This is a genomic window from Caenimonas koreensis DSM 17982, from assembly GCF_009646335.1.
Classification (GTDB): Bacteria; Pseudomonadota; Gammaproteobacteria; order Burkholderiales; family Burkholderiaceae_C; genus Ramlibacter; species Ramlibacter koreensis.
The window spans coordinates 57672-173014 of record NZ_WJBU01000002.1 but is presented as its reverse complement, the minus strand read 5'-3'; the positions used below and the strand labels follow the sequence as shown (position 1 = coordinate 173014).

The 115343-nt window shown below is 63.6% G+C and carries 88 protein-coding genes (2 of these 88 cut by a window edge); 50 read left to right on the top strand and 38 right to left on the bottom strand.

Annotated elements, in window-relative coordinates; translation table 11 throughout:
- Positions 1-3945: the 3' portion of an Ig-like domain-containing protein gene (locus tag GHT07_RS02645; RefSeq protein ID WP_153583511.1), read on the top strand. The gene continues 678 nt to the left of window position 1, outside the view; 3945 of the gene's 4623 nt are visible here — the last part of the coding sequence; the start codon falls outside the window, past its left edge; it ends in the stop codon at positions 3943-3945.
- A 21-nt stretch (positions 3946-3966) separates the two neighbouring features.
- Here GHT07_RS02645 and GHT07_RS02640 read toward each other — a convergent pair whose 3' ends face one another.
- The 3 genes from GHT07_RS02640 to GHT07_RS02630 form a co-directional block, all read right to left on the bottom strand.
- A complete protein-coding gene (locus GHT07_RS02640; RefSeq protein ID WP_153583510.1) occupies positions 3967-4116 on the bottom strand; it encodes a hypothetical protein in 150 nt (49 codons plus the stop codon).
- A gap of 123 nt (positions 4117-4239) precedes the next feature.
- Positions 4240-5190: a PAS domain-containing protein gene (locus GHT07_RS02635; protein ID WP_194792798.1), complete on the bottom strand. Its 951-nt coding sequence runs from the start codon at positions 5188-5190 to the stop codon at positions 4240-4242.
- 157 nt (positions 5191-5347) lie between these two features.
- Positions 5348-6631, bottom strand: coding sequence for a hypothetical protein (locus tag GHT07_RS02630; RefSeq protein ID WP_153583508.1), 1284 nt, complete (start codon positions 6629-6631; stop codon positions 5348-5350).
- Positions 6632-6859: 228 nt separating this feature from the next.
- On the opposite strand from GHT07_RS02630, the gene GHT07_RS02625 reads away from it, so the two are divergent.
- Both GHT07_RS02625 and GHT07_RS02620 read left to right on the top strand, forming a co-directional pair.
- Entirely contained in the window at positions 6860-7132 is a 273-nt protein-coding gene (locus GHT07_RS02625; RefSeq protein ID WP_153583507.1) for a hypothetical protein, read from the top strand.
- Between the two features lie 72 nt (positions 7133-7204).
- Positions 7205-7687, top strand: coding sequence for a hypothetical protein (locus GHT07_RS02620; RefSeq protein WP_153583506.1), 483 nt, complete (start codon positions 7205-7207; stop codon positions 7685-7687).
- 324 nt (positions 7688-8011) lie between these two features.
- Here GHT07_RS02620 and xdhB read toward each other — a convergent pair whose 3' ends face one another.
- Together xdhB and xdhA are read right to left on the bottom strand one after the other, a co-directional pair.
- Positions 8012-10285 (bottom strand): xanthine dehydrogenase molybdopterin binding subunit, encoded by a 2274-nt coding sequence (gene xdhB / locus GHT07_RS02615; protein ID WP_323740756.1) that lies wholly within the window; start codon positions 10283-10285, stop codon positions 8012-8014.
- The gene (xdhA, locus tag GHT07_RS02610) at positions 10282-11775 is read right to left on the bottom strand and encodes a xanthine dehydrogenase small subunit (RefSeq protein WP_153583505.1); all 1494 of its coding nucleotides are present in this window, start codon (positions 11773-11775) and stop codon (positions 10282-10284) included. The genes xdhB and xdhA overlap by 4 nt, the downstream gene beginning before the upstream one ends.
- 107 nt (positions 11776-11882) lie before the next feature.
- On the opposite strand from xdhA, the gene GHT07_RS02605 reads away from it, so the two are divergent.
- From GHT07_RS02605 to GHT07_RS02570, 8 genes are all read left to right on the top strand, one after another.
- Entirely contained in the window at positions 11883-13403 is a 1521-nt protein-coding gene (locus GHT07_RS02605; RefSeq protein WP_153583504.1) for an ABC transporter ATP-binding protein, read from the top strand.
- On the top strand, positions 13400-14479 hold the full coding sequence (locus tag GHT07_RS02600) for an ABC transporter permease (protein ID WP_323740755.1): 1080 nt from the start codon (positions 13400-13402) through the stop codon (positions 14477-14479). The genes GHT07_RS02605 and GHT07_RS02600 overlap by 4 nt, the downstream gene beginning before the upstream one ends.
- On the top strand, positions 14479-15399 hold the full coding sequence (locus tag GHT07_RS02595; RefSeq protein WP_153583503.1) for an ABC transporter permease: 921 nt from the start codon (positions 14479-14481) through the stop codon (positions 15397-15399). Before GHT07_RS02600 ends, GHT07_RS02595 begins: the two co-directional genes overlap by 1 nt.
- A 50-nt stretch (positions 15400-15449) precedes the next feature.
- The gene (locus GHT07_RS02590) at positions 15450-16610 is read left to right on the top strand and encodes a BMP family ABC transporter substrate-binding protein (protein WP_153583502.1); all 1161 of its coding nucleotides are present in this window, start codon (positions 15450-15452) and stop codon (positions 16608-16610) included.
- 187 nt (positions 16611-16797) lie between these two features.
- Positions 16798-17556, top strand: a complete 759-nt coding sequence (locus GHT07_RS02585; RefSeq protein WP_153583501.1) for a right-handed parallel beta-helix repeat-containing protein — start codon at positions 16798-16800, stop codon at positions 17554-17556.
- A gap of 20 nt (positions 17557-17576) precedes the next feature.
- A complete protein-coding gene (locus GHT07_RS02580; protein ID WP_267237564.1) occupies positions 17577-18623 on the top strand; it encodes an adenosine deaminase in 1047 nt (348 codons plus the stop codon).
- A 40-nt stretch (positions 18624-18663) separates the two neighbouring features.
- Complete coding sequence (locus GHT07_RS02575; RefSeq protein ID WP_153583500.1) at positions 18664-21135, top strand: penicillin acylase family protein; 2472 nt, start codon at positions 18664-18666, stop codon at positions 21133-21135.
- 60 nt (positions 21136-21195) lie between these two features.
- Positions 21196-21633: a hypothetical protein gene (locus GHT07_RS02570; RefSeq protein WP_153583499.1), complete on the top strand. Its 438-nt coding sequence runs from the start codon at positions 21196-21198 to the stop codon at positions 21631-21633.
- Between the two features lie 90 nt (positions 21634-21723).
- Here GHT07_RS02570 and GHT07_RS02565 read toward each other — a convergent pair whose 3' ends face one another.
- Positions 21724-24783: a S8 family peptidase gene (locus tag GHT07_RS02565; protein ID WP_194792797.1), complete on the bottom strand. Its 3060-nt coding sequence runs from the start codon at positions 24781-24783 to the stop codon at positions 21724-21726.
- 282 nt (positions 24784-25065) lie between these two features.
- On the opposite strand from GHT07_RS02565, the gene GHT07_RS02560 reads away from it, so the two are divergent.
- Genes GHT07_RS02560 through dcd form a run of 3 tightly spaced genes read left to right on the top strand, consistent with a single transcriptional unit; the run spans position 25066 to position 28037 of the window.
- Entirely contained in the window at positions 25066-26166 is a 1101-nt protein-coding gene (locus GHT07_RS02560; RefSeq protein WP_153583497.1) for a BMP family ABC transporter substrate-binding protein, read from the top strand.
- A 5-nt stretch (positions 26167-26171) separates the two neighbouring features.
- Entirely contained in the window at positions 26172-27461 is a 1290-nt protein-coding gene (guaD, locus tag GHT07_RS02555) for a guanine deaminase (protein ID WP_153583496.1), read from the top strand.
- Between the two features lie 9 nt (positions 27462-27470).
- Positions 27471-28037, top strand: a complete 567-nt coding sequence (dcd, locus tag GHT07_RS02550) for a dCTP deaminase (protein ID WP_153583495.1) — start codon at positions 27471-27473, stop codon at positions 28035-28037.
- A 15-nt stretch (positions 28038-28052) separates the two neighbouring features.
- On the opposite strand, the gene GHT07_RS02545 is transcribed toward dcd, so the two are convergent.
- The 3 genes from GHT07_RS02545 to GHT07_RS02535 are packed head-to-tail and all read right to left on the bottom strand — an operon-like array spanning position 28053 to position 31625.
- A complete protein-coding gene (locus GHT07_RS02545; protein ID WP_153583494.1) occupies positions 28053-28946 on the bottom strand; it encodes a delta(1)-pyrroline-2-carboxylate reductase family protein in 894 nt (297 codons plus the stop codon).
- Positions 28947-28965: 19 nt separating this feature from the next.
- The gene (recJ, locus tag GHT07_RS02540) at positions 28966-30678 is read right to left on the bottom strand and encodes a single-stranded-DNA-specific exonuclease RecJ (RefSeq protein ID WP_153583493.1); all 1713 of its coding nucleotides are present in this window, start codon (positions 30676-30678) and stop codon (positions 28966-28968) included.
- Positions 30675-31625 carry a phosphoglycerate mutase gene (locus tag GHT07_RS02535; protein ID WP_153583492.1) on the bottom strand — a complete coding sequence of 317 codons (951 nt, stop codon included), beginning with the start codon at positions 31623-31625 and terminating at the stop codon, positions 30675-30677. Before GHT07_RS02535 ends, recJ begins: the two co-directional genes overlap by 4 nt.
- Before the next feature lie 53 nt (positions 31626-31678).
- Between GHT07_RS02535 and GHT07_RS02530 the strand changes: the two genes are divergently transcribed.
- Positions 31679-32932 (top strand): lipoprotein-releasing ABC transporter permease subunit, encoded by a 1254-nt coding sequence (locus GHT07_RS02530; RefSeq protein ID WP_153583491.1) that lies wholly within the window; start codon positions 31679-31681, stop codon positions 32930-32932.
- Complete coding sequence (gene lolD / locus GHT07_RS02525) at positions 32925-33617, top strand: lipoprotein-releasing ABC transporter ATP-binding protein LolD (protein ID WP_153583490.1); 693 nt, start codon at positions 32925-32927, stop codon at positions 33615-33617. Before GHT07_RS02530 ends, lolD begins: the two co-directional genes overlap by 8 nt.
- 747 nt (positions 33618-34364) lie before the next feature.
- Here lolD and GHT07_RS02520 read toward each other — a convergent pair.
- From GHT07_RS02520 to GHT07_RS02505, 4 genes are all read right to left on the bottom strand, one after another.
- Positions 34365-35405: a VWA domain-containing protein gene (locus GHT07_RS02520; RefSeq protein WP_153583489.1), complete on the bottom strand. Its 1041-nt coding sequence runs from the start codon at positions 35403-35405 to the stop codon at positions 34365-34367.
- 14 nt (positions 35406-35419) lie between these two features.
- Positions 35420-36370 (bottom strand): DUF58 domain-containing protein, encoded by a 951-nt coding sequence (locus GHT07_RS02515; RefSeq protein ID WP_323740754.1) that lies wholly within the window; start codon positions 36368-36370, stop codon positions 35420-35422.
- A 112-nt stretch (positions 36371-36482) separates the two neighbouring features.
- Positions 36483-37490, bottom strand: a complete 1008-nt coding sequence (locus GHT07_RS02510) for an AAA family ATPase (protein WP_153583487.1) — start codon at positions 37488-37490, stop codon at positions 36483-36485.
- A 14-nt stretch (positions 37491-37504) separates the two neighbouring features.
- Complete coding sequence (locus tag GHT07_RS02505; protein WP_153583486.1) at positions 37505-38563, bottom strand: S1C family serine protease; 1059 nt, start codon at positions 38561-38563, stop codon at positions 37505-37507.
- Between the two features lie 92 nt (positions 38564-38655).
- On the opposite strand from GHT07_RS02505, the gene GHT07_RS02500 reads away from it, so the two are divergent.
- From GHT07_RS02500 to GHT07_RS02465, 8 genes are all read left to right on the top strand, one after another.
- Positions 38656-39489, top strand: coding sequence for a TatD family hydrolase (locus GHT07_RS02500; RefSeq protein ID WP_153583485.1), 834 nt, complete (start codon positions 38656-38658; stop codon positions 39487-39489).
- A gap of 12 nt (positions 39490-39501) precedes the next feature.
- Positions 39502-40269: a spermine/spermidine synthase domain-containing protein gene (locus tag GHT07_RS02495; RefSeq protein ID WP_323740753.1), complete on the top strand. Its 768-nt coding sequence runs from the start codon at positions 39502-39504 to the stop codon at positions 40267-40269.
- A gap of 50 nt (positions 40270-40319) precedes the next feature.
- Positions 40320-42119 (top strand): GspE/PulE family protein, encoded by a 1800-nt coding sequence (locus GHT07_RS02490; RefSeq protein WP_153583484.1) that lies wholly within the window; start codon positions 40320-40322, stop codon positions 42117-42119.
- Positions 42120-42266: 147 nt separating this feature from the next.
- Positions 42267-42755 carry a tripartite tricarboxylate transporter TctB family protein gene (locus GHT07_RS02485; protein WP_323740752.1) on the top strand — a complete coding sequence of 163 codons (489 nt, stop codon included), beginning with the start codon at positions 42267-42269 and terminating at the stop codon, positions 42753-42755.
- A gap of 16 nt (positions 42756-42771) precedes the next feature.
- Positions 42772-44283, top strand: a complete 1512-nt coding sequence (locus GHT07_RS02480) for a tripartite tricarboxylate transporter permease (RefSeq protein ID WP_153583483.1) — start codon at positions 42772-42774, stop codon at positions 44281-44283.
- 132 nt (positions 44284-44415) lie between these two features.
- Positions 44416-45699: a DUF3422 family protein gene (locus tag GHT07_RS02475; RefSeq protein ID WP_153583482.1), complete on the top strand. Its 1284-nt coding sequence runs from the start codon at positions 44416-44418 to the stop codon at positions 45697-45699.
- Between the two features lie 7 nt (positions 45700-45706).
- A complete protein-coding gene (locus GHT07_RS02470; protein WP_323740751.1) occupies positions 45707-46738 on the top strand; it encodes a histone deacetylase family protein in 1032 nt (343 codons plus the stop codon).
- Positions 46716-47636 carry a DMT family transporter gene (locus GHT07_RS02465; protein WP_153583480.1) on the top strand — a complete coding sequence of 307 codons (921 nt, stop codon included), beginning with the start codon at positions 46716-46718 and terminating at the stop codon, positions 47634-47636. The genes GHT07_RS02470 and GHT07_RS02465 overlap by 23 nt, the downstream gene beginning before the upstream one ends.
- Before the next feature lie 25 nt (positions 47637-47661).
- Here GHT07_RS02465 and GHT07_RS02460 read toward each other — a convergent pair whose 3' ends face one another.
- From GHT07_RS02460 to GHT07_RS02445, 4 genes are all read right to left on the bottom strand, one after another.
- Positions 47662-48915 carry a hypothetical protein gene (locus GHT07_RS02460; RefSeq protein WP_153583479.1) on the bottom strand — a complete coding sequence of 418 codons (1254 nt, stop codon included), beginning with the start codon at positions 48913-48915 and terminating at the stop codon, positions 47662-47664.
- An 89-nt stretch (positions 48916-49004) separates the two neighbouring features.
- Positions 49005-51359, bottom strand: coding sequence for a serine/threonine-protein kinase (locus GHT07_RS02455; RefSeq protein WP_153583478.1), 2355 nt, complete (start codon positions 51357-51359; stop codon positions 49005-49007).
- 100 nt (positions 51360-51459) lie between these two features.
- Positions 51460-52287, bottom strand: coding sequence for a hypothetical protein (locus tag GHT07_RS02450; protein ID WP_153583477.1), 828 nt, complete (start codon positions 52285-52287; stop codon positions 51460-51462).
- 39 nt (positions 52288-52326) lie between these two features.
- The gene (locus GHT07_RS02445; protein WP_153583476.1) at positions 52327-52977 is read right to left on the bottom strand and encodes a hypothetical protein; all 651 of its coding nucleotides are present in this window, start codon (positions 52975-52977) and stop codon (positions 52327-52329) included.
- A 57-nt stretch (positions 52978-53034) separates the two neighbouring features.
- Here GHT07_RS02445 and GHT07_RS02440 point away from each other — a divergent pair, with 57 nt between their 5' ends.
- From GHT07_RS02440 to GHT07_RS02400, 9 genes are all read left to right on the top strand, one after another.
- Complete coding sequence (locus GHT07_RS02440; protein ID WP_153583475.1) at positions 53035-53832, top strand: SDR family oxidoreductase; 798 nt, start codon at positions 53035-53037, stop codon at positions 53830-53832.
- 895 nt (positions 53833-54727) lie between these two features.
- Entirely contained in the window at positions 54728-56881 is a 2154-nt protein-coding gene (locus GHT07_RS02435) for a thiamine pyrophosphate-dependent enzyme (protein ID WP_153583474.1), read from the top strand.
- 16 nt (positions 56882-56897) lie between these two features.
- Positions 56898-58469, top strand: a complete 1572-nt coding sequence (locus GHT07_RS02430; protein WP_153583686.1) for an indolepyruvate oxidoreductase subunit beta family protein — start codon at positions 56898-56900, stop codon at positions 58467-58469.
- A gap of 71 nt (positions 58470-58540) precedes the next feature.
- A complete protein-coding gene (locus GHT07_RS02425; protein ID WP_153583473.1) occupies positions 58541-59569 on the top strand; it encodes a TRAP transporter substrate-binding protein in 1029 nt (342 codons plus the stop codon).
- A gap of 13 nt (positions 59570-59582) precedes the next feature.
- Positions 59583-60110, top strand: a complete 528-nt coding sequence (locus GHT07_RS02420; protein ID WP_153583472.1) for a TRAP transporter small permease — start codon at positions 59583-59585, stop codon at positions 60108-60110.
- A gap of 87 nt (positions 60111-60197) precedes the next feature.
- Entirely contained in the window at positions 60198-61505 is a 1308-nt protein-coding gene (locus GHT07_RS02415; RefSeq protein ID WP_153583471.1) for a TRAP transporter large permease, read from the top strand.
- 4 nt (positions 61506-61509) lie between these two features.
- Positions 61510-61947 (top strand): acyl-CoA thioesterase, encoded by a 438-nt coding sequence (locus GHT07_RS02410; protein WP_323740750.1) that lies wholly within the window; start codon positions 61510-61512, stop codon positions 61945-61947.
- A 68-nt stretch (positions 61948-62015) separates the two neighbouring features.
- Positions 62016-62642: a cytidylate kinase-like family protein gene (locus GHT07_RS02405; protein WP_153583470.1), complete on the top strand. Its 627-nt coding sequence runs from the start codon at positions 62016-62018 to the stop codon at positions 62640-62642.
- Between the two features lie 105 nt (positions 62643-62747).
- Positions 62748-63281 carry a DUF3016 domain-containing protein gene (locus tag GHT07_RS02400; protein WP_194792795.1) on the top strand — a complete coding sequence of 178 codons (534 nt, stop codon included), beginning with the start codon at positions 62748-62750 and terminating at the stop codon, positions 63279-63281.
- On the opposite strand, the gene GHT07_RS02395 is transcribed toward GHT07_RS02400, so the two are convergent.
- From GHT07_RS02395 to GHT07_RS02375, 5 genes are all read right to left on the bottom strand, one after another.
- Positions 63278-64594, bottom strand: a complete 1317-nt coding sequence (locus GHT07_RS02395) for a glycerate kinase type-2 family protein (protein ID WP_153583468.1) — start codon at positions 64592-64594, stop codon at positions 63278-63280. The genes GHT07_RS02400 and GHT07_RS02395 overlap by 4 nt on opposite strands.
- A gap of 154 nt (positions 64595-64748) precedes the next feature.
- Positions 64749-65711, bottom strand: a complete 963-nt coding sequence (locus tag GHT07_RS02390; RefSeq protein ID WP_228488141.1) for a tripartite tricarboxylate transporter substrate binding protein — start codon at positions 65709-65711, stop codon at positions 64749-64751.
- A 40-nt stretch (positions 65712-65751) separates the two neighbouring features.
- The gene (locus GHT07_RS02385; protein ID WP_153583467.1) at positions 65752-66813 is read right to left on the bottom strand and encodes a hypothetical protein; all 1062 of its coding nucleotides are present in this window, start codon (positions 66811-66813) and stop codon (positions 65752-65754) included.
- A gap of 26 nt (positions 66814-66839) precedes the next feature.
- Positions 66840-67907, bottom strand: coding sequence for a tartrate dehydrogenase (locus tag GHT07_RS02380; RefSeq protein WP_153583466.1), 1068 nt, complete (start codon positions 67905-67907; stop codon positions 66840-66842).
- A gap of 491 nt (positions 67908-68398) precedes the next feature.
- Positions 68399-70426: a LysM peptidoglycan-binding domain-containing protein gene (locus GHT07_RS02375; protein ID WP_194792794.1), complete on the bottom strand. Its 2028-nt coding sequence runs from the start codon at positions 70424-70426 to the stop codon at positions 68399-68401.
- Between the two features lie 63 nt (positions 70427-70489).
- Between GHT07_RS02375 and GHT07_RS21685 the strand changes: the two genes are divergently transcribed.
- On the top strand, positions 70490-70648 hold the full coding sequence (locus tag GHT07_RS21685; protein WP_194792793.1) for a hypothetical protein: 159 nt from the start codon (positions 70490-70492) through the stop codon (positions 70646-70648).
- 40 nt (positions 70649-70688) lie between these two features.
- On the opposite strand, the gene GHT07_RS02370 is transcribed toward GHT07_RS21685, so the two are convergent.
- The 4 genes from GHT07_RS02370 to GHT07_RS02355 all read right to left on the bottom strand — a co-directional run bounded on the left by GHT07_RS02370 (position 70689) and on the right by GHT07_RS02355 (position 84412).
- Complete coding sequence (locus GHT07_RS02370; protein WP_153583464.1) at positions 70689-70976, bottom strand: hypothetical protein; 288 nt, start codon at positions 70974-70976, stop codon at positions 70689-70691.
- A 1-nt stretch (position 70977) separates the two neighbouring features.
- Positions 70978-73110, bottom strand: coding sequence for a LysM peptidoglycan-binding domain-containing protein (locus tag GHT07_RS02365; RefSeq protein ID WP_153583463.1), 2133 nt, complete (start codon positions 73108-73110; stop codon positions 70978-70980).
- 69 nt (positions 73111-73179) lie between these two features.
- Entirely contained in the window at positions 73180-73623 is a 444-nt protein-coding gene (locus GHT07_RS02360) for a hypothetical protein (protein WP_153583462.1), read from the bottom strand.
- Positions 73598-84412, bottom strand: coding sequence for a LysM peptidoglycan-binding domain-containing protein (locus GHT07_RS02355; protein WP_153583461.1), 10815 nt, complete (start codon positions 84410-84412; stop codon positions 73598-73600). The genes GHT07_RS02360 and GHT07_RS02355 overlap by 26 nt, the downstream gene beginning before the upstream one ends.
- A gap of 471 nt (positions 84413-84883) precedes the next feature.
- On the opposite strand from GHT07_RS02355, the gene GHT07_RS02350 reads away from it, so the two are divergent.
- Complete coding sequence (locus tag GHT07_RS02350) at positions 84884-85084, top strand: putative periplasmic lipoprotein (protein WP_153583460.1); 201 nt, start codon at positions 84884-84886, stop codon at positions 85082-85084.
- Positions 85085-85086: 2 nt separating this feature from the next.
- On the opposite strand, the gene GHT07_RS02345 is transcribed toward GHT07_RS02350, so the two are convergent.
- Both GHT07_RS02345 and xdhC read right to left on the bottom strand, forming a co-directional pair.
- Positions 85087-86289 (bottom strand): urate hydroxylase PuuD, encoded by a 1203-nt coding sequence (locus GHT07_RS02345; protein ID WP_153583459.1) that lies wholly within the window; start codon positions 86287-86289, stop codon positions 85087-85089.
- Between the two features lie 37 nt (positions 86290-86326).
- A complete protein-coding gene (gene xdhC, locus GHT07_RS02340) occupies positions 86327-87118 on the bottom strand; it encodes a xanthine dehydrogenase accessory protein XdhC (RefSeq protein ID WP_153583684.1) in 792 nt (263 codons plus the stop codon).
- Between the two features lie 17 nt (positions 87119-87135).
- Between xdhC and GHT07_RS02335 the strand changes: the two genes are divergently transcribed.
- Positions 87136-87681 (top strand): hypothetical protein, encoded by a 546-nt coding sequence (locus tag GHT07_RS02335; protein ID WP_153583458.1) that lies wholly within the window; start codon positions 87136-87138, stop codon positions 87679-87681.
- 4 nt (positions 87682-87685) lie between these two features.
- On the opposite strand, the gene uraH is transcribed toward GHT07_RS02335, so the two are convergent.
- Complete coding sequence (gene uraH, locus GHT07_RS02330; protein WP_153583457.1) at positions 87686-88039, bottom strand: hydroxyisourate hydrolase; 354 nt, start codon at positions 88037-88039, stop codon at positions 87686-87688.
- Between the two features lie 62 nt (positions 88040-88101).
- Between uraH and puuE the strand changes: the two genes are divergently transcribed.
- The 5 genes from puuE (at position 88102) to GHT07_RS02305 (ending at position 94913) form a co-directional block, all read left to right on the top strand.
- Positions 88102-89043, top strand: a complete 942-nt coding sequence (gene puuE, locus GHT07_RS02325) for an allantoinase PuuE (RefSeq protein ID WP_153583456.1) — start codon at positions 88102-88104, stop codon at positions 89041-89043.
- Positions 89040-90809, top strand: coding sequence for a 2-oxo-4-hydroxy-4-carboxy-5-ureidoimidazoline decarboxylase (gene uraD, locus GHT07_RS02320; protein ID WP_153583455.1), 1770 nt, complete (start codon positions 89040-89042; stop codon positions 90807-90809). The genes puuE and uraD overlap by 4 nt, the downstream gene beginning before the upstream one ends.
- A gap of 15 nt (positions 90810-90824) precedes the next feature.
- A complete protein-coding gene (locus tag GHT07_RS02315) occupies positions 90825-92057 on the top strand; it encodes a M20 family metallopeptidase (RefSeq protein WP_153583454.1) in 1233 nt (410 codons plus the stop codon).
- A gap of 65 nt (positions 92058-92122) precedes the next feature.
- Positions 92123-93175 carry a hypothetical protein gene (locus tag GHT07_RS02310; RefSeq protein ID WP_153583453.1) on the top strand — a complete coding sequence of 351 codons (1053 nt, stop codon included), beginning with the start codon at positions 92123-92125 and terminating at the stop codon, positions 93173-93175.
- A gap of 25 nt (positions 93176-93200) precedes the next feature.
- Positions 93201-94913, top strand: a complete 1713-nt coding sequence (locus tag GHT07_RS02305; RefSeq protein WP_153583452.1) for an MFS transporter — start codon at positions 93201-93203, stop codon at positions 94911-94913.
- On the opposite strand, the gene GHT07_RS02300 is transcribed toward GHT07_RS02305, so the two are convergent.
- Together GHT07_RS02300 and GHT07_RS02295 are read right to left on the bottom strand one after the other, a co-directional pair.
- Entirely contained in the window at positions 94876-100128 is a 5253-nt protein-coding gene (locus GHT07_RS02300; protein WP_194792792.1) for a trifunctional serine/threonine-protein kinase/ATP-binding protein/sensor histidine kinase, read from the bottom strand. The genes GHT07_RS02305 and GHT07_RS02300 overlap by 38 nt on opposite strands.
- Before the next feature lie 152 nt (positions 100129-100280).
- The gene (locus tag GHT07_RS02295; protein WP_153583450.1) at positions 100281-100547 is read right to left on the bottom strand and encodes a GlsB/YeaQ/YmgE family stress response membrane protein; all 267 of its coding nucleotides are present in this window, start codon (positions 100545-100547) and stop codon (positions 100281-100283) included.
- Between the two features lie 318 nt (positions 100548-100865).
- Between GHT07_RS02295 and GHT07_RS02290 the strand changes: the two genes are divergently transcribed.
- From GHT07_RS02290 to GHT07_RS02265, 6 genes are all read left to right on the top strand, one after another.
- Positions 100866-101897 (top strand): ABC transporter substrate-binding protein, encoded by a 1032-nt coding sequence (locus GHT07_RS02290; protein ID WP_153583449.1) that lies wholly within the window; start codon positions 100866-100868, stop codon positions 101895-101897.
- On the top strand, positions 101894-102706 hold the full coding sequence (locus GHT07_RS02285; RefSeq protein WP_153583448.1) for an ABC transporter ATP-binding protein: 813 nt from the start codon (positions 101894-101896) through the stop codon (positions 102704-102706). Before GHT07_RS02290 ends, GHT07_RS02285 begins: the two co-directional genes overlap by 4 nt.
- Positions 102706-103473, top strand: coding sequence for an ABC transporter permease (locus GHT07_RS02280; protein ID WP_153583447.1), 768 nt, complete (start codon positions 102706-102708; stop codon positions 103471-103473). The genes GHT07_RS02285 and GHT07_RS02280 overlap by 1 nt, the downstream gene beginning before the upstream one ends.
- Positions 103473-104303 carry an urease accessory protein UreD gene (locus tag GHT07_RS02275; protein WP_153583446.1) on the top strand — a complete coding sequence of 277 codons (831 nt, stop codon included), beginning with the start codon at positions 103473-103475 and terminating at the stop codon, positions 104301-104303. Before GHT07_RS02280 ends, GHT07_RS02275 begins: the two co-directional genes overlap by 1 nt.
- A gap of 158 nt (positions 104304-104461) precedes the next feature.
- The gene (locus GHT07_RS02270; protein ID WP_153583445.1) at positions 104462-104950 is read left to right on the top strand and encodes a hypothetical protein; all 489 of its coding nucleotides are present in this window, start codon (positions 104462-104464) and stop codon (positions 104948-104950) included.
- Positions 104951-105128: 178 nt separating this feature from the next.
- Positions 105129-105302: a hypothetical protein gene (locus GHT07_RS02265; protein ID WP_153583444.1), complete on the top strand. Its 174-nt coding sequence runs from the start codon at positions 105129-105131 to the stop codon at positions 105300-105302.
- A 215-nt stretch (positions 105303-105517) separates the two neighbouring features.
- Here the strand turns inward: GHT07_RS02265 and urtE are convergent, their stop codons facing one another.
- The 5 genes from urtE to urtA all read right to left on the bottom strand — a co-directional run bounded on the left by urtE (position 105518) and on the right by urtA (position 111326).
- Positions 105518-106210: an urea ABC transporter ATP-binding subunit UrtE gene (gene urtE, locus GHT07_RS02260; RefSeq protein ID WP_153583443.1), complete on the bottom strand. Its 693-nt coding sequence runs from the start codon at positions 106208-106210 to the stop codon at positions 105518-105520.
- 31 nt (positions 106211-106241) lie between these two features.
- On the bottom strand, positions 106242-107114 hold the full coding sequence (urtD, locus tag GHT07_RS02255) for an urea ABC transporter ATP-binding protein UrtD (RefSeq protein ID WP_153583442.1): 873 nt from the start codon (positions 107112-107114) through the stop codon (positions 106242-106244).
- Positions 107111-108184 (bottom strand): urea ABC transporter permease subunit UrtC, encoded by a 1074-nt coding sequence (urtC, locus tag GHT07_RS02250; protein WP_323740749.1) that lies wholly within the window; start codon positions 108182-108184, stop codon positions 107111-107113. Before urtC ends, urtD begins: the two co-directional genes overlap by 4 nt.
- A 146-nt stretch (positions 108185-108330) precedes the next feature.
- Entirely contained in the window at positions 108331-109902 is a 1572-nt protein-coding gene (urtB, locus tag GHT07_RS02245; RefSeq protein ID WP_153583440.1) for an urea ABC transporter permease subunit UrtB, read from the bottom strand.
- 158 nt (positions 109903-110060) lie between these two features.
- Positions 110061-111326 carry an urea ABC transporter substrate-binding protein gene (gene urtA, locus GHT07_RS02240; protein WP_153583439.1) on the bottom strand — a complete coding sequence of 422 codons (1266 nt, stop codon included), beginning with the start codon at positions 111324-111326 and terminating at the stop codon, positions 110061-110063.
- A gap of 12 nt (positions 111327-111338) precedes the next feature.
- Here urtA and GHT07_RS02235 point away from each other — a divergent pair, with 12 nt between their 5' ends.
- The 3 genes from GHT07_RS02235 to GHT07_RS02225 are packed head-to-tail and all read left to right on the top strand — an operon-like array spanning position 111339 to position 112535.
- A complete protein-coding gene (locus tag GHT07_RS02235; protein ID WP_153583438.1) occupies positions 111339-111614 on the top strand; it encodes a hypothetical protein in 276 nt (91 codons plus the stop codon).
- Between the two features lie 60 nt (positions 111615-111674).
- Complete coding sequence (locus GHT07_RS02230; RefSeq protein ID WP_153583437.1) at positions 111675-112073, top strand: hypothetical protein; 399 nt, start codon at positions 111675-111677, stop codon at positions 112071-112073.
- Positions 112074-112130: 57 nt separating this feature from the next.
- Positions 112131-112535: a GFA family protein gene (locus GHT07_RS02225; RefSeq protein ID WP_153583436.1), complete on the top strand. Its 405-nt coding sequence runs from the start codon at positions 112131-112133 to the stop codon at positions 112533-112535.
- Between the two features lie 42 nt (positions 112536-112577).
- Here the strand turns inward: GHT07_RS02225 and GHT07_RS02220 are convergent, their stop codons facing one another.
- On the bottom strand, positions 112578-113549 hold the full coding sequence (locus tag GHT07_RS02220; protein WP_153583435.1) for a response regulator transcription factor: 972 nt from the start codon (positions 113547-113549) through the stop codon (positions 112578-112580).
- A protein-coding gene (locus GHT07_RS02215; protein ID WP_407646587.1) for a hybrid sensor histidine kinase/response regulator crosses the window boundary here: on the bottom strand, positions 113546-115343 show its 3' portion. The gene runs 1760 nt beyond the window's last position; 1798 of the gene's 3558 nt are visible here — the last part of the coding sequence; its start codon lies off the right edge, out of view; the stop codon is at positions 113546-113548. Before GHT07_RS02215 ends, GHT07_RS02220 begins: the two co-directional genes overlap by 4 nt.

Sequence of the window (115343 nt, the reverse complement as noted above, 5' to 3'; positions counted from 1 at the left end):
TTCAACAGCAACGTCGTGGGCAACACGGCGCAGCTCTACAACTTCAGCCTGAATGCAAACCCGATCCTCACGCTGTTCGACTCGGGCGGCACCGACACGCTCGACGTGAGTGGCTGGTCTGTTCCTGCGGTGCTGAGCCTGATCTCGGGCACCTACTCGTCTGCCAACAGCATGACGAACAACATCGCCATTGCCTACACGGCAACGATAGAGAACGCCGTGGGCGGTGGTGGCAACGACAACATCACGGGCAACGGTGGCGCGAATGTGCTGCAAGGCGGTGGCGGCAACGATACGCTCGCCGGCGGCGAAGGCGACGACACGCTCACGGGCGGCGCCGGCAGCGATTCGATCAATGGTGGCGGCGGCAACGACACGGCCGTGTTCACCGGCACCTACGCAAGCTATTCGATCAGCGTCAACGGCGCGACAGGCGCATTCCAGATCGTCGATGCGAGTGGCACTGACACGGTCGTTGCCGTCGAGCTGTTCCAGTTCTCCGACCAGCTGCGCGCCGCGGGGCAACTGCTCAACAGCGACACCACGGCGCCCACACTCACCACCGCGAGCCCCGCCGACAACGCAACCAACGTCAGCGTCGGCACAAACCTCGTGCTCACATTCAGCGAGCAGGTGCAGGCGGGCAGCGGCTCGATCCAGATCTTCAATGCAAACGGCACACTCGCGCGTTCGATTGCGGTCGCCGACGCAACGCAGGTCACCTTCTCGGGCGACCACATCACGATCAATCCGCAGCTCGACCTGACGCCGGGCGCCGGCTACTACGTGATCATCCCGTCCACGGCCATCACCGATCTGTCCGGGAATGCGTATGCCGGCATCTCTGCGGCGGGGACGCTGAATTTTTCAACGGCGTCCACCAGCGACACGACAGCGCCGACGCTCACGCTGACAGCACCGGCCGACAACGCCATCGGCGTGGCGGTCAGCAGCAACTTCGCGCTCACCTTCAGCGAAGCCGTGCAGGCGGGCGTGGGCAACATCGAAATCCACAACACCGCGGGCGGTGCGATCGCGCGCACCATCGCCATCACCGATCTCACGCAAGTCACGATCTCGGGCAACCAGGTCATCATCAACCCGGGCGTGGACCTGGCCTACAACACGGGTTACTACATCACCATGGCCGCTGGCGTTGTGCGCGACGCGGCAAGCAATCCGTTCGCGGGCATCTCGGGCGCGGCCACCTACAACTTCACGACCGTTGCATCCAGTGGTGCTGACGACTACCCATCGACCTCCAACACCAGCGGCGTGGTGATCGTCGACGGCGCTGTGTCGGCCGGCACGATCGGCACCGTGGGCGATGAGGACTGGTTCCAGGTGTCACTCACGGCCGGGGTGCCCTACACGTTCGATCTGATCTCCACAGGACTGACCGACCCGTTCCTCTATCTCTACAACGCGCAGAGCGTGCAGGTGGCGAGCGACGACGACAGCGGCGACGGCACCAATTCGCGCATCACGTTCACGCCATCGTCCACCGGCATCTACTACCTCGACGCGAGGGGGCTCGGCTCGGCAGTCGGCACCTACACATTGAGCGCGCGCTCGGGGGACGACTACCCGTTCAACACCTCCACAACAGGCGTCGTGCCGGTGGGCGGCTCGGTCGCGGGCTCGATCAGTTTTGTCGACGACCTCGACTTGCTCAAGGTCTCGCTCGTTGCCGGGCAGTCGTACCTGTTTGCGCTCAACAGCACCGGCCTGCCCGATCCGTATTTGCAGTTGTACGACCCTGCTCTCGACCTGGTGGAGTTCGACGACGACAGCGGCGACGGCCTCAATTCACGCATCGCCTACACCGCAACGACAACCGGCACGTATTACCTGGGCGCGTTCGACGTTGGCACGGGCACCGGCAGCTACAGCCTGTCGGCCACGCTCGTCACCGACGACTTCCCCTGGACCACCGCGACCACGGGCGTCGTCACGGTCGGCGGCGCGGCGACTGCGGGCACGATCAATTACGCGGGCGACCTCGATTTGCTGAAGGTCACGCTCGCGGCAGGTGCCACCTACACGTTCGAGCTCACGCATACGCAAGGCAACGCACTCGATCCGTACCTGCGCCTGTTCGATGGCGACACCACGCTGGTTTCGTATGACGACGACAGCGCGGGCAGCAACAACGCGCGAATCACTTACACGGCCACCGTGGGCGGCACGTATTACCTCGGCGCATCCGACTACGCATCCAGCACAGGTGGCTACACCCTGAGCGCCGCGCTGGTGGACAAGACGGCGCCCGTGCTGCAGTCGACCACGCCGGTGGATAACGCGGCGTCGGTGGCGGTTGCCAGCAACCTGACATTCACCTTCAACGAACCGGTGCACGCCGGCTCGGGCAGCATCGTCATCCACAACAGCAATGGCACGATTGCGCGCTCTGTCGTCGCCAGCGACACAACGCAGGTCACGTTCAGTGGCAACACGCTGACGCTGAACCCCACGGCAGACCTGAGCTATGGCACGGCGTACTACGTCACCATCGACGCAGGTGCGGTGGTGGACACAGCCGGCAACGCGCATGCAGGCATTGCCAGCACGACGGCATTCAACTTCACCACCCTTGCTGCGCCGGTGGACGACTACCCGATGTCGACAGCGACCACCGGTGTGGTGAGCATCGGCCTCGGTAGCGCCTCGGGCACCATCAACTCCGCCAACGACGGCGACATGTTCAAGGTGAACCTCGTTGCGGGAACGACCTACCGGTTCGATCTCACGCGCACGTTCTCGGGCCTGGCCGATCCGTACCTGCAACTGTTCACACCGGGCCAGGTGCTCGCCGCCTACAACGACGACGGCGGCGTGAACGGCAACGCGCGCATCGACTACACCGCGACCATCAGCGGCACTTATTACCTGGCCGCGTGGGACTACGCCACCGGCACGGGCGGCTACCAGTTGTCTGCCCAGGTCATCCAGGACGACCACCCGTGGCTGGTGTCGTCCGCGCCAAAGATCCAGATCGGCCAGGGCGATGGCGGCGTGATCAACTTTGCCGGCGACGGTGACCTGTTTTCGGTGGACCTGAATGCGGGCGTGGTGTATCGCATCGACCTGACGAGCGGCTCTGGCAACAACGGCCTGGCCGACCCGTTCCTCTACCTGCTCGACAGCAACCTGGCGACCATTGCGGTGGACGACGACAGCGGCGACGGCGTGAACGCGAGCATGCTGTTTTCACCCACCGAATCAGCGACGTATTTCCTGGGCGCGTTCGACTACGGCGCGGGCACGGGCTCGTACTCCATCAATGCGGTTGTCACGCAAACGGCGCAGGCCACGAACGGCAACGACACGCTCACGGGCACCGTTGGCGGCGACACGATCCACGCGCTGCTGGGCAACGATGTGCTGCGCGGCGATCCAGGCAATGACGTGCTCGATGGCGGCGGCGGTATCGACATGGCCGTGTATGCAGGCCCGCGCGCGCAGTACACGGTTGGCGCGGGTGCTTCATCGGTGGTGGACCAGTCGGGCTGGGACGGCACGGACACGCTCACCAACATCGAGCGACTGCAGTTCACGGACGAGAACCTGGCCTTCGACATGAATGGCAATGCGGGCGCCGTTGCAAAGATTCTTGGCGCTGTGTTTGGTTCGTCGTTCGTCACCAACCCGGTGTATGCAGGCATCGGCCTGGCTGCGATGGATGCGGGGATGAGCTATGTGCAATTGATGCAGGCCGCCATCGACGTGCTGCCCTCGCACACCAACGCGGACGTGGTCAACACGCTTTACTACAACCTCGTGGGGTTCTACCCGGATGCCGCTTCGTTCGCGACATTCAAGGGCTACCTTGACAGCGGCCTGTTCACGCAGGGCCAGCTCGGCGTGCTGGCAGCAGACACGAGCTACAACGCAGCGAACATCGACCTCGCCGGTCTTGCGCAGCACGGGCTGGCGTACTACTAGCGGCCACTGCCGGCCAGTGGCTCAAGCGAAGATGCGCTGCTGCTTGTCCGCCAGCTCCTGCCTGCGCATCATGATGCGGGGCAGGTCCGGGTGCATGGGGTTGATCTCGCGTAGCGCCCAGCTGTAGAACGCCTGCGCGCACATGACATGGATGAGGTCGAGAACTTTCATGCGTTGACTATCGCCGGGGCGCTCGGCTGGCCATGTCGGCATGGGGCGCGTCAGCGCAGCAAGAATTGGCGCCAGCGCCTGTCGGCGAAATGCCCATGCGGCGTAAGCATGGGCGCGCGCTGATCAGGCCTTCTGCGCTTCGAGCCGTGCCTTGAGATTGAGCACTTCGCGCCGCGCGGTGATCCGCTCGGTGTCGTCGCGAATGCAGAACGTGAGGCCCTGCTCGGTGGGCCATACCTTGAAGTAGACCCACATGCCCAGCGGCGGGTAGAACTTGGTGAATTCGACTGTGTGGCCGTCGCGGATGGCGTCCTGGCACTTCTCCAGAAACTTGCCCGATGCCGTCTCCGGAAACTGCGTCAGCATGCACTTGCCGAGCACGTCGTCGCGCTTGCGCCGCAGGATGCGTTCTGCCTCGGGGTTCATGTACAGGAAGCACCAGTCGTGGTCGAGCAGCACGAAGCCGTCCGAGAGGCTCTCCAGCGTGCGCGTGAAGCGCTCGGCCATGCGCTTGACCTCGTCGCTCGCTTCGCGGGCCTTGGTGATGTCCTGGATGGCGCCGCGCAGATGCGTGATGTTGCCCTCTGCATCGACTTCGGCATCGCCAATGCAGCGAATCCACACGGAGCGACCGCGGGCCGTGCGCATCTGCAGTTCAAGATCAAACGGCGTGCCGTGCTTGCCGCACTGCTCGAACGCGCTGACGGCGAGCTCCTGGTAGTGCGGCTCGTAGAACGCGAGTGCGTTTTCGGTGTTGGGTTCGAAGTCGTCGCCTACTTCATGGATGGCCTTGACTTCATCCGACCAGACCCAGTGATTGCCGGACAGCTCGACCGACCAGGCGCCCAGCCGCCCGGCAGCGGCGGCCATGCGCAGCAAAGCCTGTGTCTCGCGCAACTGGTGCTCGGTGACCCAGGCGGACGACACGCCGCCGGACACGCCCAGATAGCCCCGGTAAGTGACGCCGGAAGTCCAGAATGGACTATCCCCGGCAGGCGTGCGTGCACCGCGTTTGGGAAAAACGCGCCGAAATGCAGCGGCCACGCTGTCGCCAAGGCCAGATTGCTGCTTCATGGGGAATGCATTCGCCTGATCCACACGGTTTCTTTCGAGTGCGCAGATGCAGTGCAATTGGCATGCCATGCCTGGTGGCCCTGGGCGCGAGCATGCGCCTGCTGCCACCGCAAGAATTCGCGGCCGCCGGACGACCTCTCAACGCCCCGACGACCGGTCAGATGCCTTTGCTAGGTGGTGTGGCGGCAAATGAGTCGGGGGCAACCGGAGAGCCTTCAGGCGTCACGACAGTAGACGTCAAGAACGCATCGCGGGTTTTGAATGTTCCACCTGGATTCATGTTGGGTTTGACGTTCTTTTTCGACTTGCGCCTGAACGAATCCAGTTTCGCGGCCTCCAGATCATCGTTCAACCCCAGATTTTCCAAAGCTCGCCTCAGGAAGAAGCTCATCTCAATGCGGTGCTTCCACGCGGCGTTGTCCTTGATGTCAATCAACATGCCGCGAAGCTTCTTCATTTGCTCATTCAGAGCCTCTGGCAACTCATCGCCTTCGTTGAGGAGTTCGTGGTAGTTGACAAGGATCTTGACCGATCGAACCACCGCGTGGTCCAGTGCCATGGCCCTGTTTGTTGGATCCGCAATTGCGTCTTCGACTTGCTTCAAAAAGACAGGGAACTCGTCAGCGAGTTTTGCAGCCTTGGCAAGCTCTCTTGCCTTCGCTGCGCGCAATCGCATGGCCTTTTGCTCAGGCGCTGGGGTCGCCTTCTTTGACTTCGCGCTAGAAGGACTCTCTTTCTTCTTGAGAAAGGCGCGGTTTGCTTCACGCGCCCGTAGGCTGTCGATGTGGCTGGCGCGTTCTGCAAGGCCCAGCGCATGCAGGGCAAAGCCGAGCTGCTGGCTTTGCGGCTCGGTCATGGCCAAAAGCAGCACGCCTGCCTTCGAGTCAAGTTGAAAATACACCAAGTCCCACAGACGGTCGCGGTCTTGCTCTGACAGACCCTCACTCCAGCGCTGGGCAATGGCCGCCATAGCCCGCACAAAATCGGCTGGTGTGCCTGCCTCTCGCAATTCACCATAAGTGCGCCGCGTGCGTTCCATCCGGATGGCCTCGAGGGCTGCGCTCGCTTCGGGCGCCAGCCAGCTCACCGCGGCTTCGAGTTTCAGCAGGTCCGGCTCGCTCGGCTCGTGGAACGGGAACTTGCCAGGCACAAGCGCGGGCACAAGCGCAGTCGCAAGCGTTTCGCGCAACACATAGGTGGCAAGTGCAATGTCCTGGAGTTCATCCAGAGCGCTGCTCGCCCCTAAAACACCCTTGAGCTCCTGGTAGTTCTGCATGTGCCCGGCTGCTTCGCACACGGCGGCAGCCAACGCACGAGCATCCAGAGGCTTCTGGCCCGCGCAGGTCTCGACACCGTTTGCCGCTACGCAAAATGCCCTGGCCATACGCTGCCTGTGTAGCGTCATGAATGCTTGCGCGAGGCTTGCCTGGTCTTGCGCCATGCTCGGGTTGGCTTGCAAGTCGGCCGCAAGGGTTTCGAAGTCTTGTTCGGCCCAACCGCGTGTGGCAACCTCCAGTTGCGCAGGGCTGATCGAGCCGTCCGGCGCGTCTTTCAACGCACTGACTAAAGCGTCCTTGATCGTCTGTGCGGTAACAGGCACTGCCGGCGCAGGCTCGTCCGGCAAGGCGACCTCAGCACTGCGGTCCATGTTGCAGATTGCGGCAACAGCATGGCGCTCCTCGTCGGGCAACTGCGCGATCATTGCCAGCACGGCCTCTTCGCCAAGCTCACCGCGAACAATCGCGCGTCCCAGCACATCCACAACAAGGCCGCGTCTGGCGACGATGCTGGGGTCTGCCTGCCCGCAGGCAACCAGCAACTGGTGTGCGCGATCTATCATGTTCGCGTAGATCCCTCGCACACTCGCTGGATCACGCTCCTTCACGGCCACGATCAAACCGGGCAGCAGGGCGCTGTCGGCCGACGCGTCAAGGCGCTTTGAGTTTTCAGCCCTCAACGCATCCAGGATGGGGCCGTAGAAGTTTTTGTCGGTAGGCGATATCGCAGGCTCGGCGTGGTCAAAGCCTTGTGTGAGCGCGACAAGCTGGTCGCGGCTCATCTGGGTCAGCAGAACTTTCAGGCAGGCGTGGAACTCGGCGTCGAAGGTGCTCGTATGCGACCTCATCAGCGGCTTCATTGTGTGGGGCAAGGTCAGCAGCAGGTGGTGCACCGCAAGCCGGTTGGCAGTGCGGCTGCCAGATGTGTCGGCGATTGCCGCCAGCAGTTCACCCACCTGTGCATTTGCCTCACGCTGCGCCTGCCGGGCCTTGGCCTCGACGCGCACGAAGCGCGGCGTCATCGCGTTGACCAGTCGGCCAGCAACGCGCCCTGCCTTTTGGCTGACCGTTTCAACGGTTGCAGGCGACGCGTAGTGGCCGCGCCGGCGAATCTCGGTTTCGATGGTTTCGCGCACAGGGCTCGCGCCATGACGCTCGGCCGCTGCGCTGGCTGCGCGCAGCTGAAAGTCACTCAGTGTTTCAACAGCGAGCTCGCCTGAGGCAAGCGCCGCCTCCACGGGGCTGAGGGGTTCAGCCCTTTGCACGACTCGGGGGGCTTGGGGGGTTTGAGGGGCTTGGGTTGGGGCAACCCGACGGTTGGGAACGACCCGGATGATGAGGGGGGTCGCACCGTACCGGCCATCGCGCATAGGGGGGGCGTGCGGTCGAATGTTCATGGAGTTCTGCGTTGCCAGACTGTTTGCCGGAAATATCGGGTTGCGTGGAGTCAGTTCCAGCAGCAGGCGAATGGTTCCATACAACGGCAGGTACAAGGGCCAATACCGCACCGCACTAGACGAACGAATGGTGAAAGCAGCCGGGAATTACTTCAGCGCCGCGAGAACGTTCTGCGCTGTGGCCGGTGCGTGCATGACGACGGGTGCTTGCACGCCCTTGCCCGCCGCTACCGCTTCGCGAATGGCTTCCCACACGCTGATGGCCAGCATGAAGGGCGGCTCGCCCACGGCCTTGCTGCCGCCCACGTTGTCTTCGCGGTTGGCCTCGTGCCAGAGATCAACCTTGAAGTGGGCCGGTATGTCGCCCGTGGCGGGAATCTTGTAGGTGCTTGGCGCGTGCGTGGTGAGCAGGCCCTTGTCGTTCCAGACCAGCTGCTCGGTCGTGAGCCAGCCCATGCCCTGCACGAAGCCGCCTTCGATCTGGCCGATGTCGATGGCCGGGTTGATGGGCGTGCCGACGTCGTGAAGGATGTCGACCTTCAACACGCGGCTTTCGCCCGTGAGGATGTCGATGGCGACTTCGCTGCAGGCCGCGCCATACGCGAAATAGTAGAACGGCCGGCCCGTGAGCGTGACCTTGTCGTAGTGGATCTTCGGCGTGCGGTAGAAGCCGTCGCTCCAGAGCTGGATGCGGTTGGCGTAGGCGGCTTTGACCACGTCGTCGAAGCTGCGCGTGGTCTTCGGTGTTTTCACCTGGCCGTCTGCAAAGCTCACCGCGCCTGCGCCGCAGCCATCGAGCCCGCCCACGAACGCTGCGAGGTTGTCGCGCACATTGCGTGCGGCAAACTGCGCGGCGCGCCCATTGAGGTCAGTGCCGCTCGACGCAGCAGTGGCCGATGCATTCGGCACTTTGCTCGTGTCGGCTGCGGTGGAGCGCACGCGCTCGAAGAGCACGCCGAGTTCATCGGCGACGACCTGCGCGATCTTGGTGTTCAGGCCCTGGCCCATCTCGGTGCCGCCATGGTTCACCTGCACACTGCCGTCGGTGTACACATGCACCAGCGCGCCCGCCTGGTTGAAGAGCGTGGCCGTGAAGCTGATGCCGAACTTCACCGGCGTGATCGCGATGCCGCGCTTGATCACCGGGTTGTCCGCGTTCCACTGGTCGATGGCTGCGCGCCGTTCGCGATAGCGCGACGTTGCTTCCAGCTGCGAGACGAGCGGCTCGAGGATGTTGTCCTCCACCTTCATCTGGTAGTGCGTGACGTTGCGCTCATCGATGCCGTAGAGGTTGCGCTTGCGTACATCGAGCGAGTCGAGCGCCAGGTGCCGCGCGATGTCGCCCAGGATCGCCTCGATCGCGATCACGCCCTGCGGCCCGCCGAACCCGCGAAAGGCCGTGTGGCTCTGCACATTCGTCTTGCAGCGATAAGAAACGATTTCCACATCCGAAAGGAAATACGCGTTGTCGCTATGGAAAATCGCCCGGTCTGCCACAGGCCCCGACAAGTCCGCCGAGAAGCCGCAGTTGGCGTACATCCTGAGCTGCAACGCCGTGATGAGGCCTGTGTCGTCAAAACCCACGGTGTAGTCATACGCAAACGGATGGCGCTTGCCGGTGATGAGGAAGTCGTCGTCGCGATCGAGCCGCATCTTCACTGCGCGCTTGAACTTGTTGGCCGCCAACGCAGCCCACACCGCGACGTGGCCCGCCTGCGTTTCCTTGCCGCCGAAGCCGCCACCCATGCGCCGGCATTCAACCGTCACAGCATTGTTTTCCAGCCCCAGCGCATGCGACACCCAGTGCTGCACCTCCCCCGGATGCTGCGTGCTGGAGTAGATGTGCCACTGGCCCTGCTCAAGCGGCAGCGCATACGCAACCTGGCCTTCGAGATAAAAATGCTCCTGGCCGCCGACTTCGAGTTGGCCTTCGATCACGTGCCGTGATGCCTGCATCGCCCCCGTGGCATCGCCGCGCTTTACGGTAACGGGCGGCAGCACATAGCTTTGCGCTGCATGCGCCTCGCGCGGCGAGAGGATGGCAGGCAGCGGCGCAATATCTACTTTGACTTTGCGTGCGGCGCGGCGGGCTTGCATCACCGTATCGGCCACGATGATCGCGATGACCTGGCCGATATGCTCGACTCTGCCCAGTGCCAGCACAGGCTCGTCGTGAACGAAGGTGGCGAGGAGCTTGTCGGCGGGAATATCTGCTGCCAGCACGATGCCGTGCACGCCGGGCATCGCAAGTGCCTCGGTGGCATCGACGCCGCGCAGCATGCCATGCGCGACTTGCGAGAGCACCGGCGCTGCATGCAGCGTGCCCCTGACTTCGGGCACGTCGTCGATGTAAGTTGCGCTGCCCGCGACCTGTGCGCGCGCGCTTTCGTGCGGGCGGGATTTACCGACGGCGGCGGTCACGATGCGCTCTCCTGCGGCAGCACGAAGCTCTCGAGGTTGATGTTGGTTGCGCCCTGGCTTTCAAGCCAGTAGCGCTCCATCAGGTTGCCCAGCACTTCGCTGCGGTATGCGGCGCCCGCCCGCATGTCGCTGATCGGCTGGAATTCATAGCGCAATGCTTCGGCGGCTGTGGCGGCGGCTTCGGCTGTCCAGCGCTGGCCGCGCAGGGCGGTTTCAGTTTTTGCGGCTCGCGCCGGTGTTGCTGCAACGCCGCCTGCGCCGATGGAGATTCGATCCACAACGCCATCGACCAGCGTCATGCTGATCGCCAGGCAGATGGCGGAGATGTCGTCGTCGTAGCGTTTGCTGATCTTGTAGGCGCGCACGAGCTCCTGCCCCCACCCCAGCCCTCCCCCAGAGGGGGAGGGAGTAAGAGCAGGTAGCGGGACTTTGATCCACGCGAGCACTTCATCGCTCGCCAGCACGTTCTTGCGATAGCCCGTGTAGAACGCCTCCACCGGCATCTCGCGATGGCCGCGCTGACTCATGAGCACGATGTTGGCGCCCAGCGCAATCAAGAGCGGCATCGAGTCGCCGATGGGTGAGCCGTTCGCGACGTTGCCGCCCAGCGTGCCCGACTGGCGGACCGGCAAGCCAGCGAACCGGTTGGCGAAAGTTTTGAGTTGCGGCCGGTCTGCGACGAGCGCAGCAAACGCATCGTTCAACGACACGGCAGCGCCAATTGCAATGTGATGCTTGTATCGCTCGATGCGTTTGAGCTCGCGCACCTGCGTCACGTCGAGCACCTGCGCAAACTGCATGTGCATCTTGGTCACCCACAGCCCCACGTCTGTGCAGCCCGCGACGAGTTGCGCGGTGGGGTGAGCCGCGCGTGCGGCGAGCAAATCGGCCAGTGTGCGCGGCGCGAGGTAGGTTGGATCAACCGAGGGCTTGAGCGCCTTCAGCTGTGCCAGCAGCTTTTTCTCGTCCACATCCACGCGCGGGTACTGCGACATCTGCTGCGCCGCATCAAGGATAGGCCGGTAGCCCGTGCAGCGGCACAGGTTGCCCGAGAGTTCTTCCTGCGCCAGCTCACGCGTGATGACTTCGCCGTGACACGTATGCGACTGGTACATGCCAAACAGGCTCATCACGAAGCCGGGCGTGCAGAAGCCGCATTGCGAGCCGTGGCACTGCACCATCGCTTCCTGCGCCGGGTGCAGCGTGCCGTCTTCAGCGGCCAGGTCTTCCACCGTCCACAGCGCCATGCCATCGATGGAATGGGCCAGGCGGATGCAACTGTTGATCGCGCGATAACGCACGCGGTTGCCCTCAGCTTCGCCCAGCACCACGGTGCAGGCGCCGCAGTCGCCTTCGCCGCAGCCTTCCTTGGTGCCGGTGGCTCCCAAGTCTTCGCGAAGAACTTCGAGCAGCGTGCGCTCGGGTGGTACATTGCCCAGCGACACTTGCTGGCCGCGGCGGATGAATCGGATTGCGCTGCTGGTAGGCATAAAACTTAGTATGCACGCAAGATTGCAGCCACGGAAATGAGACAACGGCCACTTTTCGTCATGTTGGGTATCTGCTGCGCGCCAGTGAAGGCGGGGTCGGCATTTTCATGACTACGCCTCGCCTGCAGCTGTCGCACATCACCAAGCGCTACCCGTCGGTGGTTGCCAATAGCGACGTGTCGCTGGCTGTTTTGCCAGGCGAGACGCACGCGGTGCTCGGCGAAAACGGCGCGGGCAAATCCACGCTGATGAAGATCATCTACGGCTCGGTCAAGCCCGACGAAGGCAGCGTGCTGTGGAACGGCCAGCCCGTGCACGTGCGCAACCCGCAAGAGGCGCGGGCGCTGGGCATCAGCATGGTGTTCCAGCACTTCAGCCTGTTCGACACGCTCACCGTGGCCGAGAACGTCTGGCTCGGGCTCGACAAGGGCTTGTCGCTCGCGCAGGTCACGCAGAGCATCACCGCCAAGGCGGCTGAATACGGGCTCGACATCGATCCGCGCCGCCACGTGCACACGCTCTCCGTGGGCGAGATGCAGCGCGTTGAAATCATCCGCGCGCTGCTCACCAACCCCAAGCTGCTGATCCTCGATGAGCCCACGTCGGTGCTCACACCGCAGGCGGTTGAAAAACTGTTCGTCGTTTTGAAGAAGCTCGCCAGCGAAGGCTGCAGCATTCTCTACATCAGCCACAAGCTGCATGAGATTCGTGAGCTGTGCAACGCATGCACCGTGCTGCGCGGCGGCAAGGTCACGGGCGTTTGCAACCCGCAGGATGAAAGCAACGCGTCGCTCTCCAAAATGATGATCGGCGCCGAGCCGCCGGCACTGGAGCACCAGGACCGCAAGGCGGGCGATGTGGTGCTGCAGGTCAATGGCCTGAAGCTGCCGCGCGAAGACCAGTTCGGCGTCGATATCGATGGCGTGAGCTTCGAAGTGCGCGCCGGTGAGGTCGTCGGCATTGCGGGTGTTTCAGGCAACGGCCAGCAGGAGCTGCTGCTGGCGCTGTCGGGTGAAGACCAGCGCGCCACAGCCTCGTCGATCAACGTATTCGGCCAGGGCGTGGGGCGCATGGGGCCAGCGCCGCGCCGTGCGATGGGCGTGCACTTCGTGCCGGAAGAGCGCCTCGGGCGCGGCGCTGTGCCGACGCTGGGGCTCGCCCACAACCTGATGCTCACGCGCAATGACGCCATTCGCGCGGGCGGCTGGATCGATACCAAGGCGCTCGATGCGCAGGCGCGCAGCATCATCACCAAATTCAACGTGAAGGCGGGCGGGCCGCATGCGGCAGCCAAGTCGCTCTCGGGCGGCAACCTGCAGAAGTTCATCGTGGGCCGCGAGATCGACGCGAACCCGAAATTGCTCATCGTGTCGCAACCCACCTGGGGTGTTGATGTGGGTGCCGCCGCGCAAATCCGCGGCGAGTTGCTGGCCCTGCGCGATGAAGGTTGCGCCGTGCTCGTGGTGAGCGAAGAACTGGAAGAACTGTTTGAGGTTTGCGACCGCCTCCACGTGATTGCCAAGGGCCGCCTTTCGCCTTCCGTGGACCGTCGCGACGCGACCGTCACGCAGATCGGCGAGTGGATGAGTGGCCTGTGGGACGCGCAGCCCGTGGAGTCCGCCGCGTGATCAAGCTCGAAGCGCGGCCACAGCCGTCGAAGGTGTGGGGCATCGCGTCCCCGCTGCTCGCACTTGCTCTCACGGTGGTCATCGGTGTGCTGCTGTTCATGGCGCTCGGCAAAGACCCGGTCAAGGGCTTGCAGGTGTTCTTCTGGGAGCCGGTCAAGTCGCCCTATGCGTTGGGCGAGTTGATGGTCAAGGCCACGCCGCTGTTGATCATCGCACTGGGCCTGGCGGTGTGCTTTCGCTCGAACGTGTGGAACATCGGTGCGGAAGGCCAGTTCGTCGTCGGCGCGATATTCGCGGGCGGCGTGGCCCTGCTCGCCGACAAGGACACGGGCCGCTGGATCGTCATTGCCATCGTGCTCGCAGGCATCGTCGGCGGCATGGCGTGGGCGTCGATCACGGCCGTGCTGCGCGACAGGTTCAACGCCAATGAAATTCTCGTGAGCCTGATGCTCGTGTACGTGGCGGACCAGCTGCTGTTCTACATGGTGTTCGGCCCCTGGAAAGACCCGGGCGGCTACAACTTTCCACAGTCCAAAACCTTTGAAGCCGTCACGCAGATTCCGCGCTTGCTGACCGGCTCGCGCGTGAGTGTCGGGCTGCTCGTGGCGCTGGCGAGCGTGGCGGCGCTGTGGGTGTTCCTCTTTCGCACACGCGCGGGTTTTGCGCAGCAAGTCGGCGGGCTCGCGCCAGCGGCGGCTCGCTATGCGGGCTTCTCATCGCGCAGGGCCTTGTGGACAGCGCTGATGGTGTCGGGCGGCGCGGCGGGCCTGGCGGGCGCGCTCGAAGTCGCGGGGCCCATTGGCCAGCTCACGCCGTATGTGCCCGCGGGCTACGGCTTCGCGGCGATCATCGTTGCGTTTGTGGGGCGGCTGCACCCGGTGGGGATGGTGTTCTCTGCCGTGCTCATGAGCATGTTCTATATCGGCGGCGAGCTGGCGCAGTCGCGGCTTGGCCTGCCGAAGTCACTCACCGGCGTGTTCCAGGGGCTGCTGCTGTTCACGCTGCTGGCCTGCGACACGCTCATTGCCTATCGCGTGCGGTTCACCGCTGTGCGCCGGTTGAAGGAGGCCAGCTGATGGACGCATGGTCGCTCCTGCTGGCTGCCACGCTCAATGGCGGCACCGTGCTGGCGCTGGCGGCGCTGGGCCTGTTGATCAACGAGAAAGCGGGCATCGTCAACCTCGGCGCGGAAGGACTCATGCTCTGCGCCGCGATTGCGGGCTTCGCCACCGTGATCCACACGGGCAACGACTGGCTGGGCTTTGCCGCCGGCATGGGTGCGGGCGCCCTGCTCGCTGCGGTCTTCGGCGTGCTGGTGATCTGGCTCAACACGAACCAGTACGCAACGGGGCTCGCGCTGAGCCTGTTCGGCACGGGCTTCTCGGCCTTTGCGGGCATCAAATACGTGCAGGAGAAGTTGCCCGAACGGCCGAACTTCGCCATCCCGCTCCTGTCGGACATTCCGCTCGTGGGGCCGGCGCTGTTTCGCCAGCATCCCATCGTGTACGTCACGATTGCGTTTGCGGCGTGGCTGATCTGGTTTTTGTACCGCTCGCGCTCGGGCCTGGTCCTGCGCTCCGTGGGCGAGTCACCCGAGTCGGCGCATGCGCTGGGTTACCCGGTGCGGCGCATCCGGCTGATGGCCGTGGTGGCCGGCGGCATGCTGTGCGGGCTGGCGGGCGCGTACCTGGCGATCATCTACACCTCGCTCTGGGTCGAGGGCATGGTGGCGGGCCGTGGCTGGATCGCACTGGCGCTGACGACTTTCGCCACCTGGCGCCCGGCGCGCGTGCTGTTTGGCGCCTACCTGTTCGGCGGCGTGACCATGCTGCAGTTCCAGCTGCAAGGCGCAGGCGTTGAAGTGCCCAGCCAGTTCCTCACGATGCTGCCGTACGTGGCCACCATCGTCGTGCTGGCACTGATTTCGCGTAACCCCGCCTGGATACGGGTCAACATGCCCGCTTCGCTTGGAAAACCGTTTTATCCCGGCTCATAATCATTTTTTCAGCTCCCTGGCTTCGCTACCCCCTCGTTAGAAGGACTCTCATGACTGACTTGAAGAAACGTTCCCTGATCAAGGTTGCGGCACTGTCCGCGCTGGTGACAGCCGCTGCTGTCGGCTGCAGCAAGAGCGAGCCGCCGCCGGCACCCGCGCCCGCACCGGCTCCTGCCGCCGCCGCACCCAAGCCCGAGCCGCTGAAGATCGCCTTCGCCTACGTCGGCCCGGTGGGCGACGGCGGCTGGACCTTCGCGCATGACAACGGCCGCAAAGCCATCGAGAAGGAATTCGGCGACAAGGTCGTCACGAGCTTCGTCGAGAAGGTGCCAGAGTCGGCTGACGCCGAGCGCGTGATGCGCGACATGGTCTCGCAAGGCAACAAGCTGATCTTCGGCACGACGTTCGGCTACATGGAGCCGATGCTCAAAGTCGCCGCTGACGCCAAGGACGTGAAGTTCGAACACGCCACCGGCTACAAGAATGCAGAGAACCTGCGCGCCTATGACAGCCGCACCTATGAAGGCGCGTACATGGCCGGCGTGATCGCAGGCAAGATGACCAAGACCAACACGCTGGGCGTGGTGGGCTCGATCCCGATTCCTGAGGTGATCCGCAACATCAACAGCTTCACGATGGGTGCGCAGTCGGTCAACCCGAAGGTCAAGACCAAGGTGGTCTGGGTGGGCGACTGGTTCAACATCCCGAAGGAAACCGAAGCGGCCACGGCCCTGATCAACGGCGGCGCTGACGTGCTGATGCAAAACACCGATTCGTCGGCCGTGCTGCAAACCGCCGAGAAGATGGGCAAGCGCGCCTTTGGCTGGGATAGCGACATGAGCTCTTACGGCCCCAAGGCCCACCTGGGTTCTGCCGTGATCAACTGGGCGCCTTACTACATCAAGGCCACGAAGGACGCACTCGACAAGAAGTGGACGACCTCGCCAGACAAGATCTGGTGGGGCGTCAAGGAAGGCGCGATCGACTTCGTTTCCGTCGCGGCTGATGTGCCGGAAGATGCGAAGAAGAAGGTTGATGAAGTGAAGGCCGGCTTGAAGGACGGCAGCTTCTCGATCTGGAAGGGCCCGATCGTGGACAACACCGGCAAGGAAGTCCTTGCAAAGGACGCCGTCGCCGACGACAAGTTCCTTGGCGGCATCAGCTTCTACGTCAAGGGCGTTGAGGGCAAGGTGCCCGGTGAAAAGAAGTAACTTGAAAAACGCTGCGCGTTTTTCAAGTTGTCTGACTAGATGAAAAGACCCGGCGGAGCCGGGTTTTTTCATGGGGCTTGCGCGCTGCGCGTTGCTGCGCACGCATAGTGCCCCGGTGGGGGTTTCCCGCGCACGGGAGACAGGATTTGTGGCTACGCTCATGAACTCATCAACCAGGAGAAGAACGATGGCATTTGGACGAATGAAGGCACTGCTGCTGGTCGCAGGCATGCTGCTCACGGGCGCAGCCAGCGCGCAGGCGACTCGCACGTGGATTTCGGGCGTGGGCGACGACGCCAACCCCTGCTCGCGCACGGCGCCATGCAAAACCTTCGCTGGCGCCATCAGCAAGACGGCAGTCGGCGGCATCATCAATGCGCTCGACCCGGCTGGCTTCGGTGCCGTGACCATCACCAAGGCCATCACGCTTGACGGCGGCCACGTGATGGCCAGCGTGCTCAGCTCGAGCACCAGCGGCATCATCATCAATGTCGGCACGACTGATCTTGTCGTGCTGCGCAACCTGCATATGGACGGCACCAATTCGACGGCCAACTCGGCGGGCGTGAAGATCCTGCAGGCCGGCATGGTCGTCATCGAAGACTCCAACATCCAGCGCTACGAAGCCGGCATCGACATCACCTCAGGCGCAACAGGCGTGCGGGTCGATATCAAGAACGTCACGTCCACCGGCAGCCTGTTCGGCCTGCGTGCCGCTGCACCGAACGCCATCACCAGCCTGCGCGGCTCGTCCATCCGGGGCAACGGCACGGGCATCAGTGTGGCGGCAGGCGAAGTGACCATGCAGGGCAACTCGATCACGCACAACACACTCGGCCTCATCAGGACGGGCGGCACGTTGTCGAGCTATAACGACAACATGATTTTTGGCAACAACTCCAGCGACTGGAAGCCGGGCAAGAACCCGCAATACAAGTTCGACTGAAGCCATTCGCAAGGGCAGCTTTGGATCAAGATGTTTTCGATCGCATCGCGCCGGCGCGGCTGCCCGAGCTGCTTCGGCGCATGCCCAAGGCCGAGCTGCACATCCACATCGAAGGGTCACTCGAGCCCGAGCTGATCTTTGCGATGGCGGCGCGCAACGGCGTCGCCATTGCCTATTCCAGCGTCGAGGAACTGCGCCAGGCTTACGCCTTCAGCAACCTGCAGTCGTTCCTCGACATCTACTACGCCGGCGCCAGCGTGCTGCTCCACGAGCAGGACTTCCACGACATGGCGTGGGCCTACCTGGAGCGTGCGGCCGCCGACAACGTGGTGCACGCCGAAATATTCTTCGACCCGCAGACGCATACGGCGCGCGGTGTCGACATGGGCGTGGTCATCAACGGCCTGCATCGCGCCTGCGTGGAGGCAAAAGCCAGGCTGGGCGTCGATGCATCGCTGATCCTGTGCTTCCTGCGGCACCTGAGCGAAGACGATGCGCTCGAGACGCTGCAACAGGCGCTGCCCTACCGCGACAAGTTCATCGGCGTGGGGCTCGACTCCAGCGAGGTTGGCCACCCTCCCGAAAAGTTCGCACGCGTCTTCGAAAAGTGCCGTGGCCTCGGCCTGCACCTGGTGGCGCACGCCGGCGAAGAAGGCCCGCCAGCGTATGTGTGGACGGCGCTCGACGTACTGAAGGTCGAGCGGATCGACCACGGCGTGCAGTCCACCAAAGACCCGGCGCTGATGAAGCGGCTCGCGCAAGACCGTATTGCGCTCACCGTCTGCCCGTTGTCAAACCTCAAGTTGTGCGTATTCCCGCAGCTGGCCGACCACAACATCCGCGAGCTACTCGACGCCGGGCTCGCTGCGACGATCAACTCGGATGACCCCGCGTACTTCGGCGGCTACATGAACGAAAACTTCACGCAGACGTTTGCGGCCACGGGCCTGACCGCAGCGCATGCGTACCAGCTCGCGAAAAACAGCTTCGACGCGAGCTTCACTGACGCCGCCACGAAGCGCAGGTACACGGACATGCTCGACGCGGTTTTCACTGCGTTCGAATGAGCTTCACACCAGACTCGCAAGACCCGAAGGAGACACACGGATGAGAATCCTGCGTAACACGCTGCGCGTCGTCGTGGCGATCATCCTGCTGGCCGCGCTGGCACTTTTTATCTACGCGTGGCGCAGCCAGCCCAAGCTCGACGGAGAAATCCGCACCGAAAACATTGGCGCTGCCACACAGGTCAGGCGAGATGCCTCTGACGTGACCCACATCGAGGCGAAAACGGTGCGCGATGCCTACTTCGCGCTGGGCTATGTGCACGCACAGGAGCGGACATGGCAACTCGAATTCAACCGGCGTGTGATGCACGGGGAGCTGAGCGAGGTATTCGGCCCCGCCACGCTTGAGACCGATCGCACGCTGCGCAAGTTGGGTGTGATGCTCGCCGCGCAGTCGCAATGGGAAAAGCTGCCGCGCGAGGCGCAAGACCTGCTGCAGGCGTATGCCAACGGCATCAACACATTCCATGCGAGCAGCGCGCAGGCGCTGCCGCCAGAGTTCCACATCCTGGGCGTCAAACCGGGCCGCTGGGAACCGCAGGACAGCGTGGGCTGGGCCATGATGATGGCGCTGGACCTGGGGGGCAACTGGGGCACCGAATTCGCGCGCTTCTCGGCGCTGCAAAGGCTCGACACCGCGCAGTTGTGGCAGTTGATGCCGCCCTACCCCGGCGAAAGCCCCGTGACCTCGACCGACTTCGCGAAGATCTACCGCGACCTGGGCGTGTACCGCGCGCCCGAGGCCAAGACCGCGACCGCGCCCGAGGCCCTGCCATCCTCATCCCTCGTGGCCGCCATGCCTGATCTCGAAGCCTGGACAAAAGGCCTCGGCCATCTCGAAGGCATCGGCTCCAACAACTGGGTGGTTGCCGGCACGCACACGCAAAGCGGCAAGCCGCTGCTGGCCAATGATCCGCACCTGGGCCTGTCGGCACCAGCGATCTGGTACTTCGCGCGCATCAAGGTGCCCGCACCTGCAGGCGGCAAGCCGATGGATGTGATCGGCGCCACGTTGCCGGGCCTGCCGTCGGTGGTGCTCGGGCGCACCGCCGGCGTCGCCTGGGGGTTCACGAACACCGGGCCTGACGTGCAGGACCTGTACCTGGAGCAGATCAACCCCGCCAACCCGGCGCAATACCGCACGCCTGACGGCTGGGCCGACTTCAAGAGCCGCCGCGAGACGATTCGCATCAAGGGCCAGCCGGACGAAACCCTCGTCGTGCGCACCACGCGCCACGGCCCCGTGATGAGCGATGCGAACCCCGGCTACGAACAAGTGCTCGACACGAAGAAGTACGCACTCGCATTGCGCTGGGCCGCCGTCGACGCCGACAACACAACCGTCGTGGCGGGCGTGGCCGCCAACTATGCGCAGACGGTCGATGAGGTGGAGGCGGCCTTCGCCGCCTATCACTCACCCATGCAGAACCTCGTCGCGGCCGACACGGCCGGGCGAACGGTCTACCGCGCTATTGGCAAGGTGCCCAAGCGTGGCCCCGACAACGATTTCTGGGGGCTGGCCCCCGCGCCCGGCTGGGAAGCGAAATACGACTGGACCGGCTGGATCACGCCCGAAGGCAATCCGCGCGTCAGCCATGAAGCGATCCAGGCCAAAGGCTGGGTTGCCACCGCCAACCAGCGCGTGCAGCCACTGTCGTCGCCCGATTTCATGGGCATCGACTGGGTCACGCCCGAGCGGTTCGACCGTATCGAGAAATTGCTCGCGGCCACGCCCAAGCACACGGCGCAGTCGATGCGCGATGTACAGGCCGACACGCTGTCGACCGCAACGCAGCGCCTGCTGCCCGTGTTGCAAAAAACGGTGAGCACACACTCGCTCGCTGCCAGGGCGCAGGAGCAGCTCAAAGGCTTCGATGGCGTGATGCGCGCTGAGGCGGCCGCGCCCGCGATCTTTGCGTACTGGGCCGATGAACTCACGCGCGGCCTCATTGCGCCGAAGCTGGGGGACGCGAGGTTCAAGGCGCTCTACGGCAAGCGCACATTTCGCGCCGGCTTGCAGGTGATGCTGGAAGACGCGCAGGCGGGTGCCTTCTGGTGTGCACCGCTGGGCTGCGGCGAACAGTCGTCCCGCGCGCTGTCTCGCGCGCTTGACCGCCTGGCGGCCGAACAGGGCCAGGACCCAGCGGCATGGCGTTGGGGAACGCCCCACATTGCCATCTCGGGCCACAAGCCGTTCGGCAATGTACCGATGCTGGCGAAGTTCTTCGACGTGACCGTTGCGACCCCGGGCGACCCCTGGACAGTCAACGTGGGCCAGTACTGGGCCAACGATGCGAAGACGCCGTTTGCCGAGCGGCATGCGGCCAGCATGCGAACCGTCTACGACCTGGCCGACCCGGAGCAGTCGAAGTTCATCTACCAGACGGGGCAAAGCGGCCTGGTGTTCTCGCCGCGCTACCGCGACATGAAGGACCAGTGGGCGCAGGTGCAGTACCGCCCGCTGCAGCTGAACCCCGCGAACTGGACGCATGAGCTGACGATCACACCATAATCGGCAGGCTGCGGCAGCCGGGGTGTCTTCCGGCGGCAGCTCACTTTCGTTGAGTAGTACATGACCTCATTCAAACTTGTGGCGCTCGCCGCGCTCGTGGCTGCCAGCACCACAGTCCACGCCCAGACGCCCGCACCCACCCCGTCTCCTGCGCCAAAGCCAACGCCGGCCAAGCCCTCCAAGGCCGCTTCGCGCCCGGCGTTTACCGAGGTGACGCAAGTCGTCACGGCTGCGCACGAAGATGCCGTGAAGCGCCTGGGAGACAAAGCCAGGGCAGCCACCATCGAACTGCTGACGGCCGACAACGCCACATGGCCTGACAGCTCGCTGGGCTGCCCCGTGAAAGGCATGAATTACACCGACGCGCTCGTGCCCGGCTACCGCGTTCGCCTGCGGATCAACGGCGAGATGTGGGACTACCACGCCAGCAAGCGCGGCGGTCTTGTTCTTTGCCCGATCAGCCGCGCCAAGACGCCCTTGCCCAGCAACAGAGACTGAACAGGAAACAAAGAGCGCAGACGAAAAAAAAGCCCGGCAACCGCCGGGCTTTTTGCTGTGCTGAGGAGCCGCTTGCGCGGCCCCCAAGGCTCAGGACGGTGCCATGCCGTCGATGCGCACGATCGTCGGCGAAGGCAGGTTCGAAGCGCCGCCGTAGGTGATCGCACCCATGTACTTGGTGCCGCTGACCAGGCCCGTGGGCGTCAGCGTCACAGTACCGGTCGTGCCCACCGTCGCCGGTGAGGCCACGGCTGTCATGTTGCCTGCATCAGTGCCGCCCAGCTGCCAGCTGTACATCTTGACGTTCTGCGTGCCGGCCACCGAGAAGCCGATGACACGGACCGTATAGGTCGCAGCCGTCGGCGCCTTCAGGGTCACGACTTCAGCACTTGTCGCGCCACCGCTGCTGCCAACGAGTGTCGAGCCGCGATACACCTCCAGGTCGATGTCGGTGCCAACAGGCAAGCCATCGCCGTCGAAGAGCGCGAACCGCACGTACGTCTTGCCAGCCGGCACGACGACGCTGAAGTCCACTGAAGCGCCATTCGAGATGTCGGTGGAAACCACCGCTGCTGGCACCAGGCCGTCCACGGCAGTCGTCAGCGTACCGGTGAAGCCGTAGCTCACGTTGTACGAACCTGAGACCTCAGTGGGTGCGGCGAGTGCGACCGGCTTGACCACCATCGGGATGCGAACCGTGTGCGCGGCAATCGACATGGCCAGAGGACCAGCACTCGGCGGTGCGCCCTCAGTCCACGTCAGCTGGCCGCCGACGTAGGAGTTCAAGGTGGCACCGGCGCTCGTGAACTTCACGGTGAACGTCTTTGTCTCGCCCGCGGCGATCGACAACGAAGCAGGCTGGACATCGACAGTGATACCTGTCATGCCGCTCACGGTCGGCGTGTAAACAGCAGCGCTGTTCGTCACGTTCGTCACACGGCGCGTCACCGTGATCGAGCCCGCCATGGCACCCACAGCGATGGACGCCGTGTTCATGTCGGTTGCCGCCACCGGGGTGAATCCGTAGTACTCGCAGTAGCCAAGGCCGAGCGAGCTGTTCTTGCACAGGAAGCCGATCCAGTCGTCGAAGTTCGAATCGAACACGAGGCCCGGGTTCGTCATCTTCGAAGGATTCACATGGCCTGCGCCCTGGCGGAAGATCACCAGCGGGTTGGTGTTCGGGCCGTCAAGAACGTCCGACGCCGTGGTCATCATCGCCGACTTGATTGCCATGGGCGACCAGTTCGGGTACAGCTGCTTCATCAGCGCTGCCAGGCCTGCAATGTGCGGGCTGGACATGGACGTGCCGCTGTAGATGTCGAACGAACGACCGTTGTTGCCCGGAGGAGCAACGGACGCCAGGATGTCCTGGCCAGGGCCGATGATGTCAGGCTTGAGCATGTTGCCGTCGGCAGCAGGCGTCGGGCCACGCGACGAGAAGCTCGCCGTGAACGGGGCAGCAGCACCCAGGTCGATCGTCATGGCCGTCAGGCTGGCGGTAGCACCCGGAGTCGCCGCATAGGCCTTCAGGGCCGCGCGGTTGGTGTCTGCCACGTGAACCGTCGGCACCGAGTGGAAGTCAGCATTGAGCGTATTGGCGCTGGTATTGACCAGCACCATGCCCACGCCGCCAGCTTCTTGCACGGCCAGGCTCTTGTCGACACGGTCGTTGGTGCCGCGATCGCACAGGACGATCTTGCCGCGGACCTTGGCGGGGTCGAGGCCGGGGCCACCGGGCCAATGCGACGAGAAGCACAGCTTCGAGGCCGTGGTGCTCGAGCCGGACGGGGACGAGAACTCGCCGTCAACGAACGGCTTCGGCTTCACGGCCTTGGCAGCCGTGGAGATACCCACGATGCTCGAGGAGTTGCCCAGCGTCAGCGTGGAGATCAGCTGGCGGTTGTGTGTGCCAGCAGCCACGGTCGTGAGCCACGGGCTCGGGTGAGCCACGGTGCCGGTCGTGGGGCCGCTGTTGCCGGCGGACGCTGCGACGAAGATGCCAGCGTCGGCGGCGAACATGAAGGCGATTTCCACGGGGTCGCGGAAGTTTGTCTGCGTGCCGCTGATCGAGAAGTTGATCACGTCGACGCCGTCAGCCACGGCCTGGTCGATAGCAGCAACCGAGTCAACCGTTGCGCAACCGGGAGATGCGCCTTGCTGGCCAATCAGTCCGGTCTCGGACCAGCAGACCTTGTAGGCCGAGATACGGGCGCGCGGTGCGATGCCGCTGACGGCACCGAACGACGCTGCGTCGCCCGTCACGCGCACGTTGGCGTTGCCGCCGGCCGTGCTGGCCGTGTGGGTGCCGTGGCCGCCCCAGTCGCGCGGCGACACGAATTCTTCGGGCCAGTTGGCATTGATGCCTTCATCGCCACCGAAGCCGGCGTTGTAGAAGCGCGCGCCAATCAGCTTGCGGTTGCACAGGCTGGCGGTGAATTCTTCACCCCTCTGGCAAACGCCCTTCCAGCCGACGAGCTTGCTGTACACAACCGTGCCGTTCTTGGCCGGGTTGCCATTCTTGTCGACCTTGTCGGAGAAGCTTACGCTGCCGGGGGTGATACCCGAGTCCACCATGCCGATGACGACGTTCTCGCCCTTGGACTTGGTTGCCCAGAAGCCTTCAGGCCCAGCCAGGCCCAGGAACTGGGGCGTGGTTGCGGTGTCGAGCTGGCGGATTTCATTGGGCGTCACAGCCACCACACCCTTGGTGCTGGAGAGCTTTTCGACTTGCGCATCGGTCAGTTCCGCGGCGAAGCCGTTGAACGCATAACCGTAGCCATAAATCTTTTTGGTCGCACCGGCATCGCGCATGACTTTGTCCTGGCGCGACTGCAGGTAGGCCATGTAGTTGGTCACGTTGGCCGACTCTGGATCGATCTTCTTGCCGCGTGCTGGCTTGGTCGCGGCCAGGCCGCTCACGCCACCTTCGTAGCCCAGGACCGGCTTGTCGGCCAATTGCACCAGGTAGGTCTTGGTGGCTGCTGCGACCTGGGGCGCCGCCTGCGGCGTGGCCTCGGTTCGCTGTGCTGCGGCAGCGGGCGTAGCGCTCGCCGAAGCGGTCATGGACTCGCCGCCGCCGCACGAGGCAAGAAATGCCACTGCGGCAGCAGACGCAAGCGCCAGCCGCCAACTTCTGTTAATCGGAATCATCGAAAAGCTCCTGGTGCCGGGACGGGGTGAAGCTCGTGACATGCCCCGACCTCGGTATGTTGCGAAAAAAATTTACCGCGACTTTCCCCCCCGGGTTGATCGCGTCAGGCATTTCCACATAGTTGCAACCAGTCGTCAATGGGACAACGCCTGAGGGGGCGGCCCTGTTGCGTGAGAGCAAAAAGTGGCGCAAGGCGTATTGACACCGCCCGCAGATACAATTTGCGCAGCCGCTGTGCCCCCAGCGGCTCTTTGTTTTCTGGGGCCATGTAGAGGAACACCATGCATAAAAACCTCGTTGCCGCACTCGCGGCAGCCTGCCTGTTGCACACCGCTTTTGCCCAGACGGCAAAACTCCCCGCCTCCCCCACTGCGGAAAAATTACCGCTCAAGGAAGCTTTTGTATTTGTGAGTCCGGTCACAGACACGGGCTGGATCCATCAGCACGACGAGGGCCGCCGGGCCGTCGAAGCCGCGTTTGCCGGCCGCGTGAAAACTTCTTTCGTAGAAAACGTGGCCGAAGGCGCCGACGCCGAGCGCGTCATCCGCGACCTGGCCCAGCAGGGCAACCAGCTCATCTTCACGCCCAGCTTCGGCTACATGGAACCCACGATGAAGGTGGCCAAAGAATTCCCCGGCGTGAAGTTCGAGTCGATCACCGGCTACAAAACCGCGCCCAACGTGGCCGTGGCCAACGCCCGTTACTACGAAGGTCGTTACCTGGCCGGCGTGCTGGCCGGCCGGATGACAAAAACCAATGTGGCCGGCTACGTGGCGGGCTTCCCGATTCCGGAAGTGGTGCAGGGCGTCAATGCGTTCACGCTTGGCATGCGCTCGGTCAACCCGCGGGCACAAGTCAAAGTCATCTGGCTGAACGCCTGGTTCGACCCGCCGCGCGAGCGTGAGGCCGCGCTGACACTCTTCAACCAGGAGGCCGATGTCGTCACGCTCCATACCGCGACGGACGCGGTGATGGCCGCTGCGCAGGAGCGCGGCAAGATGGCGATTGCCTATCACTCGGACATGCGCAAGGCCGCACCCGATGCGCAGATCGGCGCCGTGACGCACCACTGGGGCGACTACTACAAGCGCCGCACGCAGGCCGTGCTCGATGGCACCTGGAAGAGTGGCGCTACCTGGGGCGGCGTGAAAGACGGCATGGTGCGTATCGAGGGCTTCGGCTCCAAAGTGCCCCAAGCCGTGCAGGCGGAAGTGCTGGCGCGCCAGAAGGATATTGCCAGCGGCAAGCTCCACCCGTTCGCCGGGCCGATCGACGACAACGAGGGCAAGGCGGTTGTCGCCAAGGGCCAGGTTCTGGGCGAGGACCAGGTACAGACCATGAACTGGCTGGCCGCGGGCGTCGTGGGAAAGATTGCAAAATAGCCCGCATGAGAGCCTGGCGTGCCGCGATCCTGAGGTTTGCCGACGACGGCAGCGCCCTGTATGAACCAGACGGGTTGCTGGTCGCGGGTCCCGACGCGCAAGGCCGGCAAGTCATTCGCGCCGTGGGTGCCTATGCCACGCTCGCGCCGGACTACGCCGGCGTCACCATTGAGCACCTGCCCGGCCGCATCATCGCGCCGGGCTTCATCGACCTGCACATTCACTTCCCGCAAGTCGATGTGATCGGCTCGCCAGCGGCGGGCTTGCTGCCCTGGCTGGATAACTACACCTTCCCCCACGAATCGCGCTTTGCCGATGAGGCGCATGGCCGCGAACTGGCAACGTTCTTCCTCGACGAGTTGCAGCGGCACGGCGTGACGACCGCGCTGGCTTTTGCAACCTCGCATCCTTCGTCGGTCAACGCGCTCATGAGCGAGTCGCAACGCCGCGGCCTGCGGATGATCGCGGGCAAGGTGCTGCAAGACCAGCACTCGCCCGACGGCGTGCGCGACACGACGGAGCAATCGCTGATCGACACCGAAGCATTGATCCGGCGCTGGCATGGTGTGGACAGGCTCGGCTATGCGATCACGCCGCGCTTCGTGCCCACGTCGAGCCAGGCGCAGTTGCGCGGTGCGGGCGAGCTGGCCAAGCAATATGGCGATGTGTGGGTCCAGTCGCACGTCGCGGAAAACCTCGACGAAGTGAAATGGGTGCGCCAGCTGTTCCCCGATGCGCGCAGCTATCTTGCGGTGTACGAGCAGTTCGGCCTGCTGCGCGACCGTGCCATCTATGCGCACTGCATTCACTTCGACGACCATGATCGCGAGCTGATGCGTGCGACGGGTGCGGCCGCTGCGGTCAGCCCGACCAGCAACCTGTTTCTGGGCAGCGGCTTCTTCGACTACGAAGGCGCACAGCGCATCGGCTTCAAGCATGGCCTGGCCAGCGACGTGGGCGGTGGAACGAGCTTCAGCCCGTTCCATACGATGCTCGCGGCTTACTACGTGGGCCGCGAAGGGCAGACCAAGCCGGGCATCACACTCTCGCCCGGCAACCTGTGGTGGCAACACACCGCGGGCGCGGCGCAGGCACTGGGGCTCGAAGGCGTTGTCGGCAACCTGCAGCCGGGTTGCGAGGCGGACTTCATCGCAATCAACCCCACAGCAACACCATTGCTCGCGCGCAAGACGCAGCAGGCAGCCAGCCTGGACGAGTTGCTGTTTTCATTGATCGTGCTGGGCGACGACCGCGCGATCGAGCGCGTGCACATTGCAGGCGCTGGCGCCACCTAGAATGCGACCATGACCATCAAGAGCGACAAATGGATTCGCCGCATGTGCGAGCAGCACGGCCTCATCGAGCCTTTCGAGCCGAAGCAGGTGCGTGAAGTAGAAGGCCGCCGCGTGATCAGCTACGGCACATCCAGCTATGGCTATGACATCCGGTGCGCGCCTGAATTCAAAGTCTTCACCAACATCCACAGCACGGTGGTGGACCCGAAGAATTTCGACGAGAAAAGCTTCGTCGACTTCAACGACGAGGTCTGCATCATTCCGCCCAACAGCTTTGCCCTCGCGCGCACGCTCGAGTACTTCCGCATCCCGCGCAACGTGCTCACGATATGCCTGGGCAAATCAACGTATGCGCGCTGCGGAATCATCGTGAACGTCACCCCGTTCGAGCCCGAGTGGGAAGGCTATGTGACGCTGGAGTTTTCCAACACCACGCCGCTGCCCGCCAAGATTTATGCAGGCGAAGGCTGCGCGCAAGTGCTGTTCTTCGAGAGCGACGAAGTCTGCGAGACGAGCTACAAGGACCGCGGCGGGAAGTACCAGGGGCAAAAGGGCGTGACGCTGCCGAAGGCGTGACTCACCTCAGCGCGTTCATGCGCTGATCGCCAGCCGCGCGGCAGCCAGGTCCCAGCCCGCCCAGCCGCAACTCTTGAACAGCACCGGCCTGCGGTTTGCAGCCGGTGCGTCCATCAACACGCGGCGCAGCGTTGCGAACGCGGACACATCCAGCCCCGCCTGCAGCAAGTCGCCCGCTTCGTGGATCGCCTCGGGCGTGTCCACCACGACGAGCCCGTGTTCTGCGCAGTGGCGGCACAGCGCCGGATCGAGCTCCACCATGCCGGGCGTGAAGGCGCCGACTGCTGCAATGAACGCATCATCGCGTGGCGTGCCTCGCAGCACAACGGCATTCGCAGGCGTACAGGTCACGATCAGCGGGCACTGCGCAAGCGCAGCGCCTGGATCAGCCACGACGCAAGACTTCAGCCCGAGCCCACGCGCGTGATCTGCCAGCGCGTTGGCGCTTGTTTCGCTGCGCGACGCGATCATCACTTCACGCACGCCCAACCCGTCAACGAATGCCTCCAGATGCGCGCGGCCCTGCGCGCCTGCGCCGACGATCAGCAGCGGCCCTTCTGTGTTCGGCGCGAGCAACTGCGCTGCGAGCAATGAGACCGCTGCTGTACGCCTTGCCGTGACCGTAGGGCCATCGAGCACCAGACGCCGCTCACCCGTGGCGATATCAAAGACCACCACGTCGCCCTGAATGGTCGGGCGACCCGTGCCGGCGTTCGAAGGCGTGAACGTAATCAGCTTCGTCATCGCGATGCGGCTGTCATGCGCGGGCATCACGAACAGGCTGCCGCCGCCGGGCAAAGGCTGCACGATGCGCTCGGGCACGTGAACGGAATCGTCGGCGAGCAGCGTGCGGATCTCCGCTGCAAGGCGTGCGTATGGCAATCGTTGTGCGGTCTCAGCGGGTGTCATTGCCTGAACGTTTCATTGCCTAATACTCCGCGCCTTCCACCAGGAAGCGCACCCGCCGCACGCCTTGCCACTCGTCCGTCTCCAGCCGGAAGGCCAGCGTGACGCGTGAAGGAAGCGGCTCGGTGCGGCCGAACCAGATGCCATCGACCGGCTGGCCCTGGTGCTTGAGTTTGAGCTGCAAGTGCTTCTCGCCGACCAGCCGCTGCGACACGACCTCTACCTCTTCGCTGAACACCGGCGGCGCGAAGCCCTGGCCCCACACCACATGCTGGAGCGTGTCGGCCATATCGGCGCGGCGGTATTCGGGCGCAAGCGGGCCGTCGGTGTGCAGCCTGCGCAGCAGCGTTGCCGCATCGAGCCACTCCTGCGCGACCTGGGAGAGCGCGTTCTCGAACGTGTCGAGATGCTCCTCTTCAATCGTGCAGCCCGCCGCCATGGCATGACCGCCGAATCGCAGCAGCACACCGGGGTGGCGCTTGGCGACGAGGTCGAGTGCGTCACGCAAATGAAAGCCGGGAATGGACCGGCCCGAGCCTTTGAGCACATGCTCCTTGCCCACCGCCTGGCTCGATGCGAACACAAATGTGGGGCGATGCAGTTTGTCCTTGATGCGGCCCGCGACGATGCCCACCACGCCCTCATGAAAGTCAGGGTCGAACACGCAGATGGCCGGCGGCGGCTCTTCGCTTTCGTCGAACATCGAATCGACGATCTCCATCGCCTGCTCGCGCATGCCACCTTCGATCTCGCGGCGCTCGCGATTGATGCCGTCGAGCTGCTTCGCAAGTTCATCAGCGCGCGCAGCATCGTCGGTGACGAGGCATTCGATGCCCAGCGTCATGTCGGCAAGGCGCCCGGCAGCGTTGATGCGCGGTCCGAGCGAGAAGCCGAAGTCGAATGTCGTCGCCACTTCTGGTTTGCGCACTGCAGCGGCGAAGAGGCTCGCCAGGCCCACCGGCAACACGCCCGCGCGAATGCGCTTCAGGCCTTGCGCCACCAGGCGGCGGTTGTTGGCATCGAGCTTCACCACATCGGCCACCGTGCCGAGCGCCACGAGCGGCAACAACTTGTCGAGCTTGGGCTCAGGCTGGCCAGCGGTGAACACGCCGCGCGCACGCATTTCGGCGCGCACGGCAAGCAGCACGTAGAACATCACGCCCACACCCGCGATCGACTTGCTCTCGAACGTGCAGCCCGGCTGGTTCGGGTTGACGATCACCGCCGCATCGGGCAATTGGGCAGCGGGCAGGTGGTGATCGGTCACGAGCACTTTCAGGCCCAGCGCGTTGGCTGTCTCTACGCCTTCGACGCTGGCAATGCCGTTGTCCACGGTGATGAGGATGTCCGCGCCCATTGCTTTCACGCGCTGCGAGATTGGCGGGGTGAGGCCGTAGCCGTCCGCCACGCGGTCCGGCACGAGGTAGTCAACGTGCCGCGCGCCCAGCAGCCGCAAGCCGCGCAGTGCAACGGCACAGGCGGTAGCGCCATCGCAGTCGTAGTCGGCCACGATCACCATCTTTTGCTGCTTGGCAATCGCGTCGGCCAGCAGCACGGCAGCATCCGCGATGCCTTTGAGGCCTGAAGGCGGCAGCAGCTTGCCCAGGCCGTCGTCGAGCTCGTCCATGCCGATCACGCCACGGGCGGCGTACAGCCGCGCCAGCAGCGGGTGGATGCCGCCTTGTTCAAGAGTCCAGGCGGCGCGAGGCGGTATATCCCGCGGGATGATTTTCATAGTGCTTCCAGGGTCGCGCTCACTTGCTTGCGACCCACAAGACGCGCCATGCGCGCGCCCAGGTTGTTCAGGTAGCCGCCGCGTTCACGCGGCCGCCAGGTTTGTGCGCCGCGCTCACCGCAAAGCGCCAAAGTCACTTCACGCCCGGCATCGAGTGCGGCGAGCAACTGCGCGCACGCAGTCGAATCGATGTCGCCCCAGGCAGCTGCCCAGGCGGGCCAGTCTTCGTTCAATGCCGAGGTGCGCAGGCGTTCGTCCACGTTCCATCTGGCAACTGCAGACGCATCGAACGAAGCGGGCAATGCGCCCGCCCCGCTCACCCAGAAAGAATTGACTGGCGCAAGACCGCTCGCCTGCCGCGCGTCGCTTACCGCGTGGGTGTAGAGCAGCATCTGCGCTTCCTGTTGCAAGCGCCGCAGCGGCGCGGCATTCGCTGCGCGCGGCATCCAGGTATCGATTGTTTTGCCTGCAACACGGTCGAGCGACGCTGTCGCCAGACCGGCAAAGATGTCGCCGCGTGCCAGCCAGCGCAGCGGAGACTGGTAAGTGATGTGCATGCCGTCTTCTTCAAAGTAGGGCCGCACGGCGTCCAGCACAGCCATGGATTCGGCCTGCGACAGGTTCATTTCGTCCGGGTTCACCATCGCGATGTGGTCGCGGGCAACACGCCAGTGGCACGGCGTGATCCACGCGAAGGCGGCGCGGCCTGTTTCGTGGCCGGCAAGCGCTTCGCCCAGCGCGGCGAGGGGCAGGCAGCCGTCTGCTGCATCAATACCCGCTACGCGCGCCAGCAAGCGCTCGTGCGGCATCGAGAGGCTTTCCGGTTCACCCGCAGCAATTTCACCCGGCTGCAGGCGGGCGAGCAGCTTTTCCAGGTTCGGCAAAGCCAGCTCGCGCAATGCCGCGCGGCAACCTTCGGCCAGCGCCGACGCAAAGGGGATCAACAAGGGGGCACTGTCCGACACGAGGCGTATTGTCGGGGATGCCACAATCTCAGCCGATGCGAATCCCCTACGAACTCGTCCTTGGCTGGCGCTACACGCGCGCGGGGCGTGCCACCCGCCGCAACGGGTTCATCTCCTTCATCTCTGGCGTCTCCATGCTGGGCATTGCGCTGGGCGTGGCGGCGCTGATCATTGTGTTGTCGGTCATGAACGGCTTCCAGAAGGAAGTGCGTGACCGCATGCTCAGCGTCGTGTCACACATCGAAGTGTTCGGCCCCGGCGGCGGCATGCTCGAAGACGCGAACCGCACGATGGCCGAGGCGCGCCGCAACCCTGAAGTGACTGGCGCTGCGCCGTTCATCTCTGCGCAGGCATTGCTCGCGCGTGGCGAAGACATGCGCGGCGCCGTCGTACGCGGCATCGACCCCGCCAAGGAAGGCGAAGTGACTGACCTGGCGCGGACCATGCAGCCCGTGCTCGACAGGCTGAAGTCCGGCGAGTTCGGTGTGGTGATGGGCGCGGAGCTGGCGCGGGCCCTCGGTGTGCGCGAAGGCGACCCCGTGACGCTGATCGCGCCCAGCGGGCAAGTCACGCCTGCTGGCGTCGTGCCGCGGCTCAAGCAGATGACGGTGGTCGGCACGTTCGATTCGGGTCATTTCGAATACGACAGCGGCCTGGTGATGCTCCACCAGGACGATGCAGCGCGCATCTTCCGGCTCGAAGGCCCGACGGGCATCCGCCTGAAGCTCAAAGACCTGAACAAGGCGCGCGACGTGGCGGGTGAACTCACGCAGACGTTGAGCGGCGCCGTCGTCGTGCGCGACTGGACGCGCCAGAACCGCACCTGGTTTGCCGCGGTGCAGCTTGAAAAGCGAATGATGTTCATCATCCTCACCCTCATCGTCGCGGTGGCCGCATTCAACCTGGTGAGTACGCTGGTGATGACAGTGCAGGACAAACGCGCCGACATCGCCATCCTGCGCACGCTGGGCGCAAGCCCCGCGAGCATCATGGGCATTTTTGTTGTGCAGGGTGCGCTGGTGGGCGTGATCGGCACGTTGGTCGGGCTGCTGCTCGGGCTTGGCATCGCAGTGAACATTGACGTGATCGTGCCGGCGCTCGAACATGCGTTGAACGCCAGCTTCCTGCCGCGCGACATTTACCTGATCAGCCGCATGCCAAGCGACCCGCAGCAGGCCGACATCGTTCCCATTGCGGTCATTTCTCTGGTGCTGGCATTCCTTGCCACGCTGTACCCCAGCTGGCGCGCGAGCCGCGTGAACCCCGCGGAGGCCCTGCGTTATGAATAGCGTCACCACGCGCGGCGATATCGTCCTCAAATGCACCGGTATCACCAAGCGCTTTTCCGAAGGCGGGCTCGATGTCGAGGTGCTCAAGGGCATCGACCTCGAGGTGCGCCGGGGTGAAACCGTGGCGATTGTTGGCGCTTCAGGTTCCGGCAAGAGCACGCTGCTGCATTTGCTCGGCGGCCTTGATGCGCCGACGAGCGGCAGTGTCGAGTTGATGGGCCAGCAGTTCAGCAAGCTCGATGCAGCGGCGCAGGGGCGCTTGCGCAACAAGCACCTGGGCTTTGTGTACCAGTTCCATCATTTGCTGCCGGAGTTCAGCGCGCTCGACAACGTTGGCATGCCGCTGCGCATCCGTCGTGATTCGCCCGAGCAATGTATCGAGGCTGCGACGAAGACGTTGGCGTCGGTCGGGCTCACCGAGCGAGTGAGGCATCGCCCGGCGGAGTTGTCGGGTGGCGAGCGTCAACGCGTCGCGATTGCGCGTGCGCTGGTGACGGACCCGGCCTGCGTGATGGCCGACGAGCCCACTGGCAATCTCGATCGAAGCACGGCTGATGTCGTGTTCGAGATGATGTTGCGGCTTGCCCGTGACAGGGGCACCGCGTTCATCCTGGTCACGCATGACAGTTTGCTGGCTGCGCGGTGTGACCGGGTGTTGCGGTTGAACAGCGGGTTGTTTGAGTAGGCTGTTTGTTGTTCGGGGCGCTCTCTTTGTTCCGGGGCGCTCTGTCTGGTCAGGGCAGCTCGCGGCAGGTGGACTCTGGCGCGGCCTCCTGCTGTGACGGTTTGCGCTTGTCGCGCAAACTTCGCTTTGAAATTTGTCTTCAAGCCGGCGCAAAAGAACTCCCTGCGAGTTTGCAAGCAAACTCTCCGGTCAAACAGCTTTTGCGAGCTAGTCATTGAGTCGCGCTAAAGCGCGATCCGGCCTGAAGACAAATTTCAAAGCCGCTCACAAAAGTCGGCCGCGCCAGAGTCCGCCTGCCACGAGCCAACAGCGGTGGTTGATCAACGAGATACCGACCGCTGCGTGTTTTGCCCGCTACTGCGCCCAACAATTGGCCGCAAACACCATCTCGCTCTAGCGCACAGCGCCTCATTCCAGGCAATGCGAAGCGAGCCGAGACTTTGTCACCACCCCCAGTTGGTGAACTCGCGGCAGGTGGACTCTGGTGGGGCCGATTTCTTTTGTGGCTTCAAGAATTGGCTCGAAGCCGGATCGCGCTTTAGCGCGACACGTCATCTAGCTCGCAAAAGCTGTTTGACCGGAGAGTTTGCTTGCAAACTCGCAGGGAGTTCTTTTGCGCCGGCTTCGAGGCAATTCTTGAAGCGACGTTTGCGCGACTAGCGCAAACCACAAAAGCATGAGGCCCCGCCAGAGTCCACCTGCCGCGAGCGCCCCGAACAAACAAGCGCCCTGAACAAGCAAGCGCCCTCAAAGAATCCGGTTAAACCAAAGCAGCGACAACCCCGCAGACAGCAGCGCCAGCACAGCAGCCGCCATCGCCAGCAAGGCCGACACCTCAGTCTCCTTCTTCTCCACCGTCAGCCGCGAACTCAAAGTTTCGTAGACCTTCTTCAAGTCACCCGCAGTCCCCGCGTAGTAGTACTCGGCAGACGTCTTTTGCGCAATGGCCTTGAGCGTTTCCTCATCGAGTCGCACCCGCATCGACCAACCCTCGAAACCGATGGTCTCGCCATCCACCGTGCCAATGCCGACGGTGTACACACGCACACCGCGCTCAGCGGCAATCTTGGCCGCTTCGAGCGGGTCGACACCTGTGGTGCGCTGGCCGTCAGTCAACATGATGATCGCGGCAGACGTGTACGAGCCGGGCGCCACGGGCGTGAACTCCTTCTTTTCCTTCTTCTCGGCGTCGAGCGAGAAACCGCGCTGCCGGTCACGCCCGCCCTGCATCGACTGAAGGTCAATCCCCGCATCGGGGAACAGCGTCGCGAGCGAGATCACGATGGCGTTGCCCGTTGCCGTGGCGCGCTGCAGCTGGAACCGGTCAATCGCAGTCACGAGATCTTCGCGATTGACGGTTGGCAATTGCGCCACCTGCGCGGACCCGGCAAACGCAACGATGCCCACCTTCACATGGCGGGGCAGTTCAGCAATGAAGGCCTTGGCCGCGTTCTGCGCAGCAACAAGCCGGTTGGGCTGCACGTCCGTGGCACGCATGCTGCCCGACACATCCATCGCCAGAATGATCGTCTGCTGGTTCGACGGCAACGTGACCACCGCTACGGGGCGCGCGGCTGCCAGCAGCATGGCTGCAATGGCAAGCAGGAAGAGCAGCGGCGGAATGTGCCGCTTGAACGACTGGCTCGCGCCCATCGCTTCCTTGACGATGGAGAGCGACGCGTAACGCAACGCTGTCTTGCGCTTGCGCTTCATCAGCCACAGGTACAGCAGCACCAGCAGTGGCAACGCTACGAGCAGCCAGAGGTTTTGGGGCCAGAGGAAATTCATCGACGCCTATCCTCTCACGCCGCTCGCCGCAAGTGGGCAGGCAGCCCGCCGCCTGCTGCCATGCGCACGCGGCGCTTGCGCATGTCGGTGAACCGCATCACGGCTTCGACCAGGTCGCCGTCGGTCGACAACTCGAGGGCGTCGACACCCGCCTTGACAAAACTCTCACGCAACTCAGCTTCGCGCTGCGCAGCGATGCGAGCGAACCGTTTTCGAAAACCCGCGTCGTGCGTATCGACGAGCAGTTGCTCGCCCGTTTCACTGTCGCGGATGGTGAGCAAGCCCAGGTCCGGCAGATCAAGCTCCAGCGGATCGACCACACGCACGGCCACTACCTCGTGCCGCTGCGCGAGCAGGCCCAGCGGATGCTCCCACCCTGGCTCGCTGATGAAGTCGGAGACAACGAAAACCGTCGAGCGGCGCTTGATCAGGCTCGCGGCCGACTTCAACAAATCCTGCAGGCGCGTGACGCCTGCGTCTGCCTGCGACGCAGGCTGTTGTGCATCTGGCTGCTGCATGCTGTGCAGCAGATGCAGCACGTGGCGCCTGCCGCCGCGCGCCGGAATCACGCTGTCGACGCCCGATCCGTACAGCATGGCGCCCACGCGATTGCCGTGACGCGTGAGCAGGCGCGCGAGCACCGCCGTGAACTCTGCCGAGACATGCCGCTTGCGCAGTTCGCCCGAGCCGAAATCGACCGACGGACTCAGGTCCAGAAGGAACCACGCTGCCATCTCGCGGTCTTCGGTGTACACGCGAACATGCGGCACTTGCAGCCGCGCCGTCACGTTCCAGTCGATATGGCGCACGTCGTCGTGGTGCTGGTATTCGCGCAAGTCAGCCAGGTCGAGCCCCGCGCCGCGCATCAACGTGCGGTAGTCCCCCTGCAACAAGCCATCGAGCCGCCGGATCACCGTCCATTCCAGCCGCCGCAAGATGTGCTCCGCGTTCTCGTGCCCACTCACGGCCTGCGCGGCGCCCTCCCCTCGCGGGGCCACCGCGGAACCGGCTTCGCCGGGCCGCAGGTGGCGCCCCCCTGGGGGGGAGGCGCCGGAGGCGCTTCGGGGGGGGGCTAGTTTACGCAGCCAGTTTTTCATGTTCGAGCGGCTTGGCCGGCGGCGCAATCTTCGCCATGATTTTTGCGATGAGCGCGTCGGCAGACAGGCCTTCCGACAGCGCCTCGTACGACAACACCACCCGGTGGCGCAGCACATCGGGCACAAGGTCCGTCATGTCCTCGGGCAGCGCGTACGTGCGGCCGCGCAGCATCGCCATCGCCCTGGCGCCTTCCACAAGATTGATCGTCGCGCGCGGGCTTGCACCAAACGTGATGTACGGTGCGATGTCTTTCAACCCATGCTTCTCGGGTGTGCGCGTCGCCGACACCAGCTTCACTGCGTATTGCACGAGCGACGGATCCACATACACGCGCCGGCATTCCTGCTGCAGCGAGGCGAGCTGTTCAGTAGTCGCCACTTCGCTCACTGTCACTGCCGGGCCTGTCACGCGCTCGACGATCACGAATTCTTCTTCGTCCGTCGGGTAGTCCACCAGCACCTTCATCATGAAGCGATCGACCTGCGCTTCGGGCAACGGATACGTGCCTTCTGTCTCGATCGGGTTCTGCGTCGCCATCACAAGAAACGGGCTGGGCACTTTGTGCGTCTCGCCGGCAATCGTCACCTGCCGCTCCTGCATCACTTCCAGCAGCGCGCTCTGCACTTTGGCGGGCGCGCGGTTGATTTCGTCGGCGAGCAGCAAGTTGGTGAACACCGGGCCGAGCGATGTGCTGAACTCACCCGTCTTCTGGTTGTAGATGCGCGTGCCGACAAGGTCAGCCGGCACCAGGTCAGGCGTGAACTGGATGCGCTTGAATTGCCCACGCATCGTGTTCGCAAGTGTCTTCACTGTGAGTGTTTTCGCCAGGCCCGGCACGCCTTCGACCAGCAGGTGGCCGCCTGCGAGCATGCCCACCATCACGCGTTCAAGAAACCTGTCTTGCCCGACCACCACGCGCTTGACCTCATACAGGATCTGCTCCATCAGTTGCGCGGTGTCGGTGTCCTGGCGGGTGGTGGCACTCATGCGGCTATGTCTTTCTAGAACGGTGGCAGGCCTGCTGCGGTGGCAGCGTTTTCGATGGGCACGGCAAAGCCGATGCCGATAAAGGTTCGTGCGGATGTCGGGTTGAGGATGGCAGTGACGATGCCGACAACTTCGCCGTCCATCGTCACGAGCGGGCCGCCTGAATTGCCGGGATTGGCAGCCGCATCGAACTGGATCAGGTTCTTCATCTCCTGCTTGCCTTCCGGCGAGCGGAAGACGCGCTTGAGGCCCGACACCACGCCGGCAGATGCAGAAGGCCCGATGCCGAACGGAAAGCCCACCGCGAGCACCTTGTCGCCGGGCGCCAGGTCGCTCGTCGAGCGCATGGTTGCCGCGATCATGTCGTCGGGAATCTTGCTGGCCTGCAGCACGGCAAGATCGTTCTCGGGCTGCGCGCCTGTCACGGTGGCTTCTGCTTCCAGCCCGTCGAAGAACACGACCTTGATCCGGTCGGCGCCCGAGACAACGTGCAGGTTGGTGAGGATCACGCCCTTGTCGATGATGACCACGCCCGTGCCCACGCCGTGCTCGACCTCTTCGTCGTCTTTGCCGCTGCCCTCAGCGGGCTTGGCACGGCCGAGCGGCTTGGGCCTGGCGCCCTTGTCCGTGTTGCTGGCGTGCTTGTCGCCTTCGTCCTTCAGGCGGCTTTTCTTCACGTAGCTGATCACGCGCACAACCGAGGGGCGAATGTTCTCGTAGGCCTTGGCGTACTCCGACGGCATGACGTTCGTCTCCATCGTCTTGAGCACGGCAGCGTCGATGTCGTCTTGCGTGAGGCGCCGCTGTGAGGACCGCACCTGCAGCGCGGCGCTGATCGCCAGCAGGATGGCCAGCAGGACGATCGCGGCCCACATCAGTTGCTGGCTCGACAAGCGAAAGCGTGAGGCGAAGCGGCCAAGGAGCAAGCGTTGTGGCGCAGCACGAATCAGCTCATCGGATGCCAGCTCATCGGTGGCCTGCGCAGCAGCGCCCGCGTCGGCCAGAGTTGCCCTCGACCCAGCGGGCGTCGTGCGGCCCGTGCGGCTAGAACTGTAGAGGGCTGGCCTGCGCATTCGTTCACCTGTGAAAACGAAAACACACGGTATCACGGTTCGCCGCGCGATGCACGGCTTGGGGCTTGCGCGGGCTGCGGCATGATCCGCGGATGCCTCCATGGATTGATACACATTGCCACCTGGACGCTGGCGAATTCGATGCCGACCGCGACGAAGTGCGCGAGCGTGCAAGGGCCGCCGGCGTGGTGCATTGCGTGCTGCCAGCGGTGGAGGCCGGCAACTTTGCCGCGGTGCGCGAGCTGGCCCATCAACATGGCGACAGTTACGCCCTGGGCATCCACCCGCTGGCGACGCAGCGCGCGCGCGATGAAGACCTGGATCTGCTCGATCAGGCGCTGCAAGCGGCGCAGGCCGATGAGCGGCTTGTGGCCGTGGGCGAGATCGGGCTCGACCTGTTCGTGCCCGGCCTGGACATCGCGCGGCAGGAGCACTTCTATCGCGCGCAGCTCGTGCTCGCCCGCAAATACGGCCTGCCCGTGATCCTGCACGTGCGCCGCTCTGCCGACCAGCTGCTCAAGCACCTGCGCAAGCTTCCTGTGCGGGGCATCGCCCACGCATTCAATGGCAGCGACCAGCAGGCGCAGGAGTTCGTGGACATGGGCTTCAAGCTGGGCTTTGGCGGCACGCTCACCTACGAGCGATCACTGCAGATCCGCCGCCTGGCGCAGTCGCTGCCCGACACGGCGTTCGTGCTCGAAACCGATTCGCCGGACATTCCGCCGCACTGGCTCTACCGCACGGCGCAAGAACGCGCAAACGGCCAGCCGCAAGGGCGCAACGAGCCGGGCGACCTGCCGCGCATCGGCGCTGTGATGGCGCAGTTGCGAGGCGTGTCGCCCGATGTGCTCGCGCGAGCCACGCGGCGCAACGCGGTCGACGCACTGCCCAGGCTTGCGGCGCTCCTGCCTCACGCGCCTCTCTGATAATGGGCCACAGTGAAGAAGCCCCCTACCTCCAAACCCCAGCTCGCGCTGCCCGAAGTCAATTTCTCCGACCAGGGAGATGTGCGCTATCTCCACCTGGGCACGGAATGGGTGCAAGGCTCCATGCTCATCGACCAGCCGTTCGACATCGACCTGGACTACGTGCAGCGGATGATGGGCTGGCTGCTGTTCGTCGAGCCCACATCGGTGAGCAAGCGGCACGCCATGCAGCTGGGCCTGGGCGCTGCGTCGCTCACCAAATTCTGCTGGCGCAAGCTGCGCATGAAGACAACGGCCATCGAGCTCAACCCGCAAGTCGTGGCCGCGTGCCGCCTGTGGTTCAAGCTGCCTGCCGATGATGCCCGCCTGTCGGTCGTGATCGGCGATGCTGCCGAGGTCGTCGCCCACGATCACTGGCACGGCCAGATCGATGCGCTTCAGGTAGACCTGTACGACCACGAAGCTGCGGCGCCGGTGCTCGACAGCCAGGCTTTCTATGCCGACTGCCGCAACCTGCTCACCGATGAAGGCGTGATGACGGTCAACCTGTTCGGCCGCTCATCCAGCTATGCGCAGAGCCTGGCCAAGATCCAGTCGGCCTTCGGCGAAGACGCCGTGTGGTCGTTCCGGCCCACTCGCGAGGGCAACACCGTGGTGCTCGCCTTGCGCACGCCACAACATCCCACGCGGGCCGCGCTTGCCGAGCGCGCGGAAACCATCGAAACTCGATGGGGCCTGCCCGCACGCAAGTGGTTGCGCGTCTTCAAGCCTGCTGACTGAACGCATGAAAAACCTGAGCTCCATGAGCACTGTCCGATGAGCACCGCCCGATGAGCACTGTTGCCCGACCCAAGACTGCTGGCAAAGCCATGCATCCGCCCGCATTCCAGGGCCCGCTGGACTGGCGCACGGTGGTCGAGTGGCTGGCGATGGACAACGTCATCACCGGCGAAGAAGCCAAGCGCACCATCGCCCGCTGCTCGCAGGCAGAAAGCTCGCAGCAGCCACTCGTGCGGCTGGCGGCCGTAGCCATGGCGCGGGCCAGCGACGGCAAGTCGCTCGACATCGAGATGCTCACGCAGTACATCGCAGGCAAGGCGGGGCTGGTCTACCTGCGCATCGATCCGCTGAAGGTCGATGTGGGCAAGGTGGCCGACTCGATGAGCGCGGCCTACGCCGAGCGCCACCACGTGCTGCCGGTGCAAGTCACGCCATCGGAAGTTGTCGTGGCCACGGCCGAGCCATTCCTCGTCGATTGGGTGAGTGAAGTCGAGCGGCAGTCTCGCCGCTCGGTGCGCCGCGTTGTTGCCAATCCGCAGGACATCCATCGCTATACCGCTGAATTCTTCGCGCTCGCCAAGTCGGTGCGCAATGCCCAGAAGGCCGGCGCCAGCTCCAGCGGCGCCACGTTCGAACAGCTCGTCGAGTTGGGCAACAAAAAGACGCTCGATGCCAACGACCAGGGCGTCGTGCAGGTGGTGGACTGGTTATGGACCTACGCGTTCGACCAGCGCGCCAGCGACATCCACCTGGAGCCCCGGCGCGAGCAGGGCGTGATCCGCTTTCGCATCGACGGTGTGCTGCATCCGGTCTACCAGATGCCCATGGGCGTGCTCAACGCCATGATCGCGCGCATCAAGCTGCTGGGTCGCATGGACGTGGTTGAAAAGCGCCGCCCGCAGGACGGCCGCATCAAGACGCGCAACCCGCGCGGCGACGAAGTTGAAATGCGCCTGTCCACGCTGCCCACCGCCTTCGGCGAGAAGATGGTGATGCGGATCTTCGACCCCGACACGGCTGTGAAAGACCTCGACGCACTGGGCTTTGCGCAGCACGACGCCGAGCGCTGGGAAGGCCTCGTCAAGCGGCCCTACGGCATCATCCTAGTGACCGGCCCGACAGGCGCCGGCAAGACGACCACGCTCTATTCCACGCTCAAGCGCATTGCCACCGAAGAGGTGAACGTCAGCACCGTGGAAGACCCGATCGAAATGATCGAGCCGTCTTTCAACCAGACGCAGGTGCAGACGCAGCTGGACTTCGGATTCGCCGAAGGCCTGCGCGCGCTGATGCGGCAGGACCCGGACATCATCATGGTCGGCGAAATCCGCGACCTGGCCACCGCCGAAATGGCGGTGCAGGCCGCGCTCACGGGCCACCTCGTGTTCTCAACGCTGCACACGAACGACGCACCGTCGGCCATCTCGCGCCTGATGGAGCTGGGCATACCGCCCTACCTGATCAATGCCACGATGCTCGGCGTGCTGGCGCAGCGATTGGTGCGCACGCTGTGCAAGCAGTGCAAGGTGCCCGACGAACACGCGACGCGCGAAGCGCTCGACGCGAGCGTCAAGCCCTGGAAGATCACCGGCGCCTTCCGCCCGTACAAGGCCGTGGGCTGCATTGACTGCCGCATGACGGGCTTTCTCGGCCGCACAGGCCTGTACGAGCTGATGACGGTCAACGAAGCGTTCAAGGAAAAGCTCAACACCGAGCCGAGCATCGACGCCTTGCGCCGCCAGGCGGTGGCCGATGGCATGCGCCCGCTGAGGCTGGCCGGTGCGCTGCGCGTGGCCGAGGGCATCACGACCCTCGAAGAAATCCTCACGGCCACCCCGCCGCTCGAATAGCCGGGCGGGCCCGGGAGGGCCAGGGAGGGCCGTCGTTGCAGGCCAGGTCGGCCATCCGGCGGCACCCGCGTAGGTGTAACCCACAACGGGGATGAGGCCTTTCGCCACCACAATCGCGCCACGAATATTCTTCCGAGGAGACAGCGCGTGAAGATCAAGAGTCAACAAGACTTCTACTCCGGCCTCATGTTCATGGTGGTCGGCATCGCCTTCGCGTGGGGCGCAACCACCTACACCATTGGCGAAGGTGCACGCATGGGGCCCGGGTACTTCCCGCTTGTGCTGGGCATCCTGCTGACGGCGTTGGGTGCCTTCATCGTGTTCGAAGCCCTGGTGGTTGAAACCGAAGACGGCGAGCCCATCGGCGCGTGGGCCTGGAAGCCCCTGTGCTTCATCATCGCGGCCAACTTGCTGTTCGGCATCCTGCTGGGCGGCCTGCCCAGCATCAAGCTGCCGGCCATGGGCATGATCGTCGGCATCTACGGGCTGACCTTCGTGGCCAGCCTGGCCGGCGAGGAGTTCAGCTGGAAAGAGAACGTGATTCTCGCCACGGTGCTGGCCATTGGCAGCTACCTCGCGTTCATCGTCCTGCTCAAGCTGCAGTTCCCGGTCTGGCCGACCTTCATCACCGGCTGAAGGAAGGACACACCTCATGGATCTCTTTGCCAACCTTGCGATCGGCTTCGGCGTCGCATTCACACCGATCAACCTGCTGTATTGCTTCATCGGCTGCCTGCTGGGCACGCTGATCGGCGTGCTCCCGGGCATTGGCCCGGTGGCAACCATCGCGATGCTGCTGCCTGCAACCTACGCACTGCCGCCTGTGTCCGCGCTGATCATGCTCGCCGGCATCTATTACGGCGCGCAGTACGGCGGCTCCACCACCGCCATCCTGGTGAACTTGCCGGGTGAGTCATCGTCAGTGGTCACAGTGATCGATGGCTATCAAATGGCAAGGCAGGGCCGCGCAGGCCCTGCGCTCGCAGCGGCGGGCCTTGGCTCGTTCTTCGCCGGCTGCGTCGGCACGCTGATCCTCGCTGCGTTCGCAGCGCCGCTGACGGAAGTCGCGTTCAAGTTCGGCCCTGCCGAATACTTCTCGCTGATGATCCTGGGCCTGATCGGCGCGGTGGTGCTGGCGTCGGGCTCGCTGATCAAGGCGATTGCCATGATCGTGCTGGGCCTGCTGCTCGGCCTGATCGGCACCGACGTGAATTCGGGCGTCGCGCGCTACTCGTTCGACATCCCCGAACTGACCGACGGCATCGGCTTCATCACCATCGCCATGGGCGTCTTTGGCTACGGCGAAATCATCAGCAACCTGTCGAAGTCGTCCGAGCACCGTGAGGTGTTCACCGGCAAGGTCAAGGGCCTGATGCCGACGAAGGAAGACTTCAAGCGAATGATTCCCGCCGTGTTGCGTGGCACTGCCTTGGGCTCGGCACTGGGCATCCTGCCTGGCGGCGGCGCCTTGCTGGCGGCCTTCGCTGCGTACACAGTCGAAAAGAAGACGAAGCTGCAGCCCGGTGAAGTGCCTTTCGGCAAGGGCAACATTCGCGGCGTTGCAGCGCCTGAAGCAGCCAACAACGCCGGTGCACAGACGTCGTTCATTCCGCTGCTCACGCTGGGTATTCCACCCAACGCCGTGATGGCGCTGATGGTGGGTGCCATGACCATCCACAACATCCAGCCTGGCCCGCAGGTGATGACGAGCAACCCGCAGCTGTTCTGGGGCCTGATCGCCTCGATGTGGCTGGGCAACCTGATGCTGATCATCCTGAACCTGCCGCTGATCGGCATGTGGATCAAGCTGCTCACAGTGCCTTATCGCTGGCTGTTCCCTGCCATCGTGCTGTTCTGCGCCATCGGCGTTTACTCGACCAACAACAACACGTTCGACGTGTGGATGGTGGGCATCTTCGGCGTGGTGGGCTACACGTTCATCAAGCTCGGTTGCGAGCCGGCGCCGTTGCTGCTCGGCTTCATCCTCGGGCCGATGATGGAAGAAAACCTGCGTCGCGCGCTGCTGCTCTCGCGTGGCGACTGGAGCGTTTTCGTCACGCGTCCGCTGTCGGCCGGCTTGTTGATCGCTGCGGCGTTGCTGGTGGTGATCGTCGCGTTGCCGTCGATCAAGGCCAAGCGCGAGGAAGCCTTCGTCGAGGACTGACGCTCGCGCAGCACCCCCCCAAGAAAAGGCGCCTGCGGGCGCCTTTCTTCTGAGAAGGCGCCTGGGGGCGCCTTTTCTCATGGCTGCATGCCGGATCAACCCAGCTGCGCCACAATGCGCTGAGAGGGAAACATGCCGCAGATCACCAGCCATCCGCAACGCATCGCGCTTCACAACGAGATCCACGCGCGCCCACCCGAGGCGATGGCCGGGCCGCTTGCGATCTCGCACCTGGTCATGCTCGCCGATGGTGCGCAGCGCGAAGCCAGCCGCGCGCACATTGCGGCGTTGCTGCGTGACCATCACCTGCCACTGCCCGACGCGAAGAGCACGCACATCCGCATGGACATGGGCGGCTGGCGCCTGCGCTGGGAGATGCATACCGAATTCGTGACCTGGAGTTTCTCGCGCCCGATCGACGTGGCCGGCTTCGGTGAGCGCGAGCCGCTCATTGCTGCTGACTCGGCGCCGCGCGACTGGTTTGAGAAGCTGCCAGGTGAATGCCTCGCCGCGCTGAACCTGTGGGTGCTGCCCGCGAACTCGATGGAAGACCCGTCGCTGGTCAAGCATGTGCTCAAGGAAGAGACGCTTGTTGCGTCCACCGTGGCTGACGGCCATGGCGAGGTGTACACCGACTTCACCATTCACCCCGACGGCTATTCACGCATGGTGCTGCTCGCGGGCTCTGTCACGCCGCGACGGCTTGGCCGCCTGGTGCAGCAGCTGGTGGAGATCGACACCTATCGCATGGCTGCGCTGCTGGGCCTGCCCGCAGCGCGCGAGGCGTCGGGCGTGCTCGCCTATGCCGAACGCGAGCTGGCCGAGCTTGCCGGCGCGATCCGCGTTGCAGGCAGCCACGAAGAGCCGCAACTGCTCGACCGCCTCACGAAGCTGGCCGGCGAAGTAGAGAGCCAGTACGCGGCCACGCACTCACGGTTTTCAGCAAGCGCTGCGTACTTCGAACTGGTGGACAGGCGCATCGCCGACATCGGCGAATCGCGCTTGGCCGGCTTGCAGACGATTGGTGAATTCATGGAGCGCCGCCTGTCGCCCGCACGCGCCACCTGCGAATGGGCAACCCGCCGGCAAGATGCGCTGTCGCAACGCGTTTCGCGCATCAGCAACTTGCTGCGCACGCGCGTGGAGATCGAGCAGCAGCAAAGCAGCCAGGCGTTGCTCGCCACCATGAACACGCGCCAGGGCTTGCAGCTGAAGATGCAGGCAACGGTGGAGAGCCTGTCCGTCGCGGCTATCACGTACTACATCGTGGGGCTGGTCAGCTATGTGGCCAAGGGCGCGCATGCAGTGGGCTGGCCCTTCAGCCCCGAGACCACTGCAGCCGTGGCGATTCCTTTCGTCGCGCTGGGCGCATGGTGGTCGATGCGACGCCTGCACAACCGCGTGTTCGGCGAGTGAGCCGGCCGTGATCACGTTCTTCGGCAATTTGCATGAAGGCCACGCGCCTGCCAGCGAGTTCTATCGCGGTGAACTGGTGCCCTGTTTCGAAAAGCCCGCGCGTGCGCACTACGTGCAGGCACAGCTGGCGTTGCGAGGCCACGATGTGCGCACACCCGCTGCCGATAGCCGGGCCGTGCTGGCGCGCATCCACACACCGCGCTACCTGCAATTTCTTGAAACTGCCTGGCAACAGTGGGGCGCGCTCGACACTGCGAATGCCGCTGTGCAACCCTTCCCTTCAGTGTGGCCCGTGCGCGGGCTTCGCAGCGATGTGGAGCCGGTCAATTTCATCGCGAAGCTCGGGCTGTATTCGATGGACAACGGCACGCCGCTCGTGGAGGGCACGTGGCGCGTGATCAAGCAAGCCGCAGATGCCGCTGCCCATGCCGCGCAATTGATCGGGCAAGGCGAGCGTGGCGTGTTCTGCGCAACGCGACCGCCGGGCCATCATGCCGGGGCCGACTTCATGGGCGGCTATTGCTTCCTGAACAACGCTGCGGTTGCTGCGCAGGCATTGCGCGATGGTGGTTGCGAGCGCGTCGCGATTCTTGATGTGGACTTCCACCACGGCAATGGCACGCAGGAGATTTTTTACGACCGCGCCGACGTGCTCTTCGTGAGCCTGCATGGCGATCCGCTCACGGAATATCCGTTCTACCTGGGCCATGCCGACGAGCGCGGTCATGGCGCGGGTGAAGGGTTCAACCTGAACCTGCCGATGCCAGCAGGCACACCGGCCGACCGCTGGTTCGCTGCGCTTGAAGTGGCATGCGAACGCATCGTGCGCCATCGCGCCGACGCACTCGTCGTCTCGCTCGGCCTCGACACGTTCGAAGGCGACCCGATCTCGAAGTTCAAGCTCTCCACGGCTGACTACAGCCGCCTGGGCGAGCGCCTGAAGCGGCTGGGCTTGCCCGCAGTGTTCATCCTCGAAGGCGGCTATGCGGCGGCGCAGCTGGGCGTGAACGCCGTCAATGTCATTGACGCGTTTGAGTAATACGACGTCGAATCCGCATTTCGGCACGGGCGTCATCCTGGCGCTGGTGGGCGCGATCGCGTTCAGCGGCAAGGCGATCATCGTGAAGCTCGGCTACCGCTACGGCGTGGACGCGGTGATGCTGTTGATGTTTCGCATGCTGTTCGCACTGCCGATGTTCCTGGCGATGGCGTGGTGGAGCGGGCGCGGCAAGGCGCCGCTCACGCGCGCTGACTGGCTGGGCGTTGCCGGGCTGGGATTCAGTGGCTACTACCTGTCGAGCTTTCTCGACTTTGCGGGGCTGCAGTACATCACGGCGTCGCTTGAGCGGCTGATCCTGTACCTCAACCCGACGCTGGTGCTGCTCTTGGCCTGGGTGCTGTATCGCAAGCCCGTGCGCCTTGCACATGTGCTTGGCATGGCGCTGAGCTATTCAGGTTGTGTGCTGGTGTTCAGCCACGAGATATCGATAGCAGGCAGCCATGTAGCGCTGGGCGCGGCGCTCGTGTTCGCGAGCGCCATGACGTACGCGGTGTACCTGGTGTACAGCGGCCAGCTCGTCAAGCGGCTGGGGTCACTGCGCCTGGTGGGTTTGGCGACGACGGTCGCGTGCATCTGTTGCATCGCGCAGTTCGTGCTGCTGCGGCCCATAGCGAGCGCGTTCGTCGTTGCGCCTGAAGTCATCTGGCTGTCGGTCTTCAATGCGGTGTTCTGCACCGCCGTGCCCGTGCTGATGGTGATGATGGCCATCGAGCGAATCGGCCCGGCGCTGTCCGCGCAGATCGGCATGGTCGGGCCGCTCTCGACGATCCTGATGGGCGTCGTGCTGCTGGGTGAGCCGTTCACCGCGTGGATTGCCGCGGGAACGGTGCTGGTGGTGGCCGGGATCTATGTGGTGAGCCGGGCGGCGGCGCGTTAACGCCGCCGCAAGCGTGTCCTGCTTTTCAGGGCCGCGGGTCTTCAGGCAAGGGCTCTCGCAGGCGGTTCACAAGGTGCGGGTACTTCACTTCGATCGTGAGCATGAACCTGGCTGTCGCGGCCACGCGCACGGCATCGCCTTGAGCTTCCCTTCGCATTTGGGTACACAGGTCAAGAACAACCGAGTCGACCACAGCAGCCGCCGCTTCTGCGCGCGTCACCGTCGGCTGGGCGCTGAGAAATGAGCGGGTTGCCGGTGCCAGTTGTAGCAGCTCTTCGCGTGCGCGCTGATAGCGCTGCTCGAAGTTCCTCGACAACTGGCACGTCTGCGCGAATTGGTTGCTGGCACTACCGGCCGTAGTCCAGTTGATCTGCAACAGGACCGAACCCTCGAGATCAGCGAAAACATCCGGATCGATGCGGCCGTTGTCGACCTTTTTTTTGAACTCATCGAGGAGGTGGAACCTTTCACACCACTCGGCGCTTTCGGCAACCTCAGCGGGGCTCCATTCAGGATGGACGCGACTCAAGTTGGCCTTTACTTGCTGCATGCCGGGGTGGGTAAGCGCGGCCGCGAGTATCTGATCGAATGCGTGCCGCAATCCGGATTGCCGTGATGGGCTCGCGCCAACGCCATCGGATGGCTGCGCCGACGGTTGCGACTGGCTCTGCTCGGCAATGTCACCAATCCGCGCTCTCGCCACGGTTTCCATCGCCCTCATGGCATTGATCTCTGCCTCGCTTTGTCGCTCGCATTGCATCAATCGAATGACGATAAGTGAAACTTGATGTATGGCCACAAGGCCCGCGGTCGCAAAGCCGCTAGTTTGATTGGCGGCTAGCTGCTGCTCCATCTCCAGGTACAAAGGATGTTGCAGGACCGCACCGGACCGACGGCTGCGTTCGGCACTCAACGCATGCATGATTCCTCCGTCCACGGTTGCGTCTTGGCTGATGGGGATCAAAGGCGCAAGCATTGCTTCTCGAAGTTTGACAAGCAGCGCTCGCGATTGGCCATATTCAGGGTCTCGCTCCATGCCGTCGATGACGATGGACGCCGCTTGTCGTTCCAGGAACACATCCTCAGCGCCAGGTCGCCAGGCCGGATCACTTGCCCGCAGGTTGTCGCGCATCTGCATTTTCGCGACCTGATAACGATCGCTTGCCTTGGCCAACGTCAGGTCACGGGCGAATCGCGCAACCACGGCGGCTTCGGGAGGCGGCACAGGCCGTTGCGGGGCGTCGGTGTATCTGACAGGCGGGGGATTGATCCAGGGCATTGCTGTGTTCCTTTGGTTACCAAACAGACTAGGTAACGCAAAGACGCAATGCGATCCATCATTGCTTTCGAGCGACTGACAGCATGGCCCTAAACCGACTTCACCGCCGCAGCCGGCCGGCCCGGCGTTCCATTCGCGCCCGCCGGCATGGTCCGCGCCCCTGCCGGCGCACCCGCCTCCAGCTTCGTACGCATCTGCGGCGTGGCACACGCTGGCGCATATGCCACGCTCACTTCCAGCCCCTGCGATCCCGCGAGCGTGAAGCAGTTCTGCCCGAGCTTCATGTTCAGCGCTTTCAGCACGCCGTCTTGCACGATGTCGCCGGAGTTGCCTTCGGGCAGCTGCAGCTGGAAGCGCCCGTCACCGATGGCCTGCGCATCGAGCACCGTGCGCATGGCGCGCAATTCACGCAGCATCAGCGGCGAGCCGTTTTCAGGCAGGCCATTGATGATCAGGTTCGTTTTCTGCGTGCGGAAGTTGAAGTGCTCCAGGAAGAAGTTGCGCGAGAACTCATCGCCCACCAGCTTGCCGATCTCGGCCAGCGCCTGGTCTTCTGAAGCCCACGTCTGGCCGCTGGGCAACTTGGTGCTGAGGTACACCTCTTCACCGGTCGCCGTCTCGATGGCCTTGAGCGTCCACGACGTGAGCGCCGTCTTGGTGATCGTCAGGCCCGAGGCAGGCAGCTTCATCGATAACTGCTTCAACTTGACCTCGCCCTTGATCGCAAAATCCGCCGCCTGCGCATTCGCGGCCTGCGGGTTGTCGCCCTCACCCGACCACACACGAAAGCCGAATGACTTGATGCGGTCTTTCACCACGTTCTCAGCGAGCTGCGAGCGTTCACGCGCGAGATTCGCGCCGTCGTTGTTGGCGATGTCGATGCGAATCGAAATACGCGGATCACCCTTGTTGCGGATGAAGTCGATGCGCTCTTGCCGCGACAGGTCGTTGAGCGACTTCTGCACGGCGCGCGTGCTCACCACGGCACGTGTCTGCATTTCAACCAGACCGTTCGCGTTGGTCGTGGGCGACTCCTGCAGCACGGTGCGGATGAAGCCGCCCGAGTTGACGAGCATCTTCTGGTCGATCACGCCATAGTTCGTGTCGAGCGAGGCTTTGTCGACGTAGAGCGCGAGCGCTTTATCAATGAGCTGGCGTTTGGCTGACTCGCGCGCTTCAGTCTGCGCAGCGCCCAGGTCGCCGTTGAAGCGCGCGTCCTTCGGATCCACGAGGCCGACAGCGCTGATCACCATCGTGCCGGGCTCAGTCGCCACAGGCGCGGCAGCAGGTGCTGCGGCCACTGCAGCCGATGCGCCCGTTGCAGCGGCGGCAGGTGCATTCGATGCAACGGCAGGCTCGCCCTTCTTGCCGGGCGCCAACAAGATGTAGCCACCCGCTGCCAGCGCCACGACGGCCGCTGCACCAACGGCCCACATGGCCGCTTGCGGCTTCTTTGCGGCCTGCGTTACTGGTGCGGTAGCAGCCGGCATCACAGGTGCGGCAGCAGGCGCGTTGAACTGGATTGGCGCCGGCGCCGCAGCGGCGCCCGGTGCAACCGTCATGTCGCCCACAATCGCATCCTGCAGTGCGTCTGCAAATGCGCGCCCTGTCTGGAAGCGGTCAGCCGGCGATTTCGACAGTGCCTTCTTGATGACGAAGTCGAGCGCGGGCGTGAGCGTGAGGTTGAGCGACGAAGGCGGCGTTGGCTCTTCGCGCAGCACCTTGTACATGATCGTCGTCGAGGTTTCGCCGGTGAACGGCTTTTCGCCGGTGAGCAGCTGGTACAGGATGACGCCGCACGAGAACAAGTCGCTGCGGCCATCCACGGGGTGGCCCATGAACTGCTCGGGCGACATGTAGCTGGGCGTGCCCATGATCGTGCCAGTCTGCGTCAAGTCAGACTGCTCGACGCGCGCAATGCCGAAGTCCGCCACCTTCACCCGCCCGTTCTCCAGCAGGATGACGTTGGCGGGCTTCATGTCGCGATGCACCACGCCGAGCGAATGCGCGTGGTCGAGCGCATCGAGCATCTCGCCCATGATGCGGCCCACCTCCTTGAGCGGAAAGCGCCCGCCCTTTTCCAGGTGGTCCTTCAGCTCGCGCCCTTTGATGAACTCCATTGCAATGAACGCGACCCGCTCCGGCCCGGCCTTGCCCGCAGTGCTCGCCATCATCGTGGCTTCTTCTTCGCTGATGTCCTGTGCCAGCTCTTCGCCGTAGTCGTAGATGGCGACGATGCCCGGATGATTCAGCCGCCCCGCCGCCTGCGCCTCACGCTTGAAGCGCGCCAGGATCGCGACAACCTCCGAGCCCGCGAGCTGCGAAGGCAAGATCGTCTTGATCGCAACAGTGCGCTCGATGACGGGATCAAACCCTTCATAGACGATCCCCATCGCCCCCTTCCCCAGGATGCGCCGAATCTGATACTTCCCAAGCTTGTTCATAACGAGACCCCAAAGAAAAGCCGGCGATCACCCGCCGCAACGCGGTCGGTGTGGATCGCCGGCAGTTCGAGCACGCGCGCACCGCGCGTCTTGCTCGAACCTATTTGTACTGCTTGTCGATGTCCCACACGGCTGTCTGCACGAGGCGCTGCACCATGGTGTCGAGGCCGACGCCGCCCTTGGCCGATTGCGACACACCCATCACGCTGGTGCTGCTGGAGCCGACTTCCATCTTCAGCTCCTTGTAGCCCTGCGCGACTTGCTCGGTCGTGCTGGCGTCCATGATCTTGTAGCGCATGCCGATCAGCCACACGCCGGTGCTCTCTTCCGTTTTCACGGTGCTGGCCACCGTGCCTGCCGCTGCATTGCCCATGCCACCGAAGCCGCCGAACATCGAGATCATGCCGCCCACTGCACGGCCATCGAAGCCCTTCTTGTTCTCGGCGATCTGCTCGGCCTTGAGGATGTCGAACTTCACGACCCACTTGGTGGTCTTGAGCCGGCCAATCTGCATCGTCTTGCGCGCAGCCTGCGGGTCGCCCAGGTTGTAGGCCATGGACACTTCGTTGAGCAGCGGGCCGAGGTTGGAGCGCTCGAGCACCTGGAAGTTGGCTTGCGAGAGTTCGAGCTCGCCGAAGTCGGCGATGTTGTTGGGCCCGAACTTCGCCAGAAAGCCTGCGTTGTTGCTCTTGATGTCGCCGGGAATGACGACCAGCGCCGGACCCTTGACGTTCTTGTTGGTGTAAACCACTTCCTGGTACGCAGCCTGGTCAGCGGCAGCATTGGCAGCCTGCGATGTGGAGCTGCCTGCATTGGGCGACGGGTTGCCGAAGGTGGGCTGCGCAAACGCCGAAGCTGCGGACAGCGCCACGACGGTGGCAAATGCGGTGGTGGGGAGCGCACTCTGGCGCAGGGATTTGTTCTTCATGATGCTTTCCTCAGTAAACCGTGAAATGGATGCGTGGCGTCAGCGTGCGCCGGCGTTCTGGCAATACTCGCTATAGAGCTTGGCGACAACTTCGTCGGCACGCTCCTCGATCAGCGTGAGCGCCATGCCCGCAGTATCGCTGCCCGCGTAACTGGCATTGGTGGCCGACGCGCTAGACACCGGGCGCCCGCCCGCGTCAGTGAGCGTGAACCGCATCGCGACGTTGACGGTGTTGACGTTGACCATGGTGTTGCGCGTGGCGCTTGATGCAATCGTGCCCTTGAGCACGTATTGCGCGCCAAGCCGCCTGGAGGCGCTCAACGCGCGATCGGGGTCATTCTTGAAATACGCGTCAACTTCTTCCTGCGCAATCTGGCGCCGGATTTCCTCGGCGGTATACGTGCGCAGCCCTAGGCCCTTGAGGCGGACGTTGATCGCATCGACATGCTGGCTGTAACCCGCCTGCTTGGCCTGCACGATGCCGTTTTTCTCTTCGCCGATCAGCACCATGATCTTGCGATTGCGGATACGGTCGCGGCAGGGTGTGGCCAGTTGTGCGGACACTTCGGCGTCTTTGCGCTGCTGGGCGGCCTTGTCGGCCTGCTCATCGGGAGAGGGGTTGGAAAACCGGAAGCCCTGCGCCTGTGCAGGAAGTGGCCCGAAGAAGGCGACGGCCCATAGGGCAAGCAAAATCGCCGATGATGTTCGCATCTGTGTAAAGCCGGGCGTAAAGGAAGGTGAATTGTTATGGATTTGGGTATCGCGGGCAAGTGGGCACTCGTGTGCGGAGCCAGCAAAGGCTTGGGGTTTGGCTGTGCCGAGGCGCTCGTACGTGAAGGAGTTCACGTCCTGATCGTCGCGCGTGGAAACGAGGCGCTGGAGGCTGCGGTTGAAAAGCTGCTCGCCGATCCGCTGCGCCCGAAGGACACCGCGGTGGAGCACATTGCCGTGGACATCACCACTGTGGAGGGCCGTGAGGCGGTGTTCGCCAAGCGCAGCGACTTCGACATCGTCGTGACGAACGCCGGCGGGCCGCCACCTGGCGACTTCCGGCAGTGGGATCGCGAGGCGTGGATCAAGGCGGTGGACGCCAACATGCTCACGCCCATCGAATTGATCAAGGCCACCGTGGACGCGATGGCCGCGCGTGGCTTTGGCCGCATCATCAACATCACGTCGAGCGCGGTGAAGGCGCCTATCGACATCCTTGGTTTGTCCAATGGTGCGCGCAGCGGCTTGACTGGTTTTGTTGCTGGCGTGGCGCGCACGAGCAAGCTCGCGTCCGCCAACGTCACGATCAACAACCTGCTGCCCGGCGCGTTCGACACGGACCGCCTCAAGGGCACGATGGCGGGTGCGGCGCAAAAGACGGGCAAGCCGATCGAGGAGTTGATGGATGCGCGCCGCAAGACGATTCCCGCGATGCGCTTCGGCACGCCGGGCGAGTTCGGTGCTGCGTGTGCGTTTCTGTGCAGTCAGCATGCGGGGTACATCACGGGGCAGAACATACTCACCGATGGTGGGGCTTATCCGGGGACTTACTGACCCCTTGTTTGGGGGGGGCTGCTTGCTCTTTTGGCGCTCTTTTTGTTCAGGGCGCTCTGCCGTTCAGGGTGCTCGCGTCAGGCGGACTCTGGCGCGGCCTCCTGCTGTGACGGTTTGCGCTAGTCGCGCAAACTTCGCTTTGAAATTTGTCTTCAGGCCGGCGCAAAAGAACTCCCTGCGAGTTTGCAAGCAAACTCTCCGGTCAAACAGCTTTTGCGAGTCAGTTCACGTGTCGCGCAAGCGCGATCCAGCCTGAAGACAAATTTCAAAGCCGCTCACAAAAGTCGGCCGCGCCAGAGTCCGCCTGCCACGAGCCAACGGCGGTGGTTGATCAACGAGCTTCTAACCGCCCATGTGCTACCCAAGGACCGCGCGTGCCTGATTGGCCGCCAAATTCGTGGCACCCCACGGCACTGCCCTCCATTCCAGGCAATGCGAAGCGAGCCGAGACTTTGTCACCACCCCCAGTTGGTGAACTCGCGGCAGGTGGACTCTGGTGGGGCCGATTTCTTTTGTGGCTTCAAGAATTGGCTCGAAGGCGGATCGCGCTCGACCGCAGGTCGACTCAAGAGCTTTCGCGACATGTGCACTGACTTGCGAAAGTTGTTTGAGCGTAGCGTTTGCTTGCAAACGCGCAGCGAGTTTCTTTCGCACCGGCTTCGAGCCAATTCTTGAAGCGACGTTTGCGCGACAGCGCAAACCACAAAAGCATGAGGCCCCGCCAGAGTCCACCTGCCGCGAGCGCCCCGAACAGACGACCCTGAACAGACGAACCCGAGCAAACCACCACACGCAAAACCAATAGCAGCTAGTAGTTTCCGTTATTGATCGAAACGCCCCCAGCACCCACACTCCAGCGTTCAGCCTGCAAGCGCACAGCACCGGAGACAAAGCCTTGGAAGTTTCATTCAGCAAGGAAATCGAATCCTTGGCGCTGGGCGCGGGCGACACGTTTCATGGCGAAGGCATCCTCGCCATCACCAAGGCACTGCTGCAATCAGGCGTGGCCTACGTCGGCGGCTACCAGGGCGCACCCATCTCGCACCTGCTCGACGTGATGGTGCAAGCCAAACCGTACATGGACGAGCTCGGCGTGCACGTTGAAGCATGCGCGAACGAGGCCTCCGCCGCCGCCATGCTCGGCGCATCGATCCACTACCCGCTGCGCGGCGCAGTGACGTGGAAGTCAATCGTCGGCACCAACGTCGCATCCGACGCGCTGTCAAACCTCTCGTCACCCGGCGTCACAGGCGGCGCACTCATCGTTGTCGGTGAAGACTACGGCGAAGGCGCCTCCGTGATCCAGGAGCGCACGCAAGCCTACGCACTGAAGTCCACGATGTGCCTGCTCGACCCCAGGCCCGACTTGCCGGTGATGGTGAACATGGTCGAACACGGCTTTCGACTGTCAGAAGCATCGAACATGCCGTGCATCCTCGAGCTGCGCATTCGCGCCTGCCACGTGCGCGGCAGCTTCGAGACCAAAGACAACGTGCGGCCTGCCATATCGACACGCGCGTTGATGGAGAACCCCGCCACGTTCGACTACATGCGCCTTGCGCACCCGCCAGTCACCTTCCGCCATGAAAAGCTCAAGAGCGAACAGCGCATTCCCGCAGCGCGCAAGTACATCGCCGACAACCACCTCAACGAGCTGATGCCCGGCAAGCACGACGACCTGGGCGTGATCGTGCAAGGGGGCCTGTACAACTCGCTGCAGCGCAGCATGCAGCAACTGGGCCTGGCCGATGCATTCGGCGAGAGCGACATTCCGCTGCTGGTGCTCAACGTGACCTATCCGCTCGTGCCCGAACAGATCGCCGACTTTTGCGCAGGCAAACGCGCGGTGATCGTGGTCGAAGAAGGCCAGCCCGAATACATCGAGCAAGAGATCGCCACGCTGCTGCGCCGCCGCGACATCCAGACGAAACTCCACGGCAAAGACGTCTTGCAGGCGGCCGGCGAATTGAGCGTCGAGATCATGTCGCAGGGCCTGTCGCTCTTTGCATCGAGCTACCTGCCCGGCCCGGCCACCGAGACGGCGAAGGCATGGCTCGCAGGCAACCGCGAGCGGCGCGAAGCCGTCGCGAGGATGCTCGAAAAGCCGCTGCCAATTCGCCCGCCCGGCTTTTGCATCGGCTGCCCCGAGCGGCCCGTGTTCTCGGCGCTCAAGCTCACGCAGGCAGAGATAGGGCCGGTGCACATCGCAGGCGACATCGGCTGCCATGCGTTCGCCACCTTCGAGCCGTTCTCGATGGGGCATTCGATCCTGGGCTACGGCATGAGCCTGGCGAGCCGCGCAGGTGTGTCGCCCATGATGCAGCGGCGCACGCTCGCCGTGATGGGCGACGGCGGCTTCTGGCACAACGGCCTGCTCACGGGCGTGCAGAGCGCGCTGTTCAACAACGACGACGCGGTGCTGCTGATTTTCAAGAACGGCTACACGTCGGCAACCGGCACGCAGGACATCATCTCGACACCCGGCGATTCGCAGAAAGACGACGAGCACGACAAGACGCGCAGCCTCACGCACACCAACATCACTATTGAGAAAACGCTGCAGGGCCTGGGCGTGAAGTGGCTGCGCACCGTGCACACGTACAACGTCGAGAAAGTGCGCGAGACGTTGAAGGCGGCTTTCACCAGCGACTTCAACGGCCTGAAAGTGATCGTTGCAGAAGGCGAATGCCAGCTCGAGCGCCAGCGCCGCATCAAGCCGTGGCTCGCGAGCCTGCTGAAAAAAGGCAAGCGTGTCGTGCGCGTGAAATACGGCGTGGATGAAGACGTGTGCAACGGCGATCACGCGTGCATACGCCTGTCGGGCTGCCCGACGCTCACGATCAAGGACAACCCCGATCCGCTGAAGGTCGATCCGGTCGCGGTCGTGATCGACGGCTGCGTCGGTTGTGGCCTGTGCGGCGAGAACGCGCATGCGGCAACGCTGTGCCCATCGTTCTATCGCGCCGAAGTGATCCAGAACCCGAAGTGGCACGAGCGGCTCGTTGCGGGGCTGCGTGGTGCGGTGGTTCGCGCACTGCAACCGGCCTGATGCCATGAGCGAAGCAATGAACCAGCTGCGGCCGATTTCCCTGTTGATCTGCGCGCTCGGCGGCGAAGGCGGCGGTGTGCTCACTGAATGGCTCGTCGATATTGCGCGGCATGCCGGTTACGCCGCGCAGAGCACGTCGATTCCCGGTGTCGCGCAACGCACCGGCGCCACGACTTATTACATCGAGGTGTTCCCCGTGCCGATTGCGGCTTTGAATGGCAAGCGCCCGGTGTTCAGCCTGAACCCGGTGCCCGGCGCGCTTGACGCCATCGTGTCGAGCGAGTTGCTGGAGACGACGCGCCAGATCAGCAATGGCATGAGCACGCCGCAGCGCACGATGGTGATCACGTCGTCGTCGCGCACGCTCACGACGCAGGAGCGCACGCAGCTCGCCGACGGCCGCGCCGATAGCGACGACCTGCGCAAGATCGTGTCCGCATTCAGCCGCGAACATCGTGTGTTCGACATGGCTGCGATGGCCAAGGAAGCCGGCACGGTCGTGAGCGCAGTGATGCTCGGCGCCGTCGCAAGCAGCGGCGTGTTTCCGTTCGCGCGTGAGGACTACGAGGCGGTGGTGAAGGCGGGCGGCAAGAGCGCAGAGGCGAGCTTGCGCGGGTTCGCACGCGCATTCGACGTGTGCCAGGCAGCACCTGCCCCGGCGCTCGACAACGATGATGCGGCAGCGGAAGCTGCTGCCTCGCCGGTCAATCCCGTCATCGCAAGCCGGTTTCCTGCGCCCGTGCAAGCCATGGCCAGCCTGGGCCACGCACGCGCGCGTGAGTATCAAGACCAGCGCTACGCCGACTTGTATTTGCAACGGCTGCAAGCGGTGCTCGATGCCGAGCGCATCGCCGACGCGTCTGCCACTCAGAACTTTTCCACCACCCGCGAAATGGCGCGCTGGCTCGCGCTGTGGATGGCCTTTGACGACATCGTGCGCGTGGCCGACTTGAAAAGCCGCGCGTCACGCTGGTCGCGCGTGAAAGGCGAGGTCAAGGCGGGTGCCGACGACTTGCTGCGCGTGTACGACCACTTCAAACCGGGCATCCCGGAGTTCGCCGCACTCGCGCCACCCGCACTCGCTGCATCGCTCATTCGATGGGACAGGCAGCGCGTCGCCAAGGGCAAATCGCCATGGGCACTGCCGCTGAAGATCGGCACGCATTCGGTGGCCGGCATGCTCGCGCTGCGCACACTCGCCAGCCTCAAGTGGCTGCGCGTGCGCGGCAATCGGTTCGCCACCGAGCAGGCCATGATCGACAAATGGCTGGCCGCTGTCACAGCCGGGACAGCGCGCGACTGGCGCCTCGGCCACGAGATCGCGCTGTGCGGCCGCCTGATCAAGGGCTACGGCGCCACCAACGAGCGCGGCAAGGAGAACCTGCTGCACGTGATCGACCACCTCGCGCAATTGCCCTCAGCGGCAGATGCCGCCACAGCCATCGCCGCTGCCCGCGAAGCGGCTCTGGCCGACGACGCCGGCACTGCGCTCGATGCAGCACTCGTGCGCCACGGCGCGCCCGCGCGCCCCGTCAAAGAGCAGCCGATCCGCTTCATGCGCCGCCCTGCGACCCAAGGGAAAACCTGATACCCGCTGCCGGATCAATTTCTTATAACTAATAACTGTTTATCCACCCGCCCCGCGAGGAGACCTTCGACATGAAACGTTTCAACTTCACCATCACGGCCGCCGCGTTGGCGGTGTGCACGCTCTGCATGGGCGCAGCCCAGGCGCAGGACAAACCGGTTGCGCTCAAGCTCTCGAGCTGGGTGCCCGCGCAGCACGCGCTCAACCCCGCGCTGCAGGCATGGGCGGACGACATCAAGAAGCAGTCGAACGGCACGATCACGTCCACGCTGTTCCCGTCCGAGCAGCTGGGCAAGGCGTTCGACCACTACGACATGGCGCGCGACGGCATCGCTGACTTTTCGTATGTGAACCCCGGCTACCAGCCCGGCCGCTTCCCCATCTTTGCCGCGTCGTCGCTGCCGTTCATGATCTCGAACGCGAAGGCCGGCTCCGCCGCGATCGACGCCTGGTACCGCCAGTACGCCGCCAGGGAAATGAAGGACGTGAAGTTCTGCTTCGCCTTCGCGCATGACCCCGGCGCGCTGCACTCGAAGAAAAAGATCGTCTCGCCCGCCGAAATCAAGGGCATGAAGATCCGCCCCGCCACCAGCACGATCGGCCAGATGGTGACGCTGCTGGGCGGCACTAACGTGCAGTCGTCCGCACCGGAAGCGCGCGACATGCTCGAGCGCGGCGTGGCCGAAGCCATCACCTTCCCGTGGGGCTCGCTCACGCTGTTCGGCATCGACAAGGTCACCAAGTTCCACATGGACGTGCCGCTGTACGTCACGCCGTTTGTGTGGGCGATGAACGCCGACAAGTACAACGCGATGTCGACCGCGCAGAAGAAGGTAATTGACGACCACTGCACCAGCGAATGGGCCGAGAAGGTCGGCAGCGCCTGGGCTGACTTTGAAATCGGTGGCCGCACCAAGCTCGCGAACGAGGCGGGCCATGAGGTGTACAAGCTCACTCCCGAGCAGCTCAAGGCCTGGCGCGATGCCGTGGCACCGGTGGAAGGCCAGTGGGCAGAAGGCGTGAAGAAGGCCGGCGGCGACCCCAAGCAGGTGCTCGATTCGCTCAAGGCATCACTGGTGAAGTACAAGTCGGCACTGTGATGGCCGGGCGGCGATGACTGACAACAAAAAGCCGAACTTCGCCGACCGCTTCATCAATTCGATTGAGTGGCTGGCGGCGATTTTCGTGGGCATCGTCGCCCTCAATATCTTCGCCAACGTGCTGCTGAGGAAGTTCTTCAGCACGTCGATTCCGGACTCGTATGACTTTGGCAGGATGCTGCTGGGCATCCTGATTTTCTGGGGCATCGCCGCGACGAGTTATCGCGGCGGCCACATCACCGTCGATCTCGTGTGGACGATGGTGAGCAAGAACAAGAAGCGCGTGATCGACGTGTTCGCTACGGTGGTGCTGCTCTTCGTGGTGACGGTGCAAACGGTGATGCTGTTCGACAAGGTGCACGGCACGTTCAGGGACAACGTGCAGACGTATGACCTGAACATCCCGACGTGGCCGTTCTACGCCGTGGCATGGGCAGGCGACGTGTGCGCCGTGATCCTGATTGCGATCCGCACGTGGCGGCTCGTGTTCAAGCCGGAAGCGCTGCACGACGAGCATTACGACGACAAGAAGGTCGAGTGAACATGACCCCCACGCTTTTCACTCCGTGTAATGCGCTGCCCCCCGAGGGGGCTTCAGCCTTCTTGAGGCGGCTCGGCGAAGGCTGATATGGATCTCTCCACCGACCTCATTGCCTTCCTCGGCTTCATCGCCCTCTTCGCGCTGATGCTCCTGCGCGTGCCTGTGGGCATGGCGATGGGCCTCGTGGGCATTTCGGGCTACGCGTACATCGCAGGCCCCGGCCCCGCACTCAAGCTCGTCGGCCAGACGTCGATGCGCACGGTCACGGACTACACCTTCGGCGTGATCCCGATGTTCATGCTGATGGGCGCGTTCGTGTCAGTCTCGGGCGTGAGCCGCGAACTGTTCAAGGCGGCCAACTCGATGATCGGCCACTTGCGCGGCGGCCTTGGCGTGGCCACAGTGCTTGCGTGCGGCGGCTTCGCGGCCATCTGCGGATCGTCCGTGGCAACAGCCGCAACGTTCTCCAGCGTCGCGTATCCGGAGATGCGGCGCTTTGGCTACCCGCAATCGTTCTCCACCGGCGTGATCGCAGCAGGCGGCACGCTCGGCGCGATGCTGCCGCCTTCCACCGTGCTCGCGGTGTACGCCATCCTCACGCAGCAGGACATCGGCAAGCTGTTCATGGCAGGCGTGATTCCCGGCCTGCTCGCGATGCTGCTGTATGTGGTCACGATCATGATCATCGTGAAGGTCAAGCCCAACTGGCTGCCGGCCGGTGAGCTGCGCCCGTGGTCAGAACGCCTCGTTGATGTGCGCGCCGTGTGGGCGCCGCTGGTGCTGTTCCTGTTCGTGATCGGCGGCCTGTACGGCGGCTTCTTCACGCCGACAGAAGCGGGGGGTGTGGGCGCGAGCGGCGCATTCATCCTCGGGCTGGTGCGCGGCAAGCTCGATCGCGCCAAGATCAAGGAAGCATTGCTCTCGGCCACGCGCACTGCCGCAGCCGTGTTCACGGTGCTGATCGGCGCGCTGATGTTCGGCTACTTCCTCACGATCACGCAGACGCCGCAAAAGCTCACGGGCTTTCTCACGGGGCTCGGCATTGGGCCCTACGGCGTGCTCGCGCTCATCATGGTGATGTACCTCGTGCTGGGCTGCCTGATGGACGCGATGGCCATGATCATCCTCACGGTGCCGATCATCTTCCCGGTGATCGTGCAGCTGGGGTTCGACCCGATCTGGTTCGGCGTGATCATCGTCATGACGGTGGAACTTGGCCTCATCCATCCACCGGTGGGCATGAATGTGTTCGTGATCAAGAGCGTGGTGCAGGACGTGAGCTTCACCACCATCTTCAAGGGCGTGTTGCCGTTCGTGGTGACGGACATCTTCCGTTTGATCATCCTCATCAGTTTCCCCATCATCGCGCTCTGGCTACCAGGAAAGATGGGATAGCCCCGTGGCATCGCGCGAAATTACCTACTCGGTGCGAGTCGAGTTCGGCGACTGCGACCCCGCACGCATCGTGTGGTTCCCGAACTTCTTTCGCTGGATCGATGCGGCGTCGCGCCACTTCTTCGTTGAATGCGGTGTGCCACCCTGGCATGAGCTTGCAAAGTCGCACGGCATCATCGGCACGCCGCTAGTCGATACGCACGCGAAGTTCATCAAGACCGCGAGCTACGGCGACACACTTCACATTCACGCGAGCATTGCCGAGTGGCGCGGCAAGAGCTTCGTGCAGCGCTACCGCGTCACGCGCGACAACCCGCGGGGTGGCTCAGACCTGATCATGGAATGTGACGAGGTGCGCATCTTCGCGGCGCAGCGCGAGGGCGATGTGCCCGGCATTCGCGCAGTGGTGGCGCCTGAAGAAATTCGGCGCCTCTGCGAATAGCGCGCTGCGCGCTTGCGCACCCACAGGCCCGTCAGCATAATCGTGCCCAACTCTGGAGGCCTTTGCTCATGACCGCTCGTGTGATCTGCATTTCCCGCGCCCTGTACACAGACGCCCAAGGCGTGGCCGCGGAGGTCGCGAAAGAGCTGGGCTACCGCATCGTTGACGAGGAGATCGTGGCCAAGGCCGCCGAGCTTCGAAAGGTTGCGCCGCAGGAAGTCGCCAGTGTCGAGACACGCAAGTCGTTCCTGTCCAGCCTGGTCAATGAAATCAGCTCCAGCAGTGCGGACGTCTTCAACTACATCCTCAACCCCAAGGCCGCTGGCGCTGGCGACGACATGCGCCAGTGGATCCGCCAGGCCATTCTTGAAACGGCCGAAGAAGGCAACGTGATCATCCTGGCGCACGCCGCCTCTTACGCACTGGCGCGCCGCAAAGACGTGCTGCGCGTGCTGATCACCGGCAGCGAATTTGGCCGCGTGCACAACTGGCTGCCCACGGCTGGCGGCAAGAGCCGGCATGAAGCCGCCGAAGAAATCCGCGCCAGCGATGCCGCGCGTGCCGACTACCTCAAGCGCTTCTACGACGTGAAAACCGAGACGCCGGATCACTACGACCTGACGGTGTCGATGGACACGCTCAAGGCGCCCGCCGTCGCTGCGCTCATCGTTCAGGCGGCAACCTCGATCGAGTGAGGCTGCAGCCACTGTCGCACCTCGTGACACAGCTTTACACGGGGTGCAAACGCACGGGGTGACGGCCGCGCCAGAATGAGGGCGACATCCACTCCTGGAGGTGCCATGCGACTTGCCGCTGCTCCCGTTCACCCCATGCGCATTGCTGCGCTCTCACTGCTCTTCGTCGGCGCCGCGTTGCTGGCCACGACTGCCGCGCACGCAGGCTCAGTTGAAGTGCAATTTGCGGCCGCTGAGAAATTCGTCGACGCCGGCACGTCGCAGTGGGAAGAAAAGGAGAACCTTCGCGTGCTCGGCAGCTACCTGCAAGTGCTTGGCCAGAAGTACCTGCCTGCTGACCAGCGACTGAAGATCGAGGTGACCGATGTCGATCTTGCAGGCAGCGTGCAGATGTCGCGCCGCGAGGCAACGCTCATTCGCACCGTGAAGGGCCGCACCGACTACCCGCGCATCACCGTTCGCTACACGCTGCAGGATGCGCGTGGCCAGCAGCTGGCCAGTGGCGAAGAGGCGATTGTTGATCTTGATTACGCGCACGGCCTACCGCGCATGCGCGACAGCAGCGGGCTCGTTTACGAGAAGCGCATGCTGGACAAGTGGTTCCGCCAGCGGTTCGTCGATCAGCAGGCTGCGGGCTAAAGAATTAGCAGCGCCCTGAAGTCATTCACGTTGGTGTGCGTTGGCCCTGTGACCACCAGGTCGCCCAGCGCGCTGAAGTAGCCATACGCGTCGTTACGGCTGAGATAGCCGTCGACCTTCATGCCCTGCGCTGCGGCGCGTTGCAACGTGTCCGGCGCGACAAACGCGCCCGCGTTGTCTTCCACGCCGTCGATCCCATCCGTATCCGCTGCGAGCGCCCACACGCCCTTCTGGCCTTGCAGCGCCTGCGCCAGGCCCAGGCAAAACTCACCCGCGCGCCCGCCACGCCCGCGCGGTGCGCCTTCAGGCTGCTTCTTGACCGTCACCGTCGTCTCGCCACCCGATAGCACGACGCACGGCCTCGCGAAGGGCTGGCCGTGGCGCGCAATCGCCCGCGCCAACGCCGCGTGCACCTTGCCGACTTCACGCGACTCGCCCTCCATCTCGTCGCTCAGGATGTAGGCAGCGATACCAGCCTCGCGCGCGGCCTGCGCCGCCGCTTCGAGCGACTGCTGCGGCGTGGCGATGAGGTGCACGGCATGGCCATGGAACAGCGCATCGCCGGGCTTGGGTGTTTCGAGCGCGCCCTGCTCCAGCAGGCTCATGATGGTGCCCGGCACTTCGATGGCGTAGCGCTGCAATATCGCGACCGCGTCAGCACATGACGTGGCATCGGGCACCGTGGGGCCACTCGCGATCACGGACACATCGTCGCCCGGCACATCGCTGATGGTGAGCGTGACGACTTGCGCAGGCGCGCACGCCGCTGCGAGCCGCCCGCCCTTGATGCGTGACAGATGCTTGCGAACGCAATTCATCTCGACGATATTCGCGCCCGAATTGAGCAGGTCGCGGTTGATGCGCTGCTTGTCTTCGAGCGTGAGGCCCTCGGCGGGAAGCGTGAGCAGCGAGGAGCCGCCGCCTGATATGAGGCACAGGACGAGATCGTCTTTCGTCAGGCCGTGCGCCATCGCCAGGATGCGCTGCGCAGCCTGCAGGCCCGCCGCGTCGGGAACAGGATGCGCCGCTTCAACCACTTCGATGCGCTGCTTCAAGCCTGCCGGGCGCGGCGGCGTGTGGTCATAGCGCGTGACGACAAGCCCTTCGAGCGGAGCATCGGCGGGCCAGAGTGCCTCCACCGCCTGCGCCATTGCGCCGCCCGCTTTGCCGGCGCCGAGCACGATGGTGCGGCCCTTGGGTGGGGCGGGCAGGAACGCCGCCGTGTTGTGCAGCGGCAGCGCGCGTTTGACAGCGGCGCGGTATAGAAATTCGAGGAAGGCGCGCGGCTCAGTCGCGGGATCAGGCGAAGTCATGGGAGGCATTGTGCAGTGTGCAGTGTGCTTGCCAGGATCGCTGTTTCCGATGTCGGCAAAACGATCGAAGCCGTCGTGACCGAGTTGATCAACCACCGCACTGCTCAGGCTGCGAGCGGTGGGCGGCCTTTTCCCGCAGGTAAAGAAGAAAGCCCTACTTCTTCACCCCCAACCCCAGCCTCTGCGCCCCCTCGGTATACAGCTTCGTCTTGTCTTTCATGAAGCCATCCATCTGATCGACACCCACATTGACCAGCTCAAAGCCGCTCTTGGCGGCCAGCTCTTTCATCTCGGGGTCGCTATTCAATTGCGCCCACAAGTCAGACAAGCGCTTGCGTGCTTCCGGTGGGGTGGACTTCGGCACACCAACGCCGCGATACGCGCCATCGACCCAGTCAACGCCCAGCTCACGGAACGTCGGCACATCGGGCAGCAGCGGGTGGCGCTTTTCCATCGCGACGGCGAGTGCGCGCACCTTCGTCTTGTTGTTGATGGCGAAGGCGGTGTAGGTCACGGCACCATCGATCTGGTTGCCGACCACGGCCAGCGACATATCGCCCGTGCCCTTGTAAGGGATGTACGTCGTCTTGATACCGAACGCCGCGTCGAGCCGCTCGTGCGAGGCGTGATTGGCCGAGTTCAGGCCGCTGCCGCCCAGGTTCATCTTGCCGGGCGACTTTTTCGCGGCATCGATGAAGTCCTTGAAAGTCTTGTGGGGGCTGGCCTCGGGAACGACGAGCGCATCGGGCGTGAAGTGGAACCAGAACACGGGCGTGATGTCCTGCGTCTTGTATTGCACTTCGCCTTCGATCGGCTGGAAGACGATGTGCGGCAGGTTCACGCCGACCACCGTGACGCCGTCGCCGGGCAGCTGGTTCATCTGGGCCCAAAGCAAGCCGCCGCCCGCACCCGCCTTGTATTGAATGATGGTGTCGATCGCAGGGCACTTTTTCTTGAGCACGACTTGCTGGTGCCGCGCCGACAAGTCCGACTCACCGCCCGGCGGAAAGGCCTGCCAGTAGTTGACGTTCCTGTCGGGGCAGGCCTGCGCGAAGGCGAACGGCGCGGCCAGCGCCAGCACGGCCAGGCAAGCGGCGCTGCGAATCATCTGCATCATGTCTTGTCTCCTTCTGTTTTATGGACCGGCAACGAAACACTCAAAGCACGCGATTCAGATCGACTTCCATTCCTGCGCGCTTCATCTCGCGGGCCAGGACCAGGTGCCACACGCCAGCCGCGTCGGGCGATACGCGCGTGGCGCCGTCGAGCGCGGCCGGCAACGCCTGGTCGGCAGCGGCGAGCAGGCAGATGCGCGAGCGCCCGAGGGCGGCGAGCATGAAGCCCACGGCGAGCATCAGCGACGACGCGTCCCCCACGCTGGAAGGCAGCACGATGGCGTAAGCGGCATCACGCAATGAGTCGAGCTTGTCGACGGATGGCACATCGAGGACGGCGGGCTCCAGGCCGAGCGCGCCAAGAAACTCAATGGCCTCGACCGAGGCGTCGCCCTCGCCCAAAACGATGACGCGGTTGCCGGACGGGTTGCTGGACGGCATGGAGGCTGGCTTGTTCATGGTCGTGGATGCGGCGGGTGCGCGTGTGGGGGTTGGGGTGGGTGATGGGGTCGGGGCGGGCGTGGGGGCAGGTGTTGGCGCCGGTGTTGGCGCCGGTGTTGGCGCCGGTGTTGGCGCCGGTGTTGGCGCCGGTGTTGGCGCTGGTGTCGGCGCTGGCGTTGGCGAAGGAGTCGGTGCGGGTGTGGGTGCGGGTGTTGGCGCCACGGTGGGTGCAGGTGTCGGCGCAGCTGTCGGCGCTGGAGTGGCCGCAGTCGGCGCAGTCCCCGCGCCTTGCGCGAGCTGGTCCTGCAGCAGCTTCCTGAATGCATTGAGGCTCGCCACGGCCTGGTCGAGCCCGTGCTTCACGGCGTCGCGGTATTCATCGGTGGAATAGCGATCGCCAAAGGTGCTGTCGAGCGATGCATCGAGCCGCACGATGGCGTGCTTCTTGTAGTCGCTGCTGGTCACCGACACAAACTCGGTGATCAGCTGGTTGGCCTTGCGCTGCAGCGCTTCGAGCCGCGTGTCGCCACGATCCTGGATGCTCGACACGTCGAAGCTGCGCAGCTCCTTGATGCTGCGCCCGAGCTTCTCGACGCCGTGCTCGAGCGTCGCCTTGTCGATGGTGGCAATCGTGCGGTGCGCTGGTTTACCGGCGGTCGACATGAAACTCCTTGAATGTGATCAGCTACTCAACCAGCAAGCCGCGCGCAAACGGCCTGCGTCACGTCAGTCGTGCGTGCGGTGCCGCCCAGGTCGCGCGTGTGCAGTTGCGCGTCGGCCGTGACGGCCTCGATGGCCGCCATCAGCTTGCGCGCTGCCTCGCTCTCGCCCAGGTGCTCCAGCATCATGACGCAGCTCCAGAACGTGCCAATGGGGTTTGCGAGACCCTTACCCATGATGTCGAACGCCGAGCCATGGATGGGCTCGAACATCGAGGGGTAGCGCCGCTCGGGGTCGATGTTGCCGGTGGGCGCGATGCCCAGGCTGCCCGCGAGCGCGGCGGCCAGGTCGCTCAGGATGTCGGCGTGCAGGTTGGTGGCCACCAGCGTATCGAGGGAAGCAGGCCGGTTCACCATGCGCGCCGTGCACGCATCGACAAGCTCCTTGTCCCACTTCACATCCGGGAATTCCTGCGCAATGCGCACGGCCGTTTCGTCCCACATGACCATCGCGTGACGCTGCGCGTTCGATTTGGTAACAACGGTGAGCAATTTGCGTGGCCGCGATTGCGCGAGCCGAAAAGCAAACCGCATGATGCGTTCGACACCGGCCCGCGTCATCATGCTCACGTCCGTCGCCACCTCGATCGGGTGGCCCGCGTGCGCGCGCCCGCCGATGCCGGAATATTCGCCCTCGGAGTTCTCGCGCACGATGACCCAGTCAAGATCGGCCGGAGTGCAGCGTTTGAGCGGCGCGTCGATGCCGGGCAGGATGCGCGTCGGCCGCACATTGGCGTATTGGTCGAACCCCTGGCAGATTTTCAGGCGCAGGCCCCAGAGCGTGATGTGGTCGGGAATGTGCGGATCGCCCGCCGAGCCGAACAGGATCGCGTCCATGTCACGCAGCGCGTTGAGCCCGTCGGCGGGCATCATCTCGCCGTGTTCGCGATACCAGTCGCCGCCCCAGCCGAACGAGGTGAAGTCAAACGCAAAGCTGCGCGAAGCCTTTGCGATGACATCCAGCACCTCACGCCCGGCCGGCACCACTTCCTTGCCGATACCGTCGCCGGGAATGCAGGCAATGCGATAGGTCTTCATCGGTGTCCTTCTTTGGGAGAAGGACACTGTATGTCATTGGGGGCGGGTCATGGAAGAGTCACCGGTTTTGCCTTCGCGTCGGCAGTTGCCACAGCCAAGACTCAGTGCGACGAAAAGACCTGGGATGACAAACACATGACATCTGCATGCAAGAGCAACGCGCGAAGGCGTCATTGGTGGGCTTGGTCAGGGAATCCCTAAACGTCGGGTTGGTCACCTTTCACATACTGTGCCCACCCTTTTGCCGCAACTTCTCCACCTACAGCCCAGCCGGCAGAACCGCCCGCGATAGCAACGTTAAGTTCTTGAACTGCAAATGCTGGCGGTTCGGCATCAAGCGCATTTGATGCGGATATCTGGCTCGGTGATGCCCACACCGTTTCGCACTCATCGCACATCACCACAAGGTTATGGCCGTCGGCGCAGCGACGGATACCCAAGACACCAGCTCGGCATACGGGACAACTATCTTGAACGAAGAACATATAGCCTCAGCGAATTGGGAAACCAGTGATTACCTGATTGCCATTACGGATCACAAGTTGAACATTATTGACTGCAGGATTTCCGAGGGCCGCGCCGCCTTGACCACCAACCCATCCGATTCGACGGCCCATATCAACTGTGTAAATGGCTTTGTTGCCGACGTTGCTGACCACAACGCCAGCCCCGCCCTTTTGTGCGATAGCCCATGCTTCATCAACGACGCCTACTATCCCACTCCGGCCAGCATCGAATACGCCATGCTCACCTACACGCAAGGGTTGATCGCCGGCATGACGTAACACGTGCGCGATTCGATTGCCATACTGCGCATCGGGGCCGTATTGCAGCCCTAACGGCGATTCCCAAGTTTCATTGCCCAAATACTTTAGACGTCCGGCCACGTTCGCGCTAGCAGCGCCCGCCGAGGCAGCGACTTGTCTTGACGCGTCAGCCCGTATCCCGCCTCCCGACGATCCAGTCTCCATTCCCAGAATAACGCCAGAAGCAACAGCGCTCCCCACCAGTTCGGATACGTCGCCATCCAACTGGTACCTAGCAATTGATCTCTGGAATCCCATGGTCGTGAGCAAGACCGGATCGGGTTGCAGGCCTGCCGACTGCATGGTGTTTCGATACCTTGTTGTTAGATCAGCCAATGCATTTCCACGCGCCGCCCATCCCTGCAGCGAATCAGGCTGACTGCGCATCAAGGATTGAAGCTCTTTCTCGATTCCGACGGACGCTCTACCAGCATCAAGACTGGAAAGGCGAGCCCCGTAGGCGCTTGGGTCCGTGATGGTCGAGCGTCCGGCAAACGGGTACGCACCATAGGTAGATGCATCGGCGGGATTCACGAATCCACGTCCGGCACCCGCACCGCCACTCCAGGCTGTCTGAGGCCCACCTTGACGGGGTAACGCACTACTTGCCGCTGCCACCGCATCGATCTCAGCGTCTCGCAATGCGACCAGCATTCTTTGCCCACGCGCATCAACAATGCCCTCGTCCATTGCATTGATGACGCCCGCGGTAACCTGCAAACCGTAGCCCATCCGGCCGAGTCGCAACCCGCCTCCAGCATTTGGAAGCTCGTACGCCGTGCTGCGATAGTCGGCACCGTCCAAGCGCGCGAAGTCGCCTGTTGTCGGGGTGGATTCTTCGGAGGTGCTTATGCCATATGCCAAGCTTCCGCTCAGCACTTGGCCAAACGCATCAACCGCCACCTGCTGCACGCTCACCCTTCCACCCCTGAACGCAGCAGCCGTCGCGCCAGCCGCCATCCCAGTCATCAGCCGCGCGCCAAACGTACCAGCGTTGCCCTGGAACGACTCACCCACCAAGTCACCCACCTCTGCACCCGCTGCGCTCCCCGCCACTGCCTTCCAGTTGAACGAGCTTTGCAGCCCCATCACCACATTCACGCCCTGCGTGATGCCGCTGGCCAGCACCGCCTTGCCGATCACGTTGTTGAAGATCGAATCGCCCAGGTCGACCGTCTTGCCGACGTTGCCGCCGTCCAGCCCGGTGATGCCGTTGATCCCGGCGCCCACACCGCCCGAAATCAAGCTTGCGCCTACGTTCTTCCAGTTGAATTTGTCCTGCACGCCGGTGGCGATGCCCACCACTTGCGACGCTACGTTCGCAGCCGCGCCTGTGGCAGCACCAGCGATGACCGTTGCAGCCACGGTCTTGCCGATCAATGTCTGGACCGCAGACAGCACTTTTGGCCCGAGATACATGGCGGCAACGATCGCCACCGCCATCATCAACACCTGCCCGAAGAAGTTGTCGCTCGGCTGTGGCGGCAGTGCGAGGTAGGGCGATGTATCGCCCACGATCTTGCTCGGGTCGTACAGCGCGAAGGTGCCCGCATCGTTGTGGCTCGTGCCCACCAGGTTCGGCAGGTTCAGCGACACGCCTACGCGCAGCTGCGCATCGCTTGCGATGCCGTTGGCCTCGGCGATCTGGTACCAGCGCTTGCTGTCGCCGTAGGCGCTTTGCGCGATGCTCCGCAGCGTGTCGCCCGTCTGCACTGTGTACGCGCCCGGTGATGCATTCGGGTAGCTCGGTGTGATGGACCGGTACCCGAGCTGGAAGTGCGCGATGTTGTCGTTGAAGATCGGGTTGCCGTCTTTGTCTCGCGCGGTCACGCGGTCAACACCCTGGCCGTATTGCGCGAGCACTTCACCATTGACGATGAATTCGCGCAGCAGGCGCGTGCCCTGTTGCGTGGCGAGCACTTCTCCAGCCCTTGACGGCAGAGGAGTTGGCAGGGTGTTTTCTCTTCTTACAGCGCTACGCCCGGCCGTCCAGCAGCTTCACCAGCTTGCCCACCATCTCGCTGTGGTCCGCCTCTCCAAGGTTCGAGATGATCCCGTAGTGGCTGTGCTGGCGATATGAATCGCATATGTCGTGAACCATATCGCCTACCCACGAAGGGAACTGCCCGAGCAGATCAGGATCTTCGTACTCGACGATGTTGCGCGCCACACCAAATGCTAGGTCGAACTTGAAGAGGTCTGCATCTGTACTCTCCAAGAACTCTCTGCGAAGCACATCGATTTCGCTTTGCGGTGTTGTCATGTCACTTCCTTCCATTGCCGAGCATATTGCGGAACTGTTGCAGCCACCAGTCGCCTTCTTGAACAGCTTCCCAGTGAAGGTTACCCGGGCGATCGTTACGTACCAAGCTTCTGTAGTCGCTCGTCGACATCGGCGAAGGCAAGTACTTCAGGCCTTGCGTCTCGTGAATCTCATGCGACAGAATTTGCACGATCGCCTCGTCACTCTCAAAGACGTCTCTGCGAACGTAGATCGGAATCTTTGTCGAGCCGTCTGCCATACGGCTAGCAATGTCCTTCTGGAACGAAACAGAAGTCACCCTGTCTGATACGTTTCCATAAGTGGCATCAAATTCAAAGCGAAGATCGCGAGCACGTCTCGTATATGCCTCATCCGACAGCTTCACAATCCTGTACTGCGCCAACGTCTCAGCGTCATGCCCCACGCGCTGCAACAGCTGCAATGCTTCCTCCGGCGAGCGCGAGATCGCTTGACCATACAGCTCCAGATTCGTCAACGGCGTGAGCTCGTGCACGAACATGCCATCGACGAATGCTGCGCCACCCAGTGTGCGCGGCGCGCGCATCAACAGGCCCGCAGGCACCATCGGCGCGAGCACCTCCATGGTCAGGCCGAACGCTGGCGTGTCGTAGGTCGCCCGCAGGTCCAACGGACTGGGCACATTGATGCCCATGGCGCGATAGGCCCTTTGCGCCATGCCACTCAACGGGCTGGCCATCTGCGCGAGCTCGGCCCCGTCCATCAGGAGGTTCCACGGCACGCGGGCCGTATCCTTGGCAGCGCTCCACAGCGACTGGTTGTCTCCAGCGGTCGGTGCGAACTGCCCGGTGCCAATCCAGAAGTCCGATGCAGTCTTGGCCATGCGAGCACGTATCGCCGCGCTGGCTGCAGCCTGCTCCTTCGACGCCGGAAGTTGCTTTCCGCCAGCAGCCGGGCCGACGCCGTCGTCACCGAGGGCATCCCACCGCTGCGCAGCCTCGACCGACAGAGGGCCGGCTCCCGCCGCAAACGCTCGCTTTTGCGCATCCGTCAAGTGCGGCGTCGTATCCGCACCCGCGTACACCGAGTCACTGAGCTCAAACGCTTTGATAGCGCGCTGCGCATCGCTTATCGAAGGTGCGCTCGCCTCATCAACCACACTACTCCCCAACGCATTGCCAAAGCCGTCTACGGCGACCTGCTGCACGCTAACCTTCCCACCCCTGAACACAGCAGCCGTCGCGCCAGCCGCCATCCCACTCATCAGCCGCGCGCCAAACGTATCCGCTGCCGACTTGAATGAGTCGCTCGCCAGCTTGCCGACTGCGGCACCCGCAGCACTGGCCGCAACGCCCTTCCAGTTAAAGCTCTTTTGCAACCCCGTCACCACGGCGATTCCTTGCGTCAGCGCGCTCGTCTCCACTGCGCGCAGCACTGCTGTGGTCATGGTCGGGCCAGGTGGCAGCGCTGCGCCCACACCGCCGCCGATGGCTGCGAGCGCCACGCCCTTCCAGTCAAGCTTGTTCTGTAAACCTGCTGCCATGCCAACCAGCTGGCTCGCAACCGAGCCTGCTGCTGCACCAATGGCACCTGCAGCAACCACGCTGGCACCGGTGCCCGTAGCAGTGCCCGCGAACACGGCGCCACCCACCTCCATCGTGGCTGCAAGCGTGCCCGCTGCTGCACCGCCTGCCGTTGTTGGCGCAGCCACGCTCAGCAGTTGCCCCACCGCACCTGCCGTGTACACAGACACCAGGATCGCCACCGCCATCATCAACACCTGCCCGAAGAAGTTGTCACTCGGCTGCGGCGGCAGTGCGAGGTACGGCGACGTATCGCCCACGATCTTGCTCGGGTCGTACAGCGCAAAGGTACCCGCATCGTTGTGGCTCGTGCCCACCAGGTTCGGCAGGTTCAGCGACACGCCTACGCGCAGCTGCGCATCGCTGCTGATGCCGTTGGCCTCGGCGATCTGGTACCAGCGCTTGCTGTCGCCGTACGCGCTCTGCGCGATGCTTCGCAGTGTGTCGCCCGTCTGCACTGTGTACGTGCCCGGCGATGCATTCGGGTAGCTCGGCGTGATCGATCGGTACCCCAGCTGGATTGCCCACCGCGTCGTGCGTTCGTCGCAAGCGACCCCCGCCGCCGCGGACAAGTCTCAGCGCCTTGAACACAAAAATTCAGACGGCCCTCGGTAGAAGTCTTCGACAGCCGCGGAGGCGCATTAGGAGAGCGCCGCTCGCACCCTCCCCAATGCGGAAGCATGCTCGCCTGCCACGTCGGCTGCAGCATATGCATCCATTGCCTGCGACAGATAGCGAGCAATGACATCTCTTGCCATGAAGAACTCAGGGTGAGCGAGCTCATATCCCTGCGGGTCTACGTAGGCTCGAAATCGAGCGCCGCTGGGCCAGCGACCATAGCAGGCTTTGCCTTCGTCCTGTTCATCACGACGCTCAAGCGTCCAGCCTGGCTCACCCTCAATGGCACCTAAGCTATTTCCGGCAACGATAAGTTCCGCAAGCTCGTCAAGCCTGTTGTCCAGCATGATGACGTTCAACACAAATTTGATTGCTGCATCCTCATCGCGATGCGGAGCGAAGTCGCCGAAAGCCGCCTCAAAGTAATTCATATTTCCCTCTTCACTTGATGGGATGAACGTTGCCAACGAAGGGATTCCCTTGCTTGTCGACGTTGATGTACACGCGGAAGGTCACACCTCCTTGGCGCACGTCATAGACCGGCGGGACCTTCGTCGAGTTTGCCATGTACTGTGACCAGCCAGACTGACCAGCTTTCAGCGAGTAATCAATCATCGCCTTGTCTGAAATGATTGCAGGGTCATAGACCGTCTTCGACCCAGTGACCACCTTGCCACTTGCGGGGTTGACGTAGCTGTATCGCAGCTCCGATATTCCCTGAGTACCAGTCGGATTCAACGAATAGGTAGCGCCCTTTGCGTCGAGAGCTGCCGTCGCATTGTTGAGATTGTGCGTACCCGACAGCTGACCAGCCTTGGTAAAGCCATCTGGCCCCACCATGTGTTGCGGCAAGTCAGAACGATAGGCGAGTCCATCGGGTAGCGCCAACATGTCATCTGCTACGAAGCCGGTACGACGCGGTGGGTTTCCCAGCGAAAGACGCTGCTGCAGCAAAGTTGTTGGTCCACCGAGGCCTAGCGCCGCTCCAGCCAAATCGGCAATGGCCTCAAGCCTCGAATTGGCGGCAAGGTCCGGGTCGTCACTAAGGTCAGCGCGCGCTAAGTTCTGACCTGCACGCCACGAACTGTTCACTGCGTTGTAGAGGCCTGTAGCCCCTCCCTCCAGCGCCGCGAAGGGAGAGACGCCGGCACCCAACAGCAGATTCATCCCCACGTCTAGCAGGCCCGCGTTAGGGTCCGTCATCCCTTGCACGGCCATCCGATAGCGGCTCTCGAAGAAGCCTTCCGCTGGCGCGTACAGGTTCGTAACTGGCGGCAACGCTGCACCTTTGGCAGTCACGGCCGGCACCGGCTTTAGCGCCGATGGGCGAGCAGGCCCGGCAGTCGGAACTATGTCACCCTCGTAACCGGCGTCTCGCATAGCTGCCGCCAACACTTCAGCATCTGTCGCCGAATCGTTGAAGCCAGGACCACCACGCCGAAGCGCGTGCTGCATCACACGGTCGTAGCGGGCGTTGTCGCTCTCGATGTCGAAGCTGTTGCGGTAGTCCTTGGTCGAGTCCGGACCGATGCCCTGCGCAGCGCTGCCCCAGTTCGCCTCCGCGATGGACGAACCCACCGCGTTGCCAAACGCGTCAACCGCAATCTGCTGCGCGCTGATTCGCCCACCGCGCATCACTGCTGTGGCCGTACCCGCGATCAACCCCGTAGCTAATCGGCCTCCAAAGCCATCGCCAAGCTCGCGGCCTACTGCGGCGCCGACGCCCGCACCCACCGCCGATGCAGTGACTGAATTCCAGTTGAACGAGCGCTGCAGACCGGTCGCAATTCCTACACCTTGCGTTAGTGCACTCGCCACGCCAGCGCGCACGATCGTGTTGCTCAGGCTGCTCAGATTGCTGCCAGTGAAATCAACATCTGCAAGGCCTCCGCTCACGCCACCGCTCAGCGCGCTCAACGCCGCCTGCTTGAAGTTGAATCCATGCTGCGCGCCTGTCGCGATGCCTACAACCTGACCTGCAAGCGAGCCGCCTGCGGCAGCCACCGCGCCAGACACAATGTGTGCTGCCGTCGCATTCAACCCAGTGGTCGTGCTCGTCAGCGTCATGGTGCTGCCTTCCAGCGTACCGGCGGTGTATGTGGTCTCAGCGCCGATTGCATTGAAGATTTCCGGCCCGAGGTACAGCGCTACATAGAGTGCCACCGCCATCATCAACACCTGCCCGAAGAAGTTGTCACTCGGCTGCGGCGGCAGTGCGAGGTACGGCGACGTATCGCCCACGATCTTGCTCGGGTCGTACAGCGCGAAGGTGCCTGCATCGTTGTGGCTCGTGCCCACCAGGTTCGGCAGGTTCAGCGACACGCCTACGCGCAGCTGCGCATCGCTGCTGATGCCGTTGGCCTCGGCGATCTGGTACCAGCGCTTGCTGTCGCCGTAGGCGCTTTGCGCGATGGAGCGAAGCGTGTCGCCCGTCTGCACTGTGTATGTGCCCGGTGATGCATTCGGGTAGCTCGGCGTGATGGACTTGTACCCTAGCTGGAAGTCCGCGATGTTGTCGTTAAAGATCGGGTTGCCGTCTTTGTCTCGCGCGGTGATGCGGTCAACACCCTGGCCGTATTGCGCAAGCACTTCTCCATTCACGATGAATTCGCGCAGCAAGCGCGTGCCTTGCTGTGTGGCGAGCACTTGGCCGCGCACATCGTTGATGAAGGTGCGGTCGTCTGCATCGAGCGTCGAATCGACTGACTTCAGGTAGCCGTTCGTGTCGTAGGTGCTGGTGGTGGAGCCGGGTTCGAGGTACGTGCTCGTACCTTTGACGCTTGCCTCTTTGTAGCCTTCGAGTTTGACGAGCGTCGTGTCGTACGTGTTCGTCACGCTGCCCGTCTTGACCTTGTACTGCGTGATGTTGCCCGCCGCGTCGATTGCGTTGTTGAACGTGCTGTATCCGGCGGTGTTGTTGTAGCCGGTCACTTCCTGCACGATCAACTGGCCGTTGGCGTTATATGAACTCTCGCGTTGCTGCGAGCCGTTGCCGCCCAGCGGGTTCTCGTTGGCATCCTTGCCATACAGAACCTTGAGGTAGTCCTTGGGTAGATCGCCCAGGCCTCCCGTGCGCGTGACGCGGCTGGCGGCGTCGTACTGGCGCTGGTCGATCAGCAGCCAGGTGGTGCCAGGGTCGTTGATCAGTTCGCCGTCGTCGCGGCTGATGGTGGCCAGGCGGTTTAAGCCGTCGTAGGTATATTTTTCGGTGGCGATGCCGTTGCCGGCGATGTAGCCGTACAGATCCTCGCCATTTGCCTTATGGCTGGTGACGATCTTCGTGATCTGCTTGCCGCCCGTGCGGTCCGTCAGGCGGTTGCCGTTCTTGTCGTAGGTGATCTCATGGCCCTGCGACGGCAGAATCAAACCAGTGGCATCGTTGCCGTCAACCACCGTCATGCGGTTCATCGCGTCGTACTGGTAGTAGCGCGCGGTGTCGGTGACCTCATCGGTCATACCCACCTTGTTCACCACGTGTGTTGTCACGCTCGTGCGGTTGCCCACCAGGTCGTAGTCCATGCGCGCCTGGATGTGGTCGTCGGCCATCCAGCGCAATCTCCCCAGGCTGTCGTAGCTCATGTGGTTGTCTTGCACGGTGATGCGCGAGCCGTTTTGCGTTACGGCGACGTGTTCGCTCAGCTTGTGGCCTGAGAGGTCATACGTGTAGTCGGTGGTCTGCATGCCATTGACCGTATCGACGATCTGCGTCATCTGGCCCGCGCCGTCGTATCCGTACAGCAGGCTCTGGCCGCGTGTGTTGGTCTGCGACTTCATCTGCATGGCGTTGTCGTACTTGTACTCGTATCGCGCTTCGCCGATGTCGGTGTGGCTGAGCACATGGCCGAAGTAGTCGTAGCTCCACTTGGTGATGCTGCCCAGCGCATCGGTGTCGCTGGTCTTGCGGTCTCGGCTGTCGTAGGTGGAGGTGGATTGTTTGGTGCCGGTGGGCAGCGTGACGCTGGTGACGTTGCCGCGCAGGTCGTAGGTGTAGCGCGTGACGTTGCCCGCGCCGTTGGTCTGGCTGGTCATGCGGCCTGCAAGGTCCCAGCCGGTGGATTCGGTGATGTTGCCTGTTGTCTGGGTGAGGGTGACGGTGTCACCGGCTGCGTTGTGGCTCGCGGTGTAGATGGCGAAGCCGGAGTACGCACCGCCGCCGAGTGCCTTGCCCCAATGCGTGGTCGATGTCTGCAGGCTCGCCTTGTTGTACGTGTAGGTGGTCTTGTTGCCTTCAGCGTCGATGTTGGTGGTTCGCTCGCCGAACACGTTGAAGCTGTTGGCGACGATGCCTCCATCGGCATGGCGCTCTTCAACCAGGTTGCCCTGCGTGTCGTAGCGCATGCGGTTGAGGTTGCTTGCCGTGGCATTGATGTACTCGCGCACGCCGACTTGTCGGCCCATCTTGTCGTAGTACACAACGCTCGACAGTTGCGCAGCGCCTTCGTCATTGGGCACGTACTGGCGCGTGAGTTGACTATTCGCGTTGTACTCGTAGCGGGTGACCCACAGGGCGTTACGTGCGTCGGTGATGCTCAGCACGTTGCCCCAGCGGTCGTAGGTTTGATTGACGGTAGCGGTCACGCTGCCAGGCGCGATGCGCGCCTGCTGCGTGACACGGCCCAGCGCGTCGTAGCGGGTCTTGGTGCGGCGCAGTGACGTATCGGCGGCTGCGCCGGCTGCGGTGACGCCTGCTGCCCTGAGGTCCGCGTCGTTGTACGCAGCGCCCGAGCTTTGAATCTGCGCGGTGCGGTTGCCCAGGCGGTCGTAGAGGTAGATGGTGGCGACGCCGTTTTCAGCATTCGTGCGCCATAGGCGGCCTGCCTTGTCGTAGTCGTAGTACTCGCTGGTGACACCGTTGACACCCTTGGTGATCATGTCGCCGAAGGCGTTGTACTTGATGTCTGTGCTGACGACTGCACTGTCTGCGCTGTTGTTGGTGGGCGTGATGTCTCGTGTGAGGCGGCCCAGGGCGTCGTATTTGAACGCGTGGAAGATGGTGGCGTTGGCTGTGCCGGTGACGAGGGTTTGCCACTGTTTGACGACGCGGCCGTACACGTCGTAAGACGCGTAGCGGTCGGCTCCGTTCGCATCGACGGTACGTGTCGCATGGCCGTCGATGTCGAAGAAGGAGTAGCTCGTGCGGTCATTCGGGTCCGCCGTCGTCGCGCCTACGGCTGCGGTACCTGCAGCGTAGTCGATCTGCACGACGGCGTTGCCGTATATGTCGCGCTTGTACACGGTGAGCGGGGTGATCGTGCCGGATGTTTCGCCCGCTCGCACGGGCTTGGTGACTGCCGTGATGCGGCCCAGCAAGTCGTAGTAGTTGCCAGTGATGCCGTCTGCAGTTTCTGTCGTGACGACGTTGCCTGTCGCGTCGTAGCCGTAGCGCGTGATCACGCTCGTGCTGCTGGTCACGAACGTGTCCTGGTCCGTCACTTCGACGTTCAGGCGGGTTTCTGTCTTCTTGCGGTTGAGGCTGTCGTATTCGAATGTCGTGGTGCGGTCAGTCGTGCTCGACGTCGGTACTGCGGGCTTGGTCGCTGCAGTGATCGTGCCCGTCAGCGCTTTCGCGTACTCCGTGGTTTGCGTCACGTTGCCCAGCACGTCGTAGGTGGTGGTGGTGAGGTAGTTCGCAGCGTCCACTGTGGCCGTCAGCCGGCCTGCGTTGTCGTAATAGTTGAACTGGTTGTAGGCGGCTGTGCTCGCCGTGCCTGCGCTCTTGAAGCGCGCAACCTGGATCAGCTCGCCGAAGGCGTTGTAGAAGTTGTCGGTGAGTGCGCCTGCCTGGTAGTACTGCGCAGTACCAGTGGCTTCCGGGTCGTACACATCGACAGTGGGCTCTGTCACCGTGTCCACACGGCCCACGCGGTCGTAGGTTGTGAGCAGCACGCGATCTGCGGCGCTGTCTTTGACGAGCTTGGCGCTGGTCATGTCCGCAGTGTTAAGCGACGTCTCTGTGCCCGTGAGCGTCATCGCGTTGGCATAGCGCGTGAGGGTCGTTGTGCCGCCGAACACATCGAGCGTGTAACCGGTCACGTAGCGCATCGCGTCGACGTCGTACGTCACTCGCCCAAGCTGGTCATACACCTTGTAGCTGAGCGCACCACCCACATCGCGGTTGCGGATGGCGTTGCCCAATGCGTCGTAAGTGGTCTCGGTGTAGATGCCGCCTGCGACGGCTGCATCGGTTCGCGTTGCTGCGTTGCCCTGACCGTTCGTCGCGATCGCGGAGTCGGTCTCCGCAACGTACACGGCAACCGAGGGGAAGCGTGTGCGAATCTGCCTGCCCAGCGCGTCGTATTCGTAGCTCGTCGTGCGCTGCTCGGGCCGGCCCACGGCTTCTGTGCGCGAGAGCAGGTTGCCTGCAGCGTCGTAGGTGTTGGTGGTGCGGATCACGCGTGCAGCCGTCGTCATCACGAGGCCGCTCGTAACGCTGGTGACGTCCACGCTGGGCGTGTACTCGTCTGTCATGCGACCCGCAGCGTCATACTCGTACGTCCAGATGGCATTTCGCTTGTTCTGGAACGTGAGTTTGTTGCCTACGCCGTCGTAGGTGTAGCGCTCGGTTTGGCCGAGCGCGTCTGTGACCGAACTTGTGCGGCCCGCGCCGTCGTAGGTGTACGTCGTGGTGCGCGAGGTGATGCCAGCGCCGCTGTCCGTGATGGCAGTCGAGCGGTTCAGGCCGTCATAGCTGTATGTGGTGATGTGGCCCACACCATCCGTTGTCGTGGCGATCCGGTTCGCCTTGTCGAACGTTTGCGCCTGCACGCGGTTCGCCGTTGATGTTTTCACCAGCGCCGCGTTGATCTCGTCGCACGTGGCCGTCTTGCTCAACGCATTGAACTTCGCAGCGTCGATCACGTTCGCGTACTGCGTGATGCTCTTCACATTGCCCGCGCCGTCATAACTGCGCTCTGCGACTGCGCCGGTCGCGTCCACGGTGAACACGAGCCGGTTCGCTGCGTCGTACGCCATGCGCGTGATGCGGTCGTTGCCGTCTTCAGCAGGAGTGCCCTGCGCCCGCGGCACGCCCGGGGCGGGTGCTGCGCCAAGCTTGGCGTACTGGATGCTCGCCGTGATGTTGCCCGCCTTGTCGTACACCGTGCCGGTGATCGTGCCGAGTGAATCAACGGCGTAGATCTGGCGGCCCGCCGCGTCGTACGTGTAGTTGGTGATGCGGTCTTTGCCGGTGCTCGCATACGTGATGATTCCCGCTGCCAATGCCACGCTCGTGCCCGGCGTCACTGCAGTGGCGAATTGCACCAGCTGCGTGACGTTGCCGTCCTTGTCGTAGTACCGGCGCGTCACGCCACCTGCCCCGTCCACGCTCCAGATCAGGCGGTTGTCTGAGTCGTAGGTGTAGGTGGTGATCGTGTCTGGCGTCGTCGCCGCTGCGCCGGGGATGACTTGCGTTGTTCCGTTGAAGGTCGCCGGGTCAATGGCCTTGGCGAACACGCGCTGCTGTGTGACGTTGCCGTCCAGGTCGTACTGGTACGTGGTGACTGAGCCCGCACCATCGACCGTGTAGATCGCGCGGTTGAAGCTGTCGTACATCGTGCGCGTGCGGCGGTCGTCGATGTGGTCAGTCGTGACGAGGTTAGTTGGCGTCCAGCCCGCAGCCACCCGATTCACATAGGCTCGGTGCTCGATCACGTTGCCGTTGCCGTCATACCAGAAGCGCTCGACTTCGTTCAGGCCGTTCACCGTTGCGGTAAGTCGCCCATCCATGTCATAGACGCGGTAGATCGTCTGGTCACCCGCATCGCCGATCACGGCGGCGATGCGCTGGCTCACTTCTGCGAGCGTCGTTGCTGCGGTGACGCCCGAGATGGCTTTGGCGAGGCGCGTGGTTTGCACCACCCGCCCATTGGCGTCGTACACGCTGTACTGCACGTTGCCTGCACCATCGACGCAGCCCAGCGACGCACCGAACGCGTCGTAGTAGTAATACGTCGTGTTGCCGTTGGCGTCCTTGATCGAGGAGATATGGCCATCGCGCAAATACTTGTAGTCAATGCGCGCGTCCTGGCCTGCAGTCTGAACGCTGCTGACGAGGGTTGCCGCGTTGGCTGCAGTGATCAGGCCGCCGGTGAGCGAGCTGAGTGTGGTGGCGGTGAGTTTCTTCTGGGTGTAGCGGATTTCGGCGAGCTTGTTGTCTAGCGTGTCGTAGTCCGTCTCGCTCACGCCGCCGGTGGCGTCCACGGTGTAGATCAGGCGGCTCTCGGCGTCATAGAAGAACAGGGTTTTGTTGCCCGGGCCATTAGTGGTGCTGATGCGCCGGCCCGCGAGGTCGTAGGCGTGGGTGAGGGTGCGGTTGTCTGCGGTGGTTTCCGATATGAGGCGACCCAGGTCGTCATAGGTCAGCGTGACGGCTACGCGTTCATTCGCCAGGTTTACCGAGGTTTTTGTTTGCGTGAGCAGGCCCAGCGTGTTGTAGGTGTGCGTGGTCTTGGTGCCGCTCGCATCGAGTTCTTGCGTGCAGCGGCCCAGCGCGTCGTAGCTCAGGCTGGTGGTCAGGTCCTGGCCGGCAGTGGCGGCTGGCTTGATGTCGCTCAGCTTGGATGACCAGGTGAACGCCGTGGTGACCTTCTTGGCGTAGCGCGTGGTCGAGGTTTGGCGGCCTGCAAGGTCGTAGCCGTATTCGGTGTAATTCTTGGCCGCATCCACCTGTGCGATGAGCTGGCCCTTGCCGTCGCGCAAGTACGTCGTGGTTTCGTCTTGGGCGCTGGCGCCTGCACCGGTCACCAGCGCAGCGAGCGTGCCTGTGGCTCGCTGCGCAGTTGGAGTCAGGTTGTACGAGCGGCGCTTCTGCACCAGCTGGCCCGCCGCGTCGTAGGTCATCTGCGTGACGTAGCCCATCGCGTCGAGCGTGCCAATGAGTAAATTGTCGGCGTCGTAGAAGTTGCGCGAGACGCGGTCGCTCGCTGCGTCTGGCGTGGGCGCGATGGCAGAGGGCAAAGGTTTGTTACCCAGCGCCGCCATCTGAGTGGCTGTCAGACGCGTGGCGTATTCCTTGGTCGCCATGAGTAGCGACGCACCGTCGTACGTGAACTCAACGACTGAACCCTCGGCGCTGACGGTTTTGCTGAGGCGCCCGGCTGCGTCATAGGCGCGCCACGTGCTTTGGTCTGTGAGCGCCAAGGCGGTTGGGCGGATCGTGTCGATCACGGGAGCGAGGGCATTGCCTGCTGCGTCGACCAGCTTGCTTTGCACCACCGCCGTTGTGTATTTCACCGTGCGTGAGAGTCGGTCCGCCGCGTCGTACATGTATTCCACGAGCGTGCCATCACCATCTACGTCACCCGCCAGTCGGCCCTGCGCGTCATAGACCTTGAACGTGCGAACACCTGTCGCATCAGTCGTCATGACGAGGCGGTCGTCCTTGTCATACGCGTACTGCGTCGTGCCCAGGTTCGCCAATGCTGCGTTCGTGTTGTAAACACTCAGCACATTGCCTGCGCGATCTGTGGTGCTGATGCTCGTCTGGTTGTTCGCCAGCTTCACCTTGGTTTGCATCAGCGCGTCGTCGTAGCTCGTGAGCGTGATTTCGCCCAACGCGTTCGTCACCTGCAACAAGCGGCCCAGGCCGTCGTACACGTTCGTGGTCACGCCTGATGTGGAGCCAGTCGCGCCCGGCTGTGTGGTGGTCCACACCAAGCCCTGAGTCGTGTACGTGTAGCTTGTAGTCGTCTTGCCCGCAACCACGCCCAAACGTGTCGCGTCCACACTCAGATATGTCGTCTTCGACTCCAGCTGCCCCCGCGCGTCATAGCTCAGGTCGGTGCGCATGATGCCCTCGGCGGGCTGGGTCAATGCCCACGTGGCCAGTGCCGTCTCGGTGAGCGCGCCTGTATATGTCGCCTGGTCGTAAACCAGGATCGTCGTCGGCCCGACGCTGCCCACAGCGCCCGGCATCTTCACCGTCTGGTATTCAGTCACTCGACCCTGCGCAGAGACGACGAAGCGCAGCTCGGCGGGTTTGCTCGCGTTGTAGATGTAGTTGGTGGTGGCTGGTGCGGCTGCTGGTGTCACCGGGCCTTGCGTGCTCGCGGCCACGTGATACACGGTCTCTGTCTTGAGCGTGTTGTTCGCGTTGTACGTGCGCTCGATGGTGTTGCCCGCTGCGTCGCGCTGCGACTGCTGGTTGCCTCGCGTGTCGTAGCTGAATGTGGTGGTCTGGCCTGCGCCGTCGGTCACGCTCGTCACGTCATCAACATTGATGTACGAGAAGGCGTGTTCCAGCTGCCCGGCTACATCAATCTCGCTCAAACGCCCGGCTGCGTTGTAGAGCAGGTCGCTTGCGACGCCGCCAGCGGTTAGCACCCGAGTCTTCAGGCCTGTTGCGTCGTAAGTCAGCGTCGTCACGCGGCTCAGCGCATCGGTGATGCTCACCACCCGCTGCTGCGCGTCGTAGGCGAACTTGAGCGAGGAGTTGTCCTTCTGCGCAATCGTCTCGATGCGGTTGCTGGTGCCCACGTAGCTGTAGGTCGTCCAGTACGACACCCCATCTGCAGTGCTGCCATCAGCAGGCGTCAGGTCCACCGTGACCCGCGTCATGCGGTGGCTCGCATCCCAGTCGTAGTGCACGCGCTTGGTGACTGTGCCTGCCGGCACGGATGTTGTGATGTCGGTGAGGTCGCCCGCGGCCGAATACAGGTACGACACCGTCTCACCATTCGCGCCGACCGAACTCGCCAGGCGTCCTTGCGCGTTGTACGTGTGAACGATGCGATTGCCTTGGATGTCTTCCGTGCTCACAAGGCGCCCGCTCGCGTCGTACCGCTCCAAGGCGCCCGTAGCGCCATCCGTCCAGATGTACTGACCCGTACCAGCATCGCGCGTGATGGTGTCGTTAGCGCCTGCGCCCGCAGTCGTCTCGTAGTACGGACTGGAGCCATTGAGCCCGCCCCAGATATAGGTCGCCTCCGCGCCATCAAAGTCCGTACGCGTGATCGTGCCCGTGCCCCACGTCGCGGGCACGGTCACCTTCTGGCGGGAGACGCCTACTGCCCAGCTGTCCTGCACCCCACCTACGATCTTCCCAGCGCTGTTGTACGTGCGTACCGCCGACACATCCAGCCCATACGCGGCAACGTAGTCGTCCTGATCGCGCAGCACCAGATTCCCGTTGCTCGCGTTAACAAAAACCTGCTCGCCGCTGCGCCCAGCGCCTGACGAGCCAACGCTGCCTTGCTGGCCCAGCGTCGCCAATGAAGTAAGTGACAAACCCAGGCTGTTGCCCGAAACAATCGCGACCATGCAGTGTGCTTCCTATCAGTTGTTCTTCGGGGAAATCAACGTCCCCTCAACTAATACATAGACACGCAAGGCGATCCGTTTAGCGGTTTGGCAAAAATATTTGAAAATATTTTTTGAGAGTGGTCGCAAGAGCAGCCTGAACGCAAAGCCGGCCTCGTGCCAGCGTGCGCTCACTTTCGTGTAATGCGTTTACTGGCTTGGAGCAATGCGCCTGTCGCAGTCAATACTTCCAGGTGAAAAACGACGGGGCAGCCTTCAGGACCAACTGCGCGTTGTCACAAAGGCGCCCCGCACGGGGCATGCTCGGCTCGTTGCCGGCCTTGCGACTGCTCCATTCGAGCCAGCCGCTCGCACTGCCATGTGTGTGCCGCCGAACCCCCCGTTACTCCAATAGTGATACAGCGCAATTTTCATAAAATCCGCGCTCACCCATTCACTTCAAGGCAGTTGCCACAAGCAGTTGCAGTTCAAATGAAAAAGCTTTTTTGCATTCTTGGCGTCACGATGTTGCTGGCCGCTTGCGCCACGCATTCCGCTAAATCCCCTGTTGAGCAACAAGACGCCATCGCATGCCGTCGCACTGACGCGCCCACGGGCAGCAACCTCGTTCGCAAGAGCGAATGCGCGCCTTCTGCACAGGCCGCCACACCTGCCGACACCAAGAAGAACTGAGCTCAGGGCGCTGGTGCGCCCGCCTCGAACCATCGCCCGATCAACGCGCGCTCCGCATCCGTGATGCCGGTCGCGTTGTTGATGGGCATGACCTTCGTGACTACAGCCATCTGGTAGATGGCGCTGGCGTGCTGCTTGGCGAGCGCGGGTGAATCCACTCGCATGTTCTTCATCTGCAGCTGCGCGCCGTGGCACTGGTAGCACCGCTGCTCCAGCACCTTTTGCACATCCGCGTAGGTTGCAGGCGTGGGCGCCGCTGCGCCCGAAGTGGTCACCTTGGCAGGTGCCAGCCATACGGCAACCCCCACAATCACCGCAACGCCCACCAGCGCGTACTTGACGGGGTTGGCGTTACGCCCGAGCTTCCAGCCGTGCCGCATCACGAAGAACTGGCGGATCGCCGCACCCGCAAACATCATCAGGATCAGCACCAGCCAGTTCTGCGGGTGGCTCCACGTGAAGCTGTAGTGGTTCGACAGCATCGCAAAAATCACCGGCAGCGTGAAGTACGTGTTGTGCACGCTGCGCTGCTTGCCGCGCTTGCCATGGATCGGGTCCACCGGCTCATTCGCCTTGATCGACGCGACCACTTTTTTCTGCCCGGGGATGATCCAGAAAAACACGTTCGCGCTCATCGCCGTGGCAATCATGGCGCCGACGAGCAAAAAGGCCGCGCGCCCTGCAAACAGGTGGCAAGCCAGCCACGACGCGATGCACACCAGCACAAACACGAGCGCACCGACGATCTTGTCGCCGCCCGGCCGCTGGCCGAACACGCGGCAGATGCCGTCATACAGCAGCCAGAACACAGCCAGGAATGCGAGGGCCGCTGTGATCGCAGCAGCGGGCGACCAGTCCATCAGGCTCTTGTCGATCAGGTAGGTGCCCGCGCTCCACAAATACGAAATCGTGAACAGCGCAAAGCCTGTCAGCCACGTCGTGTAGCTCTCCCAGTAGAACCAGTGCAGATGCTCCGGCAGCCTGGGCGGCCGCACATTGAACTTCACGGGGTGATAGAAGCCGCCGCCGTGCACGGCCCACAGCTCGCCATCGACGCCCTGCTTCTTCAGGTCTTCATCGACGGGCGGCGTGAGGCTCGAATCCAGGAACACGAAGTAGAACGACGAGCCCGCCCACGCAATGGCCGTGATCACATGCGCCCAGCGCAAAAGCAGGTTGGCCCAGTCGAGCAGGTAGCTTTCCATCGGTTCCCTCGTTGTAACGCGTGTCGCGGTTGCAGGGCTACAGCCGAAGCAACAACTGCGCCGCCACGCTCGCTGCAATGACGGCAGGCTGCTTGCCACGAATACCGTCGATGCCAATCGGGCTGGTGATACGCGCCAGCTCATTGTGCGTGAAACCGCGCGCTTCGAGCCGGTGGCGAAACGTCGCCCACTTTGTCTTGCTGCCAATCAGGCCGATGAAGGGCAAGTCATCGCGCTTGCGCAGCCGCTGCAAGCACGCCGCGACAACATCCAGGTCTTCGGCATGGCTGAAACTCATGACAAGCACCATCGAGCCCGCCGCCAGGTCATCGACTGCCGCGTGGACCGGGTCGGAGTGTTCGCACTGCACGCCTTGCGGCAGCAGCGCCGGAAATATCCCGTCGCGGCTGTCGATCCAGCGCACATCGAACGGCAGCGGCGCCAGCGCCTGCACGATGGCCGTGCCGACATGGCCGCCGCCGAATAGTGCCACTGGCACACCCGGTGGAAACAGCTGCCCGCGCATCGAGTCAAGTTGCGCCGCAGACAGCCGCTGCAGCGCCAGTTCGACCACGCCGCCGCAACACTGGCCCAGGCTCGCGCCGAGCGTGAAGCGCAACGCGCTGGTAACAGCTGTCTCGCCGTGCAGCATTTGTCGCGCCGCGGCGATCGCCTGCAGTTCAAGGTGGCCGCCGCCCACTGTCCCCTCAATCGCCTGGTCGAACACCAGCATCCAGGCACCGGGCTCACGCGGAACCGAGCCTTGCGCTGCAGAGACTGTTACCAGCACACACTGTGAAGCAGCCCCGGCGGGTGTGACAAGATTCATAACCACGGAGACATTGGATGAAAACTCAAACCGCACACCGGCTGGCCACGTTCGGCGCGATCAGCACGGCCATCGCAGCGCTTCTGGCCGCCTGCAGCTCCACGCCGCTGCCCGCACAAAAAGCCGACACACCCACGGCGGCACCTGCTCAAGCCGCAATTGACGCTGCTGCCGGCGAGCCGCCCAACACGCCGGACTTCGTGGCCAGCCACACCGCGCGCCCTTCGCAGGCACCCAACCCCAAGGCCTATCGCGCTGACGCCGCCGCCCACCTGTACGCGCTGAACAAAGACCGCATCTACAAGGGCCGCATGCCGCCACTGCTCTATGCCATTGGCGTGCTGCAAGTGGAAGTGGGGCGCAACGGCGACGTCGAAAAAGTGAACTGGATGCGTGCGCCCAACCACGCGCCTGAGGTCGTGAAGGAGATCGAGCGCACGGTTCGTGCCGCAGCGCCCTTCCCTGTGCCCGCGCGCATGGGCCGCGTGGTCTACACCGACACGTGGCTGTGGCACAAGAGCGGCCGCTTCCAGCTCGACACGCTGACCGAGGGCCAGGACTGACATCTCACGAGCCGCGGTAGGTCGAGTAGCTCCAGGGGCTGACCAGAAGCGGCACGTGATAGTGCTGCTGCGGTTGCGCCACGCCAAAGTCCAGCGTCACCTGGTCCAGGAATGACGGCTCGGGCAACTGCGCGCCCTTGCGCTTGAAGTAGCCGGCCACATCGAACACGAGGCGGTACTTGCCGGCCTTGAGCTCACCATCGCGGTACAGCGGCCCGCCGGGGCTGCGGCCATCGGCGTCGAGCACGAAGCGTTTGACCAGCTTCGCAACGCCCGCTTCCACCGTGTGAAGCTCGGCGGCCATGCCGGCCGCAGGGCAGCCGTTCATCGTGTCCAGTACGTGTGTGCTCAGGCCCATCGCAGCGCTCCTTCGGTTAACTTCGGTCAAGCCGTGAAGGGTGAGTGTATAAAACGAGCAGCATGACCTACGACACCACAGCGGGCTACCCGCGCGACCTGGCTGGATATGGACGCACCCCGCCGCACCCGCAGTGGCCCGGTGACGCGCGCGTTGCACTGCAGTTTGTCCTGAATTACGAGGAAGGCGCAGAGAACTCCGTGCTCCATGGCGACGCGGGCTCGGAGCAGTTTCTCTCGGAGATGTTCAATCCGGCCCGCTTTGCCGACCGGCATCTGAGCATGGAGAGCATCTACGAATACGGCTCGCGTGCGGGCGTGTGGCGCATCCTTCGCGAGTTCGAAAAGCGCGGCCTGCCACTCACCGTGTTTGGCGTGTCGATGGCGCTGCAGCGAAACCCCGAGGCTGTTGCCGCGTTTCGCGAGCTGGGCCATGAAATTGCCTGCCACGGCTGGCGCTGGATCAGCTACCAGGACATGGACGAGCGCACCGAGCGCGAACACATGCGCGAGGCGATGCAGATCATCGAGCAGATGACCGGCGAGCGGCCCCGCGGGTGGTACACCGGCCGCGACAGCCCCAACACGCGCCGCCTGGTGGTGGACTACGGCGGTTTTGAATACGACAGCGACTACTACGGCGACGACCTGCCCTTCTGGATGACGGTGCGCAAGAGCAGCGGCGATGTGGTGCCGCACCTGGTCGTGCCGTACACGCTGGATGCGAACGACATGCGCTTCGCCTCGGCCCAGGGATTTGCGCAGGCGACGGATTTCTTCATCTACCTGCGCGACACGTTCGATGCGCTGTATGCCGAAGGCGCAACCGCGCCCAAGATGATGAGCATCGGCATGCATTGCCGCCTGCTGGGCCGGCCCGGCCGCATCGTGGCGCTGCAGCGCTTTCTTGACTACGTGCAGCAGCACGACAAGGTGTGGGTGTGCCGCCGCATCGACATCGCCCGCCACTGGAAACACGTCCACCCGTTCAAACCCGCCGCATGATCACGCTCGAACAAGTCAACGCGGCGTCAACGTCGCAAGCCGCACAGTTGCTGGACGGCCTCTACGAACATTCGCCATGGATCGCGCAGCAGGCGCTCGCGCAGCGGCCGTTCGATTCAGTCGCGCAACTCAAGCACGCCATGGCGCGCGTCGTCGCCGAGGCGGGCCGCGACAAGCAGCTTGAGCTGATTCGCGCCCACCCGGAACTCGCGGGCAAGGCCATGGTGAGCAAGACGCTCACCGCGGAATCGACCAACGAGCAAGGCAAGGCGGGGCTGGCTGATTGCACGCCAGAAGAATTCGCGAAGATCCAGCGGCTGAATGCGGACTACAACGTGAAGTTCGGCCACCCGTTCATCCTGGCGGTGCGCGGGCCGCGCGGCACCGGCTTGTCGCGCCATGAAATCATCGACACCTTCGAGCGGCGGCTGGCCAACCCGGCTGACTTCGAACTCGCTGAATCACTGCGCAACATCCACCGCATCGTCGAGCTACGCTTGAACGACAAATTCGGCCTTGTGCCCGCACTCGGCAACCTCGTGTGGGACTGGCAGGAGGCGCTGGCTGAATTCAGCGATCCGGGCTACGCCGAGAAGCGCCAGCTCACCGTCACGTACCTCACCGACGCACATCGCAGCGCAGCCGCACGCATCATGCAGAACATGCGCGACTGCGGCTTCGATGAGGTCACGCTCGATGCCGTGGGCAACGTCGTTGGCAAGTACAGAGGTAACGGCAACAAGTGGCTGCTGACGGGCTCGCATTACGACACCGTGCGCAACGGCGGCAAGTACGACGGCCGCCTCGGCATCTTCACGCCAATGGCCTGCGTGCGCGAGCTCGCTGCGCAGCAACGCCGTCTGCCGTTCGGCATCGAAGTCGTTGCGTTCGCAGAAGAAGAAGGCCAGCGCTATAAGGCAACGTTTCTTGGCTCTGGCGCGTTGCTGGGCGAATTCAACCCTGCGTGGCTGGAGCAAAAAGACGCCGACGGCGTGACGATGCGCGAAGCCATGCAGCACGCAGGCCTGCCTGCCACGCTCGAAGCCATCAGCGCGCTGAAGCGCAACCCGGCGGGCTATCTCGGCTTTGTGGAAGTGCATATCGAGCAAGGGCCGGTGCTCAATGAAATCGATCTGCCGCTGGGCATCGTGACGTCGATCAATGGCGGCGTGCGTTACCAGTGCGAAGCCGTTGGCATGGCGAGCCACGCTGGCACCACGCCGATGAACCGCCGGCGCGATGCCGCTGCGGCCGTCGCAGAACTGGCGCTCTACATCGAACAACGCGCCGCGCAAGACGGCGATTCAGTCGGCACCATCGGCATGCTGCAGGTGCCGGGCGGCTCGATCAACGTCGTGCCGGGCCGCTGCCTCTTCAGCCTCGACCTGCGTGCACCCAACAATGCGCAGCGAGATGCACTCACGGCGGATGTGATGGCCGCGCTCGAATCGATCTGCGCGCGGCGCGGCATCCGCGCCACCACTGAACTGACGATGAAGGCCGCCGCCGCGCCCAGCGCACCGCAATGGCAGGCGCGCTGGGAAGGTGCCGTTGCCGCATTGGGCGTGCCGATCTATCGCATGCCCAGCGGCGCAGGCCATGACGCGATGAAGCTGCATGAAATCATGCCGCAGGCCATGCTGTTCGTGCGCGGCCAGAACTCGGGCATCAGCCACAACCCGCTGGAGAGCTCCACCAGCGACGACATCCAACTGGCCGTGGAAGCATTCATGAATTTGCTGGGCGGCCTTGCCTCGGAACACTAGGGCCTGCAACAACCAATGACCGATTACGACAAGCTCGACGCGTGGATCGACACGCATTTCGACGATGAAGTGCGCTTCCTGCAGGAACTCGTGCGCGTGCCCACCGACACGCCGCCTGGCAACAACGCGCCGCATGCGCATCGCACAGCGCAGCTGCTGCGCGAATTCGGCTTCGACGCAAAGCAGCACGCCGTGCCCGAGGCCGAAGTGCGCGCACAAGGCATGGAGTCGATCACCAACCTGATCGTGCGGCGCGAATACGGCGCGGGCCGTACCGTGGCACTGAATGCACATGGCGACGTGGTGCCACCCGGCGAAGGCTGGACGCACGAGCCCTACGGCGGCGAGATCGAAGGCGGCAAGTTGTACGGGCGCGCGGCGGCCGTGAGCAAGAGCGACTTTGCGAGCTTCACGTTTGCTGTGCGCGCGCTCGAATCACTGCACGCCAAGTTGAACGGCGCTGTCGAATTGCACTTCACCTACGACGAAGAATTTGGCGGCGAACTCGGCCCGGGCTACCTGCTGCGCCATGGCCTCACCAAGCCCGACTTGATGATCGCGGCGGGCTTCAGCTATGAAGTGGTTACGGCCCACAACGGCTGCCTGCAGATGGAAGTGACTGTGCACGGCAAGATGGCGCATGCGGCCATTCCCCACACGGGTGTCGATGCGTTGCAGGCGGCAGTGAAGATTCTCAATGCGCTGTACGCCGAAAACGAGCGCTACCGCGCGGTCACTTCGCAAGTCACGGGCATCAGCCATCCATACCTGAACGTCGGGCGTATCGAAGGCGGCACGAACACCAACGTCGTGCCCGGCAAGGTCGTCTTCAAGCTCGACCGCCGCATGATCCCGGAAGAAGACCCGGTGGCGGTGGAGGCATCGATTCGCAATGTCATTGCCAAGGCTGCCGCGCAATGCGAGGGCGTCAGCGTGGACATCAAGCGCCTGCTGCTCGCGCGATCGATGCGGCCGCTGCCCGGCAACCAGCCGCTGGTCGATGCGATTCAAAAACACGGCAAGGCAGTGTTTGGCGTTGACATCCCCGCAATGGGCACGCCGCTCTACACCGACGTGCGCCTGTACGCAGAAGCTGGCATTCCCGGCGTGATCTATGGCGCCGGGCCACGCACGGTGCTCGAGTCGAACGCAAAACGCGCAGACGAACATCTCGTGCTCGAAGACCTGCGCCGTGCGACGAAAGTCATTGCGCGCACCTTGCTCGATTTGCTACACGCGAGCCACTGAGAAAGGCGCCGGCCTGCAACGCCAGCGCGCCGGATGTTACCCATGTGGATCATCCGGAGAAACAAGTGCCCATCGATTTGCCTATTGAAAATCATCTTGCGTCGGCAGGCGTGCGAGCCGTGCCAGACCAGACACAGGCGCAACCCCAGGCCCAGGCGCCGGCTGACGTGCCGCACGTGCGGCACATGTCGCTCAAGCGGCGAGCGCCGGCGGACCTTGCCATTCAACCCCCTGCGCGACTCGGCGCTGCGGACGCGAACTTTCTGCGCGCGCCTTCGGGCCTGGCCGTCAACACGATCGACTCCTACCTGACTCATGCGGAGCGCAGGAGCCTGGCGATCACCTCCACGGGCTTGCTGCGCGAAATCAGCGCCAGCATTCCATTTCAGGAGTCGAAGGCGTTCGTGCACGCGCACGAGGCCTGGAGGTCGGCGCAACAGGACTTTCGCGAGAGCACGTTCGGCAAATCCATCACTGACATTGGTGTGGCACGCTGGCACCTCGATGAGATTCAGGCCCGCATCATCGAAGCACGAGCGGCACGGGGCGTGCACCAGCCGCACTACCCGGCCTATCGCGCGGCAGTGCACATTTGCGTCGACATCTCCACGATGACAGGCGCGCAGCTGCTGGGACTTGAGCAACTGTTCGTAGATGCCCTCGATGCGGTGGAGCTTGACCCCGACTATTCCGTACGCACATTTCACAACGCAGTCTGGGAGCTTGACGCCCAGGAGCGCGCTGGCACCCGCGATGCAAGCGCGACGTACTGGCTGCGACTGCGCATTCTCAAGTCGCTTGCGCCGCTGGTCGAAAATTTGCGGGACGCCATGACGGCCGATCTCCTGCCACCGGGCGAGATCAACTGGTGGTCCATGAGATCGCCCAAGCGCGACGTTGTCTTCATCCAGCACTACATCGATGAGCCGTGCGCGGCTGCAAAGACCCTGGAGCAGACACACCTCATTGACGGCGTGGCGTCAACACAAAGCGCGCCGTGGCCCGAACCGTCTGCCGGCATTTCAAGAGTGCGCTTTGAGTTCGCGCCCGGCGAGCCGCAGGGCTGCAGCTACGTGCACACGTTCAACGTTGCGCGCCCTATGGATACGCCAGACTGACATCGCGTTTCGCTAGCATTTGCACATGCTCATCGATCTCCTGCACACACCCCGTCGCCGTATCGCCGCCTTCTTCGCGCTCTACATCGCCGAGGGGCTGCCACAAGGTTTCGTGAGTGTGGCCATCGCAACGCAATTGCGCAGGCAAGGCGTCGGCCCGGCAGAAATCGGCGCATTCGTGGCCGCGTTCTACCTGCCCTGGGCCTTGAAGTGGGCATATGCACCCGTCGTTGACGTCTTCCGCTCGCAGCGCCTGGGCCACCGGCGCGCGTGGATTCTCGCGATGCAATTGATGATGGTGGCCACGCTGCTCGCGATCACGCCCCTGCCGCTGGCCGGCGGCCTGGGGCTTGTGACGGCGATCCTGGTGCTGCACAGCATTTGCGCGGGCATTCACGACGTGGCCATCGACGCCATGGCTATCAATGTGCTCGACGAAAACAGCCGCGGCCTTGCCAACGGGACGATGTTTGCCGGCGCGTTGCTCGGGCACACCGCGGGTGGTGCCGGCGTGCTGTTCATGCTCGGCTGGGGTGTCTCGCTGGAGATGGCAGCGGCAATGGTGGCAGCGGCAATTCTGGGTGTCACATTGCTCGTCGTGCTGCCGATGCGCGAGTCGGCGGCCGCCGCCGTGGTGACGACGAGCATGGCAACAGGCCTGCGCGGCGTGCGCGACCGCGTGCACTTGTTCGCGGGTCATGCGTTCCGGGCATTCGCCGGCAATCGCGCCTCCTTTCGCGGCGTGATGTTTGCGCTGCTGCCCGCAGGCGCGATGGCGCTCGGCTCACCGCTCGACTCCAACCTCGCGGTGGAATTCGGCATGTCGGACAGTGAGTTCGGCTCGCTCAAACTCTGGACGCAGTTGCTCGCCGTCGCCGCCATGGTGGTGGGCGGCTGGCTGTCCGACCGCTTCGGGCGCCGCCTCACGCTCGCCATCTACATCGTCGGCACGGTGGTGCCCGTCATGTGGCTGGCCTGGGTCCTCTTTGTGCACGGCTACGTGATGCCCGGCAAGCCGGCAGCGCAAGCGGTGCCCGAACTCATTCGCGCGCTCTGGCTGGCGAGCCTCGCCTATGCGCTGTGCGTCGGCCTGATGTACGGCACGCGCGTGGCCGCGCTGATGGATGTGACTGATCCGCGCGTGGCAGCGATGCAATTCACGGCGTACACGTCGATGGTGAATTTCGCGATTGCTTTCACGGCGGGCTGGAACGGCCTTGCTGTCGAAGCCTGGGGTTATCCGGCGACGCTGGTGGTTGACGCCCTGGTGGGGCTGCTGTGTCTCATGTTCCTGCCCGCCATGAAGCCACCCACCGAATTCACCGACAGCCGCAGCGGCGCTCGCGCACGTATCGCTGCGCTCACCCTGGGGCTGGCCTGCCTTTCATGGCTCGCGTATTGGCCTTTGAGGGCGCATGCCGGCAGCGCGCAGCCGGTGATCGGTTCTTTCTACACACTGGTGTTCGTCGCGTCTGCGCTTTTCATGCTGGGTGGACGCGCGGCACTCGATGGATCTGCCACCCGTTGGCTGCGCGCCTTGCCATGGCTGGCCGTGCTGCTGCTGGCGCTCTACGCGCGCCACTGGATCGACGCCCTCGCGGCTGCGCCGGTGCTGGCGATGGCAGCGCAATTGCTGTTGCTGGCCGTGCCGATGGCTGCGGGCATGGTGCTGTTGGCGCTGTCGCGCAACGCATGGGCGTTCAAGCCGGTGCAGGAACCAGCGGCACATCAATCGTGAAGGTCGCGCCCCGGCCCGGCCCGTCGCTGTGCGCGGTGACGGTGCCCCCCATCTCCACAGCGGCCACCGCGCTCGCATGCAGCCCGAAGCCATGGCCATCCTTGCGGGACGAAAAGCCGTGCCCGAAGATGCGCGTGAGGTTGTCGGCATCGATGCCCACACCCCGGTCGCTCACGGTAATGCGCAGCCGATCGCCCTCGTCGGTGCTGCTGATGGCCGTTGCGATCGTCAGCACGCGCGAGGCGGGCGGCACATCTTCCATGGCCTGCGCTGCATTGCCAATCAGGTTCACCGCGATTTGCAGCAGCCGGGGCTTGTCAAGATAGAGCAATGGAATTTGCGCGTAGTCACGCTCCACACGAACACCGTGCTGCTCGATCAAGGTTGCGCACACATGCAAGGCCTCACCGAGCAGATCGTGTGGCGTCGTGACCTCGAGCATGCTCGAAGGCCCGGCGTTCGACTGCTGCGTCGCGACCAGGTACCTGATGTGTTCAATGCCGCTGGACATGCGCTCAAGATCGGTGACGGCTTCACTGCGCTCGGCCTCAATGGCTGTCATCAACTGCCTCAGGTAACCAGGCAATGCCTTGCCACGCGGGTCGTCAGCCATGAAGCTGGCAATCGAGTCACGCTGCTCGTCGAGCAGGCTGGCCACCCTGCCCAGGCTGGCGGCGCGTGAATTGCCTAGCGTTCGCCGTGCCAGGCTCGCCGAGACGGTCACGCTATTGAGCACGTTGCCAATGTTGTGCAGCACGTTGTTCGCAATTTCAGCCTTGCCGGCTCGCCGCGCCGCAGAAACGAGCCGCGCCTGCGCCTCATGCAACTCGCGTGTGCGGGCGATCACCCGCGACTCCAGGCTTTCATACAGCTGCGCATTGACGATCGACACCGCCAGCTGCCCGGCAATCAGGTGCACCGCATCGAGCCGCTGGGGGTTGAATGCCGCGCGGCCGCTGCGGTTTTCAAGCAGCAGCATCGCGCGCACCTGCCCCTGGCTCACGATGGGCGCTACCACCAGGGAACACACGGCGGCATCGGCAAAGTACGCATCGCGCATGAAGCGGTTGTCCGAGACGGCGTCGTCCACCACCAGCATCTCGCCGGTGCGCTCCGCATAGCGAACAGCCGACATCGGCAGCAGTGCCTGCACGTGTGCTTCAGCCAGCTCGATTGGACCTGCGTGCGGGTGCGGTGCAAGCAGCCTCCATGCGCCGTCGTTCAAGGACAGCACATGCACATGCGTGGCGCCTGTCAGGGCTTCCAGCACGCCGGTGACGCGTGCCGCCAGGCTCGGCAGGCTTGTTTCTGAACTCAGTGCCTGCGAGGCCTGCAGCAAACCTACGAAGTCGAGCGTGTTCGATGACATGGCGCCAGCGCCGCGCGAGGACGTGGTTGTCAACACTGAAACGAGGGAGTTCGACTCCATTGCCACTGGGGCGCCTGCGTGCAGGAAGTCGTGTTCGGCGCGCATTTGCGCCACCTTGGCTGTCGCGCCCCACGCTTCATAGTGGCCCAGTGCTTCTGCCAGCAGCAGCTGCCCGGTTTGCGCGAGCCCTTGCGCGAGGTGGAAACGGCCTGCACGCTCGACGATCAACGCACGTTGCCAGGCTCGCTTGCGCTTGCGCACTTGCGCCACCGCCGTATCGAAGGCGCGCGCAGCTTCCCACCACTGGCCCGCGGCCCACGCGCGCTCGGCCGCGAGCAGGCGCTCGAGGTGCGCGAAGTTGTAGGGCTGGTCAGCTGCACGGGCCGCGAACCAGCGCCACTGAGCATCGAGCTCGGTTCGCAGCACGTCTGCCCGTAGAGCCGCGCCGTCATCAAGGGCTTGCAGCTGCCACGCAGCGCAAAGCGCGACCGCCAGATGCGCCTCGACGAACACCAGGTCGTCGCCGTGCAGCGCAACGAGTTGCTCGACATGGTGGGCGAGCGCGTGCCGGTCCCCGAAGATCATGCACAGAAAAAACTTGCGCGAGTGGTACGTCATCGCAGCGAAGGGAGTCCTTCCCATGCCTGCGATCAACGCAGCTTCATCGAACTGCGCGTCCTGCAGGCTGAGCGGGCCGTCCGTCAAGCCAGCCAGTGCACGCATCATCTGCGCTTCGATGCGATACATCGCCTCTGCAGTCTGGTTGCCAGCACGCTGGCAAACGACAAGGCCTTGCGCAATGTCGTCCATGGATGCGCCAATGGTCGGCGCAATTTCGAACCCGATCCATGTCGACAGGCGCCTGACAAAACAGGCATATGCGATATCGCCACTTGAGCGCACGCCCTCATAGGCGCGCGTCGCATGGCCAGCAGCCGACTCGAAGGGTTCGATCCAGTAGCACGACACATACGCAAAGACGGCGCGCGCCTCCGACGTTTGCGGCTCGTAGGCCAGTGCTTCACCAACCTCCAGCACGTGACGCGTGATGTCGTAGCCGGTGCGGTAGTCGCCGCGCGAGCGCATGAGCATCATGCTGATGCGAGCGATGCCCACGAGCAGGTCAGCGCACGCGCCATGATCAGTCCAGAGCTTCAGGCACTCCAGAATCGACCACTCCAGCGCCCATTGCTGCGCTTTGTCTATCGACGCAGAGCGCACCATGCGACTGAGCAGGCGCGCAACAGCAAGCTGGCGCGGCTCTTGTATCTGCGCACGGCTGGCGTGCGCAATCGCGCTGTCCATGCGCAACCAGTCGGCCAGCGCGTCCAGCCGCGCGGGCACTGTGGGATCGTCGAAGTCAGCAGGCACCTGCACACCCAGGCGCGCCAGCAGCGCAACAGCCGCACCGAGCGCGCCTTGCGCATCGCGGCGCAAGTCGAGCACACGCATGCGCTGGCACACGGGCTCCAGCAGGTCCATGGGGTCGGCCGCGCGAGCTTCGATATCAGCAAACAGTGCGTCCAGCTCGTCGTGGCGACCCAGGCTGTAGAGCGCCGTGTGCAGCTTTGTGTCGATCGCCAGACGCAAGGCGCTGTCGGATGGATCGCGGTGGGCTGCCAGCACCGTGCGGGCGGCGATCAGGTAGCGCTCGGCCAGCGCGTAGTCCGCTGTGCTGGCCTGGCGATCAGCAGCAGCGTTCAGCAGCTGCGCAGCCACGCGCTGTTCGGCCGGGTCTTGCAGCAGCGGCACACACTGAGCAAAGTGATGCGCCGCATCGCCGTGGAATTGCGTGTGGCCAGCCAGCCGGCGCGCCAGTGTCAGGTGGGCTGCCGCGCGCTGCGGCTCGTCCAGCGGCGCCAGCACGGCTTGCTGCACACGGTCGTGGCGGAAGTAGATGGTGTTTGGCGAATGGGCATCGACCACCAGCAGCCCGTCGTCCAGCGCTGCGGCCAACTGCTCGCGCAGCGCGTGCACATTCAAGCCGGTCGCCACTTCGAGCAGGGGCAGTTCCACACTGTTGCCCAGGCAACTCATGAGCTCGAGCACGCTGCGTGTGGGCGCTGCCAGGCGCGCGATGCGGATAGCGAGCAGGTCAACCACATTGCTTCGCCCCACGAAGCGGGCAATGGCAGCGTCCTCCCATTGCCAGCCCTCAGGCATCAGGCGCAGCACGCCATCGCGCCTGAGGGCGTTGAGCATTTCCAGCGTGTCGAACGGATTGCCGCCGGTGAGCGACTGAAGCGAGCGGGCGAGTTGCCCAGCTCGCTCGCGGCCCAGGCGCAGCGTGCGGGCGACCAGGTCCGACGCCGCCTCAGGCGGCAAGTTCTCCAGTGCCAGGTGCACGGGCGGGGCCGGCAGCGCGCGCCAGCGGTCCAGGAACGACGCCAGCTGCGCGTCGGCATCTACAGGCCGATAGGTTCCGACCAGCATGACGCCGGGCAGCGCCGGGCTGGTCATCACACGCTCGAACATGCGCAGGGTCATCGCGCCTGCCCAGTGCAGGTCGTCCAGCTCGATCACCAGCGGCCGTTGCGGCGATGCAATCGCACTGAGCAAGTCGAGCGCTGCCTGGATGAAACGCGACTCTGCCGTCGAGGGATCGATGTCGCCCGGCGGTGGCTGCACACCGAGCAGCAATTCGAATTCGGCCAGCGTGCTCGTCAAGAACGCAGCGTTGCGGCCCAGAGCGTTCTCGATGGCAAGGCGCTGCACCCGCAGCGACTCATCGTCCTGCGCCAGCAGCAGGCGCGCCACCGCGCGCAGCGCCTGAGTAAAGGCGCCCTCGGCCGCCGCGTCACGCTGGAGCTGATCGACCTTGCCCTGCACGAACCAGCCGCCCGCTGCGCCTACCCAAGGACGCATCTCGCGCATCAAAGCGGTCTTGCCGACGCCCGATGCGCCTGCCACAAGCACCGTGCGCCCGGACCCGTGCAGGGCACTCGCAAACACGGTTCGCAGTTGATTGAGCTCGTCCTGCCGGCCCACCAGGCCTGCCGGGCCGGTCAGCTGCGCGGGAAAGTCGCGCTCACCCAGCACGAAGGGCGTCTGCGGCGATCCATCGTGGGCAGATACCCGTGCGAGGTCGTGAAGCAGGCCCTCTGCACTCTGGTAGCGATCCTCAGGCGCCTTGGCCAGCAGCCGCATCACGATCTGCGAGAAAGCACGCGACACGCGCGAATCGACATCGCAGGGCGCCATCGGCTCGCGTGTGAGGTGCGCGTGCACCATCTGCAGGGCGTCGGCCTCTTCGAACGGAAGCCGGCCCGTGGCCAGTTGGTAGAGCGTTGCACCGAGCGCATACAGATCGGAGCGCTGGTCAACCGGGCGTGCTGTGCGACCTGTTTGTTCGGGGGCGATGTAAGCGAGCGTTCCCACGATCTGGCCGTCCAGATCAACAGTACGCAGCCTCTCCAGCGGCCCCGCCACGTCGAAGTCGATCAGTTCCACGCGGCCGTCGCACCAGATCAGGTTGGCAGGGTTGATGTCGCGATGGATCACACCCGCGGCATGCACCCCAACCAGAATTCGCGCGGTTTGCGTTGCAATGGACAGCAGCATGTCCGGCAGCACCTGCTGCATACGCAACATCGCTGCGAGCGACTGCCCGCCTGAGTCAACCAGCGCCAGAACGCCAGGCCGAGGAGGCACGGCCAGCCGCGCAACACCTTTGACGGACTGCAGCCGCGAAAGCACATCGAGCTCCGCCGCATGCCTGTGCGCTGCATGAAGGCCGAGGTACTCCTTGACGATGGATGCGTCGCGCCCGCCCATGCGCAGCACGAGCGTCGAGTTGCTCTCGTAGAGGACGCGAGCGGTGGGGGAACCAGGGGAAGAAAGACTCACATGCGGTTGGCGCGGTGCTGCCAGCCTACGAGCGTACTCCCGCATCCACACTCAATGCAACAACGAAAAGCAGGCCCACGCGGACCATGCCGGTGAGCCTGCATTGCCAGCCTGGTGTGCCACCGGGCCGGCATCGGAATCAGTCGAGACGCTTAGCGGGCGCGACCGCGGCGAAACAGGTTCACCACTGCCAGCAGGATCACCGCGCCGACCAGCGACACCAGCACGGAGCCGATGCTGAAGCCGTCATTGATCGTGCCCGTGCCCACCAAGGGCGAGATCAGCCAGCCACCGATGAAGGCGCCGACGATACCGACCACGACGTTCAGGATGATGCCCTGCTGTCCATCAGTGCGCATCATGAGGCTGGCAAGCCAGCCAACAATCCCACCCACGATTAGCCAGAGAATGAAACCCATTTGAAACTCCTTTTTTGCCGCGAACGGCGTGTTGTTACTTGCGGGCCGGCCCTCACGGTTTTTCCGGCACCTTCCGCCGTGTCTGGCGTTCGGTAGACGGAATATGGGCGGCGTGCGGCGAGCCGTGCGTAGTCGCGCGCAATGGCCCGGCGTGCGCCGCTCGCGCGTTGCCGCGTCGGACGCCCCCTACTCTGTCTTTGGGGGTAAGTCCGCAGGGACTCGGGGCTGCCAGCCCATCCAGAATGGTGCAGCCTCGATTGAGGCACCGTTCTTGCATTGCCCCACCGCATGCAGCCCACTTCCAGGAGTTTTCACGAGATGAACAAACGCGCCGTCCTTCGTTCCATCGCCGCGGCCGCGGCCTTTTGCATTGCGGGCATGGCCCAGGCGCAGACGACCCCCATCAAGTTCCAGCTCGACTGGCGCTTTGAAGGCCCTGCCGCCCTGTTCCTCACGCCCGTGGCCAAGGGTTATTTCAAGGACGCCAAGCTCGACGTCACGGTCGATGCGGGCAACGGCTCCGGTGGCGCAGTCACCCGTGTGGCCTCCGGCGCCTACGACATCGGCTTTGCGGACCTGGCAGCGCTTATGGAGTTCCACGCCAACAACCCTGACGCGCCGAACAAGCCCGTGGCGATCATGATGGTCTACAACAGCACGCCCGCCTCGGTCATGGCGCTGAAGAAGTCCGGCATCAAGACACCGGCCGACCTCAATGGCAAGAAGCTCGGCGCGCCGGTGTTCGACGCAGGGCGCCGCGCCTTCCCCATCTTCCAGAAGGCCAACAGCGTGGGCGCCGTGACCTGGGTCGCGATGGACCCGCCCCTGCGCGAGACGATGCTGGCGCGCGGCGACGTCGATGCGATCACCGGCTTCACCTTCACGTCGCTGCTCAACCTCGAAGCGCGTGGCGTCAAGGCCGATGACGTGGTTGTCATTCCCTACGCCACGCACGGCGTCAAGCTGTACGGCAACGTCGTCATCGCCACACCGAAGATCCTCAAGGAAAATCCGCAGGCAGTGAAGGCCTTCCTGTCGGCTTTCACCAAGGGCGTGCGCGACGTGGTCGCCAAGCCCGAGGCCGCGATAGCCGATGTGAAGGCGCGCGACGGCATCATCAACACCGAACTCGAAACGCGCCGGCTCAAGCTCGCCATCGACACGGCCATCAACAGCCCCGATGCACGCTCTGAAGGTTTCGGCCAGATCAACCCCGGCCGCCTTTCGCTGATGGCATCGCAGGTGTCTGACGCATTCGCCACCAAGACGCGCGTGAACCCCGACGCGGTGTGGAACGGCTCGTTCCTGCCGTCCAAGGCCGAACTCGACGCCGTGCTGCCGAAGAAATGACGCAAGCTTTCATCGACTTCAGCGACGTCTGGCTGGCCTACAACGACGAACTGCTCGCACAGGGGCAATATGCAGTCGAAGCGATCGACCTGAAGGTCGACCGGGGTGGCTTCATCGCCATCGTCGGCCCCTCGGGCTGCGGCAAATCGACCTTCATGAAGCTCGCGACGGGGCTGAAGAAGCCGACCAAGGGCAGCATCCGCATCGACGGCCAGCCCGTGACCGGGCCGCTGAAGATCTCGGGCATGGCTTTCCAGGCGCCTTCGCTGCTGCCCTGGCGAACCACGGTGGACAACGTCCTGCTGCCGCTTGAAATCGTGGAGCCGTATCGCAGCAGCTTCAAGGCCAAACGGGCCGAATACGAAGAGCGCGCCCGCAAGCTGCTGCAAAAGGTGGGGCTGGGCGGCTATGAAGATAAGTTTCCGTGGGAGCTGTCGGGCGGCATGCAGCAGCGCGCGAGCATTTGCCGCGCGCTGATCCACGAGCCGAAGATGCTGCTGCTGGACGAGCCGTTCGGCGCGCTCGATGCCTTCACGCGCGAAGAGCTGTGGTGCATCCTGCGCGACCTGTGGGCCGAACAGGGCGTCAACGTCATCCTGGTGACGCACGACCTGCGCGAGTCGGTGTTCCTCGCCGACAAGGTGTACGTGATGAGCAAGCGGCCCGGCCGCTTTGTGCTGGAGCGTGAGATCAACCTGCCGCGCCCGCGCGATCTCGAAGTGACTTACACGAAGGAGTTCTCGGACATCGTCCATGAACTGCGCGGCCATATCGGCGCGATCCGCCAGCAACCTGCGCAGGTGGCCTGATGAAGCAACGCCAGCTCGAACTGTGGGCACCGTGGGTGCTGCTCGTGGCGTTCGTCGTGCTGTGGCAGGTGATCTGCTCGGCGTTCAACGTGTCCGAGTTCATCTTCCCGAGCCCGGCGCGCATCTGGAGCCAGATGGTCGAATACCGCGCGCTGATTGCGGGCCACGCGTGGCGCACGCTGTGGGTGACGATGGCCGGCTTCGGCATTGCGATCGTTGTGGGTGTGATGCTGGGCTTTCTCATTGGCAGTTCGCGCCTGGCGTATGCAGCCGTGTATCCGCTGATGACGGCGTTCAATGCGCTGCCCAAGGCGGCCTTCGTGCCTATCCTGGTGGTGTGGTTTGGCATTGGCGTGGGGCCGGCGATTCTCACGGCTTTTCTCATCTCGTTCTTCCCGATCATGGTCAACATCGCCACCGGGCTTGCCACGCTGGAGCCCGAGCTCGAAGACGTGTTGCGCGTGCTGGGTGCCAGGCGATGGGACGTGCTGGTCAAAGTAGGGCTGCCGCGGTCCATGCCGTACTTCTATGCTTCGTTGAAAGTCGCGATCACCCTCGCCTTCGTGGGTACGACGGTGTCGGAGATGACTGCCGCCAATGAGGGCATCGGCTACCTGCTGATCTCCGCAGGCTCTGCCATGCAGATGGGGCTGGCCTTTGCCGGGCTCGTGGTGATCGGCGCGATGGCCATGCTGATGTACGAGCTGTTCAGCCTGCTCGAAAAGCACACGACGGCGTGGGCGCACCGCGGCTCGCAATGGCACTGATGTCATGGCGCGCCCAGCTCAAACTCGACCTGCGCATGGAAGCGGGGCGTTGCGTTGCGCGCTTTGAGCACGATGGCCCGCTGCGCATCCTGCAAACGCTCTACCCGGAGGGCGATGCGATCTCGCACAACGTGCTGGTGCATCCGCCCAGCGGCCTGGTGGGCGGTGACACGCTCGCCGTTGACGTGCATGCCGGGCCGGGCACGCACGGGCTGATCACGACGCCGGGCGCCTCGCGCTTTTACCGGTCTGAAGGCGAGGCCGCCGTGCAGCGCACCAGCCTTTCGCTCGCCGACGGCGCGCGCCTGGAGTGGATGCCGCTGGAAGCCATCTGCTACAGCGGCTGCAATGCCGAAAACCGTGTGACGATGGAGCTCGCACCCACGGCCGAGCTGCTCGGCTGGGACATTGCAGCGCTGGGACTTCCTGCCGCGCAGCTGCCCTTCGAGATGGGCACCTTGCGCCAGCACATCGAGCTGCGTGGCGCGTGGCTGGAGCGCGGCACGATCTCTGCCGGCGACGAAGGGCTGCTCAACGGGCCACTCGGGCTGGCGGGCCAGCGCTGCCTCGCCACCTTGTTCTTTGTCTCTGGCAGCGACATGCCCAAGGCCAGGCGCGAGCTGGCGCTGGAGCTGGCCCGCGAGCGGATCGCAAGTCATCCGTTGTCGGCATTCGCGGGGGCGACTTCACCGAACCCGCGTGTGGTTGTCGTGCGAGCGCTCGCTCCGCTGGTCGAGCCTGCGATTGCGTTGCTCAAGTCGATCCGCGCGGCGTGGCGGCCTGCCCTGTGGGGCCTGGCCGCCACCGTACCGCGCACCTGGGCGTTGTAGACCTGCGGGCTGCGTGTGGCTCTGCCGTAAGGGCTGTCCTACCCGCAATGCGGCGCAATGCCGTACTACTCGCGGTGTCTTCTCCGGCATCCGTGCGCCAGCCTGGTTCCTAGACTTCAGTCATCGAATTTGAAGTACAGAACCCGCAGGAGTCCACCATGCCCAAAACCGTATCACCCCAGTCACGCGACTCAGGCCAATCGCGCAAGTGTCTTGCCTCCTTCGGCATTGCCGCGCTGCTGGCCATGACCGCGGCAACAGCACAAGTCGCCACAGGCACGACCGGCATCGATGCGTCGGGCAGCTTCGCGAGCGAAGTCCTGGCCTGCAACACCGGCCGTACACAGCAAGACCGCGACACCTGCCTGAAAGAAGCCCGCAATGCACAGGCTGACAAGAAGAACGGCGTGCTGGACAACTCCGGCGCGCAGTTCCGGGCCAACGCCGCCGCGCGTTGTGACGTGTTCAAGGCAGAAGAGCTGGCCGCATGCAAGGCGCGCATGCAGGGCCTGGGCAGCACCGACGGCAGCGTGGCTGGCGGCGGCGTGATCCGCGAAGTGGAAACTGTGGTGATCCCGGCCAACGGCAAAGCGGTCACGATCGAGCCCAAGACGGCTGAACCGGTGATCCTGATTCCCAAAAAGTAATCGCAAAAACCATACAGGCAAGGTCAGGGAGCAAGACGGACTCTTCAGAGTCCGTCTTTTTTTTGCCTACAAATTCTGCAAACTAGTTCTCAGCAATTGCACATGTCGTGCTGCTGCGCACACAGGCGGCGCCGCAGCCGTTACCCTTGGGCTTGTGTCCAATCGCAAACCACGTTCCATGAGCACTGACGCCGTTTTTCCCGCGGTGCTGATCGCTGCAGTCCTGGCGCTGGGCTTCTATTTCGACAGCACCGCCGTCACCCGCGATGAAGCGGCCGTGGCAGCCCCGATGGGCCCGCGCGCCGTGACCGCAGGCGCTAAAAACGAAAACGGGGCCGAAGCCCCGAAATGAAAAGTTCTGACCTGCAGGTCAGATCACGTGCAAGAGCATCAGCAAGAGCACGACAGTCAGCGGAAGTCCGAGTAGCCAGAGAATGACGGGCATCTGATTTCTCCCTGTGGGTGAAGTTGATGTTTCAACATTAACCACGCCGCGTCGCTCGGGCTGCACGACAGGCGCGCGAAGCGCCGTCAGCACGTACCTACGTTTCACCTTGCCGGCAAAGCTCAAATAGCGACAAGTTGACGCACGCCCTGCGCTTCCATGTCCTTGCCCAGACCGCGCGCAATGAACTCACCGCGCTCCATCACCAGGTAGTCGTCAGCCAGTTCCTGCGCAAAGTCGTAGTACTGCTCGACCAGCAGGATGGCCATGTCACCCCGGTCGGCGAGCATGCGGATCACGCGGCCGATGTCTTTGATGATGCTGGGCTGGATACCTTCTGTCGGCTCATCGAGAATCAACAATTTCGGCTTGGCTGCCAACGCGCGCGCAATGGCCAGTTGCTGCTGCTGGCCACCTGAAAGATCACCACCGCGGCGCCCCAGCATTTGCTTGAGCACGGGGAACAACTCATACAACTCTGCGGGCACGGGCGTTCCAGCGGGTTTGTACGCCAGGCCCATGCGCAGGTTTTCTTCCACCGTCAGCCGCGCGAAGATCTCGCGGCCTTGCGGCACAAAGCCGATGCCCGCGCGCGCACGGTTGTACGGCGTTGCGTTATGGATCGCCTTGCCCTCGAATTCAATACTGCCGGTGCGGATAGGCACCAGCCCCATCAGTGACTTCAGCAGCGTCGTCTTGCCGACGCCATTGCGTCCGAGCAGCACCGTCACGCGGCCGATCTGCGCTTGCAGGCTCACATCGCGCAGGATGTGCGAGCCGCCGTAGTACTGGTTGATGTTCTTGACGTTCAGCATGGTGTTGTGCGGCTCGTGCGTGGTGGGCGCTCTAGCGCCCGAGGTACACCTCGATCACGCGCTCATCGTTTTGCACTTGCTCCAGCGTGCCCTGCGCAAGCACCGAGCCCTCGGAGAGCACCGTGACGATTTCGGAGATCACCTTGATGAAGCTCATGTCGTGCTCCACGACCATGAGCGAATGCTTGCCCTTGAGCGTGAGGAACAGCTCGGCGGTGCGTGATGTTTCTTCATCTGTCATGCCCGCCACGGGCTCATCGAGCAGCAGCAGCTTCGGGTCTTGCATGAGCAGCATGCCGATCTCCAGCCACTGCTTCTGGCCATGGCTCAGCGTGCCCGCCAGGCGCGTCACGCTATCGGCCAGATGAATCGTGTGCAGCACTTCGGCCACGCGGTCGCTCTCGCCGGAATCGAGGCGGAAGAACATCGATGCCTTCACGCCCTTGTTCGTCTTGAGTGCGAGTTCGAGGTTTTCGAACACAGTGAGCTGCTCGAATACCGTGGGTTTCTGGAACTTGCGGCCAATGCCCATCTGCGCAATTTCAGGTTCGGTGTAGCGCAGCAAGTCGATGGTGCTGCCGAAGAACACTGTGCCGCTGTCGGGCCGCGTCTTGCCGGTGATGATGTCCATCATCGTGGTCTTGCCGGCACCGTTCGGGCCGATGATGCAGCGCAGCTCGCCGGGCGCGATGTCGAGCGAGAGGTTGTTGATCGCCTTGAAGCCATCAAAGCTCACCGTCACGTCTTCGAGGTACAGGATGCGGCCATGCGTGACATCGACTTCGCCCGCCGTATGCGGCCGCGCGAAGCCCGCCGAGCGCCCGCCCGATTCGGTCTTGCCGCGCAGCACTTGCTCCTTGCGCTCCAGGCGCTTGGCACCTTCTTCGAACAGGTCGGGCGTCATTTGCGCAGCTTCGCCTTCACTTGTTTGACCAGGCCCACCACACCATTCGGCAGGAAGAGCGTGACGGCGATGAACAGTGCGCCCAGGAAGTAGAGCCAGAACTCGGGCGCGACCACCGTGAGCCAGCTCTTGGCGCCATTGACGATGAACGCGCCGACGATGGGCCCGATCAGCGTGGCGCGGCCGCCCACCGCTGCCCAGATCGCGATCTCAATGGAGTTGGCTGGGCTCATCTCGCTCGGGTTGATGATGCCGACTTGCGGCACATAAAGCGCGCCTGCAATGCCGCACATCATGGCGGAGATCGTCCAGATGGTGAGCTTGTAGCCGATCGGGTTGTAGCCGGAGAACATGACGCGCGTTTCCGCATCGCGAATGGCTTGCAGCACACGGCCGAACTTGCTGGCAACCAGCCACCTGCCGAACAGGAAGAAGACGAGCAGCGTCACGCCGGTGAGCACGAAAAGCGTCATGCGCATCTGCGGCGTTTGCACGGGAATGTCGAGGATGCGCTTGAAGTCGGTAAAGCCGTTGTTGCCGCCAAAACCTGTTTCATTGCGAAAGAACAGCAGCATCGCGGCGAACGTCATGGCCTGCGTGATGATGGAGAAATACACGCCCTTGATGCGCGAGCGGAAGGCGAAGAAGCCGAAGATGAAAGCGACGATGCCCGGCACGGCCACCACCAGAAACAGCGTGGCGCCGAAGCTGCCCGAGAACGTCCAGTGCCACGGCAGCGCTTTCCAGTCGAGGAACACCATGAAGTCGGGCAGGTCGGAGTGGTATTGACCGTCGCGGCCGATCTGGCGCATGAGGTACATGCCCATCGCATAGCCGCCGAGTGCAAAGAACAGGCCGTGGCCCAGCGAGAGGATGCCGGTGTAGCCCCAGATCAAGTCCATGGCCAGCGCGCAGATGGCGTAGCACATGATCTTGCCGACCAGCGCGACTGCATACGCGCTCATGTGGAAGGGGCTGCTCTGAGGCACGACAAGATTGAGCAGCGGCGCGACAGCGCAGACGATGATCAGCGCGACCAGCCACGCCGTCCAGCCGGCGCCACTTAACACCCTCTCCCTCTGGGGGAGGGCCGGGGTGGGGGCACTCGGTGCACTGGCAAGCAGTGTGGTGGGCGTAACGGCCGCTGTGCCCCCACCCTGCCCTCCCCCGGAGGGGGAGGGTTCTGAAGTCAGGGCATCCGTCTGGTTCACAGCGGTCATGCCTCAGCACTCCGGCCCTTCATCGCGAAGATGCCCTGCGGCCGCTTCTGGATGAAGATGATGATCAGCACGAGCACAGCGATCTTCGCGAGCACGGCGCCGGCCCAGCCTTCAAGAAACTTGTTGAGGATGCCCAGGCCCAGCGCGGCATACACAGTGCCTGCCAGCTGCCCCACACCGCCGAGCACCACCACCATGAATGAATCGACGATGTAGCCCTGCCCCAGGTCAGGCCCCACATTGCCGATCTGGCTCAGCGCACAACCGGCCAGCCCCGCAATGCCGGAGCCGAGCGCAAAGGCGTACGTGTCGATGCGCGCGGTGTTCACACCCATGCACGAAGCGATCGGTCGGTTCTGCGTCACGCCGCGCACGAACAGGCCCAGGCGTGTGCGAGCAATGAGCAGCGCCATGCCCACGAGCACTGCGAAAGCGAAGCCGATGATGATGATGCGGTTCCACGGCAGCTGCAGGTTGCCCATCACCACCACACCGCCGGACATCCAGCTGGGGTTTTCAACGCCGACGTTCTGCGCACCGAACACGCTGCGCACGAGCTGCTGCAGCATCAGGCTGATGCCCCAGGTGGCCAGCAACGTCTCCAGCGGGCGGCCATATAAAAAGCGGATCACGCTGCGCTCAAGAATCGCACCCATCACGGCAGACGCTGCAAACGCAACCGGCACAGCAGCGATGAGGTACCAGTCGAAGCTGCCCGGCAGGTACTGGCGAAACAGGCCCTGCACCACATACGTGGCGTAGGCGCCGATCATCATCAGCTCGCCGTGCGCCATGTTGATCACGCCCATCAACCCGTACGTGATCGCCAGGCCCAGCGCCACGAGCAGCAGGATCGAGCCGAGGCTGATGCCCGAGAAGATCGCGCCGACTTTGTCGCCCCATGCCAGCGCCGCCTCCACCGTGCGCAGCGCTGCTTCCAGCGCGGACTTCACGTCGGCTTCTGTCTCGACCTTGATGCGTTCGATCAGCAGCGTCTTGGTGTTCGGGTTCGTGCTCTGTGACAGCAGCTTGATGGCGTCGAGCCGCTTGGCTTTGTCGCTCGAAGCGAGCAACACGGACGCGCGAATCAGTGCAAGGTTCTCCTTCAACTGCGGGTTGGCTTCTGCCGCGAGCGCCTTCTCGATGAGAGGCAGCTTCGTCTCTTCGGTGTCGTTCTGCAAAGTCTTGATGGCTGCCGCGCGCTCCTTGTCGTCTTTGGAGAACAGGCGCAGCGAGGCCATCGCGGTATCGAGTTCACCGCGCATGCGGTTGTTGTTCACGACGTCTTCTGCGTCGGCAGGCAAGGGCACTTCAGCGCCTGTGACGGGGTCGAATGCCTTGTCGTTCTTCACGATCACGGGCTTGCCCGCGGCGATCTTCACCGCGTCGTCCACCATCGCCTGGATGAACGCGGCCGTCTTGTCGTCTGCTGCCGCCACGGCCTTGTTCAGCGCTTCAATGCGCGCATCACTCTCGCCCACCGCCATGGCTTGCGCTTCTGCAGGCGTCAGGGCGTGAGCGTGAACGGCAAAGAGTGCGGCGAGTAAAAGAAGAAAGCGAATGAGCATTGAACAACCTGTAGAAATGAAAGCACGCCTTCATTTCTGCAGGCTCCTTCCCCCTCTGGGGGAAGGTCGGGATGGGGGCACACCACAGCGTCAATTCAAAACACGCAGCGTGCCCCCACCCCAGCCCTCCCCCAACGGGGGAGGGAGCAAGGCAAGAATTACTTCTTCGCGATCACGGGCTCGTCAGGCTTCTTGTCGTTGCCTTCGATGTACGGCGACCACGGCTTGGCCTTCACGGGGCCTGGGGTCTTCCACACCACGTTGAACTGGCCGTCGGCCTTGACTTCGCCGATGAATACCGACTTGTGCAGGTGGTGGTTCTTCTCGTCCATCTTCGAGACGATGCCCGACGGTGCTTTGAACGTCTGGCCCGCCATCGCAGCGATGACCTTGTCGGTGTCGGTGGACTTGGCCTTCTCAACAGCCTGCTTCCACATGTGGATGCCGATGTAGGTGGCTTCCATCGGGTCGTTGGTCAAAGGCTTGTCAGCACCGGGCAACTTCTTGGCCTTCGAATAGGCAGCCCACTGCTTGATGAATGCGTCGTTGGTCGGGTTCTTGATCGACATGAAGTAGTTCCATGCAGCCAGGTGACCCACCAGCGGCTTCGTGTCCACGCCGCGCAGTTCTTCTTCGCCCACCGAGAAGGCGACAACCGGCACGTCCTTGGCCTTCAGGCCTGCGTTGCCGAGTTCCTTGTAGAAGGGCACGTTCGAATCGCCATTGATGGTGGAGACCACTGCGGTCTTGCCACCGGCAGAGAACTTCTTGATGTCGGCGACGATGGTCTGGTAGTCGCTGTGGCCGAACGGCGTGTACTTCTCGTCGATGTCGGCTTCCTTCACGCCCTTGCTCTTGAGGTAGGCGCGCAGGATCTTGTTGGTCGTGCGGGGATAGACGTAGTCCGTGCCCAGCAGCACCCAGCGCTTGGCGCCGCCGCCTTCCTTGGACATCAGGTAGTCCACAGCGGGAATGGCTTGCTGGTTAGGCGCAGCACCCGTGTAGAACACGTTCTTGGAGAGCTCTTCACCTTCGTACTGCACGGGGTAGAACAGCAGGCCGTTCATTTCTTCAACGACCGGCAGCACCGACTTGCGCGACACGGAAGTCCAGCAGCCGAAGATGACCGAGACCTTGTCCTGGCCGAGCAACTGCTTAGTCTTTTCAGCAAATAGCGGCCAGTTGGAGGCCGGGTCGACCACCACCGGCTCGAGCTTCTTGCCCAGCACGCCGCCCTTGGCGTTGATTTCGTCGATGGCCATCAGGACGGTGTCCTTGAGCACTGTTTCGGAAATGGCCATCGTGCCCGACAGGCTGTGCAGCACGCCGACCTTGATGGTGTCGGCAGCGTGTGCCGGCAGCACCGACAAGCTGGCCAGCGCGACCGCTGCCGTCAGCGCCTTGAGTGTGAAACGACGTTGCATGAGTGATGCTCCTTGGCAATCAAAAAAAAGAGAAGAAACGAAGAAGGAACTGCTGGAAATTTCGCCCTGCGCACGCCGCAAACGGAATGCTTCAAGGACGAGTTGATTCTGGTTGGGGGGTATTCGCGCGGCTATACGACACATGGCGTACGCGCCAGTGCAGCGGCATCGTCACCGGCGGCAGCTACACCGTCGCGCTCGGCCGCAAAAGTGCCTGCGGGCCAAACCGGCCTGCGCGTTGGCACCTTCAGCACATCGTTGGTGATGACGCTGACGTACAACCCGTGAATCGCACAGACCTGAAGACTCATACAGAATGGGGATTTGCTATCGGCGGAAATCATCGGCATGCGACATACGATCCGCGCGGCACTTGTGTACTTCACCATCGTGATGGGCTGCGGCTTCGCGCTCGGCGTGATCCGCGTTCCGTTTCTCGTCCCACGTATCGGCGAGCGCTGGGCAGAGCTGGCTGAAATGCCGGTCATGGCGGGCGTGATTTACTTTGCAGCCGGGTTGATCTTGCGGCGCTTTCCTGCGATTGCTTCTCCTGGCCGATCATTGGCAGCGGGTTTTCTCGCCCTTGCGCTGGCGGTTGCTGCAGAGATGGGGCTTGCCGTTGCCCTGCAAAGCCAGACGTTGATCGAGTACATCAACAGCCGCGACAAAGTGTCCGGCTCTGTGTACATCGCCTTGCTGCTCGTATTTGCCATGATGCCCAGACTTCGTTTGCGGGCCAGTCCTTGACGCCCAAGCAAATAGCTGCAAGAAACGAAAGTTATCCAGCTGATCAAGGAGAAATCCATGGCCCACGGCTCATGTCTTTGCGGCGCAGTCCACTTCAGTGCCGAACTTCCCACCAAATGGGTTGCTCACTGCCATTGCAACTACTGCCGCCGAGCGCACGGCGCGCCGTTTGTCACGTGGGCCGGGTTCCTTGATCATCAGTTCGCAATCGACGCCGATAGCGAACAGCCGGCCTGGTACGAATCCAGCCCCGGTGCGAAGCGCGGCTTTTGCTCGCGCTGCGGCAGCCCCATGTTTTTCCAGTCCACGCGCTGGCCCGGCGAAATGCATGTGGCGCGGGCGCTGTTTGCCGATCCGCTCGACAAGGAGCCGAGCGCGCACGTCTTCTACGAAAGCCATGTCGAGTGGCTCGACATCAAGGACGATTTGCCAAAGAAGGTGAGCACCGCACCACCGCCATGACCTCCCACGCCGTTGCGGCGCCGATGCCGCAGCGCGACAACGTTACCCCTCGAACTGCGGCTGCAACTGCCGCAGCCGTTGCATCGCCATCGAAGCCGCCGCCGTGCGCGTCTCGACGCCCAGCTTCGCGAAGATGCGCTCCAGGTGCTTCTTCACCGTGGCAGGGCTTGAGCCCAGGATGTCGGCGATGTCGCGGTTGATCTTGCCCTTCACAACCCAGTAGAGCACTTCCGATTCGCGCGCCGTGAGTTTGAACGCAAGGCCAAGCGACTCGATCACCGCGCTGTCCGACACTTCACGCATCACGATCAACCAGTCGTCGTCGCCCGTTTGCTGGTGCAGGCGGAATGTGAGGCGGCGCGAGCCTTTGTCGGTGGTCAGGCGCGGCGGCTCGATCTGTTGCTCGGCCTCCTTCAGATGCCTGCGCAGCCAGTCCACAACAATGGCCGGCGTTTCGGGTGCGGCGGTGCCGTAGTAGTTCATGAGCAACTCACGCGCCAGCGGCGTCTGCCACATCAGCTTGCCGTCACTCGCACGCACGGTGATGCTCGCGTAGCCGAATGCATCGAGCGCATTGCGCGTTTGCCGCGCCTGCCGCGCGCCCTGCATGTGCACGCCCATGCGCGCGAGCACTTCCTTGGGCTTGATCGGCTTGGTGACGTAGTCGACACCGCCTGCCTCGAGTGCTGCAACCAGGTGCTCGGTCTCGGTCAGGCCCGTCATGAAAATGATCGGTATGTGCGCGGTGAGCGCCGTGGCCTTCAACCGCTTCGCCACTTCAAAGCCGTCCATGCCCGGCATCATCGCGTCGAGCAGCACGATGTCGGGCAGGGCCTGCGATGCGCGTTGCAGCGCTGCCTCGCCGCTTGTCGCCACGAGCACGGTGTAGCCCGACTCGTCGAGCGCGTCGTGCAGCACGGCGAGGTTGTCGGGCACGTCATCGACGATCAGCACCACGTCGCTGACATTGCGGTCGAACGTGGCGGGTGTGGGGTATTGCGGTCGGGCACTCATCGGGGTGTTTCCTCTACGGGCGGCACTGCTTCAAGCAGCTTGCGGGTCATGGCTTCGAACTGGAACTGGCGCGCCATCTCGCGCATGGCCGCTGTGAAGCGCGCGCATTCGGGCTGCGCGTTGTCGATGGCGTCGAGCTGGCCTTGTATGCCGCGGTAGTAGCCCAGCTGCACGGCTTGCTGTAGCAAGCCCATCGCGTCTTGCGCGGGCCAGACCCACGTGTCGGCGGCGGCAGGCGCAGCGGGCACTGCAACGGGCGCGGGCGCGTCGAGCCAATCGAGCTGCAGCTGGCGCTCCAGCCAGTCGAGCAGCTCGCTGTGGCGCACGGGCTTGAGGATGAAGTCTTCCGCACGCACGCCCGCATCGTTGTCGAGGTTCTTGTCGAACGCATTGGCCGAGACGACTGCCACCTTCGCGTGCACATTGCCTGATGCGCGCAGCCGGCGGATCGTCTCCCAGCCGTCGATGCCGGGCATGGCAAGGTCTATCAGGATCACATCGGGCGCGAGGCCCGCGGCGAGCAGGTCGAGCGCGTCATGGCCGCTGGCTGCCGTGCGCAGTTCGAAGCCGATGGGCTCGAGCAGTTGCACGAGCAATTCGCGATCAGCCTCTTCGTTGTCCACCACCAGAATCCGCCGCCGTGCGCCCGCATAGGCACGACGCGCGCGCGGTGCAGCGGGCGCAGCCGCCTTGGCTTCACTGCGCACTTCAGGCAGGAACAGTTTGATGTGAAATTTGGAGCCTGCCCCCGGCGTGCTGTCCACGGTGAGCTCGCCGCCCATCAGGTCCGTGAGCATCTTCGCAATCGTCAGGCCCAGCCCTGCACCGGGCGCTGACTGGCTGGCGCTTGCGCCGCGCGCAAACGGCTCGAAGATCTGGTCGAGTTCTTCGCGCGACATGCCCGGGCCGGTGTCTTCAATGTCGATCCACGCCATCTCGCGCGCATGCCGCACGCGGAACACCACTTCACCACGGCTGGTGAACTTGATCGCGTTGCCCAGCAGGTTGATCAGAATTTGCCGCACACGCTTTTCGTCGGCGCGCACGGCCTCGGGCAGCGCGCCTTGCGCCTCGAAGCGGAACGCCAAGCCCTTGCCGCTCGCCTGCAGCTCAAACATGCCGGCCATCTCATTGACCATGTCGGCAAACTGCATCGTCTTGACGTTCAGCGTGAGCTTGCCGCTTTCGATGCGCGCGATGTCGAGCGTGCCTTCGATCAGCGACAGCAGGTGTTCACCACCGCGCTTGATCACGTTCACTGCCTGCTTGCGATGCGGGGGCACTGCTGCGTCTTCACCCATCAACTGCGCGTAACCCAGGATCGAATTGAGCGGCGTGCGCAGCTCGTGGCTGATGGCGCTGATGTAGCGGCTCTTGGCGTGATTGGCCTGCTCTGCCGCATGCCGCGCCTGCTCTGCGGCGAGCTTGGCTTCTTCAGCGAGCTGGCGTGCGTTCTGCAGCGCTTCATCGGTTTGCCGGTGCAGCTCGATCTCGCGCATCAACAGGTGCGACTGGCGGTTCGATTCTTCCTGCGCCACCTGCCGGCTCTTGTGCGCGAGCACCAGCCACCACGCGACGATGCCCGCAATCACCACGAGCGCCATGTACGCTTTGAGAAAGCCGGACCGCAGTGAGCCTTCTGAGAACACGTCTGAATCCGGAACGGCCGTGACGGCCTGCAGTTCCTGGTGGTACAGCAGGCCGAACACGGTAGCGAGCAGCGGCACGACGATCAGCATCAGCAACAGGAAGTGGCCCAGGCCCGTGTCGAGGTACGGCCACACGCGTTTGGGC

Excerpts from the sequence above, each read along its gene's own strand:
- GHT07_RS02640 (WP_153583510.1), bottom strand. The coding sequence starts at position 4,116 with ATGAAAGTTCTCGACCTCATCCATGTCATGTGCGCGCAGGCGTTCTAC.
- GHT07_RS02635 (WP_194792798.1), bottom strand. The coding sequence starts at position 5,190 with ATGAAGCAGCAATCTGGCCTTGGCGACAGCGTGGCCGCTGCATTTCGG.
- GHT07_RS02630 (WP_153583508.1), bottom strand. The coding sequence starts at position 6,631 with ATGGCGCAAGACCAGGCAAGCCTCGCGCAAGCATTCATGACGCTACAC.
- GHT07_RS02625 (WP_153583507.1), top strand. The coding sequence starts at position 6,860 with ATGGCGCTCCTCGTCGGGCAACTGCGCGATCATTGCCAGCACGGCCTC.
- xdhA (WP_153583505.1), bottom strand. The coding sequence starts at position 11,775 with ATGCCTACCAGCAGCGCAATCCGATTCATCCGCCGCGGCCAGCAAGTG.
- GHT07_RS02605 (WP_153583504.1), top strand. The coding sequence starts at position 11,883 with ATGACTACGCCTCGCCTGCAGCTGTCGCACATCACCAAGCGCTACCCG.
- GHT07_RS02595 (WP_153583503.1), top strand. The coding sequence starts at position 14,479 with ATGGACGCATGGTCGCTCCTGCTGGCTGCCACGCTCAATGGCGGCACC.
- GHT07_RS02590 (WP_153583502.1), top strand. The coding sequence starts at position 15,450 with ATGACTGACTTGAAGAAACGTTCCCTGATCAAGGTTGCGGCACTGTCC.
- GHT07_RS02585 (WP_153583501.1), top strand. The coding sequence starts at position 16,798 with ATGGCATTTGGACGAATGAAGGCACTGCTGCTGGTCGCAGGCATGCTG.
- GHT07_RS02575 (WP_153583500.1), top strand. The coding sequence starts at position 18,664 with ATGAGAATCCTGCGTAACACGCTGCGCGTCGTCGTGGCGATCATCCTG.
- GHT07_RS02570 (WP_153583499.1), top strand. The coding sequence starts at position 21,196 with ATGACCTCATTCAAACTTGTGGCGCTCGCCGCGCTCGTGGCTGCCAGC.
- GHT07_RS02565 (WP_194792797.1), bottom strand. The coding sequence starts at position 24,783 with ATGATTCCGATTAACAGAAGTTGGCGGCTGGCGCTTGCGTCTGCTGCC.
- GHT07_RS02560 (WP_153583497.1), top strand. The coding sequence starts at position 25,066 with ATGCATAAAAACCTCGTTGCCGCACTCGCGGCAGCCTGCCTGTTGCAC.
- guaD (WP_153583496.1), top strand. The coding sequence starts at position 26,172 with ATGAGAGCCTGGCGTGCCGCGATCCTGAGGTTTGCCGACGACGGCAGC.
- dcd (WP_153583495.1), top strand. The coding sequence starts at position 27,471 with ATGACCATCAAGAGCGACAAATGGATTCGCCGCATGTGCGAGCAGCAC.
- GHT07_RS02545 (WP_153583494.1), bottom strand. The coding sequence starts at position 28,946 with ATGACACCCGCTGAGACCGCACAACGATTGCCATACGCACGCCTTGCA.
- recJ (WP_153583493.1), bottom strand. The coding sequence starts at position 30,678 with ATGAAAATCATCCCGCGGGATATACCGCCTCGCGCCGCCTGGACTCTT.
- GHT07_RS02530 (WP_153583491.1), top strand. The coding sequence starts at position 31,679 with ATGCGAATCCCCTACGAACTCGTCCTTGGCTGGCGCTACACGCGCGCG.
- lolD (WP_153583490.1), top strand. The coding sequence starts at position 32,925 with ATGAATAGCGTCACCACGCGCGGCGATATCGTCCTCAAATGCACCGGT.
- GHT07_RS02520 (WP_153583489.1), bottom strand. The coding sequence starts at position 35,405 with ATGAATTTCCTCTGGCCCCAAAACCTCTGGCTGCTCGTAGCGTTGCCA.
- GHT07_RS02510 (WP_153583487.1), bottom strand. The coding sequence starts at position 37,490 with ATGAGTGCCACCACCCGCCAGGACACCGACACCGCGCAACTGATGGAG.
- GHT07_RS02505 (WP_153583486.1), bottom strand. The coding sequence starts at position 38,563 with ATGCGCAGGCCAGCCCTCTACAGTTCTAGCCGCACGGGCCGCACGACG.
- GHT07_RS02500 (WP_153583485.1), top strand. The coding sequence starts at position 38,656 with ATGCCTCCATGGATTGATACACATTGCCACCTGGACGCTGGCGAATTC.
- GHT07_RS02490 (WP_153583484.1), top strand. The coding sequence starts at position 40,320 with ATGAGCACTGTTGCCCGACCCAAGACTGCTGGCAAAGCCATGCATCCG.
- GHT07_RS02480 (WP_153583483.1), top strand. The coding sequence starts at position 42,772 with ATGGATCTCTTTGCCAACCTTGCGATCGGCTTCGGCGTCGCATTCACA.
- GHT07_RS02475 (WP_153583482.1), top strand. The coding sequence starts at position 44,416 with ATGCCGCAGATCACCAGCCATCCGCAACGCATCGCGCTTCACAACGAG.
- GHT07_RS02465 (WP_153583480.1), top strand. The coding sequence starts at position 46,716 with ATGTCATTGACGCGTTTGAGTAATACGACGTCGAATCCGCATTTCGGC.
- GHT07_RS02460 (WP_153583479.1), bottom strand. The coding sequence starts at position 48,915 with ATGCCCTGGATCAATCCCCCGCCTGTCAGATACACCGACGCCCCGCAA.
- GHT07_RS02455 (WP_153583478.1), bottom strand. The coding sequence starts at position 51,359 with ATGAACAAGCTTGGGAAGTATCAGATTCGGCGCATCCTGGGGAAGGGG.
- GHT07_RS02450 (WP_153583477.1), bottom strand. The coding sequence starts at position 52,287 with ATGAAGAACAAATCCCTGCGCCAGAGTGCGCTCCCCACCACCGCATTT.
- GHT07_RS02440 (WP_153583475.1), top strand. The coding sequence starts at position 53,035 with ATGGATTTGGGTATCGCGGGCAAGTGGGCACTCGTGTGCGGAGCCAGC.
- GHT07_RS02430 (WP_153583686.1), top strand. The coding sequence starts at position 56,898 with ATGAACCAGCTGCGGCCGATTTCCCTGTTGATCTGCGCGCTCGGCGGC.
- GHT07_RS02425 (WP_153583473.1), top strand. The coding sequence starts at position 58,541 with ATGAAACGTTTCAACTTCACCATCACGGCCGCCGCGTTGGCGGTGTGC.
- GHT07_RS02420 (WP_153583472.1), top strand. The coding sequence starts at position 59,583 with ATGACTGACAACAAAAAGCCGAACTTCGCCGACCGCTTCATCAATTCG.
- GHT07_RS02415 (WP_153583471.1), top strand. The coding sequence starts at position 60,198 with ATGGATCTCTCCACCGACCTCATTGCCTTCCTCGGCTTCATCGCCCTC.
- GHT07_RS02405 (WP_153583470.1), top strand. The coding sequence starts at position 62,016 with ATGACCGCTCGTGTGATCTGCATTTCCCGCGCCCTGTACACAGACGCC.
- GHT07_RS02400 (WP_194792795.1), top strand. The coding sequence starts at position 62,748 with ATGCGACTTGCCGCTGCTCCCGTTCACCCCATGCGCATTGCTGCGCTC.
- GHT07_RS02395 (WP_153583468.1), bottom strand. The coding sequence starts at position 64,594 with ATGACTTCGCCTGATCCCGCGACTGAGCCGCGCGCCTTCCTCGAATTT.
- GHT07_RS02390 (WP_228488141.1), bottom strand. The coding sequence starts at position 65,711 with ATGATGCAGATGATTCGCAGCGCCGCTTGCCTGGCCGTGCTGGCGCTG.
- GHT07_RS02385 (WP_153583467.1), bottom strand. The coding sequence starts at position 66,813 with ATGTCGACCGCCGGTAAACCAGCGCACCGCACGATTGCCACCATCGAC.
- GHT07_RS02380 (WP_153583466.1), bottom strand. The coding sequence starts at position 67,907 with ATGAAGACCTATCGCATTGCCTGCATTCCCGGCGACGGTATCGGCAAG.
- GHT07_RS02370 (WP_153583464.1), bottom strand. The coding sequence starts at position 70,976 with ATGACAACACCGCAAAGCGAAATCGATGTGCTTCGCAGAGAGTTCTTG.
- GHT07_RS02355 (WP_153583461.1), bottom strand. The coding sequence starts at position 84,412 with ATGGTCGCGATTGTTTCGGGCAACAGCCTGGGTTTGTCACTTACTTCA.
- GHT07_RS02350 (WP_153583460.1), top strand. The coding sequence starts at position 84,884 with ATGAAAAAGCTTTTTTGCATTCTTGGCGTCACGATGTTGCTGGCCGCT.
- GHT07_RS02345 (WP_153583459.1), bottom strand. The coding sequence starts at position 86,289 with ATGGAAAGCTACCTGCTCGACTGGGCCAACCTGCTTTTGCGCTGGGCG.
- xdhC (WP_153583684.1), bottom strand. The coding sequence starts at position 87,118 with ATGAATCTTGTCACACCCGCCGGGGCTGCTTCACAGTGTGTGCTGGTA.
- GHT07_RS02335 (WP_153583458.1), top strand. The coding sequence starts at position 87,136 with ATGAAAACTCAAACCGCACACCGGCTGGCCACGTTCGGCGCGATCAGC.
- uraH (WP_153583457.1), bottom strand. The coding sequence starts at position 88,039 with ATGGGCCTGAGCACACACGTACTGGACACGATGAACGGCTGCCCTGCG.
- puuE (WP_153583456.1), top strand. The coding sequence starts at position 88,102 with ATGACCTACGACACCACAGCGGGCTACCCGCGCGACCTGGCTGGATAT.
- uraD (WP_153583455.1), top strand. The coding sequence starts at position 89,040 with ATGATCACGCTCGAACAAGTCAACGCGGCGTCAACGTCGCAAGCCGCA.
- GHT07_RS02315 (WP_153583454.1), top strand. The coding sequence starts at position 90,825 with ATGACCGATTACGACAAGCTCGACGCGTGGATCGACACGCATTTCGAC.
- GHT07_RS02305 (WP_153583452.1), top strand. The coding sequence starts at position 93,201 with ATGCTCATCGATCTCCTGCACACACCCCGTCGCCGTATCGCCGCCTTC.
- GHT07_RS02295 (WP_153583450.1), bottom strand. The coding sequence starts at position 100,547 with ATGGGTTTCATTCTCTGGCTAATCGTGGGTGGGATTGTTGGCTGGCTT.
- GHT07_RS02290 (WP_153583449.1), top strand. The coding sequence starts at position 100,866 with ATGAACAAACGCGCCGTCCTTCGTTCCATCGCCGCGGCCGCGGCCTTT.
- GHT07_RS02285 (WP_153583448.1), top strand. The coding sequence starts at position 101,894 with ATGACGCAAGCTTTCATCGACTTCAGCGACGTCTGGCTGGCCTACAAC.
- GHT07_RS02280 (WP_153583447.1), top strand. The coding sequence starts at position 102,706 with ATGAAGCAACGCCAGCTCGAACTGTGGGCACCGTGGGTGCTGCTCGTG.
- GHT07_RS02275 (WP_153583446.1), top strand. The coding sequence starts at position 103,473 with ATGTCATGGCGCGCCCAGCTCAAACTCGACCTGCGCATGGAAGCGGGG.
- GHT07_RS02270 (WP_153583445.1), top strand. The coding sequence starts at position 104,462 with ATGCCCAAAACCGTATCACCCCAGTCACGCGACTCAGGCCAATCGCGC.
- GHT07_RS02265 (WP_153583444.1), top strand. The coding sequence starts at position 105,129 with ATGAGCACTGACGCCGTTTTTCCCGCGGTGCTGATCGCTGCAGTCCTG.
- urtE (WP_153583443.1), bottom strand. The coding sequence starts at position 106,210 with ATGCTGAACGTCAAGAACATCAACCAGTACTACGGCGGCTCGCACATC.
- urtD (WP_153583442.1), bottom strand. The coding sequence starts at position 107,114 with ATGACGCCCGACCTGTTCGAAGAAGGTGCCAAGCGCCTGGAGCGCAAG.
- urtB (WP_153583440.1), bottom strand. The coding sequence starts at position 109,902 with ATGCTCATTCGCTTTCTTCTTTTACTCGCCGCACTCTTTGCCGTTCAC.
- urtA (WP_153583439.1), bottom strand. The coding sequence starts at position 111,326 with ATGCAACGTCGTTTCACACTCAAGGCGCTGACGGCAGCGGTCGCGCTG.
- GHT07_RS02230 (WP_153583437.1), top strand. The coding sequence starts at position 111,675 with ATGCGACATACGATCCGCGCGGCACTTGTGTACTTCACCATCGTGATG.
- GHT07_RS02225 (WP_153583436.1), top strand. The coding sequence starts at position 112,131 with ATGGCCCACGGCTCATGTCTTTGCGGCGCAGTCCACTTCAGTGCCGAA.
- GHT07_RS02220 (WP_153583435.1), bottom strand. The coding sequence starts at position 113,549 with ATGAGTGCCCGACCGCAATACCCCACACCCGCCACGTTCGACCGCAAT.